Source organism: Streptosporangium sp. NPDC023963 (genome assembly GCF_040639135.1).
GTDB lineage: Bacteria > Actinomycetota > Actinomycetes > Streptosporangiales > Streptosporangiaceae > Streptosporangium.
This window is the reverse complement of sequence record NZ_JBEZZK010000013.1, coordinates 97751-207142: the sequence shown is the minus strand read 5'-3', so window position 1 is coordinate 207142 and position 109392 is coordinate 97751. Positions and strand designations below refer to the sequence as shown.

Genomic DNA, 109392 nt, shown 5'->3' with positions numbered 1-109392 from the left:
CCGGCGGAGCTGGGCCGGAACCGCGGGACGTCGAGACCTCGGATGCGCAGTCCGGCCGACAGGTCGTGCCGGAGCAGCCGGTCGTTGCCGGTGGTCTTGCCCCACATGACGACCGGCTGTGGCCGGCCCGCGCGAAGCAGCGTTCGGCGAGATCGGCCAGACGTCCGATCAGGAGCGGGTCGATCGCTCTGTCCGGGACGAGGACTCCTCGTGGCGCAGCGGGCCGGTGCGGAGAAGTCCGGCCTCCACGTGACGCCGGGCCCGGATCAGCAGGAAGTCACCGGCCCGGTGAGGACCTTGGCCCGCGCGGCAGCCTCGGCCGTCCCAACCTCGGCACGTACATCAGCCGCCTGTTGCCCGCCGTTTGCGCCGGCAACGGGGCCGACCGCTCTTGGGATCGCCCGCCGGAAGGGGCTTGCGCCGGTTCAGCGGACGTTCGCCTGGACGGCCGCGGAGATCGGTGTCGAGCCTTGATTGACCTCGAGAATCTGCCGCCTCAACCGGGGCTCGTGCAGCAACTCCAGCAGAGTCGCCGCGACGTCCTCGCGGGCGATCTCGTCGTGCGGTTGTGCTGGACCGAGGGAGATCGCACCGGTTCCGGCCCGATCGACGAGCATGGACGGACGCAGGATCAACCAGTCGAGGACGGACTCGCTGACGGTGACGTCGACCAGCTTCTTCACGGCGAAGTAGAACTCCACGTCATCGTCGAGGCGCTGCCCGCGCCCAGCCTCGGGGAGCACGGACACCAACGTGAAGCGCGCCACCCCGGCCAGGCTCATCGCCTCGAGGGTTCGCATCACACCGTCCCCGTCGATGGCCGCGGTGACCTCCCGGTCGCCGCCGTTCGACCCGGCGGTGTACACGACCGCGTCGAATCCGCTGATCATGGCGGCCAGGGACTCGGCGGTCAGGTCCGCGAGCTCACCGACGTACGCGTCGGCGCCTCCTGCGGCGAGCTCGGCCCGCTGATCGTCGCGGCGCACGAGACCGCAGACTATGTCACCGCGGTCGGTCAGCTTCCGGGCCAGCAGCCTCCCGACCGCTCCGCTGATCCCGAAGATGAATACCTTCAATAAGTCCTTCATGCGTCCCAGCCTTCTTGGGGGATGGCACAAGTGCCGCGGAAGACGAACTGCGAGGGGAGCTTGCGCCGGTCATCGGTCCAGTAACCAGGCACCGCGGGAGCGATCGACCGCACGCTCGCTGCGGCAGGGCTCATGGCGTGGGTCTCCTGATCTGACGTCGGACGTGTCATCAGAGTCGCACCGGTGACGGCGCCTTCGCGTCGGTGAAAGTTCCTTAACGCCGGTGCGCGAGGCCACAGGTGAGGGACTTCCACCGACGCGAACGCCGCCCCGTCGTTGCGAGCCTGACGGTACGGCGATGACCGGCAGCGCCGGGATCAGCCGACGACAGGTCTCAAGGAGAACGATGGCCTCGCTTTTCGACCCGGTGCACGTCGGGGGCCCTTGCCTACCCAACCGGCTTGTCATGGCTCCGATGACGCGGGTGCGGTCCGACGATCTCGGGCTCGCGAACGCCTCGACCGCCGCGTACTACGCGCAGTGCGCGAACGCGGGTCTGATCATCACGGAGGGCATCCAGCCGAGCCGGATCGGGCGGTCCGCGGCGCGAGACGACGATGGTTCCTTTCCGGTGGGTCAGCGCAGGTAGGAGGCGCCGTTGAGGTCCAGGACGGCGCCAGACGACCAGGTGGCCTCGGGGGAGCTGAGGTGCAGCACGGCGGCGGCGACTTCTTCCGGGGTGCCGACCCGGCCGAACGGGCTCTGCCCGAGCAGCGCGTCGCCTTCGGGGCCGTCGAGCTTGGCCTGCTGGCGGTCGGTGCTGATGAAGCCGGGCGCTACCGAGGTGACGGCGATGCCGTGCGGAGCGAGCGCGACGGCCATCGACTGGCCGAAGGCGTGCAGCGCGGCCTTCGCGGCGCCGTACGCCGGGTAGTCGGGTTCGCCGCGATAGGCCCCGCGCGATCCGACGTTGACGATGCTGCCGGGAGCGCCTCGCTGGATCAGGTGGGTCGCGACGCCGTGGGTCACGTTCGCCGCGCCGATCAGGTCGACGTCGATCATCCGTCGCCAGGCGCGGTTCCAGTCCGCATAGGTCGTGGTGGCGACGGGGTGCCGGTTGTCCGGGCCGGGTGCGACGGCGGCGTTGTTGACGAGCACGTCGATGCCGCCGAGATCCCGTACGGCCGTCGACACCACCTCGTGGGCCGCCTCGGGGTCGGCGAGGTCGCCGCCGATCATGACGTGTCCCCGACCGGCCAGTTCACGCATTGTCTCTTCGGCGTCGGCGCGCGCTGAGCCGTAGTGGACCGCGACCCGGTCGCCGTGGGCGGCAAAGGCCGTCGCGATCGCCCGGCCGATGCCCCGTGAGGCGCCGGTGACCAGAACCCTCCTCGCCCCTCGGCCCCCGGGGAACTCCTGCACGTTGGTCATGACCGAAATCTTGTGGTGCGCCTTGTCCTAATGTCAACATTCAGACATGACGAGTCCAGCGTTGCGCCCGGCGGAGCGCCGCGGCTTGGCCGACGAGGCCGCCGACCGGATCCGCGACGCCATCCTCGCCGGCCACTTCTCTCCCGGCTCGGCCCTGCGTGAGGTCGATCTGGCTGCCTCCCTCGGGGTCAGCCGCGGGTCCGTCCGCGAGGGCCTGGCCCGGATCGAGGGCGAGGGGCTGATCCGCACGGCGTGGCACCGGGGCACCCGCGTGATCGACGTGACCCCGGCCGACGTCGAGGAGGTGTACGCGTTGCGCGCCGTCCTCGACCGGCTGGCCGCGACCACCGCGCGCGACCGCGCCGCCCCGGAACAGCTGGCCGGGCTCGATGACCTGGTCACCGAGATGGAATCGAGCTTGGACGCCGCCGGCGCCCGTCTGGTCGCCCTCGACATGGCTTTCCACGACGCTGTATACGCGGCTGCGGGCAACGGCCGGCTTCTGGAGGCGTGGCGGAGGCTGCGCTCTCAGGTCCACCTGTTTCAGCTGCGCCGCGTCTCGGTCGGCTCTGGACACTATCGCGGACGTGTCGTGGCCGAGCACCGTCAGCTCGCCCTGCTGATTCGCTCGGGCGACCCCGAAACCCTGGCTCGCGTCGCCGAGGATCACGTGCACAGCGCCCGTCGCGCCCTGCTCGCCGACCTTCCGCCGGGAGGGATCGCCGCGAATTCGCACTGAAGGCGTGAACGCGCCTGACCGAGGCCCCGCGCGTCCGCACTCCCGCGCCGCAGGCCGCGGCGTGCGCGACCGCGCTGGGCGAGATCTCCAGCACGCTGACCACCAAGCTGCCGGCCGACCTCGCCAAGCTGCTGGTGGTGGCCCGCACGCGCAGGACGGCGGTTGCGGCGACGAAGCGCTTCACCACTGAACGGTGATCGCGTCGATGCCGGGGCCGCCCAGGACCGCAGCTCGCTCAGGGACCAGGGAATCCAGAACCAGCCGACACCGTGTTCCTGGCACACGGTCAAGGCACCGGCGCTCCTCGAACAGTCCGACGTCCGGCTCGGCGAGGCCGGTGATTCAAGGACCGGGAATCCCGGGCAGGTTCAGATCCTTGAGCTGCCGGCGGGAGGTGATACCGAGCTTGCGGAAAATGTTGCGCAGGTGAGCTTCGATCGTGCGCGGGCTCAGGAACAGCTGCGCCCCGACCTCCTGGGAGGTCGCCCCGGTGGCTACCAGCCGCGCGATGTGCAGCTCGTGGGCCGTGAGGCTGTCGGTCGTCGGGGCGGTCCGTTTGCGGGGATGCTCGCCGGTGGCTCGCAGCTCCCGGGCGGCGCGGGCCGCGAACCCCTCCAGGCCCATGTTCGACAGCAGCTCGTGGGCGGTGCGGAGCTGTTCGCGGGCGTCGAGGCGCCGGCCCTCGCGGCGCAGCCACTCGCCGTAGACCAGATGCGTACGGGCGAGGTGGCCGGCCATGCGGCAGTTCTGCAGCCACTCGATCGCCTCGCGGTAGTGCTTGTCGGCGTCCGGCCCGGTGCTGGTCAACGCCTGGGAGCGCGCCGCCAGGCCGAGCGCCCACGGGCTGCCGCTGGCTCGCGCCCGTTCGCAGAGCAGCTCTACCGCGGCGGCCGCGCGCTCCGGCTCACCCGCGCGGGACGCCGCCTCGACGAGCTCGGGCAGGGTCAGGTTGCTGTACAGCGTCTCGTCGGTTCTGGCCGCGCTTCTCGCGGCGTCCAGCGCGGCGGGATAGTTGCCCAGACCGTTGTGCAGCACCGTCAGGGCGTACTGGGCCATCGTCACAGCGGTGCCCTCGCCTCGGGCGGTCGCCTGTTCGACGCTCGCCGCGTGCAGCCGGCTGGCCTCGGCCTCGCGGCCGCGCCAGGCGGCCAGCACGAGCTGGGCGTGCAGCAGAGGCACGCCCCCGGTCGCCTGCGTGATGCCGACCTCTTCGGCGGCCAGCTCGCCGGCGTGCTCGACCTCGCCGGCGAACACCAGCACGACGGACTGGAAAAGGAGCGCGGCCGGCAGCACGGCGAGCGCGCCCGCCTCGCGGGCGAGGCGGACGTTGCGGTCGGCCAGCGCGAGGACCGCGTCGTCGTCGAACAGGGCCAGGGCGATGCGGCTGGCCAGCCAGAGCCACCGGTGGTTGCCGGCGACCTCCTCGGCCGACTGGTCGCGGAAGGCCTGCACCGCGCGGCGCAGTTCGGGCACTCCGGCCTCGTATCCCTGGATGAACGCGGTCACCAGCGCGTCGAGCAGCATGTCGGCCGGCCTCGGCGGCCCGGGCGGGGCGGGCGCGTCCTTGGCGCTCTCGGCGACCTCCAGCACGCCGCGTTCGTGGCCGACCTCGCCGGTGATGATCGCCGTATCGAAGGCGTCCAGGTACGTTTCGCGGGCCAGCGCGGCGTCCAGCGGGCCGAGCGTCCTGGCCGCCTCCAGCAGCATCCCCGGCACGTCGCTGCCGCGGGTCAGATAGAAGGCGATACGAGCGCGGGACAGTTGCAGCCGGCCGCGTTGCCGGGCGTCCAACGGTCCGGCCGCCGCCACCGCCAGCAGTTCCAGGGCCGCCTCGGGCGCACCGGCCTCCTGTTTGGCGTCCGCGGCCTCCAGCGCCCGCCTGGCCCGTTCGGCGGGCTCGGGCGTCAGCTCGGCCGCCTGCTGCAGGAACGCCCCGGCGGCCGCCGACCCGCCCCGCGCCCGTGCCCGGCCGGCCGAGCGCTCCAGACCCGCCGCGACCTCCTCGTCGGGGCCCAGCACCGCCTGCGCGAGGTGCCACACCCGCCGGTCCGGATCGACGAGAGGATCGATGGCGGCGGCGAGCGCGCCGTGGGCGCGGCGGCGATCCGGTGGCGAGGCTGCTCGATAGACCGCTGACCGCACCAGCGGATGACGAAACCGCACCCGTGTGCCGATCTCCAGCAGGCCGGCGGCTTCGGCGGGCACGGCCGCCTCCTTGGCGATGCCCAGTTTCTCGCCCGCACGCCACAGCAGGGTCACATCGCCGGTCGGCTCGGCCGCCGCGATCAGCAACTGCAATTGACTCTCGGCCGGCAGGCTGCCCGAGCGGCGCTGGAAGCTGTCCTCGACGCGGCGCGGAACGCTCAGCGCGTCAGGTAGCTCGAACCCGCCGGCCAACCGGCCGGGTTGTGCGCTTCGGGGCAGTTCGAGCAGCGCCAAGGGGTTGCCCCGGGCTTCGGCGACGATCCGTTCACGTACTCCGTCGTCGAGGGGGGCCGGGACCGCGCCGGTCAGCAGCGCTCGCGCGTCGGCCTCGCCGAGTCCGTCCAGGCGCAGCTCGGGCAGCCCGTCGAACACCCGGACGTCACTCTCCGCGGGGTCACGCAGCGCGAACATCAACGCGAGCCGTTCGGCCGCCACTCGACGCGCCACGAAGGCCAGGACCTGGGCGGACGCCTGATCGAGCCATTGCGCGTCGTCGACCAGGCACAGCAGTGGCCGTTCCTCGGCCACTTCGGCCAGCAGGCTGAGAGTCGCCAGCCCGACGAGGAAGCAGTCCGGCGTCACCCCGCCCTGCCGCCCGAACGCGACTCCGAGGGCGGCCTGTTGCGGCTCGGGCAGCGCCCCGGCGCGGTCCAGCAGCGGCCCGGCCAGCTGATGCAGACCCGCGAAGGCGAAGCTGGTCTCGGATTCCGCCCCGACCGAGACGGCCATCCGGAACCCTGATCCGCTTGCGATGTCGCGGGCATGTTCCAGCAGCGCGGTCTTGCCGATACCGGCTTCCCCGCGCACCACGAGGGCCCCGCTGCGGCCGGACTGCGCCTGGACCAGCAGCTGTTTCACCGCTGCGCGCTCGGTGCGGCGGCCCAGCAGCTCCACGAGTTCCGCACCTCCGTCCAGCGGATGGTCGAATTAGGTACCGTCTGGTACTTAAGTGGTGATAGCGTATCAGGCAAGACTCTGCACCAGGGGCACGAACCGCGGGAGGCCACTCCGCGGTCTACCAGCCATTCCTGCGTGCTCATCAGCCGATTCTCCCCTTACGCGCTTATGCGTCGGTCTTTTTGAGCCGGTATGCCGCTGCGGTGAGCGTCACGATCACATACCCGGCGAAGACCGCGAGGCCGGCCCATGGCGCCAGGGTGCCGTCCGCGTGGGTCAGCGCCATCACGGCGCTGCCGGCGTTGCTGGGCAGGTACGGGGTGATGGCCTCGGAGATCGAGCCCGGCAGCAGCGCGGCCAGCCCGATCTTGCGGGCGGAGGTGCCGGCGACGAGCAATTCCTCGGCGCCGGTCGAGGTGACCGTGATACCCGGGCCGGCAGTCCTCGTGCGCAGCGCGTCAGGCGCGGGAGTGACTTGTCGACTTGCCGGCGCCGTTAGGGCCGAGGAAGCCGGTGACCTGCCCGGGCTTCGCGGTGAACGACAGGCGGTCGACGACCGTCTTCGCGCCGTACCGCTTGGTTACTTCGCGTACCTGATCGTGTTCACCGCGCTAGGTCCGGGCGCCGGCCCGATCGAGGTACCGCGGTCGGCTCTTCCGGCCCACCGGTGGTACTCGGGAACCACTTGCCGTCGGCAGGTAAGGGTGTTTTACCGACGCGAGCGTCGCCCGGCCGATGCGAGCGTGGAGCCACAGCTGTACAAGGGGAGGAGCTAACGTGGCCTGGAGCACCCGGGAACTCGCGGAGCTCGCCGGCACGACGGTCAACACGATCCGGCACTACCACCGGATCAACCTGCTGGATGAGCCCACGCGCCGATACAACGGATACAAGCAGTACGGAATGTCCGACCTTATCCGTCTGCTACGCATCCGGTGCCTGTCCGAACTCGGTGTGCCGCTCTCCCAGATCCGCGAGATCTGCGAGGACGGCGCGGCCGTGCCGGACGTCTTGCGGCAGGTCGACGCCGGCCTGGCATCGGAGATCGAACGGTTGAGCAAGGCCCGGAACGACATCGCGACAATCCTGCGCACCCGTGCGCCGGTCGGGTTCGACCTGCTGGTTCCTTCCGGCGTCCTGGAAGGCCGATGAAGATCATGGTTTGTTGGGCGATGCCGCCTTTCAGGGCATGGCCGTGATTCGCCAGGTGACGCTGTCGTGGTGGAGTCCGAGGCTGACGAGGGTGCGTAGGTTGATTGCGGCGGCGCGGGTGTGAAGCCAGGCGTCCTCGGAAATCGAACGCCGGCAAGCACTGCCGCACTGGCTCCACACCTGCAATCACCACCGCGGCCACACCGCACTCAACGGCCAACCACCCGCCGGCCGCGTACCTAACCTCTCAAGTCAGTACAGCTAGACCGGCGGCCAGCTCCGTAGGGCGGCGTCGGCGACCAACTGGAGGACGTCGCGCTCCGCGCCGCCGGCGGCCTGCACTGCGATGCCGTTCCCGATCGTTATGACGTACTTCGCCAGGACTGACGGGTCGGTCTCCGGCGGCAGGTCACCTTCCTCGACCGCGCGCCGGAACCGATCCGTCAGCTTGGTGCTGATCTCTTCTCCCCAGGTGGCCAGCAGGTCGCGGATGACCCGCCCGTCCTCGCCCCCGAGCAGGGACGCCCGGAGGCTGAGACACCCGGTCGGGTAGCCCGGCAGGGTGGCGCTCCGGACCGCGCCGCGCAGGAACACCGTGGCCACCTGCTGGGCGGTCGGCTCGGCCAGCGCCTCGACACCGTACGACGCCGGGCCGTCGCCGTATCGCATCAGGGCCTTCCGGAACAACTCCTCCTTGTTGCCGAAGGCCGCGTACATGCTCGTGCGGTTGATCCCCATCGCCTCGGTCAGGTCGGTGAGGCTCGCGCCCTCGTAGCCGTTCTCCCAGAACACCCGCATCGCGTTCTCAAGCGCTTCGTCGGCGTCGAAGCCCCTGGGCCGACCCACCTGCGCGCTCCGTTGACCGTCCACGTGACCTACCTTACCCATTTCTTACCGATCGATCCAGATGTGCTACCTTAATTCCGTACCGATCGATTGGTACAGAATTCGACTAGGAGGTTCTCGTCATGAGCGAGTTGACCGGTAAGACTGCCCTGATCACCGGTTCCACCACCGGCATCGGCCGGGCGACGGCCTACGCCCTGGCCGCGCGCGGTGCCGGCGTGGTGGTGACCGGACGCGACGCCCAGCGCGGGGAGGAGGTCGTCCAGAAGATCCAGGCCGACGGCGGCTCGGCCCGCTTCGTCGCCGCCGACCTGACCAACCCGGACGACGTGGCCCGGCTGGCCCGGGAAGCCGGCGAGGTGGACGTGCTGGTGAACAACGCCGGGGTGGGCAGCTTCGGTCCCAGCGCCGACATCACCGGCGAACAGTACGACGCGATGCTCGACGCCAACGTGCGCGCGGTCTACCAGCTGACCACCGCCCTGGCTCCGAAGATGGCCGAGCGCGGCAGCGGCAGTGTGATCAACGTCAGCAGCGGCGCCGCCGTGATCGGGGACGTCAACAACGCGGTCTACGCAGCCACCAAGGCAGCAGTGAGCTCACTGACCCGCGCGTGGGCCGCCGAGTACGGCCCGTCCGGCGTACGCGTCAACACGGTCGCACCCGGCCCTGTCCTCACCAGTGCCCCCGAGCAGTATCTCCGGGGCTACATCCCGCTCATCCCGCTGCGCCGTTTCGCCCAGCCGGAAGACGTCGCCCAGGTCATCGCCTTCCTCGCCGGCCCCGGCGCCTCGTTCGTGAGCGGCGCCCACATCCCCGTCGACGGCGGCCTCACCGCCGTCGAGCCCCCTAAGCCCGGCTACCTGTAACCAAAACGCACGACATCGACAGCCGTCACGGGCAGGCGCTCCGCACGTGAACGCCTGCCCGTGACGCCCGGCCGGCTGGGAGAGGAAGACGACTTGCCTTTCGTGGAGTCCGATGGCATCACTACCTGTTACGACGAGCTCGGCGACGTCGATCTGGCCAAGCTGCTCGCCGGCGACCTGTCCACGGTGCGCTACGGGCTCTCGGACATGGTCGCCGGCGGTTTCAGTCAACGGGGCAGGTATTTTGCCCGGGACGACCCGCTGATGATCATGCCTCAGATGGGTGAGACGAACCACCCGGTACCTCAGATTGGATGAGACTGCCTCAGATTGAGCGAGACAGGACATCGGTGACGGCCGCCACCGGAACCCGGCCAGGCCGGAACGCAACGGATCTCATTTATTATTTTCTAATTTCTGGAAAATCGAAGGTTTCAGTAGGCTTCCGGCATGCAGGAGCAGGGTGCGGTGACGCCGTGCAGACACTGCGGGACGCCGATCGAGCAGCGGCCCGGGCGGGGGCGGCCGAGGGCGTACTGCGCGCAGGGGAACTGCCAGGCGGCGGCCAAGCGCGAGCGCGAGATGCGACGGGCGACGCCGGGCCTTGAGGGGGCGCTGGCCAGGGCCGAGGAGTTCTACGAGCGCATGGAGAAGGGGATGATCGCGGCGATCGCCCCGCTGGCGCAGGTGCTGTCGGAGGAGCTGAGCCCGGCGGGGGTCGAGGCCAAGGTGAGCGCGGTGCAGGCCGAGGCTCACACCCGGGTGGCGATCGCGCGCACCGAGCGCGAACAGGCCTTCGAGCAGGTACGCCTGGCGCGGGAGGCCTCCGAGCACGCCCGGCGCGAGCGGGACGCGATGGCGCGCCGGGTGGAGGAGGCCAACGCCGAACGCGACATCGCGCTGGCCGACGCCGAGACCGCCAGGGAGCAGGCGCTGGCCGCGCTGCACGAGGCGGCCAGCACCGAACGCCGGGCCAGGCAGGCCGAGCAGGAGGCCACCCGCAGGGCCCAGCGGGCCGAGGCCGCCCGGGACGCGGCACTGCGGGAGATGGCCGAACGGGTGGAGGCCGCCGAGACCGAGGCGCGCCGGGCCGAGGCGCGCGCCTTCCACGATCAGGAGCGGTCCGGTCAGACGCGCGCCGACCGGGACCGGGCACTGGAGGAGACCAGGGAGGCCCACGAGGCCAGAGGTCAGGCCGAGCGTGCCGCCTCGGCCGCGTCGGCACGCGCCGACGCGGCCGAGGCCGAGCGGGACCGGGCGCTGGCGCGCGCCGACGCCGAGGCGGCCGCGCGCGCTCAGGCCCTGGCCGAAGCGGCCGAGGCGCGTTCGCGGGCGGAACGAGTGGACAAGCAGGCGGCGGATCTGGAGAGGCGGACGGCGCGCCGGATGGCCAAAGCCGAGGAACGCGCCGCCGAGAAGATCGCCGAGGCGGGGGAGCGCGCGGCGGCCAAAGTCGCCGAGGCCCTCGCCGAACGCGACGAGGCGCGCATGCGGCTGGCCATGGAACAGATGCGCCTGACGGATCTGCGTGAGCAGATGGAGGCACTGCGCGCCGAGTCCGCCCAGCTCAGGGAACGGGCGATCACCGCTGAGCTACGGGCGGAACCCGGCTGAGCCTCTGAGCCTGTGGGCCCCACCGGGCCTCGGCCGAGGCGAGACCGGTGTGCGGCGCCTGCGGCCCGTCACGCCCCGGTGCCTCGTGCCGATGACCGGCGGACGGCACGGAGGGGGCGAAGGGGGCGGGTCGAGGGGGAGCGGCCGCCGGGGCCCGGGCCTGCCCGGCCACAGGACGGCGACGGTGGCGATCGCGGAGATCGTCAGCAGCACGCCCAGCAGAATTTCGAGAAACGCGGCGGTCGACATCGAGTCCTCCCTCGACCTCGCTGTGATCATGTGACGACGAGGACGAAGGTCTTCCCGCACCCCCGTGTCGCGCGAGGGCCACCCCGCCGGGCCTCCCTGCGCTCGGGGACCGTGATGACGATCGGAGTGTCGGACGGCGGGTACTCCCCTCCGTATCAATTCCACTATCAGTGCAGCTCAGGGCATAGTCAAACGACCCCCGGGGAAGATCGCCGCCAGGGGATCCGCCTAACCTGAGGGGACGAGGGGAGTACTTCCAAGAGCCGATCCGGTCAGCACGGACGTCTAGCGACGTCCCCGGGCGGCCGCCCGCAGGCACAGGTGAAGGAGACCTCGAACAGCCGAGCGCGTTCGAGGAGGTTGCATGTCCGCCGAGGCGATCCTGCCGGTGGCCGATCTTGAGACGATCGGTTCGCCGAGACTGTGGACGATCACCGTGGCCGCTCTGGCGGTCCTGCTGGCCGTGGACTTCATGCTGACCCGGCGCCCGCACGAGGTGCGGATGCGCGAGGCGGTGGGCTGGTCGGTTTTCTACCTGGCACTGCCCCTGCTGTTCGGCGTCTACGTGTGGCGGGCCTTCGGGTCCGGCGTGGCGGTGGAGTTCTTCACCGGTTACGTGGTGGAGAAGTCACTGTCGGTCGACAACCTGTTCGTGTTCATGCTGCTGCTGTCGGCCTTCGCGGTCCCCGCCGTACTGGCCCAGCGCGTCCTGCTGTACGGCATCATCGGGGCCCTGGTGCTGCGCGCGATCTTCATAGCGCTGGGGGCGGCCGTCCTGCGGAGCGGCACATGGGCGTTCCTGCTGTTCGGCGGGATACTGATCGTCACCGCCGGGAAGATCCTCAAGGACGCGCTGAGAGGGGAGGCGCACAAGGTCGACATCTCCTCCATGCGCTCGATCCGGCTGCTGCGGCGCTTCATGCCGGTCACCGACGACTACCGCGGCTCTCATCTGGTTGTTCGCGAGGACGGCCGCCGCGCCCTGACCCCGCTGGCCCTGGCCATCGTGGCCGTCTTCGCCACCGACATCGTCTTCGCCATCGACTCGGTGCCCGCGGTGTACGGCGTGACCGAGGATCCCTACCTCGTCTTCGCCACCAACGCCTTCGCCCTGCTGGGCCTGCGGGCGCTCTACTTCGTGCTCCTGGGCGCCCTGACGAAACTGCGGCACCTGAACCACGGGCTCAGCGTCATCCTGGCCTTCATCGGGATCAAGCTCGTCCTGCACTGGGCGCACGGCACCTGGACGTGGGTCCCGGAGATTCCCACCCCGATCTCGCTGGGGGTCATCGTCGCCGTTCTGATCACCATCACGATCACGAGTGTGCATGCCAACCGCCGCGACGCGAGATCCGCCTCCTCACCCGACGAACGCGAGCCTCGCTCGCGGCCGTCGGGCTGACGTTCCGTGCCGGGGCCCGGACCGACGGGTTTTCCGACGGACCTTCTCCGGGCACCTGCTACGGCGTCAATGGCAGGGCGCGATGGAACGAATGTATGGTGGCCGCCTGATCGGTGTTGAGCATCGGCTTTCGGCGGGGGCGTCCTCCCGACGTCGTGTCCGGGCTGGAGTTTGCCGGGCGGCTCATCCGGTCACCGAGACGGTCCGGCCCCTGACGGGCGCCCCACCGCGAAGTCCTCGACTGTGGTGTGAGTGAGGATTGGTACCAGATGTCGACAGATGCGGCTCCAGCCGCCCGAGCCGGAAAGGCCGTGTCAATGAGTCCTGAGACCAGGGTGTCCGGCTGGTGAGACGATCGGGACGCTTCGAAACAGCGAAAGCAGTACTCGCGAGATTGCCGGGACCGCTGCCAGCCCTTGCGCTGAAGCACCGTGAGCTGCTGAAGTTCGCGGTGGTGGGTGGAACGGCGTTCCTGGTGGACAACGCGGTGTTCTACGGGCTGAAGCTGACCGTTCTGGAACCGAAGCCGGTGACCGCGAAGGTCATCGCGGTGCTCGTGGCGACGATCGTGTCCTATGTGCTGAACCGCGAATGGTCGTTCCGGACCAGGGGCGGTCGCGAGCGCCACCACGAGGCGGCGCTGTTCTTCCTGGTCAGCGGCGTCGGTCTGGTGCTCAGCTCCGTGCCGTTGTGGATCTCCCGGTACGTGTTCCTGCTGGAGACCCCGGAGGTGAGCCTGATCACCCAGGAGATCGCCGACTTCGTGAGCGCGCAGGTCGTCGGCACGCTGATCGCCATGGTCTTCCGGTTCTGGGCGTTCCGGAAGTGGGTCTTCCCCGACGAGGAGGCCCACCCCGGCCGCATGCGGCTGGCTCCGGCTCCCAAGCCCAAGGACGAGGCTGCCTGATCCGCCCCTCCTACGCCGAGATTCCTGCGCCGAGATCGGCTTGCCGGGATAGAGGTGGCGGTAGATCGGAGCGCGGCCGGCGCCCGGCCGGTCGGCAGCGGTCCGCCTCCGCAGGAGGAGCCCGCGCCCGATGAGCCGGATGCCGGCGGGGAGGCCGGCCGGCATGTCGGCCGCGGTCATGACGGCATGCCGGTCGGATTGTCGGCGAGCACACAGGCCACGGGCGGGTCGAGCTCGAGGGTCTCGACCCGGAGGTGGGTGAAGCCGGCCTGGGTGAGCATGTCCTGGAGCTCCTGGGCGGCCCGGGCCGTGGTGTCGCGGGTGGCACCGGGGCGGCGGGGCTGGCTGACGAGCGCGATGCGCCCTGCGGGGCGGAGCAGGCGGCGCAACTCGCGGAGCCGATCCACCGGGTCGGGACAGAACCCCACGGAGTTGACGGCGAGGATGGCGTCGAGCGGGTCGCCGAAGCTCGGCAGCCGCTTTACGGAGGCGTGCGTGAGGTGCACGCGGTGGGCGCGGGCCGCACCGGTGTCGCCACCTCCGCCCTGCGCTACGGGGAAGAGCTCGGCCTGCTCCCGGCACCGGCCCGGGTCTCAGGCCAACGACGGTATCCGCCGTCGGCGGTCGGGCTGGTCGGTGTGGTGGTGTTGCTGCGAGACGTCGGTTTCACCTTGCGAGAGGTCAAAGCGTTCATCGCCTCTCGTTCGCCGGCCGGCGACGGCTGGCGGGAGCTGTGCCGACGCAAGCTCACCGAGCTGGATCAACGGATCGCCCAGGCTCAGGTGGCACGTACTGCCATCGCCCATGGTCTGGCCTGCCCGCACGAGGACATCTTCGAGTGCCCCGACTTCACCGGCGGGGTCGCGGCGCTCCTGGCGGGATCTTCTCTCGAAGAGGCTCATTCGCACTGACCTTCCGTCGAGACGGACGGCCTCACCGCCGGCCTCACCGCCGGCGCGCGAGACCGTCGCGGATGACGGCTCCGGCCAGGCTCCGCCGAACTCGGGGCACATCGGCGACTTCACGAAAGCCGGGGTACCTCACTCGTTTCGCGCGTGCCGTCGCCGGTGCGCGAGCCGTACCGGTGCAGCGCCTCGACCTGCTCGTAGGACGGCACGTCGCCGGTGACCGGTTCGCCCCGGGCCACCGCCAGCGCCGTGGTGACGGCCGCGCGCAACGCCGCGCGAAACAGCAGCGACCCGTAACTGAGGCGGGCCACGCCCAGTTCGGCCAGTCGTCGCACCGGCACGCCGGGCTGTACGAGCACGTTCAGCGGCACCCCGGCCCCGCCCACCAGCGCCTCGATGTCCCGTTCGGCGCTCGCGCCCGGCACGAAGACCCCGTCGGCCCCCGCCCCCGCGTAGGCCCGGGCCCTTTCCAGCGCCAGCGCCCGGGCGCCGGGCAGGCCCAGCCAGAACGCGTCGGTACGCGCGTTGAGGAACACCTCCGGAACCCGTCGCTTGACCACCGCGACCAGTTCCGCCTGCGCCTGGACATCGGCCAGGCGGTCACCACGCCCGTCTTCCAGGTTGATCCCCGCCACTCCCAGCCCCGCCAGCTCCGCCACCAGGTCGGCGACCTGGCCGGGCGCCTCGGCGAACCCCGCCTCGATGTCCACCGTCACCGGGATCCCCAGCCCCGCTATCGTCCGGGCCAGCGTCAGCGTCTCCTCCCGCGTCGCCCGCCCGGCGTCCGGCTTGCCCGCCGCGGCGGCCACCCCCAGGCTCGTCGTCCCGATCGCGGCGAATCCCGCCTCCGCCAGAGCCGCCGCGGAGGCGTGATCCCACGCGCAGGGAAGCAGCAGCGGCTCGTCCGCGTGGTGCAGCGCCCTGAACCGCGCGAACGTCATCGGGTCGCCGCCTCGATCGTCCCGGCCGCCAGGGCCAGCGCGACCTGCCTGCCCGGGCAGGCGCGCGGTCCCGCTCCGAACGTCAGGAACTCCGGTTCGTCTCCCGTACGCGCGAGGTCCGGGCCGCGGGGCGTCTCAGGATCCCGGCCGGCGGCCGCGACGTCGAGCACCACGGTCCTCCCGTCGCCGGGCGCCCTGCGACGCAGCGTCCGGACCGGAGGATCGTGGCGCAGGGTCTCGTGCAGCAGTTCCCGCGCCGTCCACACCCCGGCCCCAGCTCCGGCCCCGGCCCCGGCCGCGCACCGTGCCGGTGCGGCCGCCAGGGCGCCGCGGACCAGGCCGGTCATCGGACCGTACGCCTGGGCGAGCAGTCCCGCCACCACGGCCAGCCGCTCCGGAGCCGGGTCGCCCAGCAGGCGCGAGAGCCGCACCAGCCCCGCGTCGGCCGCGGCGACATCCGTCTCACCGGGCCCGGCCCCGGGCCCCGGCAGGTAGGCCGGGGCGATCGCCGCGACGGCCTCCACGGCCTCCGGCCCGTCTTCGGTCCGTACTCCCAGGGCGACGGCCAGGACCAGCACCGGAACCGGCTCCGGGGGACAGGGGCGACCGCCGGTGTCCCGCGAGGCGAGCCGGAACGCCTCGGCGCGCAGCGCGTCCGGGTCCAGCCCGGCCAGCACCGCCTCTGCCGCGGCCCTGCGCTCGGCGTGCGGGGATCCCTCGGCGAAGCGGCCGACCGCTCCGCGCAGCCATGCCACGGTCAGCGCGAACGGCGGGCGCGGCACGGGTTCGACGGTGAAGCGGGGGTCGGCCAGCACGGCCCGTATCTCGGCGGGACGGCTGAGGACCAGCGGATCGGATGTCATCGGTTCTCCCTGGGATGGAGATCTCCCCCCTTCGGGCGAAGGGGGGAGGCGTGGCTCGGCGATGTTCGAAAGGTTAGGCGCCGGACACTTCGGCACCCGCCGAAGCGTCCGCGCGAGCCGTCCGCGCGAGCCGCGGCCGGTGGTTTCGCGTTCGGCGTTCCGCGGGGGTCACGCTCGCGCGGACGAGGCGGCGCGGGTGACGCAGGCCGAGGCGAAGGCGGCGATGACCGGGTGCGGGCGGCTGCCGTCTCCGGCCAGTTCCGGCTGGAAGAGGGTGGCCAGGAAGAACGGATGGCCCGGCAGTTCCAGGACCCGTACCAGCCCCGCCTCGTCGTGGCCGGTGAAGCGCAGCCCGCCCGCCTCCAGTACGGGCACGTAGTCGGCGTTGGGCCCGAAGGCGCAGGAGTATCTCTCCACGGTCCTCTCGGCGCCGACGATCTTCTCGGCCAGCGATCCCGGCGTCAGCCGGACGGCGTCCTCGTGACCCGCCAGCGAGCACGCCAGCGGCAGCAGCAGCAGGTCCTCGGCACCGGGGTCGTTCTCGGCGTGCGCGACGGTCAGGCCCAGGACGTTGCGCGCGTACTCCAGCAGGGTGTGCTGGAAGCCTCCGCAGGTGCCCAGGAACGGGATGCCGTGCTCGCGGGCGGTGCGGGCGGCGTTCACCGCGCCGGCCTCGCTGCGGTACGGGCTGCCGGGCACCATCCAGACGCCGTCGAACCCCTCGAGGCCGACGGCCTCGGTGGTGGGGATCCAGTAGGCGTCCAGCGCCAGCCCGTCGCGCTCGCGCAGCGCCTCCAGCAGGACGGGGATGCGGGCGTGGGATCGGACGGACGGTGACTTGTCGCCCACCAGGGCGATCCTCGCGGTGGTCATGCCCCGATCCTGGCGCCGGCCGCCGGGTAAGCGCCAACGATGATTCCTGGTGGTTCGATAAGCGATACTGATGCACCGTGGATCCGCACCTGCTGCGCACGTTCGTCACCGTCGCCGACCGGCGGTCCTTCTCCGCCGCCGCCACCGAACTCGGCTACACCCAGTCGGCGGTCTCGCAGCAGATCGCCGCGCTGGAGGCCGACCTGGGGTCGGCGCTGCTGCACCGCCGCCCGGTGGCGCCCACCAGGGCGGGGGAGCGCCTGCTGGAGCACGCCGGACCGCTGCTGCTGCGCCACCGGGCCGCCCGCGCGGACGTGCTTCGCGCCGCGGCGGGACCGGCGGGGCGGCCGACGGTGACCGCCTCCCCGCTGGCCTGCACCCCGGCGATCGTACGGAGCCTGCCGCCGGGATGCGCGCTGCGCACCGCCGCCCGCGAGCGCGTCGCCGGGGAGGTCGCCTCGGGCGCGGCCGGTCTCGGCCTGGTCGACGGGATCGCCGCCCCCAGCGACCCGCTGCGGCTACCCGACGTGGGACCGCTGTCGGGCTTCGGGATCGTCGAGGAGGAACTGGTGGTGGTCCTGCCCGGCGGCCATCCGCTCTCGCACCGGCGCGGCCTGGACCTGGCCGATCTGACCGACGCCCTGTGGTTGCGGGCGCCGGTCGCCGTACCGGTGGAGCGGCTGCGCGAGCTGGCCGGCGGGGGCGGGTTCCGCGCCGCGTTCCGCTACGACGGCGAGGACGTGCGCACGGTGCTGAACCTGGCCGCCGCCGGGCACGGGCTGGTCCTGCTGCCCGCGTCCGTGGCGGTCGCGGCGGCCGGGGCGACGCGGGGGGTGCCGCTGGTCTCGCCGCGCGTGGTGCACCGGGTGGAGGTCCTGTACGCCGAGGCCACCGGCCCGGCCGCCGCGCTCGCCGCTCAGCTGCGCCAGCCGCCCTCGTCCACCCCGCCGGGCACCTCCGCCTCCGGGTCGTAGGGGGTGCGGGTGAAGACGAAGGTGTTGAGGTCCAGGTGGCTGGGCGTGCCGTCGGGCCTGCGGACCACCCGCAGGGTCTCGCCCGCGTAGTAGCCGTCCAGCCCCAGCCAGGTCCCGTCGGCCTGGGCGGTGAACCGCGAGGCCCGTCCCGTGCCGCCGATCGGGTTGAGGGAGACACCGCCCTCGGGCAGCAGCCGCAGCGCGTACGCGCTGGGCCCCCAGTACCACGGACCGGCCAGCTCCAGCAGGCCCGCGGTGTCGGCGACGGGCTCCCACTCGGCGGGCAGGCGCGGCTCGTGCTGGTCGAGGATCGCCAGCAGGTCGGTCAGCAGGGTGCGGCTGACGCCGGCGGTGGAGTTGGCGGTGAACAGCACGCCGACCTTGTCGGACGGGTCGGCCCACACCGTGGCCAAAAAGCCCGGCATGGAGCCGGTGTGACCGGCCAGGCGGCGGCCACCCGCGCGGGCCAGCTGCAGGCCCAGGCCGTACCCGCCGGTCCAGGCGTCGCCGTCGTCGACGGTCGCGGGCTCGCGCATCTCCGCCACGGTGTCCGGGGCGAGCACGTCCCCGGTGTCCCCGGCCACGAACGCCGCCCAGCGGGCGAGGTCGGCGGGGGTGGACCACAGCTGCCCGGCCGGGGCCATGGCGACCGCGTCGTGCTCGGGCTCCGGCAGCAGCACGTCCGCCCAGGGGTGCACGGCGTAGCCGGTGGCGTGCGGCGCGCGCGGCCGCGAGGTGGTGTCGCGCATGCCCAGGGGCAGCAGGATCTCCTCCTGCACGGCCTCGGCCCAGCTCACGCCGCGGTGGCGGGCCACCAGCTCGCCCAGCAGGGCGAAACCCACGTTGGAGTAGTGGAAGCGGCGTCCCGGCCGGTGCTTGGCCGTCTCGGGACCGAGCCCGGCGACGAGATCGGTGACCGGCATGCCCGGGGTCCGCTCCCACCACGGTCCCGGGGACTCGGCACTCAGCCCCGAGGTGTGCGACAACAACTGGGCGACGGTCACCTCGCCGACCCGGAGGTCGGGAATGTGCTTGCCGACCGGGTCGAGCAGGTCCACCTTCCCCTCGTCGCGCAGGCGCATCACCACGGCGGCGACCAGGCTCTTGGTGATCGAGCCGATGCGGTACTGGGTGACGGGTGTGGGAGCGATCCCCTCCACCCGGCCCCGCGCGCCGAACCAGGCGAGCTCCCCGTCGCGCACCACCGCGGCGGTCAGCGAGGGCAGGCGTCCCTGGGCCTGCTCCACCGCGATCCTGCGCAGCAGCGCGCGAGCCGTACTCTCCAGAACCGGCGACATCACATGGCTCCTCATCCGACACGAAACCCAACGCGAAAAAGTGTCCCCAGGTTAGTGCCGTCCGGGCCGGGAGAGCATCGGCGGCAGCCCGGCGGGGTGGGTGACGGCCGGCCGCCGGGTCGCCCGGGTGGTCGCCGCGTACGGCGGTGGCGGCGTCCGGCCGCCGGGACCGGCGGCTCGACGTGTCGCCGGAGCCCGCTCGAGCGAGATCATCCGGCGGCCGGACCGGACCGGTGCGATCGCGCGCATCTCGCGGCGGCTCCGTTATCGACATACCTTGTCAGGACATGTTCGGATGATCCCTTTTCAGGGAAGGGTGCTGAACAGGTGGCGGACCCCGCCCCGCGGCAGCCCGCGCCGCGTTGAGCCCGTTTCCGGGGAGGCGCACCCCGCGACCGGTTCGATCACCCGATAAAGGCAGGTCATCGGCGTATACATGATGTCAAGATCATGTCAACGGGGACATCCTAGGCTCGCCGTCGACAGTTGAGACCTGCCCGAACAGGGAGATCACCATGATCACGTTCATCATCAGCGCCATCGTCGTCGGTGCGATCACCGGCGGCATCGGCCGGCTGCTGATTCCGGGCCGCCAGGACATCGGGTGGGTTCCCACCATCCTCGCGGGCATCGTGGCCGCCCTCGCCGGCACCGCCATCGCCCACCTGCTGGGCTTCGCGGACAGGACGTTTCTGACCTTCGTGGTGCAGATCGTCATGGCCGTCATCTGCGTGAGCGTCGTTTCCAGCATGCAGGCCAAGAAGAGGGGCAGCAAGGCCTGAACCTCACGGAACGCGGGCCGCGAGGCCCGCCTCCGAGCATGGACGACGCGGGTCGCCGCGTCGTGCGAGGAAGGTTCCCGCCCTCACGGGGTCGCGGGACCGGCGAGGAGTCCGGAACCGACCAGCGCCGACCGGCGCGAGTCGGAACCGGACTCTCGGCGTATCCTCGCACCGCCACCCGAGACGATCCGCGGATCATGCCGTGATCCTGTGTCCGCGGATCAGGCCGCGATCCTGTGGTCAGCCGCCCGCCGGGGAGGTGACCCGGGCAAGACGGGTGGTCGTTTTGCAATTTAGTCCACTTCGATGATAGTAATTTTTTTTGACTATATGGCCGTGACGATCATGAGTCATGTCGTCACGGACCTGTGGTCAGGTCTCGCCGATGCCGATCCCGGACTTCGTCACGGACCGTTGATCAGTCCTCGCCGGCGGAGCGGAGGTGGCCGCGCTGGTGCTCGGTGATGTCGGTGAGCATGCGCTTGAACTCGTCGTAGCTCTTTTGCCCGAGGCGCCGCGCGTGCCGCTGCTGGATGGCGTTCATGATGGCGTCGGCGGCGCGCATCTGGGACAGGCCGCGTTCGGTGGGACAGATCAGCTTCGCTCGGCGGTCGCTTGGATCGGGCCGTCGCTCGACGTAACCCAGAGCCTCCAGCTCGTCGATCAGTATCCCGACGATCTGCCTGGACTGGCCCGCCGGCCGCGGCAGTCCGGTAGCCCGGACGCCGTCCGGGTCCAGGTACGCGGGCACGGCGCCGTGCCGGTGCCTGAGGTCGTCGAACCCTTGCTCGGCGAGTGTGGTGAAGAGCTCGCGTTGCACCGCGAACAGGAGCCGTCCGGACAGCACGCCGAGGTCGGGGTCCGTCGCGTTGCGCTCCGCCCGGGTGACCATCCGCCGCGCTCCTGTCCCGGCCGACCTTGCCGTCAAGACCTCATCGATCTGCTCGGACGGTACGTGCCGAGCCCGCCGCTTCTCTGGAGGATCAGGCAGTGGAATTGATCGGCCGCGAAGAGGACATCGGCTCGATCCGGGCTTTCTTCGACGGCGCCGGGGTGCGCGGCGGCGCGCTGCTCGTCGTCGGTGAGGCCGGAGTCGGCAAGACCGCGTTACTCGACGAGTTCGCGGCCGGCGAGGCGGAACGCGGTACCCGCGTCCTGCGGGCCGCCGGCGTGCAGTTCGAGGCGGAGATCAACTACTCCACGCTCAACCAGCTGCTGTTCCCGCTCGGCGACGAGATGGCCTCGCTCGGTCCCGACCACCGCACCGCGCTGCGCTGCGCGCTCGGCTTCGAGATCGGGCCGGTACCGGACCGGCTCGTCGTGGCGAACGCGGCGTTGCTGTGGCTGCGGGCCGTCGCGGCCGAGACACCGATCCTGGTCGTCGTCGACGACCTTCACTGGGTGGACCGGAGCAGCGCGGAGGTGCTCGGCTTCGTCGCCCGACGCCTGGTCGGCAGCCCGATCGTCTTCCTGGTGGCCTGCCGGTCGGGTGAGCGCGGCTTCTTCCGCGACAGCGGGCTGACCGAACTGGTCCTCTCGCCGCTGCCGGCTCCGGCGGCGCGCACCCTGGTGGACCGCCGCTTCCCGGAGCTGGCGCCGGCGGTGCGGCGGCGGCTGCTCACCGAGGCCGCGGGTAACCCGCTGGCGCTGCTGGAACTGCCGTCCGCGCTGGACGGCGACCAGCGAGCGGACTTCACCACGTTGCCCGACGTCCTGCCGCTGTCCGGGCGGCTGCAGGCGATGTACACCACCCGGGTGCGCGGCCTGCCGGAGCGGTGCCGGCTGATGATGCTGCTCGGGGTGCTCGGCGGCACCACCGACCTGGCCCGCCTGCGGACAGCCGGCGGCGCCATCTGCGACCTCGACGACCTGGCCCCGGCGGCGGAGGACCGGCTGGTGCAGCTGAACGCGCACCGGCTGACGTTCCGGCACCCGCTGGTCGGGGCGGCGGTGGTCGAGGCGTCCACGGAACGAGAACGGCGCTGGGCACACGGCGCACTGGCGGAAGTCGTCGACGCCCCGGAGCGTCGCGTCCGGCACCTCGCCGAGTCGGCGGTGGGGCCCGACGAGGAGATCGCCGTCCAGCTCGAAGACACGGCGCAGGTCCTGCTCCGGCAGGGCGACGCGCTCGCCGCGGTCACCACGCTGACCCGGGCCGCGGAACTCAGCCCCGAACCGGCCGGCCGGAGCCGGCGGCTCGCCGCGGCGGCCTACATCGGCGCGGACGCCGGTGGAGAACTGGTGACCGCGAGCCGGCTGCTGGGCGACGCGCGGCGGGGCGGATCCCTGGAAACCCACTCGCTGCCCGCGGCGGCCGCGACCGCGCACCTGCTGATCAACTCCGACGGAGACGTGACCACCGCGCATCGGCTGCTGGCCGGCGCGATCGAGGCCGGCGACCACGGCTTCGCCGCGGCCGACGCCAACCTCGTCGAGGCCCTGCTCAACCTGTTGCTGGTCAGCTGGTACGTGGGCACCGAACAGGCTTGGCGCACCTTCCACGACCTGGTCGGCCGGCTGACGCCGGAACCGCCGCCGCTGCTGCGGGTGAACGCGGCCGTGTTCTCCGACCCCGCGCGGGCCACCGCCGACGACGTCGCCGCCCTCGACGCGCTGATCGACACCGTCGGCACCGGCGAGGACCCCACCCGCCTCATCCGCATCGGCACCGCCGCGGTCTTCGCCGACCGCCTTCCCCGGCTGCGCGGCCCGGAACGGCATCTCGCCCAGACGCGCCGGGACGGCAAGGGGCCGGCCCGCCGCCACCTCGGCGCACTCATGCACCTGGGCCTCGACGGCTTCGCCGCGGGCCGCTGGGACGAGGCGCGGAAGATGGCCGACGAAGGCCTCGCCATCTGCGCCGAACACGGGTTCCGCTTCTTCCACTGGTACTTCCACTACGTTCACGCGCTCGTGGCGGCGGGGTCCGGAGAGGTCGAGGCGGCCCGGCGGCTGACCGACGAGATGAACCGGTGGGCCATCGCCCACCAGGCCACCGGGGTCACGTACTTCGCGGCGCAGGCCCGGGCGCTCGCCGAGATCGGCGCGGGTGAGCACGAGGCGGCCTACCAGAACGCGGCCCGGGTCAGCCCGCCGGGCAGGCTCGCGCCCTACCGGCCGACCGCGCTGTGGGCCGGCCTGGACCTCGTCGAGGCCGGTCTGCACACCGGGCGCCGGGCCGAGGCGGCGGCGCACGCGGCCGCGCTGCGCGAGGCGGGCCTGGGCACGTTGTCGCCGCGTCTGTGCCTGCTGAGCACCGCGGCGGCCGCCTTGACGGCGGACGACGAGACGGCACGTGACCTGTTCGAGGCGGCGCTGTCCGTGCGGGATCCTGAGCAGTGGCCCTTCGACGTGGCCCGGGTGCGCCTGGCTTACGGCGAACGCCTGCGTCGGCTGCGCGACACCGGCGCGGCTCGTGAGCAGCTCACCCTCGCGCACGAGGCCCTGGCGGCGCTGGGCGCCGTTCCGTGGCGGGACCGTGCCGCCGGCGAGCTGCGGGCGACCGGGCTGACCCGGCGTCCGGCCTCGGACACCCGGTCACCGTTGACGCCGCAGGAGCGTGAGATCGCCGAGCTGGCGGGCGCGGGGCTGACCAACAAGCAGATCGGGCAGAGGCTGTTCATCTCGCATCGGACGGTCGGCGACCACCTGTACAAGATCTTTCCCAAGCTGGGCATCACGTCGCGTGCCGCGCTCCGGGACGCGCTCAACGCCTATGACCGGTCGGACAGGACAGTCATGTGACGGGTGCTGGGCGCGGCGGCGCGCGCGACCCTGGAGGGCATGAGCGCAGAACCGCACCCCGGCGTCCACTGGCCCCCGGGCTGGGGCCCGGACCGCTGTGACAGCTTCGTCGGCCACGAACGCCGCGTGGCGGCCCCGGCCGTCGCCGTCTTCGCCCATCTGGTCGCCGTCGAGATGTGGCCGAGCTGGCAGCGGGAGGTCGACCGCACGGAGGTCTTCGGCGAGCTCGCCGTCGGCGGCCGCTTCGTGGTCGTGACGCCACCGCACATGCTGGACGGGATCGTCGGCGAGCTGGTTCGCCCGACCCGCTTCGGCTGGGCCGCGGTGAGCGACGAGCTGAGCTTCTACCAGTCGTGGCTCCTGCTGGAGGAGCCGGACGGCGGCACTCTGACGATCTTCGAGGAGGCGTCGCGCGGACCGGCGGCGTTGCTGCGGGCGGGCGGCCGGGTCGAGCTGGCGCGCAGCTGGGTGGACGCCCTGCCGCCGGTCGAGGGGGAGCGGCCCGGCTGAGTCCGTTGCGCCGTGTGCCGGTGACCGGGGCGGCCCGGTCACCGGCTTCCGGCTCGGCGCCTCCTGGCAGACGGCGCCGATCCGCTCGCGGCGCGGGCGGCACCGCCGCCTGGCCGAACTGCACGGCGACAAGGGCCATGACCACCCCGGCGTGCGGCGTTTCCCGCGCGAACGCGGCATCACCCCGCGGATCGCTCGCCGAGGTGTGGAATCCGGCCGGCGCCCGGGCCGGCATCGGCGGGTCATTGAGCGGGGACTGCTATCCGATCTCTTTCAGTTTCGCCTGGAGTTGCCGCTTGACGTCTCCGCCCGAGCTCTGGTTGATGAAATAGAGGATCGCGGCCTCGCCGACAGCTTTCGTACCGGCTGCGGCGACGAACCCGGAGACGGCGTTTCCGGCCGCCGGAATCAGCTTCACCAGGGCCCTGGCCGACTCACGGAAGATCGCTCCGACGCCCACGTTCACCCCCATGGCGACCAGGAACTCACTTGCCGTCTTCCGGGATATCTCCCGACCGGCGATGTAGGCGAGCGCCATGACCATGCTCAATTGGAAGCCGGTGATGATCGGAAGATCGGCTAACGGTATGGGAGTCGATCCGACTGCCCCGCAGACCCCCGCATAGACCGTCACGATTTTTCTAGCGAGTTTGGTCTGGATTTTATGGAATTGGGCGATTCGAACATACTCCAATCGGGTCTCATTCGGAATGACGTCCATGATGACCTCGGAGAGCTTTTCGATGTTCCATCGATAGTCCCTGCGAGGGTCGACCTGTTCGTCGTGAAAGAACATCTTCGCCGAAGTGGGCAGGGCCGACGAAGCGAGATGGGGTTGGACGTAGGGCCGGGATCTGAGGTGGCGGTCCAGAACGGCACACGCTTCTTGGACGTGCTTCATCTTGTCGGAATCGGAGAAATCCTGGTCGCTGGGGTCGAGTTCATCGCACTGCGTGACCACTGGGACTATCTTGATCTCGTCGACGTCGCCCATGCTCACGACCAGACGATGAATCTTTTCGAGGAAACCGATGTCCGCGTCGACGGCCGCACCGACCTCTTTCGCTTTGGCCAGGAAGAGGATGACGTCCGGGCATTTCTTCGAGAGGGCCAACCGAATGGAATCGAAGGCCGAGTCCGCCACGTCGGTCTCGACGGGTTTCGACGCCTCCTGCGCTCCGCGCGTGTCCAAGATCTCGATCTGCCGGTTTCCGAACCCCAGTGTCTCCCAGATCGCTTCTCCGGTTTGAGGACTAACCGCGCCGACCGCCCGCATCGGCGCACCGCACAGAGCGTTGATCAGCGAGGATTTTCCCGCGCCTCGCCGGCCGATTACCATGACTCTCGGCCGTCTCCGGTCACCGACAAGGCTGACCAGTTCCCCGATCTCCTTCGCGGCGGCGGACTTCACCGGCCCGGGGAGTGCGTCCAGCATTTCATTGAGCTTTTGGACGACCGAAGCAAGACCATCGAGGGGGTCGCGCTCGTCACTGCTCACAGTTCGCTCCTGCGCTGGGCGGGCCGGTGGATTCACCGCCAATGCTGGCATAGGGAATCGTCCACGTGACACGCCCGCCTGATATCGAAGGTAACGATCCAGAGAAGTAATAGGGCCGAAATATAGTGCGGAGCATGGCTTATCTGCTTCTTTGCCGCAATTAAAATATTCTGTCCATCTGCGCTTCAGGGGCCGCCGGTACGACATCCGTAGATCACGTGGTAGCGGGTCGCCTCGTCGGCGGCGGTGACCGATCAGGGCGCGGGTTTGGTGGGTCCGCCGGAATCCGGACCAGGCCAGGACGTGCTCGATGAGGCTGGTGGCGGGCACGATAACGGTTCGTGCCGGCGGGAACCACCGTCGAGGCGACGCCGCCGGGTGACGCCTGTCAGATGACTGTGACCGCGACGGTCACCGGCCGCGGGTGGCGTCCGGTGGCGCGCGGGCCGACGCGGCGTTCCCGGCGAACCCCGCGGGCGTCGTCGAACTCACCGCCTCGCACCCGGCTTTCCTGTCCGTTCCGTTACGGACCGCGTCGCCGAGATCGTCGCGGAACCGCCGCCTGCGCGGCGATGACTGGCCGGCGGTGACCGTCGGGACGACGGTCATCTGACAGGTGCTGTGCACGGGCGTCCTGCCGACCATGGTTTCCGTCAGCACGAACGAGAGACCTTCCGGAGGAAACCATGGCCACGAACAAGAAGCCGACCATCGTCCTGGTGCACGGGGCGTTCGCGGAGTCGGGCGGCTGGGGGCCGGTCGTCGAGCGGCTGCAGGCCGCCGGGCACCAGGTCGTCGCGGCGGCCAACCCGCTGCGCTCGGTGGCTTACGACGCGGCGCAGGTACGTGCGCTGGTGGACACGATCGAGGGCCCGGTCGTCCTGGTCGGGCACTCCTACGGCGGGATGGTGATCAGCAGGGCCGCCGCCGGGGCCGAGAACGTCTCCGCCCTGGTCTACATCGCGGCGTTCGCTCCGGAGGCGGGCGAGAGCGGGGCGAGCCTGGCCGGGAAGTTCCCCGGCAGCACCCTTGCCGAGACGCTGCGGCCGGTGCCGCTGCCGGACGGCAACCAGGACATGTACGTCGCGCAGGAGCTCTACCGAAACCAGTTCGCGGCCGACGTGCCCGAGGAGACGACGCGGGTGATGGCCGCGACCCAGCGGCCGATCACCGCCGCTGCGCTGAACGAGGCCGCCGAGGGCCCGCAGGCGTGGGCGGAGCTGCCCGGCTTCTTCCTGATCGCCGAGGCGGACAAGAACATCCCGGCCGCCGCGCACCACTTCATGGCCGAGCGCGCCGGTGGCGAGGTCGTCAGCATCGCGGGCGCCTCACACGCGGTGTTCGCCTCCCACCCGGACGAGGTCGCCGGCCTCGTCCTGCGGGCCGCCGAGGTCTGAGCACCACCCGGAGACCACCGCCTCGCCCGGCACGGCACCGCCGCCGGCCGGCGGGCCGGCCGGGGCCGCGTCCTCAGCGACGGACGAGCTCGCGTCCGAGATCCTCGCGAAGGTGCACCTCGATGAACACCCGCAGGTAGGGATCGCCGGCCAGGCCGTCGAAGGCGGCCGCCAAAGACGGGTCCGGTCCGTCGGTCAGGTGGACGATACGCCAGAGGTTGAGCGGGTCGTCCTCCTGACCGGTCACGGAGTGTTCGACGTGGAAGACCGGCTGTCCGGTTCCGGCGGTGAAGACGCGGCCGTCGGGCGCCTCGAAGCGCCCGGCGCCGATGAAGAACGCTCGCCGGTCCCGGTGATCGAGACGGACGTGCTCGATGACCGTCGTGTACCGGTCGGGGTGGGCCCACAGCCGCTGCACCGACACCCTGGTGAAGTCCTCGAACCGGCCGCGGCGCACGCTCGGGAACTTCTCGGCGCTGCCCGCTCTCACGGCCGTCGGGATGTACTTGTCCGGTGCCGCGGCCTTGCGGACCTCCATGTCCCACAGCTGCGCGCCGGTGTAGACGAACGGCGGCCGCGTGTCGTAGCGGTCGCGCAGCACGTCGTTCACCCGTATCGGTGGCAACTCCACCGACGTGGTGCCCGGCGCCTGCCACGCCCGCTCGAAGATCGATTCGTGGTCGAGTGTCTCGGTCATGTCTTCCCCTGGCCGCAATTGGTAAATATTTATGATAGTCAAAATTTATGACTAATATTCACCAGTGTAGGGCCGCGGGGGCGTGTGCGCCGACTTCGCGACCGGGCCTGCCGGTTTCAACGACCTCGACGACTTCACCGACTTCGACGGCGAGAACCATCACGTCCACCTGCCGGTGAACCCCCGAGGTCGTCCTGTCCGAACGCGACGACCGAAGGTCGAGGCGCCGGCCCGCGTTCCGGTAGCGGCCGGGACCCGATCGGCTGCGAGGACACCGCCGGGGGAGCGCGTCACGGCGGCGGCGAGCACAAGACCGGATGCACCGTGATCACCTCCGACTTCGCGCACGACGTATCGGGACCCGAGGCGACGTCGTCGCCCGGAGAAACCGATTCCGAGATTACCGGGCGATTCCGGGGCGACATACGATTGTGCGGGTGACCAGCAGACCCGTCCCGGCGCAGCGCCTTCGTGACCTCGCGCGGCTGCGCCGCGTCCGCGACCGGATCGACCGGGAGTACGCGCAGCCGCTGGACGTCGAGGCACTTGCCCGCGGCGCGCACATGTCGGCCGGGCACCTCAGCCGCGAGTTCCGGCTCGCCTACGGGGAGTCTCCGTACGGCTACCTCATGACGCGGCGCATCGAGCGCGCGATGGCGCTGCTGCGCCGTGGCGACCTCAGCGTCACCGAGGTCTGTTTCGCGGTCGGCTGCTCGTCGCTGGGCACCTTCAGCACCCGCTTCACCGAACTGGTCGGCATGCCGCCCAGCACCTACCGGCGCCAGGCGGCGCGCGCGACGGCGGGGATGCCGCCGTGCGTGGCGAAGCGGGTGACCAGGCCCGTCAGGAATCGAGAAGCGCCGGCCCCCGCGCCGCGTCTAGCGTGATCGCCATGGACATCGCCGTTCACCTCGCCTTCCTCCCGCATGACGATCCGGACGCCTCGCCGGCCTTCCGCCGTGACGTTCCCGGCTTCGAGGTCCGCGACGACGTGGGCTACGAGGGGATGCGCCGGATCACGGCCGTCCCCGCCGGCCGGCCCGGCACGTCCATCGTCCTGGGGCCACCGGCCGCCGGCCCCGGCGTCACCGACGACGAGCGTCGCTGACCCCTCCGGCGACCACGGCCGAGGTGGCCGGAGGCGGGCGGCGCGCCGTGCCCGGTACCGCCGTCCTTCGGCGGGGACGGCGAGGCGCCGCCGACGGCCCCGCCGCACCGCCGGCCCCGCCTCCACCGGGCTGATGAGGAAAAAGCAGACGTACCGCTCGAAGCTGGTTAGATCGAGCCAGGCGACGCCGATGGAGACCGCGAAGGCGGCCCTGCCCACACATATGGAGACACGATGAACATGGCCCCCGGAACGGACGCGCAGTCGCCTGCGCCGCACGATGCCGACAGTCACGACCTGATCCGCGTGCACGGCGCGCGCGGGAACAACCTCAAGGATGTCAGCGTCGAGATCCCGAAGCGCCGGCTGACGGTGTTCACCGGCGTCTCCGGCTCGGGCAAGAGCTCGCTGGTGTTCGGCACGATCGCCGCGGAGTCGCAGCGGCTGATCAACGAGACCTACAGCACCTTCGTGCAGGGCTTCATGCCGACGATGGCGCGGCCCGAGGTCGACGTGCTCGAAGGGCTGACGACCGCGATCATCGTCGACCAGCAGCGGATGGGGGCCAACATCCGCTCCACGGTCGGCACCGCCACCGACGCCAACGCGATGCTGCGCATCCTCTTCAGCCGGCTCGGGCAGCCGCACATCGGCTCGCCCAACGCGTTCTCCTTCAACGTCCCCACGGTCCGGGCGAGCGGTGCGATCACGGTCGAACGCGGCGCCCGCAAGACCGAGAAGGCGACCTTCACCCGCGTCGGCGGCATGTGCACGCGCTGCGAGGGCCAGGGCGCGGTCTCCGACATCGACCTCACCCAGCTCTACGACGACTCCAAGTCGCTCGCCGAGGGCGCGTTCACCATCCCCGGCTGGAAGTCGGACAGCTTCTGGACCGTGCGGGTCTACGCCGAGTCGGGCTTCGTCGACCCGGACAAGCCGATCCGCGAGTACACCGAGAAGGAGCTCCACGACTTCCTCTACAAGGAGCCGGTCAAGGTGAAGGTCGACGGCGTCAACCTCACCTACGAGGGGCTGATCCCGAAGATCCAGAAGTCGTTCCTGTCCAAGGACCGGGAGGCGATGCAGCCGCACATCCGGGCGTTCGTGGACCGGGCGGTCACCTTCACCACCTGCCCCGAGTGTGAGGGCACCCGGCTCAGCGAGGCGGCCCGGTCGTCGCGGATCGGCGGGATCAACATCGCCGACGCGTGCGCGATGCAGATCAGCGACCTGGCCGGATGGGTCCGCGACCTGGCCGAGCCGTCGGTGGCGCCGCTGCTCGCCGCGCTGCGGCACACCCTCGACTCGTTCGTGGAGATCGGGCTGGGCTACCTCTCGCTCGACCGTTCCTCGGGCACGCTGTCGGGCGGCGAGGCACAGCGCGTCAAGATGATCCGCCATCTCGGCTCCTCGCTCACCGACGTCACCTACGTCTTCGACGAGCCCACCGTCGGCCTGCACCCCCATGACATCCAGCGGATGAACGACCTGCTGCTGCGGCTGCGGGACAAGGGCAACACGGTGCTCGTCGTGGAGCACAAGCCGGAGACGATCGTGATCGCCGACCACGTCGTCGACCTCGGCCCCGGCGCCGGTACGGCGGGCGGCACCGTCTGCTTCGAGGGCACCGTCGAGGGGCTGCGGGCCAGCGGCACCATCACCGGCCGCCATTTCGACGATCGGGCCACCCTCAAGGAGAAGGTGCGGACGCCCACCGGCACGCTGGAGATCCGCGGCGCGACGGCGCACAACCTGCGCGACGTCGACGTCGACATCCCGCTCGGGGTGCTCGTCGTCGTCACCGGCGTCGCCGGCTCCGGCAAGAGCTCGCTCGTGCACGGGTCGGTCCCCGCGGGCGCGGGTGTGGTGTCGGTCGACCAGGGGGCGATCCGCGGCTCGCGACGGAGCAACCCGGCGACGTACACCGGGCTGCTCGAACCGATCCGCAAGGCGTTCGCGAAGGCCAACGGCGTGAAGCCGGCGCTGTTCAGCGCCAACTCCGAGGGCGCCTGCCCGGGCTGCAACGGCGCCGGCGTCATCTACACCGACCTGGCGATGATGGCCGGGGTCGCCACCACCTGCGAGGAGTGCGAGGGCAGGCGGTTCCAGGCGTCGGTGCTGGACCACCACCTCGGCGGCCGCGACATCAGCGAGGTGCTCGCGATGTCGGTGACCGAGGCCGAGGAGTTCTTCGGCGCCGGCGAGGCGCGCATCCCGGCCGCGCACGCCATCCTCAGCCGGCTCGCCGACGTCGGGCTCGGCTACCTCAGCCTCGGCCAGCCGCTCACCACGCTGTCCGGCGGCGAGCGGCAGCGGCTCAAGCTGGCCACCCACATGGCCGAGAAGGGCGGCGTCTACGTCCTCGACGAGCCGACCAGCGGCCTGCACCTCGCCGACGTCGAGCAGCTGCTCGGCCTGCTCGACCGGCTCGTCGACTCCGGCAAGTCGGTCATCGTCGTCGAGCACCACCAGGCGGTCATGGCGCACGCCGACTGGATCATCGACCTCGGTCCCGGCGCCGGCCACGACGGCGGCCGGATCGTCTTCGAGGGCACCCCCGCCGACCTCGTCGCCGCCCGCTCCACCATCACCGGCGAGCACCTCGCGGCCTACGTCGGCGCCTGACCTGGCAGCCGCAGGAGGTTCGCGACCGCGCCCTGGCCCGTCCCGCCGGCGAGGACCGGCTCGATCCCGCCTCCGGCGGCGGCGACCACCCGCACCCCGACGACGCCGGATGCCGCGCGACGGCTCGCGCCGTCGCGCGGCATCCGGCCTCGGCTGAGATCACCGCGTCCCGCTTCCGCCGTCGCCGAACCCTTCCGTCCTGCCGCCACGCGGGGCGAGGTGGCGCAGGTGCTCACCGCCGGGCGTGAGAGATGCGCCTCTCCCGCAGGACGAGGTGGCGCAGGTGCTCACCGCCGGACGTGAGAGATGCGCCTCTCCCGCAGGATCGCCGCGCTCTGGTGGCACCAGTCCCGGTTGCCCCGTTCGAAGGCGAGGCCGCGCAGGCAGGTCAGGTAGGGGCCGATGCGTTCACCGTGGCGCAGGAACTCCTCCTCGCTCCTGTCGCCGCGCATCCGCCGCAGCAGCCCGCCGAACAGTTCGATCTTGGCGTCGGCGAAGGCGGCTCGCTCCATGAGCTGGGCGATCACCTCGTCGGTGTCGACGTGGTCGGCGGCCTGGACCTTGACGAGAAGGTCGTCACGGATGAAGGAGGGCTTGCCGGCGGTCGCCGCGAACCGTTCCAGCTCGGCCAGACCGGTCTCGGTGACCTGGAACAGGCGCTTGTTGGGCCGGGTGTCCTGGACCACCTCCCGGCCGGAGATCAGCCCTTCCCCCTCCAGCCTGGCCAGCTCGGCGTACAGCTGCTGGGGCAGGGCGTGCCAGAAGTTCGCCACACCCAGGTCGAACGCCTTGGCCAGCTGGTATCCGCTGAGCTCCTCGTCCAGCAGTGCCGCCAGCACGGCGTGCCGCAACGCCATGGAGACGCCCTCCGTCCTCCCTCTTTCCCGGTGCGTGTCCGCCATGATAGTCACTTAATTGACTAATCACTTTATTGACTATTGGAGTGTGGCAATGACCACCGCAGACCGCTTCCGGGCCGCCGTCGAAAGTCACGACCTCACCGCGCTGGACGCCCTGCTCACCGACGACGTCCGCGTGTACAGCCCGGTAAAGTTCACTCCCTTCGAGGGCAGGCCCATGGTCGTGGGCCTTCTTGGTGTCCTGCTGCGCACCTTCGAGGACGACTTCCGCTACATCGGGCACTTCGACGGCACCGCGCAGACCAGCACCGACGGCACCGAGGCCCCGTCGGCCGTCCTGCTGTTCCGGGCCACCGTTCGCGGCAAGCAGATCCACGGCATGGACCTCCTCCAGTTCGACCGGGACGGCCTGATCAAGGAGCTCACGGTGATGGTCCGCCCGCAGTCCGCGGTCCAGGTCCTGGGGGAGGCGGTCCTCGCCGGTCTCGTCGCCGACGGCCTCGTCCCGGCACCGGCCGGCCACTGAGGCTCCGCGGAACCGGCACGCCGGCGTACCTGCCCGTGCCGGGGTCGACGGGCAGGTACGCGCTCACCGAGGCAGGTGCGTGCGATCGTGCGGGGCAGTGGTCACCGTCTCCAGAACAGGAGGTGGGTGACTCCGCTGGGGCTCGGTACCGTCTCCAGGTGAAAGCGGTCGAGCAGGTCGGTGGGGCTGTCCCACAGCCGTTCGCCTCGGCCGAGGTCGACGGGCGCGACGGCGATGTGCATCACGTCGACCAGGTCGGCCCGGATGAACTCGCGGATGGTGGCGACCCCTCCGCCGAGGCGCACGTCCCGGCCGCCGGCGGCCTGCTTCGCACGTGCCAGCGCCTCGGCCGGTGTCGCGTCGAGGAAGTGGAAGGTGGTGTCGGCCAGGGTGAAGGACGGACGTTCGTGATGGGTGAGCACGAAGACCGGCGTGTGGAACGGCGGGGTGTCTCCCCACCATCCCTGCCACTCGTGGTTCTCCCATGGACCGCGCTGGGGGCCGAATTTGTTACGCCCCATGATCTCCGCCCCTATGTTGTCGGTATGGGCGCGGGTCAGGTAGTCGTCCAGGCCGCGGGTGCCGCCGGGGTCGGCACGGTTCACCCAGCTGGCGGTGGCGCCCGCCCAGGACCACAGGGGAGCGGGGTCCGCGTGGCCGAAGGGCCGGTCCAGGCTCTGCCCCTCACCGGTACCGAACCCGTCCTGTGACACGTTGAAGCATTGCACCCTCAACAGCTGCGACATGCGTCCTCCTTCGGGAGCCGGCAAGTATCTTCTGATGGAACGCCCAGGTCAGGCGCCCATTCGGGGAGGTAGTCGAAACAGCGGGGAGATTCTTGCGGTCCGGTACCGCAAGAACGCGGCACCGGCGCCGACTCCATGGTGAACGGCGCCTCGGGGGCGCCGTCCGGCCGTCGAAGGAGACGACGTGAAATTCTTGTTGATCATGCACAACAACCCGCGGATCTGGGATGCGCTGACCGAGGGGGAGCGCGACGAGGTGATGAGGGGCCACGGCGCGTTCATGGAGACCGTCAGGAGATCCGGGGAGATGATCGGTACCGTCGCGCTGGCCGACCCGTCGCAGAGCGCCGTGGTCAAGGTCCGGGGCGGCGTCCCGGCGGTGACGGACGGGCCCTACCTCGAGGCCAAGGAGTACCTGGGCGGCTACTACCTGGTGGAGTGCGAGAACAGGGAACGTGCCCTGGAGCTGGCCGCGCTCATTCCGGACGCCGGCGTCGAGGGCCTGGGCATCGAGGTGCGGCCGGTGGTCCACGCGGGCACGGCGGACGGCTGAGCCCGCGATGAAGTTCCCGCTGAATCTCCATCTGGACGCGGCGGACCTGCGGTGGGCGGGATTAGGCCATTTCGACTGTCTCGACTGTCTCGACCGTGAGGACTTCCCGGACGTGGCCGGGATGGAGAGGTGAACGCCTCCGAACGCCTCGGGGACCTGCTGCGCGAACTGGCGCCGCGGGTTCTCGGCGTGCTCCTGCACCGCTACGGCGGGTTCGAGGAGTGCGAGGACGCGGTGCAGGAGGCGTTGCTCGCCGCCGCGACGCAGTGGCCCGCCGAGGGCGTCCCGGAAAGCCCGCGCTCGTGGCTGGTGACCGTGGCCTCCCGCCGGCTGATCGACCAGGTGCGCAGCGAGCAGGCCCGCCGCCGCCGGGAGGCCACCGCGGCGGTGCGGGAGGCGCCGGACGCCGGCCTCGCACCGGCCCCCGGCGACGAAAGCCCTCGCGACCGCGACGACACCCTCACGCTGCTGTTCCTGTGTTGCCACCCGGCGCTGACGCCCGCCTCCCAGGTGGCGCTCACGCTGCGCGCCGTCGGCGGCCTCACCACCGCCGAGGTGGCGCGGGCGTTCCTCATGCCGGAGGCCACCATGGCGCCGCGGATCAGCCGCGCCAAGCAGCGGATCAAGGCCGTCGGCGCCTCGTTCGAGATGCCGGACGCCCGGGAGTGGGCCAGACGGCTGGACGCCGTCCTGCACGTGCTCTACCTGGTCTTCAACGAGGGCTACACCGCCGGCTCCGGGCCCGACCTGCACCGCGGCGAGCTCACCGCGGAGGCGATCCGGCTCACCCGGACGGTGCACCGGTCCCTGCCGGACGACGGTGAGGTCGCCGGGCTTCTGTCGCTGATGCTGCTGACCGACGCCCGCCGAGCGGCCCGCACCGGCCCGGACGGCGCCCTCGTGCCGCTGGCCGAGCAGGACCGGAACCGGTGGGACACCGCCATGATCAAGGAGGGCACCGCGCTGGTCACCGACGCCATGTCCGCCTCGGCCCTCGGCCCCTACCAGCTCCAGGCGGCGATCGCCGCGCTGCACGTCCAGGCGCCGCGAGCCGAGGACACCGACTGGGAGCAGATCCGCATCCTGTACGCGATCCTCACCCGGATCGCGCCGAACCCGATGGCCACGCTCAATCACGCCGTCGCGGTCGCGATGACCCGCGGGCCCCGGGCCGGGCTCGAACTGCTGGAGAGCCTGGACGGCGACCCCCGGATCACCCGTCACCACCGCCTCCACGCCGTGCGCGCCCACCTGCGGGAACTGGCCGGCGAGCACGCCGCCGCGCGAGAGAGCTACCTGCTGGCGGCCCGGCGTACCACGAGCCTTCCCGAACAGCGCTACCTGCGGGACAGGGCGGGCAGGCTGGACCGGTGACGGCCGGCGTGCGGGTGCGTTCGGCGATGCGGTCCGGGCCCGCCGCTCACGCGGCGAGCCCGGAACCCGAGGTCTTCACCGTCTTTCAGGCGCTCAGCACCTTGCGGAGCAGTTCGGCGAGCTCGGCTGGGTGCGTGCTGAGGCCCGTGTGCCCGCCGGGGAAGTGGACGAGCTCCGTGCCGAACCGCTCGGCGAGGAGGGCGGCGGGCCGGTAGGGCAGTTCACCGCGCGATTTCGCCCCGCCCGCGAGCACGAGCCGGTCCGACAGGGCCGCCAGGCGATCGGTGTACCGGCCGGGGTGGTCGTGGGCGAGCGTCGCGTGTTCGGCCATGGTGTTCAGTAGCGAGCGCTGCCGGCCCGCAGGAGCGGGGACACCGTCGACGGGAACCCGTCCACGGTGGCTCCGGCGAACTGCAGCATGCGGCCCAGGTGCCTGTTGTTCTCGGCGGGGAAGTTCAGCGTGGGAGTGGACACGTCATCGAGCGTGGCGCGCTGGGTCTCGGTGAGGGTGAGGTTCAGGGCACGCAGGTTGACCTCGAACTGGTCCATGCGGCGTGCGCCGATCAGGGTGGAGGTGATCCCGGGACGGTCCCGCACCCAGGCCAGGGCCACTTGGGCGGGACTGGCGCCCACGTCGCCGGCGACGTCGTTGAGCGCGTCGATCACGACGTAGTCGGCTTCGCCCGGGGCGCCCACCAGCTGCGCGCGAGCGGTGTCCACCGGACCGGTGCCGGCGCTGGAGTACTTGCCGGACAGGAACCCGCTCTTCAGCGGCCCCCACGCCATCACACCCATTCCCAGGGCCTGGGCCATGGGGATCAGCTCCCCTTCCGAGGTCCGCTCAAGCAGGGAGTACTCCAGCTGCAGGGCGATGATCGGAGCCCAGCCGCGCAGGCGCGCGACGGTGGCCGCCTCGGCCGTCGCCCAGGCCGGCACGTCGGAGAATCCGACGTAGCGGACCTTGCCGTCGCCGATCAGGTGGTCCAGCGCGCGGAGGGTCTCCTCGGTCGGCGTGGACGGGTCGAAGTTGTGCAGCCAGTAGACGTCGACGTAGTCGGTCCGCAGGCGCCGTAGCGAGTTCTCCAGCTGTTGCACGATCGCCTTACGACCGGCTCCGCCGCCGTTGGGGTCGTTCTCGTACAGGTTGCCGAAGAACTTCGTGCCGATCACCACTCGATCGCGTAGTGCGGGCCGGCCGGCGAAGTAGTCGCCGATGATCTTTTCGGAGTGGCCGTTGGTGTAGATGTTGGCCGTGTCGATCGAGTTGCCGCCCTCGTCCAGATAGGCCGCGAGGATGTTCTTGGACTCCTCTGGGCTGCAGCCCCAACCATGATCCTCACCGAAGGTCATCGTGCCGAGCGTGAACGGGCTGACCCGCAGACCCGAGCGGCCGAGCGTGACGTAGGAATCGAGCGACATCCTGTGACTCCGAGCTGATAGAGGTGGGGACGGCATGGACGCCGTCTCCCCGTGTTCCTCCATTCGAGCGCGAAACGTCGCGATCGCCTAGAATGATGCGCGCGCAGCGTTGCACGATCCGCTCAACCTTGCCCCGATCATCTTGGTTTCGCACGCATCTTCATGGTCCACTGGTGTGGTGCGTCACCTGGAGGAACTTCGCGACCGGATCGCGCGACTGGCCGCGGGCGGACCGCGCCCGCTGGAGATCGAGGGCGTCACGGTGTTCTCGACCGGGCACGTGACCGAACCGCTGGGCACGGTCACCAAGCCCATGTTCGCCCTGGTCGCCCAGGGAGCGAAGCGCTCCGTCCTCAGTGACCGCGTCTTCGACTACCACGCGGGCCAGTATCTCGTCGTGACCGTCGACCTTCCCCTGACCTCGCAGATCACGCGTGCCACGCCCTCCGAGCCCTTCCTCGGGTTCGGACTCCCGCTGCGGCCCGCGATCATCGCGCAGCTGCTGCTGGAGGCCGGCCCCTCCGTCGTTCGCTCCCGTCGTTCGCTCGACGAGGGGCCGGGCATCGCGACCAGTGATGCCGACGACAGGCTGCTCGACGCCGTCGTCCGGCTGCTGCGCCTGCTGGACGAGCCACCTGACATCCCGGTGCTGGCCCCCGGCGTGCGACGCGAGATCCACTGGCGGCTGCTGAACGGACCCCAGGCGGACCTGGTCAGGCAGATCGGCCTGGCCGACAGCCGCATGACCCTCGTCGCCCGTGCGATCGGGTGGATCAGGGACCGCTACGACGAGGTGATTCGCATCGACGACCTCGCCGGCGAAGTCGGGGTGAGCGTCTCCTCTCTCAACCGGCACTTTCGTGCGGTGACCGCCATGAGCCCACTTCAGTATCAGAAACAACTCCGGCTCCAAAGGGCCCGCATGCAACTCATCGCGGCGCCGCACGACGTGGCCGCGATCGGGTACGCCGTCGGATACGACAGCCCGTCGCAGTTCAGCCGCGAGTACCGGCGCATGTTCGGAGCCCCGCCGGGCCAGGACGCGGCACGCCTCCAGAACGCGGCGATCGTCCAGGAGTAGACGGCCGGTTGCGCCATCTTCCACCGCCGAGCCCTCATGCCCGTCCCTCACCCCCCGGGGCCGGGGGGAGTCCCGCCGCTCAGCCGCCGCAGGGCCTCGGCGGTGGGTGAGCCGGGTTCGGCGTTGTAGACGCACAGGGTCTGGTCGGGGTCGTCGGGAGGCTGGAAGGTCTCGTAGAAGAAATGGAGATCACCGACCACGGGGTGGTGGTAGTGCTTGCTGCCATGGGTGCGGCGCAGGACGTGGTGGTCGTTCCACCAGGTGGTGAACTGGGGTAAACGCAGGGTGAGCTCGGCCACGAGGTCGGCGAGCAGCCGGTCGTGCGGGTGGCGGCCCGTTTCGAAGCGGAGCATGGCGACGGTCTCGGAGGCCGCCTCCGCCCAGTTCTCGATGCGGTCACGGGCCTCCGGGTCCAGGAGGTAGTAGCGGGCGAGGTTGCGCCGGGGGGCGGGGATGGCCTCGAAGTCCGTCAGGACCGCGCAGATCAGGTGGTTGGCGGCCAGCACGTCGGTGCGCCGGCCGAGGATGAAGGCGGGGACGCGCTCCAGGGCCTGGAGCGTGAGGTACAGGCCCGGGCGGACCCGCTGCGGGCCGGCGGAGGTACGGGGAGCCGGTACGGGCCGCGCCAGCAGGTCGGTGAGGTGCTCGCGCTCCGCGAGATCGAGCTGGAGCGCGCGTGCGAGGGTCGCGACGACCTCCGGGGAGGGGTTTCTGGCGCGGCCCTGTTCAAGACGGGTGTAGTACTCGGTACTCACTCCGGCGAGGCGGGCGACCTCGTCGCGGCGCAGTCCCGGCACCCGCCGGATGCGGCCGTCGTCCGCCAGCCCCGCCCGACCGGGGGTGACCCGGGCCCGGCGGGAGCGCAGAAAGCCGGCGATCTCGCTACCACGGTCCATGTCTCCAGTGTGGACCCGCCGGATGTGGCGCGCCTTCGCCGGGTGGCCCTGCCGGTACCTGTCCTCTCAGGGCCTGTTCAAGCCTCGTGAACGAACCTCGGAGGTGGTGTGCTGGATGTGTGGGACGGTTGCCGGCCACGGCCCGTCCCTTGATCCGTTTCTCGTTGGGAGGTGTGCCCATGCTCGGGAAAATCCCTGGCAAGCCCCTGACCGGCCGCGTGGCGGTTATCACCGGCGCCTTCGGCGAGGTCGGCGAGGCCGCGGCCGAACACCTGGCGGGGCTGGGCGCGCGCGTCGCCGTCCTGGACCGGCGTGCGGACCGGCTGGACAGGCTGGTCTCCCGGATCGGGAAGAACGGCGGCACCGCCCTGGCGATCGCCGTTGACGTGACCGACGCCGCGGCGGTGCGCTCGGCCGCCGGCCGGGTGGCGGCCGAGCTGAAAGACGCCGACCTGCTGATCAACAACACGGGCGTCATGCTGCCCGTCCCGATCGAGGAGCCGGTCGCCGATCGGTGCGGGCGTCAGATCGACCTCAACATCACCGGGCTGACGAACGTCCTCGGCGCGTTCACCCCGCAGCTGGTCAAGGCCGCCGGTGAGCGTGGCGTGGCCGATCTGATCAACGCCTCGTCGATCGCGGCGCGGGACGGCTTCCCCGACTTCGCCGTCTACTCCGGTACCAAGACGTACGTCACCCGCCTCTCGCATCACCTGCGTGTCGAGCTGGGCGTCAAGAACGTGCGGGTGTCCAGGCTCGAACAGGGCGTCGCCGAGACCAGGCCTCGGCGCCACGTCACCGGCAACGGTGCGTTCCGGTGGCTGAGAGGCTCCGGGAAGACGACGGAGTGGCTCACGCCGCAGGACATCGCCGAGACCATCGGCTTCATCGCCACGCTGCCGCCGCGCGCGACCCTCCAGCGGATCACGATCACGCCCACCCGCCGGCCCGTCTGACCCCGCCCGGCCCCCTGCGCTCGCCCCCTCCCGGGACACGGGCCACGGGGACGCCCGCCCGATCCTCCGGCGCGCGGCGATTGTGGTTGCGATGCGCGGCAGCGCACGCGTACTCTTCCGGCAACGCATTGACGGAGACGAGTAGTCACGGGATCAGGGCGGGCAGGAGAGAGCCGCCGGCAGCTGGGAAGGCGGCCCCGTCCCCGGTGACGAAGACCCTCCCGAGTGCGGGGAGAAACGGCGTCCGCGCCCAATGCCCCGCCGGCCGGCCCCCGTCACCGGGCCCATCGAGGCCGCCGTCGTCACGGCGGTGAAAGTGCGGTGGCACCGCGAGTTCCCTTCTCGCCCGCACTCCCAAGGGATCACCACTCACTGACCAGAGGTTTGTGATGATCTCCTCATCCGCGACGATCCCGTCCACCCGCAGAACCCTGGCCGCGGAGCTCCCGCGGCGAATCGGCCGGCAGGTGACCGTCCAGGGCTGGCTGCACCGCAGGCGAACCCTGAAATCCGTGGTCTTCCTCATCCTGCGGGACCGCTCCGGCCTGGTCCAGGTCGTGGTCACCGAGCCCGAGGCCATGGCCGCCGCCGGCGGCCACCCCGAAGAGACCGTCTTGCAGATCACCGGGACCGTGACCGCCAACCCCCAGGCTCCCGGCGGAGCCGAGGTGACCTCCCCGGCGGTGACCGCCCTGTCGGGACCGGCCGCCGCCCCGCCGTTCGACCTCTACCGCCCCGCGGTGCCGGCCACCCTGCCGACCATCCTCGACCATGCCCCGGTCACCCTGCGCCATCCGCTGCTGCGGGCGCCCCACGCCATCTCCGCGGTCTCGGTGGCGGGTTTCCGCACGACGCTGGACGCGCTCGGCTTCACCGAGATCCACACACCCAAGGTGGTGGCCTCGGCGACCGAGTCCGGTGCCGACGTCTTCGGGATCGACTGGTTCGGCACCCGCGCCTACCTGGCCCAGTCGCCGCAGTTCTTCAAGCAGGCCATGGTCGGCGTCTTCGAGCGCGTCTACGAGACCGGGCCGGTCTTCCGGGCCGAACCCCACGACACCGCGCGGCACCTGGCCCAGTACACCTCGCTGGACGCCGAACTCGGCTTCGTCACCGACCACCGGGAGGTGATGGCCGTGCTGCGCGAGGTGATCGCGGGCATGACGGCCGCCGTCGAACAGCACGCCGGCGAGGCCTGCGCGCTGCTGGGCGTCGAGCTGCCCGACGTCCCGGAACGGATCCCGGAGATCCACTTCGCCCGGGCCCAGGAACTCCTGGCCGCCCACACCGGCGAGGACCCCAGGGGGGAGCCGGACCTCTCCCCGGCCCACGAACGCTGGCTGTCGCGGTGGGCGCTGCGCGAGCACGGCAGCGAGTTCCTGTTCGTCACCGGCTACCCGATGGCCAAACGACCCTTCTACACCCACCCCGAGCCCGGCAGGCCGCAGTACTCCAACAGCTTCGACCTGCTCTTTCGTGGCTTGGAGCTCGTCACCGGCGGCCAGCGCCTGCACCGCCACGAGGACTATCTCGCGGCCCTGGCGGCCCGAGGGGAGTCGCCGGAGCCCTACGCCGGCTATCTCGCCGCCTTCCGGCACGGGATGCCCCCGCACGGTGGCTTCGCCCTCGGCCTGGAACGGTGGACCACCCGGCTGACGGGGGCCGACAACATCCGCCGTGCCACCCTGTTTCCCCGTGACCTCCACCGGCTGACCCCCTGACGCCTCCGGGTGCGGCCCGCCGGGACACCACCGGGACGGGCCGCACCCGGTCGTCAGGACAGCAGGTCGCTCGCGTAGCGGGCGTACACGGCGGCGCAGCGGCGCATGGCGATCTCGTCGACGTACTCGTCGGGGCCGTGTGAGACGTCCAGGCGGCCCGCGCCGTAGCCGAAGGCGGGGATGCCGAGCTGCGCGTACCAGCGGGTCTCCAGGATGCCCGCGCACATCTCGAACCGGGCCGGCGCGCCCTGGACGTCGCCGGCGACGCGGGCGAGCGCGACGGCCGCGGGATGGTCGCGCTCGGTGCCGGCGGAGGGCTGCAGCTGGGTCGTGCGGATCGACACGTCGGCGCCGATCTCGCGGGCGGCGTCCTCGATGAGGCCGGTCAGGCGCTTGAGCTCGCCCTCCAGGTCCTCTTCGGGGTTGTAGCGGCCGTCGACGGTGAAGAAGGCCGAGCCGGGCACGACGTTGAAGTTGGAGCCGCCGCCGGACAGGCCGCCGACGACGATCATGCTGCCGCGGGCGTCGCCGGGGCTCATCGGGAAGCCGGTGTGCCGCCCGGCCATCTCGGCGGCGTACCGCTCGACGGGGCGGGCGATGTGCAGCATCTGCTGGAAGGCGTTGACGCCGAGGTTCGCCTGCCCGACGTGGGCCTCGCGGCCCCGGATGTCGATGCGGACGGAGACGGCGCCGCGGGCGGCGTTCCAGATGGCGCCGCCGCTGGGTTCGGCGGTGACCATGGCCAGCGCGGCCGGGTCGATCAGCCCGGCGGCGCGCAGGTGCCCGGCGCCCACGACGCTGCCGGTCTCCTCGTCGCACACCAGGTGCACGACGATCCGCCCGTCGCCGAGCAGTCCCAGGTCCCTGGCGGCCGCGGCGCCGTAGAGCATGCTGACGATGCCGCCCTTCATGTCCGCCGCGCCCCGGCCGATGATCCTTCCGTCGCGTCGTACGGCCGTGAACTGCCCGCGGCTCTGGGCGGGCACCACGTCGAAGTGGCCGTGGAAGTAGACGAGCCTGTCACCGCCGCCGGCGGTGCCGCGCACGACGCAGGGCTCTTCGAGCTCACCGGACGGGTCGACGAGTTCGATGATCTCCGGGGACAGGCCGAGGCGGTCCATCGCCTCGCGCAGCACCCGCGCGCAGCGGCCCAGCGCGAGCCCGGGCGGGTTCTCGGAGCCGACGGCCACGAGACGTTCGAGAAGCAGCGCCATCTCCTCGGCCCGCTCGTCCAGCCAGGCTCCGACCTGCGCGGCGTGGTTCGCCATGGGGTTCTCACCTCTCGTCGGACGGTGTCACGGTGCGGCTCGCCCCCGGAGCCGGTACGGGCGTGCACGGTGGGAAGAAGGGCTTTCGGCCACCGAAATGCAATTGACGTAATTCTAGGTTGAAATCAGCCTCATATGGTTTCCGATTCTGGCTCTAGAATCGCAATATGAGCAATGAAAACATACTTGATGCCATCGATCGCGAAATTTTGTTCCACCTCCGGCGGGACGGCCGGTTGACCAACGTCGAGCTCGCCAGGCGCGTGGGGCTCACCCCGCCCCCGTGTCTGCGCCGGGTGAAGCGGCTGGAGGAGGCGGGCGTCATCACCGGTTACCGGGCGACGGTCGATCACGGGATCCTCGGCGGCGGGCTGGAGGTCATCGTCTCCATCGAGGTCGCCGTGAGCGATCTGAAGACCCTGGAGCAACTGGAGAGGACCATCGCCGCCTACGACGAGGTCGTCGAGTTCCGCCGCCTGTTCGCCACCCCCGACTACCACCTGCGCGTTCTCGTCGCCGACTACGCCGCCTACGAGGCGTTCCAGACCGGGAAGATCATCGGTATTCCCGGCGTGGCCCGGGTGATCTCCCAGCCGACCATGAAGAAGATCAAGGTTCTCGACTGATCGGGGTCCCGGTGAGAGCGCTGTCACCAGGTGCGGGGGATCGCGCCACCGCGGCGCGGCGCTTGACGGTGCGGGTGTTCCTGCGGCGGGTCCTGCCCGACGAACTACGATTGGTGCCGAATGTGCGCGCGCTGTACGCCGCACGTCACCGTTCGTCGACGGCGGCCACCGCCGGCGTGATCGTCGGCAAGGCCGTGACACAACCATGACACGGCGAGGACGAGGCGGGCACACGGCCGGCCGACAGTGGACGGGGTTGACCGGCGGACGGGCTACGGGCGAGTTACGGGGGCGTGCTGTGAAACTCGGGGGCGTGTCGCGGGTGTTGTTGATCGAGGACGACCCGGCCGTGCGGGAGGGCCTTGAGCTGGCCCTGACCTTGCACGGATACCGGGTGCGCGCGGTGGAGTCCGGCGAGCAGGGGCTGGAGCGGCTGCGCACGGACCTTCCCGACGTCGTCGTGCTCGATCTGATGTTGCCCGGCATGGACGGGTTCGAGGTCTGCCGCCGCATCCGGGCCGCCGGCCAGCTGCCGATCATCATGCTGACCGCGCGCGGCGACGACATGGACGTGGTGGCCGGGCTGGAGGCGGGCGCCGACGACTACGTGGTCAAGCCGGTGCAGCCCAGGGTGCTCGAGGCACGCATCGGCGCCGTGCTCCGGCGGATCGGCCGGGAGCAGGCGGAGCTGGAGCGGCACGGGGACCTGACCATCGACCGGGCCGGGATCGTGGTCGCCAGACGCGGCGTGCCGGTGGACCTCGCCCCGACCGAGCTGCGCCTGCTGCTCGAGCTCTCCGGCACGCCGGGCCGGGTGCACAGCCGCCAGCAGCTGCTGGAGTCGGTGTGGGAGCACGGGTATTTCGGCGACTCGCGCCTGGTGGACGCGTGCGTGCAACGGTTGCGCGCGAAGATCGAGGACGACTCGGCGGCGCCCGTCTACGTGCAGACGGTGCGTGGGTTCGGGTACCGGTTCGGGCCGGTGTGAGCCGCCGGTGACACTCCGGCCGAGCCTGGGGCTGCGTGCCCGGCTGTTGTCCGCCTTCGCGCTGCTGTGCGTGGTCACCGCGGCGGCGGTGGCCGGCGGGATCTACGTCCAGGCCCGCAACGCCATCCTGGAGAGGACCCAGGACGCCGCGGTGCAGGCGATGACCGGCCGCCTGGAGGCGCTCTACCCGTTGCGGAGCGCGGCGCCGGGCCCGGACGAGCTCGGCGAGATCGCCGAGGCCGCGGCCGACCAGAACAGCTTCGCGGTCGCCGTCTACGGCGACACGCACTCGCCGCTCCCCCCGGGGCCGCCCCCGGCGCCGGGGCCGGGGCCCCGGAGGCCGGGCGGGAACGCCCGGATCCCGGACCTCGGGGTGATCTCACCGGAGCTGCGGCAGGTGGTGGCCGGCGGCCGTACCGCGTGGCAGCGCGTGGTCTGGCACAACGCGCCCATCCTGATCATCGGCATGCCGTTGCTGATCATCGAGCAGGACCGGACGACGCGGGTGTCCGGCATCGAGGTCTACAGCGCGCGCAGCCTGCTTCCCGAAGAGCGCAGCGTCGACGAACTCGCCGCACGCGCCTGGCTCATCGGCGGGGCGGCCCTGGCGTTCGCGGTCGCCCTGGCGCTGCTGGCCACCCGTGGCGTGCTGGGCCCGGTGCGCGAGCTCGGCCGGGCGGCACGCCTGCTGGGCGAGGGCGAGATGCGGACCAGGATCGCGGTGCGCGGCTCCGACGAGCTGGCCGACGTGTCGCGCACGTTCAACAACACCGCCGCGGAGCTGGAACGGCTCGTCGGGCAGTTGCGCGAGATGGAGGCCGACGCCCGCCGGTTCGTGGCCGACGTGTCCCACGAGCTGCGCACCCCGCTGGCCGCGCTCGCCGCGGTCGCCGACGTCCTGGAGGAGCAGGCGGGCCGGCTGCCCGAGCCCGCCGGAAGGGCCGCCAGGCTGGTCAGCCAGGAGACGCTCAACCTCACCGCTCTGGTGAACGACCTCATCGAGATCAGCAGGTTCGACTCGGGCGTCGCGGCCCTCGCGCCGAACGAGGTCGACGTGGCCGAGCTGGTGCGCGCGACCTTGCGCGTCCGGGGCTGGTCGGAACGGGTGCACACCGAGGTTCCGGCCGGGGTGACGGCGCGGCTGGACCCGCGCCGGGTGGACGTCGTCCTCGCGAACCTGGTCGGCAACGCCCTGCGGCACGGCGAGCCACCGGTGTCGGTACGGCTTGACACCGACCCGCACTGGATCGTCCTCGAGGTCCGCGACCACGGATCGGGGCTGGACGAGGCCGTGCTGCCGCACGTGTTCGACCGGTTCTACAAGGCCAGCGCGGCCAGGGCCAGGTCCGAGGGCAGCGGCCTGGGCCTGGCCATCGCGCGGGAGAACGCGCGTCTGCACCGAGGCGACCTCACCGTCGCCAACGCCCCGGACGGCGGCGCCGTGTTCACGCTGCGCCTGCCACGCCGGTCACCCGATCCGGACGGAGGTCCCGAATGAGGACCGGACCCGCCCGCCGCATGCTCGCCGCGGGCCTCGTGTCGCTCGCCGCCGCGGCCGGCTGCGGCGTGCAGCCCAGCGACGTCATCCCCGCCGGCGACCCGCCGAGCGGACGCGTCGCACCGGCCACGACGACCACCCTCTACCTGGTGAAGAACGGCCGGATCAGCGCGGTGACGCGGCCCCGTGACCGTCCGATGTTCCCGGCGGACACGCTCGCGCTGCTGGCGGACGGACCCACCGCGGGGGAGCGGGCGAACGGGTTCACCACCGAGGTCCCGCCCGAGGCCGGCCCGTTCTCGGTGACCGCCAGGCCGGCCGGCCACCTGGTGGTGACCCTGTCCGCTCCGGCCGGCGAGCTGTCCGCACCGGCCGTCGGGCAGATCGTGTGCACGGCTGCCGCCACGGCGCCGGAAAGCCCTGCCGAGGTCCAGGTCACCGTCGTCGGCGCCGGGCAGAGCGTCGGCCCCCGGAACTGCCCGGGTGGCGCCGGCGCGCCGTGAGGGAACGCGGCCGAGGTCGCGTCAGCCGGCCAGCGCGAAGCCGGCCGCCGCCTCCGCGTGCAGCCGGGCGCTCGGCAGCAGCGGGACGGCGGTGTCCTTCTCGGTGATCAGGAGCTCGATCTCCGTGCAGCCGAGGATGACGCCTTCGGCTCCGTCGGCCGCGAGATCGGCGATGATCTGGGCGTACGCGTCCCTGGAGGATTCCCTGAGCACCCCGCGCACCAGTTCGTCGAAGATCACGCGATGGGCCAGTTCCCGCTGCTCGCGCCGCGGGACGACCACGTCGAAGCCGTGGGCGGCCAGCCGGTCCCGGTAGAAGGGCTGCTCCATGGTGAAGCGGGTGCCCAGCAGGCCGACCTTGCGCATCCCCCTGGCGCGGACCTCCGCGCCCACGGCGTCGGCGATGTGCAGCACGGGCACGCTCGCGGCCCGCGCCACGTCGTCGCTCACCCGGCTGAAGGTGTTGCTGCAGACGAGCAGGACCTCGGCGCCGAGGTCCTCCAGCTTCCCGCCGGCATCGGCCAGCAGCGTGCTCACCTCGTCCCAGCGGTCGGCGAAGACGAGGTCCTCGACGGTCGTGTAGTCGACCGACCAGATGAGGCTGTTGGCGGAATGACTGCCGCCGAGCCGCTCGCGTACCCGCTGGTTGATGATCTGGTAGTAGATCACCGTCGATTCCCAGCTCAACCCGCCGATGAGACCGATGGTGCGCATGGAACTCCGTTTCGATGACTTGTGCCGGCACCTGGTCGGTGCCGGTCGTGGTGACGGTGCCGCCACCGGCCTGGCCGGTGCACGAGCGTGGACGGGCCCGATCCGCCCGGCCCTTCGGCGTTGCGCCGGCGGTCAGGTGCCGGCCAGCGCGCGGGCGCAGGCACCGAGCCCGATCTCGCTGGAGGCCTTGACGAACACCACGTCTCCCGGTTCGACAAGCGCGGTGGCCAGTTTGAGGGCCCCGGCCACGTCCTCGGCGGTGTGGACGGCCACGCCCTGGTCCGAGGACTCGGCCGCCTCCGCCATCGCGAGCGGATCCCCCGCTCCGACCGCGATCAGCACGTCGAAGCGGAGGTCGGCGACGAGCCGGCCCATCTCCGCGTGCCGGGCGCGGGAGGCCTCCGCCTGCTGCCCCATCGCGCCGAGCACGGCGACGGTACGGCGCGTGCCGGCCAGGGCCCTCACCGCCCGCAGCCCGGCCCGCATGGATTCGGGGCTGGCGTTGTAGGCGTCGTCGACGACGGTGACGCCGTCAGGTCGTTCGGCGATCTCCAGCCGGCCCGCGGAGCGCCGCCGGGCGGCGTTCAGCCCATCGGCGATCTCGGCGACGTCCAGGCCGAGCGCGGTGGCGACGGCGGCGGCGGCCAGGGCGTTGCCCACCTGGTGCTCGCCGATGAGGCCGAGCTCGACCGGGGCGCGGCCGGAGGGCGTCACCAGCTCGAACGCGGTTCGCGCGCGGTCGGTCATCCGCACGTCCTCGGCTCGCACCTGCGCCTTCGCCGACCGGCCGTACCACAGGATCCGGGCCCTGGTGCGGCCGGCCATGCCCATGACGTACGGGTCGTCGGCGTTGAGCAGTGCGAACCCGTCCGCCGGAAGCGCCTCGACCAGCTCGCCCTTGGCCTCGGCCACGTCGGCCGGCCCGGCTCCCATGCGCTCCACATGCGCGGTGCCGACATTGAGCACCAGCCCGAGCCGGGGCGGTGCGAGCCCGGTCAGGTATGTCAGGTCGCCCTTGCGGCCCGCGCCCATCTCCAGCACCAGGTACCGGGTGGCGGCGTCGGCACGCAGCACCGTGAGCGGCAGTCCGAGCTCGTTGTTGAACGACCTGTCGGTGGCGACCGTCGCGGCGTGCCGTTCGAGCACCTGGGCCAGCAGGTCCTTGGTCGTGGTCTTGCCCACGGAGCCGGTCAGGCCGATCACGGTCGGGCCGATGTGCTCGAGCAGGTGCCTGGCCAGCAGGCCGAGCGCGAGCTGGACGTCCTCGACCACGAGGGCGGGCACGCCGACGGGCCTCGAGGCCAGCACGGCGACGGCGCCGCCCGCGACGGCGGCGGCCGCGTGGTCGTGACCGTCGACGCGGGCGCCGGCCGTCGCGGCGAACAGGCCGCCGGGCACCACCTCGCGGGAGTCGACCGCCGAGGGCGCCGTCACCGGCGCCTGCGGGTCGCGCACGTCGTGCAGGCTCGCGCCGACGACCCGCGCGATCTCGTTCAGCGTCATGGGGATCATGAGCCGCTCCTGGCGAACGCGAGGTCGATGAGGCGGCGCAGCAGGTCCGGGTACGGGACACCGCTCGCGGCCCACGACCTGGCGTAGACGGAACGGGAGGTGAAGCCGGGCATGGTGTTGATCTCCAGCACGTACAGGCGTCCCGTGTCCTGCTCGTGGAGGAAGTCGACGCGGGACAGGCCGTAGCCGCCGATCGCCCGGAAGGCGCGCAGGGCCAGCTCGCGCACGTCCTCGGCCAGCCGTTCCGGCAGCGCGGCGGGGATGACGGCGATCTCGGCCCGGCTGAGGTACTTGGCCTCGTAGTCGAGCCAGTCGCCGGGCACGATGAGCTCGCCGGGCACCGAGGCGTCCGGGGTGTCGTAGCCGCCGAGCACGCCGCAGACGACCTCGCGCGCGGTCACGCCCTGCTCGACGACGACCACCCGGTCATAGGCCAGCGCCAGGTCCACGCCCGCGCGCAGCTCCTCCATGGAGGTGACACGTGAGATGCCGATGGAGGAGCCCATGTTGGCCGGTTTGACGTACATCGGCCAGTCGAGCGACTTCACCAGATCCCAGTGGTCGGTGGTGGTGCTCCATTCGTGCCCGGTGAACCACACATGTGGGGTGACCGGAATGCCCTCCGCCAGGAACGCGCGCCGCATCGCGACCTTGTTCATGGCCACGGCGGAGGCCATGACGCCGCAGCCCACGTACGGGATGCCCAGCGTCTCCAGGTGACCCTGGACGACGCCGTCCTCGCCGAACGGCCCGTGCAGCACGGGGAAGACCACGTCCGCCAGATCGCGTCGCAGTTCCACCGGCCACCTGCCCTTCCGGTCGATGATGACGGCGACGGGCTCGTACAGATCCCTCGGCAGGGCATTGAGCACGGCCTGCGCCGACTGCAGCGACACCTCGTGCTCCGCGGACGGCCCACCCGCCAGCACGGCCACGCGTACGCGTTCGGTCACGATCGATCAGCCTTCCTCGATGGCACGGAGACGACCGGACCCACCTCTGGGGAACAGGCTCCGGTCAACCCCGTCCACTGTCGGCCGACCGTGTCCCCGCCTCGTCAGCGCCGTGTCATGGTTGTGTCACGGCCGGGCCGTCCTCGGGGGCCGCCTGTGGGCTACGGCCGGTCCGCGTGCCCGCCGGCCCGGCCCGCGCCGGGGTGGGGCCGTCGTCGTGGTGGCCCGCCGCTGTCCGGGCGGTACTCGAAGTGCCACCACTCGTTGTCGTAGATGCGGTACAGGTCGTAGCTGGCGCCGTGTTCCTCCAGCCAGCGCGCGCCCTCATGGGGGCGCACGTCCAGCGCGACGCCCTTGACGTGGCAGGATTCCGCCGGTGGCAGCACGAGCATGCGCGCCAGCGCCGGGGAGCCGGAGCGGCGCACCTCCTCGTCGAACATCCGCTGCTGGACATGGGGATCGCGGTATCCCGAGGTGAGGCCGATGAGCTGGCCGTGACGCCAGAGCGCCCGGGTGCGCGCCGCGGTGAACGCCGCCAGGGCGCCGTCGGTGAGACCGGTGAGGTCCTCGGCGGGGAAGCGCATCCGCAACGCCCAGCGGCAGGCCAGTTCGCGGGCACGGCCGGGATGCCGGGCGAACGCCGCGGGCAGCAGGAACACGGCGAGCACCAGCGTGACCGCGGCATACAGCCGGTCACGGGGCCGAGTCGGGATCGTGCGTGGCTCGTTCATGACGAACCACGATCGGCGCCGGACGTGCGCGCGCCGTCCGCCGGATGTCACCGTTTCTCGACGGCGGCCACCGCCGGCGCGACCGCCGGCGAGGCCGTGACGCGACCATGACACGGCGAGGACGAGGCGGGCGCACGGCCGGCGGCGGACGGGACCGACCGGCGGGCGGGTCACGAGGGCGTGCTGTGAGACCCGGCGTGTCGCGAGTGTCGCCGATCGAGGGTGACCCGGCCTTACGGAAGGGGCGCCGCGGCGCGCCGGGGGAGCAGCAGCGGGGTCGCCAGCAGGAGCACACCGGCCAGGCCGATGGCCGTGCGCGGGCCGAGCACGGCGCCCAGCACGCCCCAGGCGGCCGTCAGGAGCGCGGTCGAGACCTTGGTCGTCACCGCCCAGGCGGACAGCGTGCGGGCGACCCGGCCGGCCGCGGTGCGCTCGAGGCGGTAGGTGGCGCAGACGGGGTTGAAGACCCCGCAGCAGAAGATGAGCCCGAGCTCGACGCTCATCACCAGCAGCAGCCCTCCGGTGCCCGGCCCCAGGAAGACCAGGCCGACGGGCCAGAGCGCGCGCAGCGTCCCGGCCACGACCAGGACCCGGTGCTGTCCGAACCGGGTGACGAGCGGCCGGGCCAGCCGCGAACCGAGCAGCCCGCCGATCGCGGGCGCGGCGAAGGCGAGGCCGTACTGCCAGGGCGCGAACCCGAGCCGGCCGAGCATCAGGACGGCCAGCAGTGGCCCGGTGGCCATCACCAGGCCGTTGAACGAGGCGGTGTTGAACAACAGCCGCCGCAGCGTCGCGTCGGCGAGGATGTACCGCCAGCCGTCGAGCAGGTCCCCGGCCCGCATGCGCGGGGCCTCCCGGCGTTCGGGCCGCGGCTCCCGCCCGCCCATCGCGCCGAGGCCCAGGGCCGAGAGCAGGTGGCTGACCGCGTCGGCCACCACCGTCGCCACCGGGCCGAGGAGCCCGATCGCGGCACCGCCCAGCGGCGGTCCGATGATCGTGGTCGTCCAGGTCGTGGACTCGAACCGGGCGTTGGCGACGAGCAGGTCCTCGACCGGCAGCAGCGTCTTCAGGTACGCGCCGGAGGCGGCCCGGAAGGTGATGTCGGCCGCCGCGACGACGACCGAGACCAGCAGGAGCTGGACGAAGGAGAGGACGCCGAGCGCGAACGCGGCGGGGATCGTCAGCAGCGCCGCGAACCGCACCAGGTCCGTCCCGATCAGTACCGGCCGCTTGCGGCGGAACTCCACCCACGGGCCGAGCGGCACCGCCACGGCCGCGCCCGCCAGAGCCCCCACGGAGGACAACGCCGCGACCTCCGCCGGTCCGGCGTGCAGCACCTGGATCGCGATCAGCGGGAACGCGCCGAAGGCGAGCCACGTACCGAGCGCGCTGGTCCCGTACGCTCCCCAGAGCCACCCGAACCGCCGCCCCAACCGGGGCCCGTTCCTCATGTTCGACGCCCCTCGCCACTCACCCGCACAACCGATCCGCGATCGAAAGCATCAAATCGAGCATCATGTCCGGAGATCAAACAACTGTCGGCCACCCAGCCACAACCAGCGGTTGTACGCATATGGTGTCCGCGTGGATCTCGACACCGTCCGGACCTTCGTCGCCGCCGCCGGCGCGGGGCAGTTCCAGGAGGCCGCCGCCGAGCTGGCGGTCACCCAGCAGGCCGTCTCCAAGCGCATCGCCGCGCTGGAGCGCGACCTCGGGGTGCGATTGTTCACCCGCACCCCGCGCGGTGCCGAGCTCACCATCGACGGGCAGGCGTTCCTGCCCCACGCCCGCGAGCTGCTCCGGGCCGCCGAGCGCGCGGTCGCGTCCGTGCGCGCCGGCAGCCGTCCGCTGCGCGTCGACGTGATCACCTCGCGCAGCGCGCAGTCGGGTCTGATGCGCGACTTCCACCGCGCGCACCCCGAGATCGAGCTCGACGTGGTGATGCTGTTCGACATCGAGAAGGCACTCGCCGCCATCCGGTCCGGTGCGATCGACGTGTCCTTCCGCGCCGTCGCCGCACCCGGCCGGCCCCTTCCCGAGGACGTCGAGTCCGTCCGGGTGCTCGACGAGGCGCTCCAGCTCCTCACCGGGCCCGCCCACGCGCTGGCGGGCGCCCGGTCGGTGACGGTCGCCCAGCTCGCCGGGCACCGGATCTGGATGCCGGGGATCGTCCCCGGCACCGAGTGGGCCGCCTACTACGACGATCTCGTCGCCGAGTTCGGCCTCACCATCGAGGCGACCGGCCCCAACTTCGGCTCCGACGCGCTCCTCGACACCGTCGCCGACACCCCGGCCCTGGCCACCTTCATGGGCGAGCAGACCCGCCTGGTCTGGCCCGCCGGCCACGGCCTGCGCCGTATCCCGGTGACCGGCCCCACGCCCGTCTACCCGCACTCGCTCCTGTGGCACCGCGACAACCCCCACCCCGCGCTGGCCACCCTCCGCGATCACCTCGCCGCCGTGGCGGCCGGCCACGGCGCCCCCGGGACCTGGGCGCCGGACTGGGCGATCGCGCGCTGAACGCCGCCGCCCGGCGGGCGTGAGCAGGCACGCCGGGGCCCTCGACCGGGGCGGGAAAGCCGCCGTCACCGAATCGTCGTCAAGATCGTCTCTGGCGCCGGAACCCGGTCCGGCCCTTCCCGGAGACCATTCCAGACGATGTCCGTATCTGTGGGTTGCAGGGCCCTGCGGCCATGGCGCCGCGATCGGGCGGTTCGTAGATTGGAAGTGCCGCCGGAGGGGCCGGCGGGCACGTGAGCAGGGGTGATGGCGATGATCGGGGACTTTTCCGCACCGGCCGGGATACGGGTGCCGGACTCGACGCTGGCGAGGGAGGCGACCGAGCTGGTACGCGACAGCGCGAGCGATCTGATCTACGACCACTCGCGCCGGGTGTACTTCTTCGGCGCCCTGCGGGGGCGCGACCGGGATCTGGGCTTCGACCCCGAGCTGCTCTACGTCGCGGCCATGTTCCACGACCTGGGCCTGGGCGAGCCCTTCCACGGCAGCGGGCGGCGTTTCGAGGTCGACAGCGCCGACGAGGCCCGCCGTTTCCTGCGGGATCACCAGGTGCCCGAGGACGGCGTCCGCCGGGTGTGGACCGCGATCGCCCTGCACACCACCCCGGGCATCCCCGAGTTCATGGAGCCGGAGGTGGCACTGGTGACGGCGGGGGTGGAGTACGACGTGCTGGGCATCGGCTACCACGACGTCAGCGAGGCCGACCGGGCGGCGATCGTGGCCCTGCACCCGCGCCCCGACTTCAAACGGCGCATCCTCGACGCCTTCACCGAGGGGATCCGGCACAGGCCGCAGACCACGTTCGGCAACGTGAAGGCCGACGTGCTCGCCCACTACGTCCCGGGTTTCGTGCGCGGGGACTTCGTGCGCACCATCCTGGACTCCCCGTGGGCCGAGTAGCCTCGCGCCGGCGGGCGGACCACGTGGTCGCGGTGGTGGCCTTCGACGGCGTGCAGCTGCTGGACGTCACCGGTCCCGCCGAGGTCCTCACCACGGCCAACGGCTTCGGCGCCCGTTACGCGGTACGGGTCGTCTCCCCGTCAGGCGCGGACGTGCGGACCTCCTCCGGGGTGCGGATCGGAGTGGACGGGGCCCTGGAGAGCCTGCCCGCGCGGCTGGGCACGGTCGTCGTCCCCGGCCGCCGGGACTGGCGGCGGGCCGTGGCCGACCAGGACCTGATCGCCCTGGTCACGGAGCTCTCCCGCCGTTCGGCGCGGGTCACCTCGGTGTGCGCCGGGGCCTTCGTGCTGGCGCAGACGGGCGTGCTCGACGGACGGCGCGCCGCTACCCACTGGCGGCTCGCCGCGCAGCTGGCGGCCGCCCAGGCTCTCCTCGATGCAGGGAACAACCCCGTGGAGAAGGTGGCAGAGGAGTCCGGCTTCGGATCCGCGGAGACCATGCGCCGCGTCTTCCAGCACACCCTGGGCGTCGCCCCGACCACCTACCGGGCACGCTTTCGCACCACCGCCGCCGCCGTGACCCGCGCGGGCATGCCGGGGCACCTCGTCTCGTAGGCCGCGAGGGGTGTCGCCCGGGCAGGCCGGCGGTTCGAGGTCGAGTCGCCCACCACCTGCTCAGTAGTAAGGGCTCATGAGCTCGGTGGCCCAAGCCGGCTGGGCGACCGGATGCCGGGGAGCGAACTCGATCAGGTACGGCTTGATGTCCAGGACGGGCGTGCCTGACAGCGCGTCCAGGTCGGCGACGTGCAGGTTCAGGCCGTCCACGGCGAGGAGCCGGCAGCGGGAGACGCCGAGACGGTTGGGCCGGTACGGCCCGCGGTGGGCGAAGATCCCCACCGGGGCCGCGTCCGGATTCCCCCGCGGGGGACGGGGATCGGTGCGCACCTCGGCCGGATCGATGCGATCGAAGAGAAAGACCACCTCCAGGTGGGAGAAGTCCTCCAGGCCCTGCACCGCCGAGGTGGTGAAGGCCTCGCCGTCCAGCCGGATCACGGCTCGGACGTCGTGCCAGTCGTCTTCGACCATCTCGCTGCGCCCGCCCACCACCTGGCCGACGGGTCGCACGGTCACGGTGTCCGTTGTCATGGTGGTCTCCGCGTTCTAGTGGCGGCCGAGGGTGCCGCGGCGTTTGGCGAGGTGTTCGAGTCGATTGAACAGCACCACCCCGGCGGCGGTGAGGAGCAACGGCTGGACCAGCAGCCATCCCAGGCCCCAGCCGGTCGGCAGGGCGGCCAGGGAGTGCCCGCCGAGCAGGATGTCACGCATGGCCTCGATGCCGGGCGCGACGGGAACGAGCAGCCGGCTGAGAGCGGCGATCGGATCGGGCAGGGCGGCCAGGGGGACCAGGGTGCCGCCGGCGATGGCGTAGACGGCCACCGACAGCTGGGTGATGATCTCGATGCGTTTGAACACCAGGGTCAGCCCGCACAGGATCAGGGCCAGCCCGCAGGTGCCCAGCACGATGGCGGCCAGCGGCACGATCACCTGCGCGTCGAGAGGCAGCCGCCCGCCCTGGAGGGTGATGGCGACGGCGCCGGTGGCCAGGACGGCCAGCGCGGCGGGCAGGGCCGAGATCACGGCGGCCACCTGGCGGCCGAGGATGCTCGCGGCCGAGGGCAGCGAGGTCAGGTAAGTCTGTTCCAGCACCCCGGACTGGATGTCGCCCAGGTAGCTCCAGAACACCCGGTTGACCTGCTCGTGGATGAAGGTCAGTGCCACCATGCCGAGCAGCACCGGCAGCAGCAGGTCGGGGAGTAACTGCCCGCGTCCCATGAACAGCACGATGAGCAGGTAGAACAGTGGAAACGTGACCATTTCCAGGATGCCTTCACGCCAGCCGGCGGCCAGGTTGAGCAGGCCCTTGCCGACTTCGGCGGCGAATCCGCGAGCGAAGCTCATGAGGACTCCTGCAGGGCTCGGCGGTGGTTGCGGACGAACAGCAGGCCGCTGACCGCGACCAGGGCGAAAGTGTGCAGGAGCAGCCAGGGCAGGGTGCCGCCGCTCCAGACCTCGGACAGGCTCCGGCCCTCGAACAGCGTCTGGGTGATCGCCTCGATGCCCAGCGTGGTGGGCAGGATCCTGGCGAGAACGGCCAGCCAGTCCGGATAGAAGGCCAGCGGCAGGAACGAGCCGTTGAGCAGCAACACCAGTGAGGTGAACAACGACTGCAGGGCGCCGATCATCGGGGAGACCAGGGCGAGGGCCGCCAGCAGGAAGGTGAAGGCCAGCACGTTCACCCCCAGGAGTACGGCGGGCAGGAGCGCCGCCCAGCGCGCCGGGATCGTGATCCCGGCCACCAGCATGGGGACGAGTGTGGCGACGGCGGTGACCGCCAGGCCGAACACCGAGGCGGTGACCAGCCGGCCGAGCATCGGCAGCCACGGCGGCGCCGTGCTCATCTGGGCCTGAGCGAAGGTGCCTGCGCGTTTCTCCTCGATGAGGTCGGCCACCATCACCAGCGCGGCGTACTGCAGGAACCAGTACCCGCCGATCGCGACGAGGGTCTGCGGCAGCAGATCCTGGCGCAGCTGGCCCTGGCCCAGGACGAACTGCAGGCCGAGGTACATCATGGTGCTGATCAGCAGCGTGATGACGTGGCCGATCGGGTGGGCCAGCTGCACGCGCAGCCCCTTGCCGATCTCGGCGCCCAGGATGTCAAGCATGGGACGGCTCGTTCACCAGAGCGAGGAACACGTCCTCCAGGTCGGGCTGGACCTGGGTCAGCGACTCCAGGACGGCCCCGTGCGCGCGCAGGCGTTCGACCACGTCGTACACCTCGCCGGGTTCGCTCACCCGCACGTCGATCGTGGTGACGCCCTCGCGGGTGACGGCGTCGAAGCCCGCCGGCGCGGTTCCCTCGACGCGGATCTCGTAGCGGTCGCGTTCGCGGAAGCCGGCCAGCAGCTCGTGCGTGGGCAGGTCGGCCACGAGCCGTCCCCGGCGCATGACGGCCACCCGGTCGCACAGCTCCTGGGCCACGTCCAGCTGGTGGGTGGTGATCAGAATGGTGGTGCCCAGTTCGCGGGCCAGCTCGGCGATCCAGTCCTTGACGACGCGGGTGGCCTCGACGTCCAGGCCGAGCGTCGGCTCGTCCAGCAGCACGATCGGCGGGCCGGCGATCAGGGCGACGGCGATCGCGACCTTCTGCTGCATGCCGCGGGAGAAGCCGCCGACCTTGTCGCCGCGCCGCTCCCACAGCCCCAACCCGGTCAGCAGGTCCCTGGCACGGTCGGCGACCTGGGCCTTGCGCAGGCCTTTGAGCCGGCCGAAGTACATCAGGTTCTGCCAGGCCGACAGGCTCCAGTAGACGTTGCGCGAACCCTCCAGCACGGCTCCGAACTGCGCCATCGCGGCCGAACGCTGCCGGGTCACGTCGAAGCCGCCCAGCCGGACCCGGCCGGAGGTGGGGGTCAGCAATCCGGCGAGCATCTTGATGGTGGTGGTCTTGCCCGCGCCGTTGGGTCCCAGGAAGCCGAACACCGATCCGGCGGGGACGCGCAGCGACACCTCGTCGACGGCCCGCGCCTGGGCCGTGCCGTACACCTTGGTCAGCGCTTCGATATCGATCATGTCATCTCCTCGGTGGGGGAACCCCGGCCCCGGGTCGCGGGACCGGGGCGGGCGGTCAGAGCTCGTCGAGCATCTCGATGTCCTCCGCCATGACCTCGCGGGCCACCTCGAACGCCGCGACGGCCGCCGCGGTGCCGGGCGCCGCCTGGCGGGCCGCCCGCAGGCTGGCGGCGCTGTCCCAGCGCCAGACGCCGACCCACGTCCCGTCGTCGAGCCGGCCGAGGCGTGCCTCGGTGAGGCCGGGCTGGGCGGCCCTGATCGCGGTGACCAGGGCGGCGTGCCTGGCCCGGACCTGGTCGGCGTCGGCGGGATCGGCCTGGAAGCGGGTGACGCTGACAAGCGACATGGCTAGACCTCTTCTCTAGAGTTGGCTTCTAGTAACCGTATCTAGAGATAGACTCTAGCCATGAGTGATGTCAAACCGGCGAGCAAGCGAGCGCGGAAGGCGCAGGAGACGCGACAGCGCATCCTGGCGGCGGCACTGGAGCTGTTCGTGCGGGACGGATACGGCGCGACGAATCTTCAGGACGTCGCCGGCCAGGCCGGGGTCGCGGTGCAGACGATCTACTTCGTCTTCGGCAACAAGCGCGCCCTGCTGAAGGAACTGGTCGACGTCACGATCGCGGGCGACGACGAGCCCGTGGCCACGATGGACCGGCGGTGGTACACCGACGCGCTGGCCGCGGACACCGCCCACGACATGGTCCGCGCCTACGTCACCGGCACGACCTCCATCCTGGAACGAGCCGCGCCCATCGGCAAAGTCCTGGAAGGAGCGGTCGCGAGCGACCCCGAGGTCGCCGCCCTGTGGCCGCACGAGGTCGATCCGCGCTACGTCGTCCATCGGGAAGCGGCCGAAGCGCTGGTCGCCAAACCGGGCGCACGGGAACGACTGCCGGCGGAGGAGGCGGCCGATCTGCTGTTCGGCCTGCTCAGCCCGGAGCTGTACCTGCTGTTCACCCGCGAGCGGGGCTGGTCACGCGAGCGCTGGGAGCAGTGGGCCGGCCAGACCCTTCGCGCCCAGCTCTGTTCGGGCTAGGTCTGCCGGCGGGCCTCGGCGGGCGGCGAACTTCGCGCCGGCCGCACAGGCCTCGCCGCCGGGGCGCCCGCCCGTCGTCAGGCCGGGGCGGCTGAGACGGCCGGATCGTCGTGCCGGCCGGCCGGCGGGCGGCGTCAGGTCGTGGAGCGGGGGCTTCTGCGCGCCGTGCCCGCGGAAGGCATGCAGGCGCGCAGGCTCGTGGCGAGCTGCCCGGCCGCGACCGCCGTGCGGTCGCGGCCGGGGCGTCGACATTTGGGCGGTCCAGGGCGACGGGGTGATCGCCGGAGGACCGTTCCCACCACAGCGGTCACTTCTTGTCGTAGGTGAGGATGACCGTGCCGTTCTCGAGGGTGCGGGTGCCCGTGAGCTCGAAGTGGGTGGGGGAGAAGTCGGCGGTGAACAGGGGGATCCCGGCTCCGATGACCACCGGGTAGAGCTTGACGACGAGCTGGTCGATCTCCGGGAGCAGGGTGCCCGCCAGCCGGGCGCCCCCCGTCAGGTAGATGTCCTTGCCGTCCTCGGCCTTCAGCCGGCGGATCCTGCCGACCACGTCGGTGGAGATGATCTCGACCGCGGGGTCCAGGGTCTCCTTCATGCTTTCTGAGACCACGTACTGGCGCAGGTGGGCGTACGGGCTGGTGACCCCGATCTCCAGGGCGGGTTCGTAGGTGACGCGCCCCTGCACGCCGACGTCGAAGTTCCGGTTGGGGCCGTGCACGCCGAGCTGCTCACGTATGTGCGTCGGCAGGGTGTCGGGATAGTCCTCGACGATGAAGTCGATGACGTCCTGCGTCACCGGGAAGAAGTCGGCGCTTCCGTCGGGGGCGGCGATGCGGCCGTCGATGGTCATGCCGATGTAGTAAACGAGCTTTCGCATGTCTGGTCCTATTCACGGTTTTTATGTGGTTTCAAGCGGGATGGCGGGCGGCGGCGGCGTCCTGGAGCCGGCCGCGCCGGGCTACCGGCTACCTGGCTGGGACAGCCGGGCTACCGGTTGCCGGGCTTGGGCAGGGGCCTGGGCCGCGGCGCCGAGCGCGGCTGGGGATTCGGCTGCCGGTGGCCCGGCCTGGCCTGGGGGAAGGGGCGTGAGGCCGGGCCGGCGGTCCATGACGGAGCGGCGGCGGACGGCGCGGTGAAACCGGTCAGGGTGTTGGGCTGAACTCGCATCTCTGCGTTCCTCCGAGTTGATGCTTTCGGCGTAGTACTCTGCCTGTAGTGGTTGAACCGTAGTACTATGATTGAAGTGGTGTCAACATCGATTCCAGGGGAGATCGCAATGCGGCAGAACCCGGCAAGACGGGCGGCGCTCCTCGACGCGGCCATCGAGGTCCTGGCACGAGAGGGCGCGCGCGGACTGACCTTCCGCGCCGTCGACGTCGAGGCGCGGGTGCCCAACGGCACGGCTTCCAACTACTTCGACAACCGCGATGATCTGCTCACCCAGGTCGGCCACCGCTTCTACGAGCGGCTGGAGCCCGACCCGGGGGTGATGGCCGCCGTCCTGGAGGGTCCGCGTGACCGCGACCGGGTCACCGAGCTCATGCACGACCTGGTGGACCGTGTCAGCCACTTCCGCTCCGGATACCTGGCACTGCTGGAGCTACGCCTGGAGGCCACCCGCCGCCCGGAACTGCGGCGCCTGCTCACCGAACGCATCCGCGCCGACGTCGACGCCAACATCAGCCACCACGTCCAGGCCGGCCTGCCCGGCGACGCGACCACCGTGGTCCTGCTCTATCTGGCGCTGAACTGGCTGATCCTGGAACGGCTCACGCTGCCCGACATCTTTCCCGAGGACCAGATCCACGCCCTGGTCACCGACGTGGTCGAACGCATCCTGCCCGGTCCCCGACGCGCGACCTGACGCCCGCGTCCCGGGCGTTCTCCCCAGGACGTCGGCCGATCACGGCGGCCTGGGGAGGAAACCGTCCCGGCTGGAGGCGGTCGACGACCTGGACCGCGACCTGATGATCTCCTGGAAGGTCCTGCGCAGGCGCCCCGCCGACCTGGCCCGCGTGCGCGCCTCGGCACCTGGCCCGCGCGCGCCTTGACACCGCGTTCACGCGCCGAGCAGGAGGTGACCTACGGTGACCTGTCCGATCCTGGACCGAATCCAGCGAACCTCACCGGTTGTAGAGCCTGCGTGCCCACAGATAACCGACCAGGGCGATGCCCGCGCTCCACACAGCCGCCTCCAGGAAGCCGGACCCGGCCGGACGCCCGGCCAGCAGCGCGCGCAGCGTCTCGATGACAGGGGTGGCCGGCTGGTGCTCGGCGAACCAGCGCAAACCAGTCGGCATCGACTCGGTCGGGACGAAGCCGCTGCCGAGGAACGGCAGCAGCATCAGCGGCATCGGCAGGTTGCTGGCCGTGGCCACGTTCTTGGTGACCATGGCGAGCGCGACCGACAGCCAGGTGATCGCGAAGGTGAACATGGCCAGCACACCGACCACGCCGAGCCAGCCCGGCACCGAGGCGGACGGGCGGAACCCGATCAGCAACGCCACCACGGTCACCATGGCGATCGCGAGGAACGTCTGCACCATCGCCCCGAGTACGTGCCCGGTGAGCACCGAGACGCGGGCGATGGCCATGGTCTTGAACCTGGCGATGATGCCCTCGGTCATGTCGGTCGCCACCGAGATCGTGGTCCCCTGCGCGGCCCCGACGATCGTTGTGATCATGATGCCGGGGATGAGGTAACCGACGTAGGCGGCGCGGTCGGCGCCGATGCCCGCGCCCATGGCGCCGCCGAAGACGTAGACGAACAGCAGCAGGAACACCACCGGCACGGCCGTGAACGTGAGGATCAGCGTGGGGTAGCGCCAGATGTGTATGACCTGGCGCCGCAGCATCGTCGCCGAGTCGGTGATCGCTCTCATCGGGAGGGCTCCTGGGTCGAGGGCTCCTGGGTCAGGGTGAGGAAGACGTCGTCCAGGTCGGGGGTGTGCACCGACAGCTCGGCGACGTCGATGGCATGCGTGTCCAGCCACTCCAGGAGCCTCCTCAGCGTCCTGACTCCGCCGGAGTCGGGGATCTGGACGGTGAGCGCCGCGTCGTCGCCGGAGGTGGCGCCGATGTGGCCGGCCGCCCTGCGGTACCCGTCGGGGTCGGCGAAGCGCACGACGATGTGGCCGCCGGGGACCATTCGCTTGAGCTCCTGGGGGGTGCCCTCGGCCACCAGCCGGCCCTGGCTGAGCAGCGCGATGCGGTCGGCGAGTTCGTCGGCCTCCTCCAGGTACTGGGTGGTCAGGAAGATGGTCACGCCGTCCTGCTGGACGAGGTCCCTGACGATCTGCCACATGGTGCGGCGGCTGCGCGGGTCCAGGCCCGCGGTCGGTTCGTCGAGGAAGATGAGCCTGGGCGTGCCGACCATGGTCATGGCGAGGTCGAGCCGGCGGCGCATGCCGCCCGAGTAGGTGACCGCGGGCTTGCGCGCGGCGTCGGTGAGGTCGAAGCGCTCCAGCAGTTCGCGGACGCGCCTGCGGCCGTTGGCGCGGCCGAGGTGGAGCAGGTCGGCCATGAGCCGCAGGTTCTCCTCGCCGGTGAGGAAGCTGTCGACCGCGGAGAACTGGCCGGTGACGCCGATCGCGGCACGCACCTTGTCGGCTTCCTTGGCCAGGTCGTGCCCGGCGACCCGGATCTCGCCCGCGTCGGCCTTGATCAGGGTGGACAGGATCTGCACCGTGGTGGTCTTGCCCGCGCCGTTGGGGCCGAGCAGCGAGAAGACGGTGCCCTGCGGGATGGCGAGGTCGATGCCGTCCAGGACGCGGTGGGCGCCGTAGGACTTGCGCAGCCCCGTCACCGAGACGAAGTTTCGCATGGTTCGCATCGCGTTCACCCCCGATCCCAGGTGACGGGCAGGCTGTGCACGCCGTACACCTGCAAGGGGTCGGTGCGCAGCGACAGCTCTTCAGCCGGTACGGCGAGCCGCAGCGTCGGGAAGCGGACGAGCAGCGCGGGAAACGCGGCACGCATCTCGACGCGGGTAAGCTGCTGACCGAGGCACTGATGGACGCCGTGGCCGAAGGCCAGATGCCCGGCGGCCGAACGGCGCAGATCGAGCACGCCGGGGTCTGCGAACCTGGCCGGGTCCCCGTTGGCGGCGTTGATCGCGATGACGACCGTGTCGCCCGCCCTGAACTGCCTGCCGCCGAGCTCCACGTCCTCCAGCACGCCGCGCATACCGGTGGCGGCGACGGACAGGTAACGCAGCAGCTCCTCCACGGCGCCGGCGGCCAGGTCGGGGTCGCCGCGCAGGGCGGTGAGCGAAGGGGCGGGATCGAAGGGACAGGCGGGTGAGCGGTCGAGGGACGGAGTGACCGGCTCGTCGCGATAGTACGTGTTTATCACAATTGAAAGCTACGTTGCTTTCAGAAATTCTGTCAATCAGTCGATACATATAAGTGCAGGTCAAAGTCGATAAATTGATGCATCGACCCTGATGCTGAATGCAATGAAACATTGCATTGTGTAAGGCCGAACGCAATAGTGGTGCCATGTCAGAAGGAAGGTTGACCCTGCAGGACCGTCGGCGCATCGCGACCGGCCTCACCGAAGGCCGCTCCTACGCCGAGATCGCCAGGCGGCTGGACCGGCCGACCTCGACGATCAGCCGTGAGGTCGGCCGCAACGGCGGCCCCGGCGACTACCGCCCCGAGCGGGCGCACCAGGCGGCGGCGCGGCGGGCGCGGCGCGGCACCCCGGCACGTTCGCCCGAGGCCGAACCCCAGGACCGCAAGGTCTTCGAGGTGGAAGAGGAAGCCGTCGAGATGGCGATCGGGATGGGCCTGCCGAAAATGATGGCGCGCGTGCTCATCGGCCTGTGGCTGAGCGAGGGCGGCAGGCTCACCGCGGCCGAGCTGTCGCGCGGGCTGAAGGTCAGTCCCGCCTCGATCTCCGCGGCGGTGGGCTACCTGACCGGGCAGGGGCTGATCAGGCGCGAACGTGATCCGCGGCGGCGGCACGACATCTACGTGGTCGACGACGACGCCTGGTACCACTCGACGATGATCAGCTCGCAGCAGACGCTCGCGGCGGCGGAGATCGCGAAGGCGGCGGGGGAGACGCTCGGGCTCGACACGCCGGTGGGACGCCGCCTGGCCAGGGGCGGTGCGTTCCTGGAGCGGATCAGCCTGGACACTCTGGCGTCGGCCGAACGCTGGCGCGACCTCCTGCCGTGATCAGATCGCGGGGCGCGATCAGCCGAACCCGGGAAGTTCAAGCTGCGCCTGGCCCACCTGCAAGCGCTCGACCTGGAACCGACCAGCGCCGATCACGGCGCGCTGGATGCGGTGGAGTTCCTGCGCGCGATCAGGTGTCGGCGCACGAGCTGTCGATCGCGGCGAACAAGCACACCACCTCCGCCAAGATCGACGCCGCTTCTGGTCGCGTTATTGGCGGGAGAGTGCGCGAGTGAGGCCTGCCAGGATGGTCGTTGCGAGGATCCACCCTGCAGTGATCATCGCCGCGGCGAGCCACTGTTGTGCGCCGCGCGGGCCGAAGGCGCTCTCCTGTCCGAAGCTGATGATCGGGAGGAGCAGGTCCAGGGTGTAGAGGAAGGCGTTGAAGGGGGGAGCCTCGCCTGGCTTGAAGGCCGGTGGCTCGTGGGCGGTGAAAACGACCGTGCCGATGAGGAGAAGAGCTGCGAGCCAGAACGCGGCACGGAAGGGGCGGTAGCCGTACCCGACGGTCCAGTCCTGCACATATCCCCACAGCCGCGCCCCGAGCCGTTGCCCCGAGCGGCGGCGACGCTGTTTGGCCAGCAGCACGTCCCGAGCAGCCTCATCGTGGCCCTGCCGGCGGTAGACGGCGGCCAACTGCTCATAGGGTTGAGGTTGGTAGTCCTCCCTGGCCAGCCAGTCAAGTCGCTCCTGGACAGGCAGGGGAGCCTCCAGGCTGTCATAGGTGAAGCCGTTCATCAGGACGTGAGCAGGCCACCGGCTGGGAGCGTCATCGAGCACGCCGACCCGACTGTGGCGAAGGTCGACGGCCCGTAGCAGTTCCGTCCGGGGCCCGATCTTCAGCGAAGCCGCTTCCACACCACGAAGGTGAAGGTCACCGTCGATGGTGGTCTCCGCAAGGCACAGTGTGGCGGCGATCCGGGAGTTCCTGATCGAGACGTCTCCCGTGGCCGCGAAGCCTTCGCAGCAGTCGATGCCCCCGCCCGCGATCACCTCCCACAGGGACAGAACCCGCCCGCCGGGATTACTGAGGGTGGCACCGTGAAACTCCAAGCTGCCCTCGATTCGGGCGTTGACGAGCACGATCTCCCCGTCGGCGCGGAAGCCTTCGCCACAGCTGAGTCTGCCGGTGACCTCCAGCCGGCGCAGGGAAAGCGCCGTCGCGCCCGGGTTGGACAACGTCCCGCCGTCGAGGTTGACCGATCCGCGGACCTGGGTGGAGTCCAGAAAGACCTCTCCGTTCGCCACGAAACCTGGTGTGAGCCGCAGTCCGCTGCCGATCTCCATCAGCGGCGCGTTCAGCGCGCGTCTTCCCGGATTGGCGAGGTTCGCCTGCGCGAAACGGATCGAACCGGCCACGCGGGCTCCGCGCAGAAGGACTTCACCTTCGGTCGAGAAGCCGTCATCGATGCGCAGCCCGCCCTCGACACCGAGTCTCTCCGCGTTCAGGGCGATGCCGTCCGGGTTGGACAGCCGGGCTCCGCTGAAGACGCACCGGCGCCCTATCCGGGCGTCCTGCACGCTCAACTCCCCCCAGGAGCGGAAACCGCGGGCACACGACAACCCGCCGTCGATGACGGCCCCCTCGGCGGTGAGGCCGAAGCCGCCTGACCGCCCGACCCGTGCGCCATCGAGGGTCATCGTCCCGCCGATCCTGGCGCCGACAACGCTTAACTGACCGTCGATGACGGCGTTCGCGCACAGAAGATCACGGTCGACGATCAGGCCGTCGGCATGGACGGCCTGAAGTGCGTGGATCGCTGCGCCGCTGAGATTCAGTGTCCCGGACACGTGGGCCCCGGCGAGCTGGATCGGGCCGGCCATCTCGCAGCCTTCCAGGCGCAGCGCCCCGCCGATCACAGCGTCCACGGCCTGCAGTCCGGGTGCCCGGGAGGCCGCGAGGTCCACCAGGCCGGTGCGGGCTCCGGTGAAGACCGGCGTTTCCTCGAACTCGCACTTGGTCAAGATCAGAGGGTGTTGTACCTCGGCGTACGACAGGTCCAATCGGCCCGTGATCCGGGCGCCGGACAGGTGCATGCCGGGCGTCTGCCCTGCGAGACGTTCCTGGGCGCCGAGCAACATCCTTGCGACGATCGCAGCCCGAACGGGGGTGCCGGGAAGATCCACAGGACGCCCCGTGGGAAACGCCTCCCAGAGGGCGAGTTCCGGCTCGGACAGATCCTCGATGATCACAGGGCACTCCTGGAAGGTCGTACGCGTCGTCAAGGAGAGCCTCCAAGGTCACCACCTGTCTTAGCAACCTTCGTGTTTCATGCCAGGCCCATCCTTTGAATCGCAAAGTGCGCGATTCGCAGAAATGACCAGTTGTGACAGTTCTGCGAACACCCCGATCCGAGCCGAAGAACCGCAGGTCGCGATTCGCACGACTGCCCTTGGTTTTGACAGAGTTCTGCGAGATTGACGGCATGCGACTCGGATCCGACGACGCCGCGGCTGCGGTCGAACGCCACCCCTGCTCGCAACACGACGACACCGCCGGAAGACAACCAGGGCGACGGGCCCTTGGCTCAATCGTCCGTCCACGAGTCAGCACGGCTGTGGCCCATGGGCCCGGCTCGTCAAGCCCGCTCCAGCCACTCCCAGCCCGCGGGGATGACCGGTTCGGTGGCAGTAGCCAGCCTGGTCCGCAGATCGGATGCCGCGGCTCGGGCTGCGGTGATGACGGCTTGGGGCACCATGCACTCGGCCACAGTCCGCTCGAACTCCTCCTCGTCGACCAGCAGGACGGTGCCATCCGCAAACCGCGCCAGATCCAGTTCCAGGTCTATGGAACTCCACCCCGATACGCCCAGAGTCGGAGGCGTGCAGATGTCGACGCCGATCCAGCGGTCGTTACGCCACCACCAGGCCGCCCACCAGTCATTGTGCGGGAGCACCATTGTGCGGGAGCAACTGCACACCGTCGCTGGGGAGCATCACCGACGTGCCGTCGGCCTTTCGACGCGAGCGGGGCCGCCAACCGGCCGGCGAACTCGGGGTGCATCAATGGAACCCGGCATCTCTTGCCGACACCCGGATGGGGCCGGTCAGCTTCGCGGTTCGTCGTTCGGTTGCGGATCGCGGCGTTCCAGCGCGGCCTCGAAGGAGCGGAGCGCGGTGACGACGGTCGCACGTTCGGCGGGTGACAGGTCGCTCATGACGTGTTCCCAGGCAGTGGCGCTGCCGGACAGCCAGGCGCGGATCGGTTCGGCGTAGGCCGGGGCGATGGCGATGATGCGGCGGCGACGGTCGGCGAGGTCGGCGGTCCGCTCCAGGACACGTGGCCGCACCAGTTCGCTGACCATGAGGCTGACGGTCGTCGGCGCCACCTCCAGCCGATCGGCGAGCTCGTTCACGCTGGCCGGGCCGTCGTATTCCAGGTGGGCCAGCAGGGCCAGATGCCGGGGCGCCAGGTCGAGGTCCCGCAGCTCCGGCGGAATCGGCAGGCGTTTGGCGCGGCCGACGAGCCGAGGCATGAGCAACAGCAGCGTGCGGACGGCCTCGTTGACGGCGATACCACCCGGCTCGGTGGACATCAGCAACCCCTCACCGATACCTTTAAATTCAAAGCCTTTAAGGTCAAAGAAAAGGAGGTCCGCCGTGCCGCATCTGACCGCCCATCTTCCAGACGCCAGGCTAGCGGGCAACGAGCCCGAACTCGTGATCGCCCTGACCGAGGCGATCGTCGGTGTCTACGGCGAGTGGGCGCGGCCGCTGGTGAGCATCCGGCTGTCCGGTGTTCCCGCGGGCCGCTTCGCCCAGGGGGGCGTGCCCGTGGACACCGGTGCTTCGGTCACGTTGGGCGTCCGGTCAGGCGTGTTCGAACGCCCTGACGCCGCCGAGATCACTGCCCGCCTCGGCGCCGCCCTCACCGACGCGATCACATCGGTCCTGGGCGAGGAACTCCGCCCGGGCATCATGGTCGAGCTCCTCGCCTCTCCTGCGGAGCGGACCTTCGTCGGCGGCGCCCTCGCCCCGTGACCGCTCCACGCGGCGCCCTCGCCCCGTGACCGCTCCACGCGGCGCTCTCGCGCCGTGACCGCTCCACGCTGGAGCCGGATCCCGGCGTGAGCCCTGTTCTCCGCGGCCCTTCGTCCGCGCGTTCGCCTCAGGTAGCCCCGCGGTCAAGCGTTCGCCTCAGGCGGCCCCGCGGTCAAGGCGGCGGATCGGCGGATCGGCGGATCGGGTACGAGGCGATCGAAGCCGGCCTCCTCCGGGAGCGGCGCCTTCAGGGGGTACCGGTGAGCGCTCAGTCGTGCCGGTCGCGGTCTAACCGGTATGGGTCAGGTCGAGGACGACCTTCCCCCGCCGGGGCGGCTGCGCGGCCGTCTCGTGTGCCTGTGCCGCCTGATGGGCCGGGTAGGCGGCCCGGACCGGAACGCGGAAACGGCCCCGGTCGGCGAGTGCCGTGGCCGACGCGAGTCCGTGGACGCCGTCGGGCCGGCCGCCGAGGCGGCCCGTGGACAGCCGGGCTCCGTACGTCGACGCCCCGAAGTCGGCCAGCGTGACGACGCTGTCCGCGGTGCCTGTCAGTTCGATCAGTTCGCTCAGCGACCCGGCCCCCGCGACGTCGAGTGCCCGGTCGATCGGAGCGGCGGTCAGCGCGCGGATCCGGACGGGCAGACCGCGCCCGTAGTCCACGGGTTCCACAGGGCGAGGTTCTTGCTCGCGGGGGACGAGCCTTCGCGCAGTGCGAGGTCGACGGGTGAGACCGCCGCCGTCCTGACGGCGATGCGGACCTGGTGAGGGCCGGGATGCGGCTCGGGCGCGGTGCCCAGGGTCAGGACCTCGGGCGGGCCGAACCGCTCGAACTGCACGGCAAACATGATCACCTCTCCCGCCCGGAGTCTCCGGGGGCGGAGCCGGACGCCTGGACCGCGCTCAGCGGAGTCATCCGCCGGTTCGCGGAACACCAGATCCGGGCCCCCGGCCTCAACGAGGCCCTGCTGGGCTCACACGCGGCAGGCGACGCGTTCCGCGACGACCGGCAGGCCCACGCCGCAGCACTGGACCAACTCGTCGCCCGCGCGCACCGGCAGCGGGTCCTGCGGCGGGGAACCTCCGTCGCGGACGTCCGCGTCGCCCTGATGGCGATCTCCTCGCTGCGCCCCACGCAGGCCACCCGGCGGCCCGACGCGATCCGCACCCTGCTGAACCTGCTTCTGGCGGGGCTGCACTCGCCCGATCACCGAACCGCCGGGTGCTCAGGCTGCGCCCCTGCCCCTACCGTGAGCCGGGGCTCATGACGGGGCTCTTGCCGGCACCCAGGGAACGCGCCGGGCCGAAAGCCGGGCCGGCCCCGGGCCGCGCGAGTCACCGCGTCGGGAAGGGTGAGCACGGCTGTTTCAGACCTCGACGTGGCTGTGAGCCAGATCACGGTTGAGGTTGACCTCGGGTCAGGGTGGAAGCTCGGTGCAGCGGCGCGACGCCGACCCGGACATCACGAATCCAAAGGATCGAAGCACCATGACAATCACCCCTTCCGACCAGGACAAGAGCACCATGCGCACTGCCGCGTACGGCGCCGTGCCGCAGGCGGCTGCCGGGCAGGATCGCCCGGAGCTGCAGAAGGCGATCGAGGAGATCGTCGATTCCGGCTTCGTCGGGGTGTCGCTGCGCGTGCACGACGAACGGGGCGAGTGGGCCGGCAGCGCCGGGGCGGCCGAGCTGGGCGGGACCGCCAAGCCGCCGGTCGACGGATACATCCGGATCGGCAGCGCCACCAAGACCTTCACCGCGACCCTGGTGCTGCAACTGGTGGCCGAGGGCAAGATCGGGTTGGACGTCCCGGCGGCGGGCTACCTGCCCGAGCTCGGGCTGGACGGGCGGATCACGGTGCGGATGCTGCTGCAGCACACCAGCGGATTGTTCAACTTCACCGGCGAGGTCCACGACGACGGCACGGTCGCGCGGGGGATCCCCATCCCCTACGGCACCACGGGGGAGGAGTGGATGGACAACCGGCTCAAGACCTACCGGCCGCAGGAACTGGTGGAGCAGGCGTTGTCCAAGCCGGCGCGGTTCGAGCCGGGCACGGGCTGGAGCTACTCCAACACCAACTACGTGCTGGCCCGATTGCTGATCGAGAAGGTCACCGGCCGCTCGCTCGCCGAGGAGATGCGGCGGCTGATCCTGGGGCCGCTCGGGCTGTCGGGCACCGTGGTACCGGACGCCTCACCCGAGATCCCCGCACCGCACGCCCACGCCTACTACCGCTACGAGGACGCCGGCGAGCAGAGGACCATCGACATCACCCGCCAGAACCCCTCCTGGATCTCCACGGGCGGCGACATGATCTCGACCACCCAGGACCTCCACACGTTCGTCTCCGCGCTGCTGGGCGGCAAGGTCCTGCCGGCCCCGCTGCTGGCCGAAATGTGCACCCCGCGCCCGACGGGCATCCCCGGCATGGACTACGGCCTGGGCGTGTTCGTGCTGACCACGGATGGCGGCGGCACCGTCATCTCCCACAACGGCGCCGCCGTGGGCCACGCGGCGCTGATGTACGGCACACCCGGCGGCGGCAAGACGCTGACCGCCGCGCTGAACTGTGTGGACGACGCCGGCCTGTCCATCGCGGCGGCGTTCCAGCACGTCCAGCAACGGCTCCTCAACGAGGTGTTCGGCGGCGGGCAGGCCGATCCGGCCCAGCCGGCGCGCTGAACATCTGTGACCCGCACGCCCCGAAGCGCGTCCTGTTCCGGATCGCCTGTCAGGGGCGGCGCGAACCGGGGCCACGCCGGGGCTCGACGAGGCCGGCGTGGCCCGTCCACCTGCCCGGCAGCGGTCCGCGTAGTCGCCCGGCTCGAGCACAGGGCAGGATTTCGCAGATGAACGGAGTCACGATCGGACAGGCGGCGGCGTTCGCCGGTGTCACGGTGAAGACGGTACGGCACTACCACAAGCTCGGCCTGGTGAAGGAGCCGGAACGCGACGGCTCCGGCTACCGGCGCTACGGCTCGGATGATCTGTTGCGGCTGGTGCAGGTCCGGACGCTGGCCGCCGCCGGGGTGCCGCTGGCCGGGATCGGTCCCCTGCTCGACGCCGACGCCGCGTTGTTCGCCGCCGCGCTCACCGACGTCGAACGGCAGCTCACCGAACGGATCGAGGAGTTGACCGCGCGACGTGAAACGCTGCGCCGGCTCGCCGACGGTGACCGGGCCCTGCTGCCCGATCGCGCGGTGGCGCTGCTGGAGCGGATGTCCGGCCTCGGCTTCTCCGCGGGGGAGGTGGCGGCCGCCAGGGAGGGCTGGGTGCTGGCCAGGGCCCTGGTCCCAGAAGGCTTCGGCGACTACCTCACCCATGTCGAGCGCGCTCTCGACGACACCCGGTTCGTCGCCTTGATCAAGAGTGGCGCCGAAGCCGCGGCCTGGGAACCGGACGACCCGCGCATCGACGAGCTCGCCACCGCCATGGCCGACCACTTCCTCGCCAACCCCGCACAGCTGAGGATCGTGACCGGTCTGCAAGCCCGCACCGAGGCCGCGACCCGCTACAAGCTGATCGCCCTCCACGGTGAAGAGCAGGGATCGGCCACGGCCCGGGGGGTCGCGCTCATCGAGACCAAGCTCCGCGCCGCCGGCGTCCGCATCCCCCGACCGGACTCCCACTGACCGCGCCGTGCTCCGGACGTACGCGTCGCGATCCACCGCGCCCTCGGCCTCACCGTTCCGGCGATCTTCGGGTTCCGGCCCGTGACCGCCGCGGCGGGCCCGTGGTCACCGGCCCTTCTCCACCCACCTGGAGTGCCACCTCCTCGCCCAGGCCGTTTCCACGTACCCGGTACGCATGCCCCGCCGTGCCTGCGGATCCCGGTACGCCATCCGGATGTGCCCGAGCACCACGAGGGTGATGGCCAGGGCCGTCACGTCGTGCACGAAGATGGCGCTCGTCCGGGAGATCACCGGCAGGAGCCCGGTGAACCACATCAGCAGGCCGGTGAACATCATGATCGGCACGGTTCCGGCCACCCACCCCGCGTAGATCTTCTGCCCGGCGTTGAACTTGCCGGCGGGCCGCCGGTCGGGCGAGGTCCAGCCCTTGCGGACCGCGCGCAGCCACTCCCCGTCGTACCGCGCCAGCCGGTTCAGCCTGCGCAGGTCGGCGCGGAACGCGGACGAGGCGAGGCCGAGCAGGAACGGCGCCGGCAGCAGGATCCCCGACCACTCGTGGATGACGACCACCAGGTGGCGGCGGCCGACCAGTTGGGCCAGCGGCGAGAAGTACAGGCAGGCCGCCGCCCCCGCGCACAGCAGCACGAGACCGGCCGTGGCGCGGTGGACCAGCCGCTCGGCGCGGGTGAACCGCAGGATGCGCCCGGAGCGCTCAGACGGAGCGGTCGGCCCCGTCGAGCCAACCGTCGACGTCATAGCCGTACTCCTCCCAGTAGCCGGGGATGACCTTGTCGGTCACGGAGATGCCGGAGAGCCATTTGGCCGACTTGTAGAAGTACATCGGCGCCGCGTACAGCCGGACAGGCCCGCCTTGAGGGTGTGAGAGCGGTTTGTCCTGCATCTTCAGGGCCACCAGCATGTCGGAACGGCGCGCCTGCGCGAGCGTGAGGCTCTCGCTGTACACGCCGTCGAAGCAGGTGAAGCGGACGGCTTTGGCCTCCGGCCGCACGCCGGCCGCGTCGAGGAGGTGCGAGAGCGGCACCCCTTCGAAGGGCGTGTTCGGGACCCGCCAGCCGTCGGTGCACTCCACGTCGCCGACGACCCGGGCCTGCGGCAACGCGCGCAGGGCGTCCAGCGTGTACGTCGTGGGGCGGTCGACGAGACCGTCGACGGTCAACCGGTAGTTCGTCCGGTCCTTCGGCGGTACCGAGCCCGCGACGCTGAAATAGCGGAAGCCGCTCGGGTTGGGCAGGAGCCCGGTCAGCCCGCTGGGGTCGTTCTGGGAGACGGCTCCGAGGGCCTTCTCCCAGCCGTCCTGCAGGTAGGGCGCGGCCACAAGGCCGGCGGCGCCGGCGGCGAGCATCGAGAACATCACCCGCCGTGCGATGGGAGGGCCGCTTTCCGCTTCGTCTCGTGAAGTTTCGTCTCGTGAATCGGTCACCTCGCCATTCGAGCAGCCGCGACGGTGCTGGGCCATCGGCGACGGGTAGCCGTAAGACTTTCGTCATGTTTGTCCGGATATCGGTGCTTTTGTGAGCGGGGCGGCACCGGCGGCCCGATCACCTCCCGCGACGGACCGCCGCCGCTCGGCGTGCCGGCCCTCCTGCGCGTCACTGGCTTGACAGGTGACGACCGATGCTGCCAGCATCGTCACCGGCCGAACAGGTGACGCCAGAGGGCGTGCCCGCTCGGACGACCGATCACCCCAGGAAGGAAGAACACCATGGCTGCCAGCTACACCGCGGTTGTCACCGTCACGGGAGAGGGCCGCAACGGGGGCCGCGTCACGGCCGACGACGGCCTGCTCGACACCACCCTCGCCATCCCCAAGGAGCTGGGCGGGGCCGGGGGAGCCACCAACCCCGAGCAGCTGTTCGCCGCCGGCTGGGCCGCCTGCTTCCTCGGCGCGGTCAGGAGGGCGGCGGCCCAGCGCAAGGTGAGGCTGACCAGCACGAGCGTCACGGCCGAGGTGACCCTGAACCACAGCCCGGACGACGAGTTCGGCCTCGGCGCCGTCCTCACCCTCGAACTCGGCGGCGTGGACGCCCGGACCGCCGACGAGCTCGGCGCGGCCGCCCACCAGCTCTGCCCCTACTCCAAGGCCACCCGGGACAACATCCCGGTCACCATCCGGGCGACCGCCGTCGCCTGACGTCCCGCCTCACCGGCGGCGCCGGGCGCCCCACAGGGAACTCACCGGCGGCGCCGGGCGCCCCACAGGGAAGGAGTATCGTGTCGCACATCCTGAATCTCTCAAGGGCCCTGTCGGTGGTCCTGCTCGCGCTGGCTGTCGCCATCGCCTGCTTCGCCCAGGTGTTCTGAACCCCGCGGCGCGGACGGGGGACGCGAGGGCCGCCGAGCCGGATCGGCCGCGGCCTTCGCCTCCCGGCGTTTCGCCCTACCGGAGGCACTCCCGGCGCGTCACGAGTCCGCGGGTTCCGCTGCGCGCAACCGTGCCCGTTCCGCTTCCCGCGCTCTGAACGCGGCTCCTTTTTCCGATATCGAAGGTGAATGCCATGGACAGGCGTACGTTTTCCAAACTGCTGGTCGCGGGGACGGCCGCGGCGGCGCTGCCCGGCTCGCCCGCGGCATCCGCCTCGGCGGGCGCGCCGAGGCGGGCCGGGACGGACGTGCTGAAGCATGTCAGGGCGGGCGTTTTGGACGTCGGGTACGCCGAGTCGGGCCCGCCCGCCGGTCCCGTGGTCATCCTGCTCCACGGTTTCCCGTACGACATCCACAGCTATACCGACGTGGCGCCCCGGCTGGCGGCGCAGGGATACCGGGTGATCGTCCCCTACCTGCGCGGGCACGGCACGACGCGCTTCCTGTCGAGCGCGACGTTCCGCAACGCCCAGCAGGCGGCGATCGCCCTCGACATCGTCGCGCTGATGGACACACTCAAGATCAAAAATGCGGTCCTCGCGGGATTCGACTGGGGGTCGCGGACGGCCGACATCATCGCCGCGCTCTGGCCCGAGCGCTGCAAGGCCCTCGTCTCGGTGTCCGGCTACCTGATCACCAACCTCCAGGCGAACCGGGATCCGCTGCCGCCGCAGGCCGAGCACGCCTGGTGGTACCAGTACTATTTCGCCACGGAAAGAGGGCGGCTCGGGCTGGAGAAGTACCGCGAGGAGTTCGTCAGGCTCCTCTGGAAGAGCGTCTCGCCCACGTGGAAGTTCGACGAGGCCACGCTCAAGCGCACCACGGCGTCGTTCGCCAATCCCGACTGGGTGCCCATCGTGATCCACAACTACCGCTGGCGGCTGAGCCTGGCCAAGGGCGAGCCCCGTTACGACTCCGTCGAGAAGCGGCTCGCCGCGGCCCCGAAGATCTCCGTGCCCACGATCACCCTCGACGCCGAGCTCGACCCGTTCACTCCGCCGGGGAACGGCTCGTCCTACCGCGAGCGCTTCACCGGCGCGTACGAGCACAGGACCCTGCGGGGGGTCGGCCACAACGTCCCGCAGGAGGCCCCGGAGGCGTTCGCCAGGGCCGTCGCCGACGTGGACGGCTTCTGAGCCGAGCGGAAAGCCGCCCCCCCCCGGCAGCGGGGGAGACGGCTTTCGCGCGTCGCGCGGCGACCTGCCCGAACCACCGGGAGAAGACCGCGGACCGGGGGAGGGCATGGGCCGCCGGCCCGCCGCCCGCCCCCCCGCCACCACGTGGTCGTACCCCGCCGCACCCTCTCCCGATTCGTCACCTGCTCAAATGGTGACGAACATTGCACGGCCGAGAGTCACCTGTCAAACTGGTGATGTGAATCATGTCTTTCTGTGCGGCAATCCCGCGCTCGACTTCGCCTGCACGGTTCGCGCGCGCCGCACGGCGCACGTGGAGACGCTCGACGCCCCGGACCGGCTCGACGCCTGGTACGTGGAGTCCGGCGTCGTCGACGTCGTATCTCCCTGCACGGAAGCGGACCTGGTCCGGGCGGTGGCGCTGCGGGAGGCCCTCTACGGGCTGGTCACCTCCCGGCTGGCCGGTGACGGATACGACGACCAGGCGCTCGCCCTGGTGAACGAGACGGCTCGCAAGCCCCCGGCGACGCCCCAGCTCACAGCCGGGGGGCGGTGGGTCGAGGCGACCCCGGCACAGGCGCTGTCCACCGTCGCCCGGCACGCCATCGAGCTGCTCAGCGGGCCGGAGATGCCGCTGATGAAGGAGTGCGCCAACCCCGAGTGCACCAAGATCTTCATCGATCGGTCGCGCGGCGGGCGCCGGGAGTGGTGCGGCATGGAGTCCTGCGGCAACAAGATCAAGGCAGCGGCCTACCGGGCGCGCAAGAAGGAGGTGCGGGCGGCCGGCGCGCGCTGACCGCGACCGGCGCGCCGGACGGCGGCGGTTCGCCTCAGGCGATCGCGACGGCGGGCGGAGCGAGCGGGGCCGGCCGCCGGCTGAGCCGGCCTCGTTGTAGTCCTGGGGAAATTTCCAACGGATTCGCTTGACCTGTACTGATGCGGGCCTGTTCCGATTGTTGATCACTTCCGCTACGGTTCGTGCGGTCCTGACCGGTGCGGTGCGGGGCTGGTCGATGTCGACCCGGATGTTCTCCGACGATCAGCTGGAGCGGTTGCGCTCGTTCCCGGACATCGGCCGGGACGATCTGATCAGGTACTTCACCCTGACGCCCGCCGACATCGCCTTCATCGATCCGGGTCGTGGCCGGGGTGCTGGAGATCGCCTCGGGCTTGCTGTCCAGCTCGCCACTTTGCCCTGGCTGGGGTTCGTGCCGGATGAGGTGAGCTCGGCGCCTCCGGTGGCGGTGGCGCGGCTGGCCGAGCGCCTGGGCGTGGATCCGACCGTTCTCGCCGAGTACGGCCAGCGGGAGCAGACACGCAGCGATCATCTGCGGTTGGTGTCCGGCTATCTGGGGTGGAAGAGCGCCCCGGCTGAGAGCACGGTGATAAAGGAGCTGGAGCAGTTCCTGCTGGCTCGGGCGATGGAACACGACTCGCCCACGCTACTGTCCAACCTGGCACGCGAGTACCTGATGGCGGCCAAGACGATCCGGCCGGGCGTGACCACGCTGGCCAAGATGGTGGCCACCGCCCGGACCAGCGCCACCGCGCTGACCTGGGAGAAGGTGGCGCACCTGCTGACCGGCCAGCTACGCGCGGATCTGGACCGGTTGCTGGTGTATGACGCCGGGCTGAAGATGACCCGGCTGACCTGGCTGATCAAGAAGCTGCCCCGCGATCATGGCCGGTTGTCGGCGCTGCACGCCTCCTACACCTACCTGCGCCAGTTCACCCCGCTGGTGCTGGCGGCGATCGACTTCAAGGGCGGGACCGGCAGCGCGGAGTTGACGGAAGGCGGTGGCCATCGTGAAGCGGCTGAACAAGAGCGGCGCCCGCAAGGTGCCCGAGGCCGCCCCGGCCTCGTTCGTGCCGGCCAGGTACGCCGAATACCTGGCCAAGGCGCGCAAGGACGGCGACGAGACCGCCTACCGCCACTATTGGGAGCTCTGTGTCGTGCTGGCGCTGCGGGACGGGCTGCGCTCGGGGGACGTGTTCGTGCCGGGCTCGCGCCGCTACGCCGACCCGGCCACCTACCTGTACACGCCCGAGCAGTGGGCACCGCGCCGGGCCGACTTCTGCAAGCTGGTCGGCAAGCCGAGCGACGCGGCCGAGGCGATCGAACAGGGCAAGGAAGAACTGCACGCCGCGCTGGCCGACCTGGATGCCACGCTGGCCCAGGCGCTGCCGGACGACACCGGCGCGGTCCGGCTCGATGAGGACGACAAGCTGGTGATCCCGCCGCTGTCGGCCGAGGACGTGCCGGGCGAGGCCAAGGAGCTGAAGGTCGAGCTGGCCGGGATGCTGCCGTTCGCGCCGATCGCCTCGCTGCTGATCGAGTTGGACGTGCGCACCGGGTTCCTGGACTGCTTCACCCACGCCGGCGGCCGCAAGCAATCCCGCTCGGTCGATCTCAAGCGCAACATCCTCAGCGTCTTGATCGCCAACGCCACGAATCTGGGGTTGGCCAGGATGTCGGAGGCCTGCGGCATCCCGTACGACGTGCTGCGCTGGACGCAGGAGTGGTACGTGCGGGAGGAGACGCTGCGCGAGGCCAACACCTGCATCGTCAACCACCATCACGGGCTGAACCTGTCGCAGGTCTTCGGCGGCGGCACCATGTCCTCCTCCGACGGGCAGCGCTTCCCCGTTCGCGGCAAATCCACCACCGCCCGGGACATGACCATTCATGGCGGCCAGGTGCTGTCCAGCTACACGCACGTGTCCGACCAGCACTCCACCTTCGGCACCAAGATCATCGTCCCGAACGCGCGCGAAGCACACTTCGTGCTGGACGACTTCCTGGGCAACGCCACTGACCTGCCCCTGTTCGAACACGCGACCGATACCCACGGCGTCACCTTGATCAACTTCGCCCTGTTCGATCTGGTGGGCAAGCTGCTCTCCCCACGCATCCGTGACCTCGGCAAGATCACTCTCATTCGGGATGAGACGCCCACGGAAACGGTTAAGCGCTATCCGCACGCCGGCCCGCTGCTGAGCGCCCGCTGGAACGAAGAGCTCATCACCGAGTGCTGGCCGGACCTGCTGCGGATGGCCGGGTCGCTGAAGTACGGCCAGGCGACCGCCTCGCTGGTGGTGGGCAAGTGGTCGGCCGCGTCCCGGCAGAACACCCTGGCCGCGGCTTTGAAGGAGTGGGGCATGTTGCGCCGTACGCCGCTGCATGCGGCGAAGTATCTGTCGGACCCGGCCTATCGCCGGAAGATCGCCCGCCAACTGAACAAGGGCGAGAGCCTGCACGCGCTGCGCCGCGACCTGCACTACGCCCAGCAGGGCGCTGTTACCAAGCCAGCCCTGGCCGACCAAACCGACCAGGCATGGTGTTTGACCGTTTTGACCAACTCTGTCATCACCTGGACGACCGAGTACTACTCGCTCGCCGTGCGGCAACTACGGGTAGCCGGCCGGGACGTTTCCGACGAGTTGCTGGCCCACATCTCCCCGGCGCACAGCGAGAACATCAACTTCTTCGGCGTGATCAATGTCGACGTCGAGGCAGAACCGGCCAAGCTGGATGGCGGCGGCTGGCGGCCACTGCGTCCGGTGGCTACGGAGATGGCTCTGATGTGATCGCCGCTTCCCGGCGCCTGGCCTGCGCACCGCGCCGATGTCCCCCGCCCAGCCTCGTGCGGGGCCCGGTCACTGCGGACGGGCGATTCGGTGCTGGCGCTGATCAAGGCGATGCCGGGCAACATCGGTCTGGAGTCGATGCTGCGTGAGATCGACAAGCTGACCGCGATCCGCGCGATCGGGGCTACCCGGGAACCTGTTCGCGGACGTGGCACCGAAGGTGCTGGTGTCCTGGCGGGCGCGGGCTGCGGTCGAGTCACCGTCGCATCTGCGGCGCCGTGCGCGCAGTTCGCAGGCGTCCGCGGTGACGTTGCTGGCCGCGCTGTTGGTGGAGCGGGAGGTCACCGATGCGCCGGCGGATCTGCTGATCGCCACGGTGCATCGGATACCTCTCATTGTGCGAGACCTTCCTGTGGGGGTGTGCCCTTCACAGTGCTCGCGGCGACATCTGTCACGCGGGTTCGGTGCGGCCCCGCCACCCCGGTGGGCGGAGGGGCCGTGACCTGCTGGGAACCGATCTATCCGAGCACCGGGTAGTTGGCGCGGAACACGTTGTGCGGGTCACGGGCCCGCTTGATCTCCCGCAGCCGGGTGAGCGTGCTGCCGGAGAAGGACTGCGCGGCCGTGTCGCCGGGGGACAGCAGGGTGTACGGCTTGCGGCCGCTGAGGTAGGCCTCCAGGTCCGCCACGACCTCGGCCTGCTTGGCGCGCGTCGCATCGGCCGCGTGCGGCAGGCCGAGACCCAGCAGGCCGAGTAGGTACGGCTCAGCCACCGCGCCGCTCGCACCGGTCCCGCCGCCCGGCTCGGTGAGCGCCCCGCCCAGGTGCCTGATCTGCACGTTGATGAGCGGTTGGACCGGCTTGGCCAGCAGGAGCTCCACCGCGTCCGCGTCCAGGCCGGTGAGCAACTCCGCACGAGTGATGGATGGGGCCGGATCGGTGGGCTCGGCGGCGATGGCGCCCAGGTCGGCAACCGGGACGACGCCGCGGCTGTCGGAGATCGCGCCCTCGATCTTGTCGAGGCGTGCCAGCAGGTCCTCCCCCCGAGCCGCCTCACCCAGGTAGGCCAGATCCAGCGTCACCATCGGCGGCGCGCCGGGGGGCTGGAGCCGGTTGATCCAGACACTGAGTTCACGCGGCGCCTCGGCGGTGATCTCCAGGAACGCGTCGTACACCTGCCTGGTGCGGTGCTCCGGCCAGATCACGCGCCCGCCGTACAGGTCTGGCGCGGGATACAGCTCGAGTTCGAGGGCGGTCACCACCGCGAAGTCCCCGCCACCGCCGCGCAGCGCCCAGAACAGCTCGGGATCGGACTCGGCGCTCACCCGGCCCGGCTCGCCATCGGCGTCGACGATGTCGATGGCCCGCACGCTGTCGGAGGCGAAGCCGTACTTGCGGCTGAACCAGCCGACCCCGCCGCCCAGGGTGTAGCCGGTCACGCTGACCCCCGGCGCGCTGCCGGACAGTCCGGTCAGACCCAGCGGACCGGCCGCCGCCAGCACTTGCCCCCACTTCGCGCCCGCGCCCACCCGGACCACGCGCTCCCCCGCGCGGACCTCCACCTTGTTCAGCGTTCCGGTACGCAACAGGATCAGGCCTTCCACATCACCGGAGGCGCCATGCCCGCTCGGCTGCGCGGTCACCGTCATACCCACCCGCCGCGCGTAACGCACGAGCGCCGCCACGTCATCGGCATCCGCGGCCTCCGCCACGGCCGCCACCGGCTGCCTGACGGTCAGATTCCATGCGGTGGCCGCCTGTTCAAAACCGTCGTCACCGGGCAGGAGCACGCGCCCCTTGAGGACACCGCGCAGATCGTTGATCGTCATTGTCGTCTCCTTTTCGAGTTCTTTCGGGGTGTGCAGAAGTCAGGCGGGCTGCGCGGCGGCCTCCTGGACATTGCTCGTCTCGCGGAGGATCAGCAGGCCGGTGACCGCGATCAGCGCCGCGGTCAGGCCGTGGATGGCGAACGCGGCGACCATGGAGCCGCCGTGGGCCAGGACGTTGACCATGTCCCCGAACGGGGCGACGGCCATCATCACCAGGACCCAGCCCAGGGCGCGGCGGTGGCCCGTCACCATGAGGATGCCCATGACCAGGCCCATCGCGAGTTCGCGGCTGCCCTTCACGATGGAGAAGCCGCTGTCGTCAGAGGGCCAGTTCGCCAGGCCCGGGAAGGTCGTCCCGAGGGGCAGGACGAAGGACAACCCGAGGTAGAGGGTGAACAGGACCACGACGGCGGCCAGGACGGTGTTGAGCTTCTTCAGCGACATGGTCGTTCTCCTTGTATGTACGGACGGGCAGGGTTCAGCCGCGGACACGGCGGATGTGGCGGGCGTAGCGGGGGCGGCCGATGACATGCCAGATGACGCGGACCGGGGCGGGCAGGCCGCCGAGGACGATGGCGCGCTCGGCCGGGTTCGCGTCCTCCAGGACGGCGCCGAAGAGCGTGAACAGGGTGAGCTTGGGCGTGTTGTTCACCAGGTGGTCGCCCAGGGAGGCCCACTCCTGTTGGGTGATGTGCTTGGCCACGAGCGGGAGGAGGGTGGCCTCCTCGTCGTCGAGGTGTTCCAGTAGGACCGCGCGGTGCTCGCAGAGGGCGGCCGCCAGGGTGTCGCGTTCGTCGGCGCCCGCGGTGGCCTCCCAGGCGGGGAGCGCGGCGTCCAGCCTGCTCAGGGTGACCGCGACGCGTTCGTGCTGGGCCTGCATGCGCAGGACGATGTCGGCCTCCAGGTCCACCCGGGAAAGGAGCGGCGGCCACAGCAGCTCGTCCTCGCCCTCGTGATGGTTGTGCAGGCCCAGCCGGTAGACGCGGAAGTGGTCGGCGATCACCTTGGCGCGAGCGGTGTCACCCGGGGTGACGGCCGCCACGAGCTCCACCAGCAGCCGTGACTCACGGCGGAGCACGCGGTGGACGATCTCCATGTCCCGGGTGTTGACGCTCATCTGTTCCCGCCCTTCATCGGTTGCGACGTGTTCAGGCTGCTCCTGGGTGTTTGGAGGGGATTTGGAGCCGACTTGGAACGTCCACGTAAGATGTGCGGATCATGGTCTTCATCCGGGTGCTGGGCTCTTTCGGGGTCGAGGTCGGCGGCGAGCCCGTTCCCTTGGGCGGGCCGCGGCAGCGGGGTGTGCTGGCATTGCTGGTGGCGGCGCGTGGGCAGGTCGTGCCGGTCGACCGGATGATTGAGGATCTGTGGCGCGGAGAGCCGCCCGCGCGGGCGCTGATGTCCCTGCAGGCGTATGTGTCCAACCTGCGCCGGCTGCTGGAGCCCGGACGCCCGCCGCGCACGCCGGCCCGGCTGCTGGTGAGCGCGGCGCCGGGTTACGCGCTGCGGCTGCCGCCGGCGGCGTTGGACGCGTGGCGGTTCGAGGGCCTGCTGGGCCAGGCCCGTACGGTCACCGACCCGCGCGTCGCCCAGGCTCGGCTCGCCGAGGCGCTGGGGCTGTGGCAGGGACCGGCGTTCGCCGAGGTCGCCGACGAGCCGTGGGCCGCCGCCGAGACGGCCCGGCTGAACGAGCTACGCCTGGTCGCCACCGAGCTGCACGTCGCGGCGGGTCTGCGCATCGGCGACCCCGCCGCGGTCGTTCCCGAGGCCGAGCGGCTCACCCGTGACGAGCCGCTGCGCGAGGAGGGCTGGCGGCTGCACGCCTTGGCACTGTGGAGCAGCGGCCGCCAGGCCGACGCGCTGGCGACGCTCCGCCGCGCCCGCGGCATCTTCGCCGAGGAGCTCGGGCTCGACCCCGGCCCGGACCTGACGACGTTGGAGGAGGCGATCCTCACCCAGCGCACAGACGTCCTACGCGCGACCGTGCCCCCGCTGACCGACCCGCTGCCGCAGGTGGCCCCTCTCCCGGGGGCGGCTCCGATCATCCCGGCGCCGTTCGTCGGACGCGAGGCACAGCTTTCGGCACTGGTCACGGCCGCCACCGGGGCTGCCACAGACGGAGCCCGTATCGCCCTGGTCACCGGCGAGGCCGGGCTCGGCAAGTCGACGCTGCTGGAACACCTCGGCAGGCGGCTCGAACGTGACGGGTGGCTGGTCGCCGTCGGCCGATGCCCCGAGGTCGACAGCGCGCCGCCCGCGTGGGCCTGGACTGAAGTGCTGAGAGCCGTCGCCGCGTCCACGTCCCCGGGCGAGTTCGCGGACGACCTCGCGCCGCTGCTCACCGACACCGGGCCGGTGAACGCCGACGCCACCGCCGGACGGTTCCGGCTGCGCCAAGCCGTGTGGAAGTGGCTCGCGGCGGTCGCCACGCAACGCCCGGTCGCCGTCGTGCTGGACGACCTGCACTGGGCGGACGCCGCCACGCTGGAACTACTCGGCGGCGGCTTCGGCATGCGGGCCCCGATCCTGGTCGTCGCCGCGTACCGCGCGGACGAGAGCGGGCACCTCACCGAAACGCTGGCCTCCCTCGCGCGCGCCACGCCCCTGCGCCTAGCGCTGCCGGGGCTGAACGACGAGGCCGTCGCCGAGCTCGTACGGGCCGAATGCGAGGCCGACGAGGAGACCATCGCAAGGATCGCCGAGCGCACCGGCGGCAACCCGTTCTACGTGCGCGAAAGCGCCCGGCTGCTGAACGGCGAAGGCGCACTGATCGCCCTCTCCGAGGTCCCCGAAGGTGTACGGGACGTCCTGCGCCGACGGCTCGCGCGCCTGCCCGAAGCCGGCGTGTCCATCCTCCGGCTCGCCGCAGTCGCAGGCCGGGAAAGCCCAGTGGACGTCCTCGTCAAGGCCGCCGACACCGACGAGGACGGGGTGATGGACGCCTTGGACGCGGGCATCATCGCCGGGCTCCTCGACGAGCCCGGCCCAGGCCTCATCCGCTTCGTCCACGCCCTCGTCAGGGACACGCTCATCGCCGACGTCAGCAGATTGCGTGCCACCCGGATGCACGCCCGGATCGCCGACGCCCTGGAAGGCACCGACGACATCGCGGCGCTCGCCCATCACTACGCGCGCGCCGCCTCACCGAAGGCCGTCGGCTACTGCGTCCAGGCCGCCGAGCGTGCCGAAGCCCGTTACGCCCACGACGTGGCGGCCTGCCTCCTCACCGACGCCGTCACCAACTCGACCGGACCGGACGAACGCGTCGAATTGCTCGGCAGGCTGCTGCGCGCCCAGGTCCGGGCGGGAGCCGTCGCGGCCGCCCGCGAGACACGCCGTGAAGCCGTGGAGTACGCGGAGTCCCTAGGCCGCGACGACCTGATGATCGCCGCATTCACCGCGTGGACAGAACCGACCCCCTGGCAGGCCCGTACGTACGGCACCGTAGACCGGCCCATCGTCGACCGCCTGAGCCGCCTGCTGAAGCGCGAACTGACCCCTTCAGTGCGGTCTCGGCTCCTGACGGCGTACGCGCACGAACTGGTCGGCGAGGACGACCCGACCGTTCTGGAGGCAGCGCAGGAGGCACTCGACCTCGCCACCGAACCCCGGCTGCGGGCCGCGGCACTCCAGATCCTGGCCGGAGTCCACGGCGACGCCGAGCTCTGCCGGGAGCTCGTGGAGATCGGCACCGAGCACGACCTGCCGGTCTACCGCGTCACCGGACTGCTCAACCATGCCGGCGTCGCCGCCGCCGCCAACGACCCGGTGACCATGCACCAGGTGACCACCGAGGCCTTGGAACTCGCGCGCACCTACCGAATACCCGAGGCGATCGCCGTCACCGAGATCACGCTGGCGAGCCTGGCGCTCATCGAAGGCCGATTCGCCGACGCCGAACTCCTCTACATCAAGGCCGACGAGGGCATGCGGCGCGCCGGATCGGTGCACACAGGCTTTCTCCAACTCGCCCTGGCCACGATCTGGCTGAACGACGGCACGCTCGGTGCGCACCTGGACGACGTTCGCGCCCTCCACGCCGCGCTCGGCCCCATGGTCTCCGACCTGCTCGCGCTCGCCCTCCACGCCAACGGCCTGGACGCCGAAGCCCGCGAGGTCCGCGCGTCACCCAGTCCGATCCGCCCCGACTTCTACTTCACCTTCCTCACCACGTTGCGCGCGATAGCCATCGTCGCCTTGAACGACCGCGACGCCGCCGAGGAGATCTACGCGACGCTGCTTCCGCACCGCAACGGCCCCCCGGCGGGCGCCGCGAGCCTGTCGTTGGCGCTGCGCCCGGTCGCCCACACCATCGGCGAGCTGGCCGTCCTCCTCGGCCGCACCGACGAGGCCGCCGCCCACTTCACCCAGGCCGCCACCATCGCCGACCACTGGAACGCACCCCACTGGGCCGCCGAGGCCCGGTTGCGAACGACCACCTAGCCTCTGCCCACGGCGCCGCACATCTGTGACACAGAACTTGGATTATCTGTCGCACTGACCCTGACGTGGCCGCGGACGCCCAGCTCGCCGCTCCCGGCTGTCGGAGCGAATTGGCAATGTTATGTGTCACATCGACGAAAGAGGCCGTCCGTGTCCGTCGTGGCCTTCCCTAGTCAGCCCGACTCGGCCACCACCCCAGGCACGGCCGGCCCGACGACCGCGGCCGCCGTCGAGCGCTTCCTCGACTCCTTGACTGCGGCTACCACCCGCGCCGGCTACACCGAGACCCTCACCCGTCTGACCGCCGTCACCGGCCCCAACCATCTGGCCGCCGCCCTGACCCCCGAGCACTACGCCGCCGTCCCCGCTGACCTCCACCCCACGCGCTGGCACGGGTGCGAATAAGACAGCCTCCCGCACCAGCAGCACCTCATCATCTTCAGGGTCGGGCTCGACGCGATAGCCGGCCTTGAGCAGGGCGCCTGAGTGTCGGGCGAGCTCCTGCGCGGGCACCTCGTCGTCGTCGGCGCAGGCGACCTGGAACGGCCTTCCGTCGCCGCCTCCCTCGACGACGAGGGAGGCGTGGCGCTCACTGAACTCCCGCTGTCCCGCCTTGCGCAACACCGCCCGGATGACCTCAGCGGGTCCCACGCCGTCCATAGCGGGCGGCCGCCCGCGCCGTACCCGAACCCCGGCTTGTCGTCGTAAACGCACTGAGCCTTCAATCCCAGCGTCCTGCATCAGTGCAGGTCAGGCAAATCCGTTGGAAATTTCCCCAGGACTACAACGAGGCCGAGCCTCAGGACGGCCTCGGTCGTCCGCGGGTCGGCGGCGGGGGCGAAGGGGCGGACGGGACGGGCCCTGGGCCCGATGACCAGGCCGGTCCGCCCGTCGAGTGAGGCGTCGGCCGCGGCGAGGATCGACGGGCGTGCCGCCACCGACGCGGAGGGCGCAGACCCTCGAGGAGAACGCCGAGGTAGAGCTCCGCGTGCCCGGCGTCATCGCCGCCGGAGCGGACCGCGTGCTCGACGCCGCAGAGCAGGCGGCGGACATCGTCCTCCCGCAGGGGGACGAGGCCAGGCTCTGGCTGTACGGCTCTCCTCGTTGACTCGTTGCCCCGGCCGGAGCGGAGCGGCAGGTCCCTGGCTCGCCGGTCATGGTCCGTCGGGTCACGTCGAGCATGTCGGGGGTCCAGCCAAGGTGAGGCCAAAAGCCACAACGAGGCGACCGGGATGTTCTGAGCCCATGGAGGCCGTCACCCGTTCGGCGCAAGTCCACGACTGCCTAAGCTCCCCCCATGCCAAACTCAGAACTACAGCGGATCAATTCCTTCCTGTCGGCCTTCGCCCGCCGCCAGGCCGCGCGCAGCGTCGACCTTCCGGGCGGGTTCGCCGTATATGACGACGCCTTCGCACATTCCCGCGCGAACAACCAGGTCATCATCGACACGACCGTTGCCTCCGAGGCGCTGCCCGCCATCGCGGAGGAGGCACTAGGGCATCTGCCTCACCGACTGATCTCCGTCCTTGACGACGAAGTCGGAATGGCGTGCGCACAGCCACTGATCCGGGATGGATACACCCACTCCACCTATCTGGTCATGCTGCATGCGGGCCCGGCGCCGGCCAGCGGGGCCGCGGAGAAGCTGGACCTCGACGCGATACGTATCCCACTCACCCGGCGATGGCGGGGCCTCCTTCCAGACGTCGACGACGAGGTCATCCGCCATCTCGTCGACCGGCGCGAGGCTCGCCGCCGCGGGGCCGACATCGTTCACTTCCTTGGTGCCCGCACCGAGGAGGGCGAGATCGTCTCCTGGGCTGACCTTTATCTGGATCCGGCAACCGGCATAGCTCAGATCGAGGACTTGATCACTTCGGAGGCCCACCTCGGGCGCGGTTACGCCGATGCCGTCCTGACCACCGCCTTGCGCCTGGCCGCCGACAAAAACTGCGGTACCCGCTTCCTGACCGCGGATGCGGCGGACTGGCCACGACACTGGTACGAGCGCCGCGGCTTCTCCGTCGTCGACCACTTTCACTGCTTCGAGCGGGGCTGATTACCAGACATCGGGTGCCGGTGAACAAACACCCGTCACTGTCGCAGCCACCGTCTTATGGCTTCGCTCATGACCGACTACGGCATCTACCGCGCAGCGACAGCCTCGACTTCCAACAGCCACGCTTCGTCGTAGATGCCTGTGATGATGACCGTCAGAGCCGGAGCGTGGTCGCCGAGTACCTCGTGCCGGATGGCGGAGTTCTCCTCCCGATATGCCCTGTCAGACAGGAACGTGGTCACCTTGACCAGGTCGGACAGGCCCATCCCGTGATGAGCCAGCGCAGCCGCCAGGTTGGCCCAGACCTGCCGGCACTGCGCGGCAAATCCGTCTGGGAGGCTGCCGTCCGGCGCCACCGGAATCTGTCCGGAGACATGGACCAGACGTGCAGGAGCGGTGATCTCGTACGAGTGACGGTAGCCGCCACCACCAGGGACTATCGGGCCAGGAGTAATCATGCGCAGATCGTGACAGCACAGCAAATCCGCAGCAACCGAGATAATCCGCCCTGACGACCGCGATGCATTAGCCCGTCCTCTTGATCGCCCGGACAGAACCTAGGCCCTTGCTGGTCTCGATCGCCACCCTCAACTCCGCAGGATCGCCGTAGTCGGCCAGGCGCCGCAGCGTTGAGGTGATCCCGGCCTCGGTATGCGGGAGCGTCCAACGGGCGGCCTTCGCGCTCTGCGCGTCGAGCACCGTCACCGAGTGCGTCTGGCCGCCCCAGTCCCAACCCACCGTGTGCACTGTGCGTCCTTCCGGTTGGAGTCAGCACCTCTGATCACGGAGAGGGCGCCTGCCGGAAGCTCATTACTGCGGCCCTCGTGGGGCGATTCCCTGATGCCGGTCCAACGCCCTCGTCCCGACGGTGTCGGCGAACTGTCGCAAGCCGTCCAGCGGCTGACCGATCGCGGGCCGTACACCACCGGGCCGAGAGGTGACGGTTCCAATAGAACCGCACGAACCATGTTCCCCTAATGAGGCCGCGCGCCACGTGGCTGCGCGGGCCGATCCCGTGGCTGGCATCGGCGGCGAGCGTGGTCGCCACGGTTCTGGTGGTCACCGCGGTGACAACGCCGGACGAGCGGCGGCCGACCTCCTCGCCGGCCTCCTCGCCGACGGCCTCGACCGGCGCGCAGCCGTCGGCCCGCCAGATGCTGCTGTCCGCCGCCACCGCCGCTGCCACGAAGGCGCCCGTGTCGGGCGCGTACTGGCGTACCAGCACGGTTTCCGGCATGGACGCGATCTCCCCGGACCGCGGCTACGTCATCAGACGGCTTTTCTCCAAGGACCAATGGCTGGCGCACCGCCCCGAGGCGCAGAGCTGGTGGATCACGCAATACCTCGGCGCGAAGCCACTCACTCCGCAGGACCAGACCGCCTGGCGAAAGGCGGGCTCACCGCCCGGGACAAGGCCGGCGACTCCCCTCAGGACCCCGAATCGCTGGAGGCGTCCCTGCGGATCTCCTGCATGCAGATCGTTTTCACCCTGCCCGTCTCACCCGCCGTCCGCGCCTCCGCCTACCGCATCCTGGCCACCATGCCCACGTTGAGGTCCCTGGGCAGGATGAAGGATCCGCTGGGCCGCACGAGCGAGGCGTTCGGCTATCAAGCGGTTCCCGGAGCGATGCGGAAGAACGCCCTGGAGCACGCGTGGGTGATCGACCCCGCGACGGGCCTGCCGCTCGCGAGCCTGACGACGACCGCGGTCGAGCTCGCCGGCGGCCGTACCGCGAAGACCACCAGCTTCACGGCCTACCAGCGGACGGGCTGGACCGACGCCAAGCCGCCGCTGCCCGCCAAGCGCGATTGACTCCTTCCCTCGCAGGCGGGCGGCGGGCTCGCCGGCGCCGGGCGGCGGATGCGCGGTGCGCGCCCGGCCCTGCCTCCGTCGCCGGCAGGGCCGGGTCACCGCGCCCGGCGGGAGCGGGCCGTGGTGTCGTGGCGGGCGAGGGCGCCGGCGAGGTCGCCGAGGTGCCGGGAGACCGGCCCCAGGGTGAGCAGGCCGCTGCCCGCCCCGGCCAGCTCCGCCGCCGCCGGGGCGAGCTCCTCGCGCGCGCGTTCCATCGTCTCCCGGTCGCCGACGGCGATCGCGGCCCGCGCGACGAGGCACCACAGGGCCTCGGACATCAGGTCGCGGGGCGGGTCGGGGATCTCGCGCAGCGCCTCGGCGGCCTCGGCGGGCCGGTCCCGGGACAGCAGCACCAGGGGACGGGCCCATGGCTCGTAGGGGCCCCAGTCGGTGCTCTCGTCCGCGGGGACGGGGGACGCGTGCCGCAGGCGCAGGCACAGCAGCGCGAGCGGCAGCAGGCCGCCCTCCAGGCCGGGCATGCCGGCGCCGTCCAGCCGCGCGGCGGCGTCCCGGTAGGCCGCCTCGATCTCGGCCGCGGGCGCCCGCTCGGCCGCGGCGAGCCGCAGTGCCCGGTACCACTGGGTGAACACGCCCACCAGCGGCCGCTCGTGGCGCTCGGCCAGCCGGTCCGCGGCCGCCGCGTGCCGGTCGGCCTCGGTGAAGTCGGCGAGCGCGCCACGGGCCTGGACGCGGATGAGATGCCCGAGGATCTGGAAGGCCACCAGGTCGTGCCGGGCGGACAGGGCGACCAGTTCGGCGCCGATCTCGTCCCTGCGCGGAGCCAGGCCCGCGCGGTGGAAGGTCTGCATGAACACGCCGTTGAGGGCGAACGCCAGCAGCGCGGGATCGTCCAGGCGGCGGGCGATCTCCTCGGCCTCGCGGGCGGCCTGGGGCCCGCGCGCCGAGCGGGTGCCGCGCGACTCCACGGCGACCGTGGCCAGCAGGCCGGCACGCACCGCCTCGTGCGCGCCGGGCGGGATGCCGGCCAGGGCGCGTTCGGCCGCCGCCACGACACGCGCCGCCTGTTCGGGGTCGTCCGAACGGGTCCAGATCGCCGGGACGTCGTAGGCGCCGATCACCCGGGCGGTCAGTTCCACGTCGTCCAGTTCCTCGGCGGCGGCGATGGCCGCCAGGCGGTGCCGGCGAGCCGCCTCCAGCCCGGCGCCCCCGGTCAGCGCGAGGCTGCGCAGCAGGCCCATCGTCGACTCCAGCCGGGCCCGGGGGCCGGAGGTCACGGTGCGGTCGTAGACGGCGGCGGTCTGCGCCCACACCCGGGCCGCCGCCCCGCCCGGCCCGGACGCGAGGTCGAGGTGGCCGGCGTGGTGGAGGATGTCGGTCTCCAGGCGGCGCAGGGGCGGGCCCGGATCCACCCCCAGCTGCTGGACCAGCGTCGTCCGTGCCCGGCGCAGCACGGCGAGCGCGTCGCCCTGGCGGCCGGTTCGGTACAGCGCGAGCGCCAGCAGCCGCCAGGCGTCCTCGCGCCAGGGGTGCTCGGTCACGTGCGCGTCCAGGTCCGGCACCGCCTCGGCGGCCAGGCCGAGGGCCAGCCGGAGCTCGGCCTGGCGCTCGACGGCCTGCAACCGCACCTCCGCCAGGCGGGCGCGTTCCGTGCGGGCCCAGGTCCGGTCGGCGAACTCGGCGTAGGCGGGCCCGCGCCACCACCCCAGCGCCTCGGCCAGCAGGGCGAGCCCGTCCTGGGGCGGCAGCGTCGCGGCGGCCGACACCGCGCGTTCGAAGCGCCAGGCGTCCACCTCGCCCGGCTCGGCGCGCAGCGCGTACCCCGGGCCCTCGGTGACCAGCAGCCGGGCCGGGGTCCGGGGCGGGCGCCCGGGTTCCAGCGCGCGGCGCAGCGCGGCCACGAAGGTGCGCACCGCGCCCACCGCGCCGGGAGGCGGATCGTCCCACAGGTCCTCGACCAGGCCGGTGATCGGGACGACGCGGCGGCGGGCGATGATCAGCCGGGCCAGCACCTCGCGGTGCCGGGGCCCCTTGAGGGCGATCACGCCTCCGGCAGCGTCCCAGGCCGTCACCGGCCCCAGCACCCCGAACACGACCCGCACCCCTCGGCCCGTCCCTTCCCGGGGCATCCCCCCTGGCCACGGTAGCGCGCTGATCGGATGCTCATTCACGCCCGGCAGGCTGAAGGCGTCCAACCACCTATTGAAAAGAGCGCGGCCATGGCGCCTGTCATCACCGGATTCGACTACCGGCGCGTCCCCGTCGCCGACGGCGTGTCCCTGAACGCGGCCGTCGGGGGGACGGGCACTCCGATCGTGCTGCTGCACGGTTTCCCCCAGACCCACCTGATGTGGCGGCACGTCGCCGCCGACCTGGCGGCCGACCACACCGTGATCTGCCCCGACCTGCGCGGCTACGGCGCCAGCGACAAACCGGCCGAGACCGACGGCACCGCGTACGCCAAGCGCACCATGGCCGCCGACATCGTCGCCCTGGCCCGCGCGCTGGGGCATGAGCGCTTCGCGCTGGCCGGGCACGACCGGGGCGCCCTGGTCGCCGTCCGCGCCGGTCTCGACCATCCCGGGACGATCACCCACCTGGCCAGTCTCGACGTGCTGCCCACGCTGGACATGTGGGAGGTGATGCACGGCGTCACCGCCGCCGTCGGCTTCCACCTGTACCTGATGGCCCAGCCTCCGGGCCTGCCCGAGCAGATGATCGCCGCCAGTTCCGACGCCTTCTTCGGGTATTTCCTGGACATCTGGGCCAAGGACCCGAGGGCGATCCCCGCCGAGGTCCGCGCCGCCTACCTGGACGCCTGCCGCGCGGCGGTGCCCTCGATCGTGGCCGACTACCGCGCCTCCGCCGGTGTCGACGTCGACCACGACCGGGCCGACCGGGAGGCGGGCAACCGGCTGCGGATGCCGGTCACCGTGCTCCAGCAGGACTGGGGGTCCGCCCTCGGCTTCGACGCGGCGGCGCTGTGGAGCGCCTGGGCACCCGATCTGCGGCACGTCCCCGTCACCTTCGGCCACTTCATGGCGGAAGAGGCCCCCGCCGACGTCGCCAAGGCCCTTCGGGACCTGCTCTCCCGCCGGACGGCCGGAGCGCGGTGACGCGTCGCCCGGCGCGGCGGGGGCCGCCGGGAGCGGTGCGGGCGGGGGAGTGAGGCGGCCTGCCCCGGGTCGCCTCACGCACCCGCCCCGCGAAGCTCACGCGCCCGCCCCGCGAAGGCGGGTGCCCCCTGGGGGACCGGCGCGCGGCCCTCCGCCGCCTCCGTCACGCCCGCGGCTTGACTCTCAGGTGACTTGAGGGTGCAGATTCGTCTCGTGAGTGACAGCGCGGAGTTCTACACGATCGGCCGGCTCTCTCGTCGTACCGGCCTGCCGGTGCACACGATCCGCTTCTGGTCCGACAGCGGCGTGGTGCCGCCCACCGGCCGTTCCGACGGCGGGTTCCGCCTGTACGACGCGGCGGCCGTCGCCCGGTTCGACCTGGTCAGGACGTTGCGCGAGCTCGGCATCGGCCTGGAGGACATCCGGGAGATCCTGGATCGCCAAGTCACGGTGGCCGAGGTGGCACGGACACACGCCCTGGCACTGGACGCGGAGATCCGGACCCTGAGACTTCGCCGCGCCGTGCTCCGCACGATCGCCAGACGCGACAGTACGACGGAGGAGACATTGATGATGCACAAACTGGCCCAGCTGTCCGCCGCGGAGCGGCAGCGGGTCGTCGACGACTTCGTCGGCGAGGTCTTCGCGGGAGTCGACCTCGGCGCAGACGACGAGGCCGCGATCGTCGCCGGGTGGATGCGGGAGCTGCCCGAGGACCTGCCCGACGATCCGGCGCCGGGTCAGGTCGACGCCTGGGTGGAGCTGGCCGAGCTCGTCGCCGATCAGGACTTCCGGCGGCGGCTGCGGCGGATCGTGCTCAGCGGCTCCTCGGACCCGTGGATCGACGCCGGGCTCGACCTGCGACGGCTGGTGCTGGAGAGGGCGGGCCGGGCGCTGGCCGGCGGTGTCACGCCGGAGTCCGCCGAGGGCGGGCGCGTCCTGGGCCGCATCATCGGGCCCCGGCTGTCGCCGGCCGAGCGCGCCGAACTGCGCGATCGGCTCAGGATGCTCGCCGACGCCCAGGTGGAGCGCTACTGGGAGCTGCTGGGCGTCCTCAACGGCCGGGAGCCGTCCCCCTCGGTCATCCCCGCCTTCGACTGGGTGATCACCGCCCTGGGGGCCCACCGCTGAACCCTCCGGCCGAGGGGGACCGGCTGGAGGTCAGGCCTTCCCGATCGAGTGGAGAACATCCAGGTAGTGGCGGTTGTACATGATGCCGAGGAGGTTCCCGAAGGGGTCGATCACCGAGGCGCCGACGAAGCCGTCGCCGAACTCCCGGGGCGGCTCGTGTTCCTTGGCCCCCATCGACAGCAGCCGGTCGAGGGCGGCGGGCACGTCGTCGACGTGCCAGTACGTGACGACACCGCCCGGGCCGGTCTTCGCGTCGTCGGCGAGTTCCCGCGCGTAATCGCTGTCGAGCAGGCCCAGCTCGTGCTGGTAGTCGCCGAACCGGAACTCGACATACCCGGGTTTGTTGAAGTAGGGCTCGACACCGAGCAGTTCGGTGTACCACTCCTTGGCCGCGGTCAGGTCGGCGGCGTGAAATCTGACGGTGGTAAGTCCTCGTAACATCGGCTCTCCTCTCATCGCCGCGAATACTTGCCGAAGGAGGTAAACGAAAACATCGAATGGTGCACGGATTTCGTTTTATACAAACGTGGGCGAAGATCTTATTAGGAAGGGAATTAACCCTTTTGTCGGGAATGATATGAATGCTTCCGGCGGGGTAGGCCCCGTCCATGGACGGGGAACGGCAGGATGCCCTGGACGGCACCGCCTGGCGCGGTGAGGTCGAAAGAGGGTTCGTCGCCGAGGTGGAGTCGGGGCGGCTGGACCTTCCGCTGCCCGGCGCGGGACAGACCAGGCGGCGATGGGAGGCGTTGAGCTCGCTGGCCCGGCGGGATCTGTCGCTGGCGCGGCTGTGCGAGGGGCACGCCGACGCCGTCGCGATCCTCGCCGAGCTCGCCGGTCCCGCTCCGGCGGCCGGCAGCCGGTGGGGCGTGTGGGCGGCGCGACCTCCCGGCCCGTCCCTCTCGGCCCGCCCCGAGGCGGGAGGGTGGCTGCTGAGCGGGACCAAGCAGTACTGCTCGGGAGCGCGGGTGTGCACCCACGCCCTGGTGACCGCGGAGGCGCCGGACGGCCCCCGGCTGTTCGCCGTGCCGGTCGAAGGGCTGCGGCCGGTGGCCGGCAGCTGGCCGGCGACGGGGATGGCGGCCAGTGACACCCTGGACGTCCGCTTCGACGAGGTTCCCGGCGAGCCGGTGGGACCGGTGGACGGATACGTGAACAGGCCCGGTTTCCACCAGGGCGGTGCGGGCGTCGCCGCGTGCTGGTACGGAGGGGCCAGAGGCGTGGCCGAGACACTGCTGGCCGCCGCGGCCGAGCGCGACGTCGGCCCGCACGCCCTGGCCCACCTGGGCGCGATCGACGTGGCGCTGCGGACCGCCAGGGCCGCCCTGGAGGAGGCGGCCGACGAGATCGACGCCGACCCCCACGACCTCAAGAACGCGGGAAGGGTACGGTCCCTGCGTCTCAAAGCGCTGGTGGAGGCCGTGGCCACCGACGTCATGGGCCGGGTGGGCAGGGCGCTGGGCGCCGGGCCGCTCGGCCACGACGCCGCGCACGGACGCCGGGTCGCCGACCTGACGGTCTACCTGCGCCAGCATCACGCCGAACGCGACCTCGCCGCGCTGGGGGCCATCGTCGCCGAGCAGGGAGCCGGCTGGTGAGCGCCGAACGTACAGAACGCGCCGGCAGCACCGACAGCGCCGGCAGCGCCGACAGCATCGGCTGGGACGGCTGGGACGGCTGGGACGATTCCGCCCCCAACCCCATCGACGCCCCGGGGACCTCCGAGGCCGAGTGGCGCGCCTGGCCGGGGCTCGGCACCCTCCCGGCGCTCGCCTACGGCGGCTGGCGCAGCGCGGTGGTGGTCGCCGCCCACCCCGACGACGAGGTGCTGGGGCTCGGCGGGCTGCTGTCGCTGCTGGCGGCCTCGGGCGTACGGCTGCGCCTGGTCGCCGTCACCGACGGCGAGGCCTCCCATCCGGGGATCACCGACGTGCCGGCGCTGGTGGCGCGGCGGGTGGGGGAGACCGAGTCCGCGCTGGCGGCCCTGGGGGCCGGCGGCGTCGAGATCGTGCGGCTGGGCATGCCCGACACCGGGCTGGCCGAGCGCGAGGGCGAGCTCGCCCGGGAGCTGGGGCAGGCGGCCTCCGGGTTCGAGGTGTGCCTGGCGCCGTGGGAGGCGGACGTGCACTCCGATCACGAGGCCGCCGGCCGGGCCGCGGCCTCGGCGGGGCTGCGGCCCTACTTCTACCCGATCTGGGCCTGGCACTGGGCCAGGCCGGGCGACGCGCGGCTGCCCTGGGACCGGGCGCTGCGGATCCCGCTGCCACCGGCGGCCCTGGCCCGCAAGCGGGCGGCCATCGGCTGTTTCGCCAGCCAGCTGGAGCCTCGCGGCGCCGGCCTGGAGGCGGTGCTGCCTCCCGGCGTCGTCGCCCACTTCACCCGCGACCACGAGGTGCTCTTCCGTTGACCTCCTTCCCACGCCCGAGGGCGGGGATCTCCACGCCGAAGGGATTCAGATGACGACTCATCCGGCGACTCTCGGAGCGGAGTACTTCGAGGACATGTACGCGGCCTCCTCCGACCCGTGGGGATTCACCTCCCGCTGGTACGAGGAACGCAAGTACGCCGTCAGCGCCGCGCTGCTGCCCGCGCGCCGCTATCGCGAGGCCTTCGAGGCCGGCTGCTCCATCGGGGTGTTCACCGCCCTGCTCGCCCCGCGCTGCGACCGGCTGCTGGCCTGCGACCTGTCCTCCGTCGCGGTCGCGGCGGCCGCGGAACGCACCGCCGGGTACCCGGGGACGCGGGTGCGGCGGCTCGTCCTGCCCGGCGAGTGGCCCGAGCAGGAGGGAGGGTTCGACCTCATCGTGCTGTCGGAGGTCCTCTACTACTTCGGCGACGCGGACCTGGAACGGATGCTCGACCTGGCGGTCGCCTCTCTGAGCCCCGGGGGCACCCTGCTCGCGGTGCACTGGAGGCACCTCGTCGCGGAGTACCCGCTCGGCGGCGAGGAGGTGCATCGCGCCCTGGCCGGGCGTGGCGAGCTGACCCGCCTCGTCGATCACCGCGAACCGGACTTCCTCGCCGAGGTCTACCTGCGCGGTCGCTCGGCTCCCTCCGTGGCCGAGACGGAAGGACTTGTGTGATCCAGACCGTCGGAGTCGTGGTGCCCGCCCGCGACGAGGAGGAGCTGCTGCCCGCCTGCCTGGCCTCGGTGAACCTGGCCGGGCGTCTGGTCCCCGGTGTGCTGGTCCACCTGATCGTCGTCGCCGACACGTGCGGTGACCGTACGGCGTCCCTCGCCGCGCAGGCCGGGGCGACCGTCGTCGAGGGCACCATGACCAACGTCGGACAGGCGCGGCTGGCGGGCACGCGGGCGCTCCTGCGGCGGACCCGGGGCCTGGATCCCGCCACCGTCTGGGTCGCCACCACCGACGCCGACACCCTGGTCCCGCCCTGCTGGCTCGGCCGCCAGCTCAGGCACGCCGCCCAGGGATGGGAGGCCGTCGTCGGCACCGTGACGGTCACCGACTGGTCCGGCTACCCGCCGCGGTGCCAGACCGTCTACGCCGAGGAGTACGCCCCCGGAACGGGGACGGGCAGCACCGGGGCGACCGGGGCGAGGGCGAACGGCGGGAACGCGACCGGCGCGGGGAGGAACGGCGGCGCGCGATGGCATCCGCACGTGCACGGCGCCAACCTCGGCGTCACCGCCGCCGCCTACCTGGCGGCCGGCGGGTTCCGCGCGCTGCCGACCGGCGAGGACGGCGCCCTGGTCCGGGCCCTGGAATCGGCCGGCAGGCGGGTCCTGCGTACCACCGGCGTGAGCGTGGTGACCTCGGCGCGCCGCGACTCCCGGGCACCGGACGGCTTCGGCCACTTCCTCGCCCGGCTCGAACGCGACACCGCCCTCGCCGCGCCCCGGACGCCCGGCCGGCCGTCCTGAGCCGCCGGCCGCCGGCGCCGCCCATCCCGCCGGCGGCGATCACGCGGATCGCCCCCGGCGTGTGGAGGCCCCGGCACGGGGAAGGCGCGCTCTCGCGCGGGGCCGCCCCGCGGGCGCCGCGGCCGGTCACGGTGACCGGAGCCGGGCGCGCCCTCGGGGACCGGCGCGAGCCGGATGACAGCGGGCGCCCCCGGGTCACTCGCCGGTCGCCGTGACCGGCGCGAGCGCGGATCCGTGGCGGTCCGCGGAGAGGTGGAGAACGTGAACCGTTCGTACGTGGTGACGGGTGGCGGCCGGGGCATCGGCAGGGCGGTGGCCGAGCGGCTCCTCGGCGACGGCGGCTCCGTCGTCGCCGTCGAGCTCGATCCGGCGGCCCTGGCCTGGACGGACCGCCACCCCGCGGGGTCGCGCCTGGCCGCCGTGGTGGGGAACGCCGCCGACGAGTCCGTCGCCGGGCGCGCCGCCGACGTCGCCCAGGGGCTCGCCCCGCTCGCCGGATGGGTCAACAACGCCGCCGTCTTCAGGGACGCCTCGATCCACTCCGCCACCGCGCGGGAGGGGCTCGACCTGATCGCGCTGAATCTCGACGGGGCCGTCGTGGGGTGCGCCACCGCCGTGCGCCGCTTCCTCGCCGCCGCGACGCCGGGGGCGATCGTCAACGTCTCCTCCCACCAGGCCCGGCAGGCGGTGGTGGGCTGCCTGCCGTACGTGACGGCCAAGGCGGCCGTCGAGGGGATGACCCGCGCGCTCGCGGTCGAGTACGGGCCGCGGGGGATCCGTGTCAACGCCGTGGTGCCGGGCTCGGTCGGCACCGAGCGCTACGCGGAGTTCCTCGGCTCGCGCGAGCCGGCCGAGGCCGCCCGGGTGGAGCGGGAGATGGCCCTGCTGCATCCGATCGGCAGGGTGGCGCGTCCCGAGGAGGTCGCGGCCGCGATCGTCCACCTGCTCTCCGACGACGCGGCCTTCATCACCGGCGCGACCGTGCCCGTCGACGGCGGCCGGACGGTCCTGGCCCGCGATCCCGAGGGGTGGCAGGGGCGGGACGTCAAAGCAGCAGGCGCACCGCGGCGAGCAGCGTGAGTCCCAGCGTGATCCGTTCGAAGAGCGTGCGGTCGATGCGGCCGATGACGGCGCGCCCGATCGCGGCCCCGGCGAGGACCGCGGGGGCGCCCAACGCGGCGAAGACGAGGGAGGAGGGGGTGATGAGGCCCAGCGCGACGCTGAACGGCACCTTGAAGGCGTTGATCGTCAGGAAGAACCAGGCGCTGGTACCCAGGAAGCCCAGCATCGGCAGGCCCGCCGCCAGGAGATAGATGGCCATGATGGGGCCGGCCGCGTTGGCCGTCATGGTGGCGAAGCCGGCGAAGACGCCCGCGAGGGCGGCCACCGGGCGGCGGTGGGCGAGCGAGTCCTCCGGCGCCCGGCGCCGGTTCCACAGGTGAACGGCGATGATCACCAGCAGGATCGCCCCGATGAGCCGTCTCATCTGCGCGTCGTCGACCCAGCGCACCACCACGGCCCCGGCGACCACGCCCAGGGCGACCCACGGGAACAGCCTGATCAGCCTCGGCCAGTCGGCGTGGCGCCGGTAGGAGGCCACGGCGACCAGGTCGCCGACGAGCAGGAGCGGCAGCAGCGTGCCGGTGGACTCCTTCGTCGGCAGCACGAGCGCGAACAGGGCGATCGCCACCGTCCCGGTACCGGAGACGCCGGTCTTGGAGAAGCCCACCAGGAACAGGGCGGCCAGCAGGATGACCCACTGGACGACATCAAGGGAGGGCATCAGCCTCGCCGGACGGAGGAAGCGGGAGAAAAGGTCACAGATGACCGTACATGATGCGTCAGCCGGCGAATCCCCTGGCCGGGGGCCCGAGGATCTCCGGCGGCCCGGCGCCGGCTTCAGCACACCGGGTCAGGCGGCCTCATCGTCCCGGGGCCGGTGTCGGGGGCCGCGCCGGCGCGGACCGCCCGCCTTCTTCGCCCGCCACGGCCCCGCCCGGCGTCGAGGCGGCCGTGTGGCACGCGCCGCGGCCGTCGGCGCGCACGACGATCCGGCCCGCCTCGACGCGGACGGCGGCCTCGGTCGCGTCGCTGACGGCCGGGACTCCGGCCGCCGCGGCCAGGGCGCCCGAGTCGTCCAGCACCACCTGCAGGCGCGGCCACGCCGAGGGCGGGAACGCCTGGCGCAGGCAGCCGCGGAAGTCGGCGACGGCCAGCCGGGCCAGCGGTGCCAGCTCGTCGGGGTCGCCGGTGACCAGGACGGCGGTGATCGCGGCACCCGCCGGTGCGGCCCGTACCGCCTCCTCGGCGGCCTCGAGCCGGTGCAGCCCGAGGATCGCCACCACGCCGTCGCCGCCGTCGCCGGTGAGCCGCGCGGGCTCGCCGCGTACCGCGTCCACCGCCGGTGGCGGGGACCACGCCTCGTCGGCGGGCCGGGCCCGCGGGATCCACGGCGTGGACGGCCACCTGTCGTCGAGGTCGAGGCCGGCGAGCCGCTCGCAGGCGCCGACGATGGTGAAGGGATCGGTGAAGCCGGGGGCGGCGGCGGCCAGCTGGCTCGCGCCGTGCAGGGTCGTGAGCGTGGCCTCGGCCACGCGCATCAGGCGGCCGTCGGGGGTGGCGGGCAGGCGCAGGCGCTCCAGGGCGAGCCCGAGCAGGATCGCGTTCAGCTTCGTCAGCTGCGCGAACGGCCGCCGGGTCCGCTCGTCGGCGAGGATCTCCGGCATCAGGTCCACGCCGATCCTGGCCAGGCCGTGCCGCTCGTCGGTGGTCAGGGGGAGCCGGGCCAGCCAGGCGCGGGCGAGCGCGCCGAGCGCCTCGCGGGGGGTGAGGCTCGGCTCCGGGTTCGGCGGCTCGGGGGCGCGCTCGGCGAGGTCGGCCAGGACCGTGAAGTACAGGGCCCGCTTGCCGGGAAAGTTGGAGTAGACCGCGCCGCGGGTGAGCTCGGCGCGCTCGGCGATGGCGTCGATCTTCGCGTCGCGGAAGCCGCGCTCGGCGAACTCCTCCGCGGCCGCGGCCAGCACCCTGGCGCGGTTGCGCTCCTGCAGCTGCGCCCTGCTGAGCCGGGTCATCGCCCTCCTCGTCGTCGCGTTGCCGTCGATCCCGATCCAAGATACCGTGACCACTCAGATGACGAGATCATCTGTTTACATCATCTGAAATTCTGGAGGATTCATGACCGCTGCCGGCCAGGACATGAGCGACGTCCCCGAGGTCCCGGAGGTTCCCGAGATCCACCTCACCGACGCCGAGGTGCTGCGCGACCCCTTCGCCGCGTACGGGCGCGCCAGGGAGATCTCGCCGCTGGCGCGGCTGGTGGCCCCGGGCTTCGGCCCGATGCTGGCCCTCACCCGGCACGAGGACGTCAGGGCGATGCTGAGCGATCCGCGCTTCGAGATCAACGCCGCCAGCTTCATGCGGCCCGACGTGCCCGAGGACTGCCTGCCCTACATGCGGACCATGAGCGAGATGGACGGGCCAGAGCACCTGCGGCTGCGCCGGCTGGTGTCGCCGGCGTTCAGCGCGCGCCGCGCCGCCGAGTTCCGGCCGCGGATCGAGCCCATCGTCGACGCCCTGCTCGACGGCCTGCCCGGCATGGCCGAGCAGGCCGAGCACGGCGTGGTGGACCTGCTGGGGCACTTCGCCCGGCCGCTGCCGATGGACGTCATCTGCGAGCTGGTCGGCATTCCCGCCGCCGACCGCCCGCGCTGGCGCGAGTACGGCGCCACCGTCGTGGGAGGCGGCGGCCAGAGGTTCGCCGAGGCCATCCCGGGCATCATGGAGGGCGCCAGGGCGGCGGTCGCGCGCCGGCGCGCCGAACCCGGCGACGACCTGCTGTCGGACCTCATCCGCGCCCAGGCCGACGACGGCGACCGGCTCAGCGACACCGAGCTGGTCACCATGGTCTGGCACCTGGTCCTGGCGGGGCAGACGCCCACGAACCTCATCGCCAACGCCGTGGAGGTCCTGCTCACCCACCCCGGCCACCTGGCCGCGCTGCGCGAGGACGCCGGGCTCATGCCACGCGCCGTCGAGGAGCTGACACGCTGGTGCGGTCCCACGCTGCTGTCGATTCCCCGCTACGCGCGCGAGGACGTCGAGCTGCACGGCACGCTGGTGCGCGAGGGCGAGCCCGTCACCGCCGCGATCGCCGCCGCCAACCGCGACCCGCGCGCGTTCGCCGACCCCGACCTGCTCGACCTGGGCCGGGCCACCGCGACGGCCGGACACCTCGGATTCGCCCACGGGCCGCATTTCTGCCTGGGAGCCTCGCTGGCCCGCGTGCAGACCGAGGTCGCGCTCACGGCGCTGCTGAGCCGCTTTCCCGGCCTGGCCCTCGCCCCGGAGAACGCGGGACGCGCGCCCGACCCGGGCACCTGGCGCCTGGCGTCGCTGCTCGTGACTCTCTGACCCCCTCTTCCAGCCCGGGACCGTGCGGCGCTGGTGCGGATCCTCACCGAACCGCGCAACGCCCTGATCAAGCAGTACCGCAGGCTCTTCGAGATGGACGGCGTCGAGCTGGAGTTCACCGAGGAGGCCGTCGGCGCGATCGCCGACCAGGCGCTGCTGCGGCGCACCGGCGCCCGCGCGACCCGCGCGATCCTCGAGGAGATCCTGCTCAACGTGATGTACGAGGTACCGGGCCGCGAGGACGTGGCCCGCGTCGTGATCGACCGCGACACCGTGCTCGGCAACGTCAACCCGACGCCGGTGCCGCGCCGCCACCCCGATCGCGGACCCGAGCGCCGCGACAGGTCCGCCTGAGAGCCCCGGACCCGGCGGCCTCCGCCCCTGGGCAGCGGCCGATCGGCCGGCGCCACCCTGGAAACCGCCGGTTCCCTACCTTCGGGGGAGCGGAACCTGACGCGGCGCCCTCCCGCGGTGGACGGCCATCGCCGCCCCGAGGGCGAGGGCGGCATATCCGCAGGTCACCGCCAAGCCCACCCATGGCGGGAGCGGGTAGTAGCCGCCGAGCAGTGACCGGTCCACGTCCACATGCGCGAACGCGGGGACGCTCTGCGTGATCGCGAACCCGGCGGCAGGGGTGATCATCAGCAGCCATGGCGCCAGGCCCGCGGTCGCCGGCAGGTAGGGCACGACGATCAGCCCGACGGCCAGCCCGACGGCGACGACGCCCCGCCTGACCAGCGCGGCGAGGCCCAGGGCCAGCACGGCGGCGACCCCGGTCAGCGCCGCGTAGCCGACGATCACCCGCAGCCCGGTACCCGGGGTGATCGGCTGGATCGGGTTCTGGTTGGCCCGCAACAGCGCCAGGCCGGCGGGGACCACGACCCCCGAGGCAGTCAGCCCCGTCACGAACGCGACCGCGCCGACCACGACGGCCTTGGCCGCCAGCAGGCGCGCGGGAGGCGGCCCGGCGGGCGGGCCGGTCCCGATCGGCCTGTGCCGGCGTTCCGCCGTGACGAACGAGACCGCCACCACGAGCACCGGGATCAGCCCCACGGCCCCGCCGACCAGCATGAGGTCGGCGCGCAGGCCGCCCTCCACCGTGGCGGGCCCGATGTCGCCGCTCCCGGTCACGAGGAGCTTGCCGCCGGACTCGACGACCCCGCCCGGGTGGTGCGGGGTCCTGCCGTCGGGCCCCAGGGAGACGCCGACGTCGTCACGCCGCCACGAACCGTTCGCGCCCCGCAGCCTGATCTGGTCGAAGGTGGCGGTGGCCTGGGCGAAGGCTTTCGCCATCTCCCACAACACGCCCGGCGAGGTGGCGAACATCCCGATCTCGACCGTCTCCGGCAGCCCGGGCAGCGTGACCGTGCCGACCTCGGTCCACGTCCTGCCGTCGCCCGACTCGTAGCCGGTGAGGGTGTCGCCCGACCTGGTCAGCCGCAGCCACCGGGGCCCCCGCACGGGACCGCCGGCCACGTCGTGGATGAAGTTGTGCTGCATCCGCACGCCGTGGCCACCGGTGATCATGACGGCGGCGTACGGCGTGCCCTGCGCGAGGCTCTGCCTGACGAGGAGCCCGGCCTTCGCCCACGGCACCACCCCCTCCTTGACGTTGCGCACCCCGGGTACGGCGTCCGGCAGCCGCATCTGCCCGGTCATGTCCGAGACGCGGGCGGTGATGTCGCCGTTCCCCTTGAGCGGCTGGTGCACGAAGTAGTACCTGTCCTTCACCGCCGTGCCGTCGGGTCCCACCAGGGGCGCGGGACAGGGGCCCTCGCCCTGCGAGGTCACGCAGGTGCTGCGGGCGCCTCCGGCGATCAGCAGCCCGAGCGACACGGTGACCAGCACGGAGGCCGCCAGGGTGAGCACCCGGCCCCGCGAGGAGCGGAACGTGGCCCACTGCGCGCGCAGCAACCAAGGAAAGCCGTCCCGGCCGGCCCTCCGGCCGGGTCGGTGAGGCGTGAATGAACTCATGCCGACGGTTGTACGCGGCCCCCGGTCCCGGCCGGGTCGCGGCGGCCGCGACCTGGCCGGAACCGGGGATCTGTCATCGTTGGCCCATGGCATCTCGACCCGTCGGCCGCTCCGGCCGCCCTGTCCGCACGGCTCCCGGCGGTGAGCGGCGGTGAGGGTCCTCGTCGTCGAGGACTTCGAGGTCCTCGCCCGCTCCATCGGAACCGGGCTGCGCCGCGAGGGCATGGCCGTCGACGTCGTCCTGGACGGGACCTCCGCCCTCGACCGCCTGGCCGCCACCCGCTACGACGTGGTGCTCCTCGATCGCGACCTGCCCGGTGTCCACGGGGACGAGATCTGCCGGCGACTCGCCCAAGGCCGTTGCGAGACCCGCGTGCTGATGCTCACCGCCTCCGGCACGATCGAGGACCGCGTCGACGGGCTCGGCCTCGGCGCCGACGACTACCTGCCCAAGCCGTTCGCGTTCGCCGAACTGGTCGCCCGCGTCCGTGCCCTGGCCCGCCGCGCCATCCCGCCGCTACCGCCCACCCTGACATGCGGGGACATCACCCTCGATCCGGCCCGCCGTGCCGCGTTCCGGGCCGGCCGGCGCCTCGAGCTGAGTCCCAGGGAGTTCGCCCTGCTCGAATGCCTGCTCGCCGTGCCCGGCGTGGTCATCTCCGCCGAGGAACTGCTCGAACGTGTCTGGGACGAGGCCGCCGACCCCTTCAGCAGTGCCGTCAAGCACACCGTGCACCGGTTGCGGGCCAAGCTCGGTGACCCGCCGGTGATCGAGACCATCCGCGAGGGCGGCTACCGCATCGGATCGTCGTGACCTCCCGCAAGCTCGCCAGAAGGTCCTTGCAGACGCGGCTCGCGCTCGCCTACGCGGCGGGCATCTACGCCGCCGGGGTCCTGGTGGTCGTGTTCGTCGCCGTCCCGCTCGCCGGCATCGACGCGGCCACCCCCAAAGGCCGTCCCTCATCGGGCGCGATCACCGACACCGGGCCCGGAATCGGCCCGCCCCAGCTCCTGGCGGGATCCGCCGTCGCCCTGGTCCTGCTGGTTCCCCTCGCCCTGGCTCTGGGCTGGTTCGTCGCCGGCCGATTCCTGCGCCCGCTGCGCGCCGTCGTCGCCACCGCCCAGGTCATCTCCGCCGGAAACCTCCACCGGCGCCTCGATCTCGGCGAGCCCACGGACGAGCTGACCGAGCTCGGCCACACCCTCGACGACCTGTTCGCCCGCCTGCACGCCTCCTTCGACGCCCAACGCCACTTCGTCGCCAACGCCTCCCACGAGCTGCGCACCCCTCTCGCCGGCCTGCGCACCCTCCTTGAGGTCGCCCTCGCCGATCCCGACGCCGACGCCGACGCCCTGCGCTCGGCCTGCCAGGAGGCCCTCGCCCTGGGCGCACACCAGGAGCGGCTCGTCCAGGCACTGCTCGCTCTGGCCACCAGCGAGCGCGGCGTCACCCGCCGGGACACCCTCGACCTCGCCCACATCGTCGCAGGAGTGCTCGACTCCCGCCGCGACCAGGCGGCGGAGACGGGCGTCGACCTGGCCGGAGACCTGAGGCCCGCGGTGACGACCGGGGACCCGAGACTGATCGAGAGCCTCGTCGCCAACCTCGTCGACAACGCCATCCGCCACAACCACGCGGACGGGCACGTGAAGGTCACCACCCGGACCTCCGGCGGGCAGGTGACCCTCACGGTCACCAACAGCGGGCCCGTCATCCCCGGCGACCAGATCCAGCGCCTCCTCCACCCCTTCCAGAGACTGGCGCCCGAACGCCACGGCCGCCGCGACGGCTACGGCCTCGGACTCGCCATCGTCAACGCCGTCACCCAGGCCCACCACGCCACCCTCACCACCGGCGCGCGCCCCGAGGGCGGCCTGACCGTCACCGTGCGGTTCGCGCACGGATCCCGTCCGGACCGCCCCTGACGGCAGGTCCGGCCCGCGTGCGCGCCGAGACGCCGGCGGCCTCGCTCAGCGGGTGTCGTGCCCGCCCGCCAGACGTGCCGCCCTGGCGTGCAGGTAGCGCTGCTGAGGCAGGCTGGTCGCGCGCCGGGCCGCCTCCCGGTAGTGGTCACGGGCCGCAACGTGATCACCGGCCATCTCCAGCAGGTGCGCGCGGACCGCGTGCAGCCGGTGGTCCCCGGCGATCCGCCCGTCGGCCGCGAGCGGATCGAGCAGGCCGAGCCCGGCGTGCGGGCCGCGGGCCATGGCCACCGCCACCGCGTGGTTCAGCGCCACCATCGGGTTGTCGGAGATCCGCATCAGCAGCTCGTACAACGCGGTGATCTGCGGCCAGTCGGTCGCCTCGGCGCTCGGCGCCTCGTCGTGGAGCGCGGCGATCGCCGCCTGCAGCTGGTACGGGCCGGCCGTGCCCCGGGGGAGCGCGCCGGTGATGAGCGCCACGCCCTCGGCGACGGCCTCCGCGTCCCACAGGCTCCGGTCCTGCTCGGCCATCGGGACCAGCGCGCCGTCCGGCCCGGTACGCGCCGGACGGCGCGCGTCGGTGAGCACCATGAGCGCGAGCAGCCCCGTCACCTCGCCGTCGCCGGGCAGCAGCCGGTGGACCATCCGGGTCAGCCGGATCGCCTCCGCCGACAGCTCGACGCGCTGCAGGTTCGGCCCCGAGGTGCTGGCGTAGCCCTCGTTGAAGATCAGGTAAAGCACGTGCAGGACCACGCGGAGCCGTTCGGCGCGCTCGGGGCCCGAGGGGATGCCGAACGGGACGCCGCTGTCCTTGACGCTGCGCTTGGCCCGGGTGATGCGCCTTGTCATGGTCGCCTCCGGCACGAGGAACGCCCGGGCGATCTCCGCGGTGGTCAGGCCGCCGACCGCCCGCAGGGTGAGGGCGATCTGGGAGGCGGCCGACAGCGAGGGGTGACAGCACATGAACAGCAGGATGAGCGTGTCGTCGGACTCCGAGGCGGGCCGGTCGGCGGCGGGCGCGAGCCACTGGCCGGGCAGCGCCCACCGGGCGACGGTGTCCTCACGGCGCCGGCGCGCCTGCTCGGCGCGCAGCAGGTCGGTCAGCCGGCGCGAGGCGACCGTGATCAGCCAGCCCAGCGGGCTGTCGGGGACGCCGTCCTTCGGCCACTGCGTGGCGGCGGCGAGGAGCGCCTCCTGCGTCGCGTCGTCGGCGGCGTCGAAATGCCCGTAGCGCCGTACCACCGCGCCGAGGACCTGCGGCGCCAGGCGGCGCAGCAGGTCCTCGAACTCGGTGCCGGGCACGGAGACGATCAGATCGCCGGCTCGCCCTGGAACTCCTCGACCGGCCGTACGTCGGCGTAGGAGTTGGCGGCGAGGTCCCCGGGGGCGGGGCACTCCCCGAGGCGGGCGGCGATCTCGGTCGCCCGGTCGAAGCTCTCGCACTCCACGATCCAGTAGCCGGCCAGGACCTCCTGGGTCTCGGCGTAGGGGCCGTCCGTCACGACCGGGACACCGTCCTTCAGCCCCACCCTGCGGGTGTGGACCGGGGCGGCCAGCCCCCGCGTCTCGACGAACTCGCCGGACTCCTCCAGGTCCCTGGAGAACGCCTGCATGAACGCGTGCATCGGCGCGAAGTCCTCCGGGGACAGGGCCGGCCGGTCGCCGTCCTTGCCCGCCATGGCGTCGTAGTCCCGCTGCGAGCCGTACATCAGGATCATGTACTTCATGGTGTCTTCCTCTCCGCCGGCGCCGCCGTGGCGCCCGGCACCGGAGACGTCGGAGCCGCGGGGCCCCACCGGACATCCGCCCGCGACCGGATCGCGAAATCACCGGATCACCGGATCGCCGCCCGCTCGCGCCGGCTCCCAGGCTATTCGACGTCTCCGCCGGCCCGCGGTCAGGTGACGGGAATCAGGTCCGGGCCCACGACGTGCCCCTGGTGGGGCTCGGGGTCGTTCTGATCGTGGCGGAAGTGCCCGGCGTACCAGACGACGACGTTGGTGGCGCTGACGCTCTCGCCGTTGACGAAGCGGTTCAGCATCGCCCGGTTGTCGGGGCCGGTGTTGCCGTCGTACAGCTCGGCCGGGTGGTGGCGCAGGAACCACAGGTCGGCGACGCCGTAGGGGTCGGTGGTGTTGTCGTGCTCGCCGGGGTGTATCCGCCATCCCCTGCCGCTGGCCTTGTCGGTGACCTGCCAGTACAGGGCGGGGTGGCGCCGTTTGCGGGCGACCTCCCGCACGATCGGCACCGCCTGGGGAACGGTCGAGCCGGTGTCGTCGAACTGCTCGATCACGTCGTTGGCCGACCCCTCCACGTCGAAGTCGAAGCGCCAGTAGACGTGGTGGCGGTGGCGCATGCAGGTGCGCGGGTTGCGCACCCCGGCGAACCCGAAGCGCGGCTTGATCGTGCCGTCGTCGGTCAGGCGCCACTCGGAGGCGTAGCGGTACCAGCCGGCCGCCAGCTCGCTGACGATCCGCAGCTCGCCGCCGTCGTGGTGGAAGGCCACGCCCTGGAAGTTGCCGGCGTCGTTGTCGGGCCGCTCCAGGATGGTCCGGGGCGGCCCGGTGCAGACGCGCCACCCCCAGCCCACCGGCTCGGTGCCGGTGGCCGAGAAGCGGGTCTCCTCGTACTGCCAGTCTCGGTAGGTGACGCCGTCCTCCTCGTACTGGACGTTGAGGATCGGCACGTGCGCCTGGCGCAGCACGAGCCTGCCCCGGTAGCGCACGTCCCGCAGCTCGACCCCCGAGCCGTCGCCGGGGTTGATGGGCGTCGAGGCGCGCGGCCGCACCACGATCATGTTCCACAGCTCGGTGGTGCCGTCGACCACGCGCAGCCGCACCTGGTCGGGGCCGCCCCGGTCGCGCAGGCTCTCCACGGGGACGGGCAGGTGCGACTCGCAGTCGCCCGGGTGGTGCATCGCGACGCCGACCCCGGCGGGAGACCAGTCGACGACGCCGCCGGCCACGTCCACCGCGACGACGCGGTGCCGGGTGGCGCCCGAGGGGTCGTAGACGCCCAGGGTGGGGCGGCGGGTGGTGGTGCCGTCGGGGTTGTCCAGGTCGGCCAGCGGCGGCATCGGCTGGTAGACCAGCACACCTTCCCCGGCGGGGAAACGCTCGTCGGCGCGCAGCACCGCCGCGGCGGCCCTCAGCTCCTCGTGGCGCGGGTTGGGCCGGTGGGCGCTGGGCAGCACCTGCGCCTCCTCGGGCCTGTCGAGGGTCCCGCGCAGCTCGACCCCCCGGTTGGAGACCGGGTCGAACACCCCCGCCCGGAACGGGGCGCTCTCGTCCGGGTCGTGGCCGAGCGCCACCGCGGGACCTACGATCAGCCGCCCGGCGTCGGCGCCCTCCAGGTGGGCGAGCACGTCGGGGTGGGCCGCGGCCACCTCCCGTACCCGCTCGGCCGCCAGCTCCGTCCGGCCGACCGCCTCGATGATCACTTGTACGGTCATGGTGGTCTCCCCGTCGCGACGTCCGATGGCCGTGCCGCCCCCCGACATACGGCGCCTCCCTGTCATATCGCCCCGCTCCGGCGCTGGGAAGACCCTGGATCTTCGCGTACGGCGTCACGGGGCTTGATCGGCAACGGAACGGTCGGTGGCGCCGGCGGGCGGGGCTGCCGACTGGCGACAGTACTCGGGTACCTACCTGGTCCCGGCCGGACAGACCACGACACGTTTCTCTTTCCAGGCCGTGTCATCCGCGGGCGGGGGCGCGTCCGGCAACTTCCTCGACGGCGTGCTCTTCCAGACACCGCCCTGCCGGCCGATGCCGTAGGACACCATGGGTGGCCCGGGATGTCCCGGGCCACCCGGCGACCTCACCTGCCCCTGTTGGAGGGCAGACCGAGTAAGCCGGAAAGGGGCAACGGCGGTCAGTACACAGGACAGAACATAAAACTCGCGGCGATCCGAAGCGACGTGCGAGACGAGGACGTGGCCCGGCTGTCGCCGTTCGTGCGGCACCACATCGACATGCTGGGCCGCTACTCCTTCCAGCTCCCCGAGATGCCCGACGGGCTCTGCCCACTCAACCCCGCACCGTGATCTCGGTCCCGCCTGGGCGCGGCGCGTTCCCGGCGCACAATGCGAGGCAGCGAAGGCCACGCTGACCTTGGTTGTTTCCCCTTGAGGCCATCCGGTCCGCAGACCTTCGGGCGCATTGCTGCGAACTTTCTTCCGGCGGCATGTCAAGAATGCTCGACCGGCGCCGACCGATCAGCGAACAACGAGAAACCAGGGAGAGATCATGTCCGCTGTCAGCCAGGACACGAACAAGCAGACCGTCGAGCGGTACATCGACGGGTTCAACAAGTCCGACCACGAGCAAATCCTGTCGTGCCT

General features: G+C 71.6%; 116 protein-coding genes and 7 pseudogenes (2 of these 123 only partly in view). 64 read left to right on the top strand and 59 right to left on the bottom strand.

All coding sequences use genetic code 11. The features are described from left to right. Nucleotides 1-107 carry the 5' portion of a hypothetical protein gene (locus tag AB0F88_RS32010; RefSeq protein WP_362692528.1) on the bottom strand. Its footprint begins 88 nt before the window's first position, so only the first 107 of its 195 coding nucleotides appear in the window; its start codon is at nt 105-107; the stop codon falls past the left edge of the window. 318 nt (nt 108-425) lie between these two features. Then, nucleotides 426-1088 carry an NAD(P)H-binding protein gene (locus AB0F88_RS32005; protein ID WP_362692525.1) on the bottom strand — a complete coding sequence of 221 codons (663 nt, stop codon included), beginning with the start codon at nt 1086-1088 and terminating at the stop codon, nt 426-428. A 346-nt stretch (nt 1089-1434) separates the two neighbouring features. Here AB0F88_RS32005 and AB0F88_RS32000 point away from each other — a divergent pair. After that, nucleotides 1435-1629: pseudogene (locus AB0F88_RS32000) on the top strand (alkene reductase); the annotation flags it as partial. A gap of 35 nt (nt 1630-1664) precedes the next feature. Here AB0F88_RS32000 and AB0F88_RS31995 read toward each other — a convergent pair. Continuing rightward, entirely contained in the window at nt 1665-2459 is a 795-nt protein-coding gene (locus AB0F88_RS31995) for an SDR family oxidoreductase (RefSeq protein WP_362692522.1), read from the bottom strand. An 85-nt stretch (nt 2460-2544) separates the two neighbouring features. Between AB0F88_RS31995 and AB0F88_RS31990 the strand changes: the two genes are divergently transcribed. Beyond that, nucleotides 2545-3198: a GntR family transcriptional regulator gene (locus tag AB0F88_RS31990; protein ID WP_362692519.1), complete on the top strand. Its 654-nt coding sequence runs from the start codon at nt 2545-2547 to the stop codon at nt 3196-3198. Between the two features lie 342 nt (nt 3199-3540). Here AB0F88_RS31990 and AB0F88_RS31985 read toward each other — a convergent pair whose 3' ends face one another. The 3 genes from AB0F88_RS31985 to AB0F88_RS31975 form a co-directional block, all read right to left on the bottom strand. Next, complete coding sequence (locus AB0F88_RS31985) at nt 3541-6297, bottom strand: AAA family ATPase (protein ID WP_362692516.1); 2757 nt, start codon at nt 6295-6297, stop codon at nt 3541-3543. 169 nt (nt 6298-6466) lie between these two features. Then, entirely contained in the window at nt 6467-6697 is a 231-nt protein-coding gene (locus AB0F88_RS31980; RefSeq protein ID WP_362692513.1) for a hypothetical protein, read from the bottom strand. Nucleotides 6698-6758: 61 nt separating this feature from the next. Beyond that, a complete protein-coding gene (locus AB0F88_RS31975; RefSeq protein WP_362692707.1) occupies nt 6759-6845 on the bottom strand; it encodes an ATP-binding cassette domain-containing protein in 87 nt (28 codons plus the stop codon). 232 nt (nt 6846-7077) lie between these two features. On the opposite strand from AB0F88_RS31975, the gene AB0F88_RS31970 reads away from it, so the two are divergent. Both AB0F88_RS31970 and AB0F88_RS31965 read left to right on the top strand, forming a co-directional pair. Then, complete coding sequence (locus AB0F88_RS31970) at nt 7078-7452, top strand: MerR family transcriptional regulator (RefSeq protein WP_362692510.1); 375 nt, start codon at nt 7078-7080, stop codon at nt 7450-7452. 136 nt (nt 7453-7588) lie between these two features. Beyond that, a pseudogene (locus AB0F88_RS31965) lies at nt 7589-7717 on the top strand (IS481 family transposase); the annotation flags it as partial. On the opposite strand, the gene AB0F88_RS31960 reads toward AB0F88_RS31965, so the two are convergent. Next, nucleotides 7714-8322 (bottom strand): TetR/AcrR family transcriptional regulator, encoded by a 609-nt coding sequence (locus tag AB0F88_RS31960; protein ID WP_362692507.1) that lies wholly within the window; start codon nt 8320-8322, stop codon nt 7714-7716. The pseudogene AB0F88_RS31965 and the gene AB0F88_RS31960 sit on opposite strands and share 4 nt — an antisense overlap. 98 nt (nt 8323-8420) lie before the next feature. On the opposite strand from AB0F88_RS31960, the gene AB0F88_RS31955 reads away from it, so the two are divergent. From AB0F88_RS31955 to AB0F88_RS31935, 5 genes are all read left to right on the top strand, one after another. Then, on the top strand, nt 8421-9167 hold the full coding sequence (locus tag AB0F88_RS31955) for an SDR family oxidoreductase (protein ID WP_362692504.1): 747 nt from the start codon (nt 8421-8423) through the stop codon (nt 9165-9167). 93 nt (nt 9168-9260) lie between these two features. Beyond that, on the top strand, nt 9261-9485 hold the full coding sequence (locus AB0F88_RS31950) for a hypothetical protein (protein WP_362692501.1): 225 nt from the start codon (nt 9261-9263) through the stop codon (nt 9483-9485). A gap of 132 nt (nt 9486-9617) precedes the next feature. Next, on the top strand, nt 9618-10781 hold the full coding sequence (locus AB0F88_RS31945) for a hypothetical protein (RefSeq protein ID WP_362692499.1): 1164 nt from the start codon (nt 9618-9620) through the stop codon (nt 10779-10781). A gap of 613 nt (nt 10782-11394) precedes the next feature. Continuing rightward, entirely contained in the window at nt 11395-12432 is a 1038-nt protein-coding gene (locus AB0F88_RS31940; protein WP_362692496.1) for a TerC family protein, read from the top strand. Nucleotides 12433-12886: 454 nt separating this feature from the next. Then, on the top strand, nt 12887-13339 hold the full coding sequence (locus AB0F88_RS31935) for a GtrA family protein (RefSeq protein ID WP_362692493.1): 453 nt from the start codon (nt 12887-12889) through the stop codon (nt 13337-13339). Between the two features lie 176 nt (nt 13340-13515). Here the strand turns inward: AB0F88_RS31935 and AB0F88_RS31930 are convergent, their stop codons facing one another. Further along, complete coding sequence (locus AB0F88_RS31930) at nt 13516-13845, bottom strand: methyltransferase domain-containing protein (RefSeq protein ID WP_362692491.1); 330 nt, start codon at nt 13843-13845, stop codon at nt 13516-13518. Nucleotides 13846-13848: 3 nt separating this feature from the next. Here AB0F88_RS31930 and AB0F88_RS31925 point away from each other — a divergent pair, with 3 nt between their 5' ends. Beyond that, nucleotides 13849-14250, top strand: a complete 402-nt coding sequence (locus AB0F88_RS31925; RefSeq protein ID WP_362692489.1) for a MerR family DNA-binding protein — start codon at nt 13849-13851, stop codon at nt 14248-14250. Nucleotides 14251-14360: 110 nt separating this feature from the next. Here AB0F88_RS31925 and AB0F88_RS31920 read toward each other — a convergent pair whose 3' ends face one another. The 3 genes from AB0F88_RS31920 to AB0F88_RS31910 form a co-directional block, all read right to left on the bottom strand. Beyond that, entirely contained in the window at nt 14361-15188 is an 828-nt protein-coding gene (locus AB0F88_RS31920) for an isocitrate lyase/phosphoenolpyruvate mutase family protein (protein ID WP_362692486.1), read from the bottom strand. Next, nucleotides 15185-16051 carry a cytochrome P450 gene (locus AB0F88_RS31915; RefSeq protein ID WP_362692483.1) on the bottom strand — a complete coding sequence of 289 codons (867 nt, stop codon included), beginning with the start codon at nt 16049-16051 and terminating at the stop codon, nt 15185-15187. The genes AB0F88_RS31920 and AB0F88_RS31915 overlap by 4 nt, the downstream gene beginning before the upstream one ends. Nucleotides 16052-16219: 168 nt before the next feature. Next, nucleotides 16220-16924 carry a hypothetical protein gene (locus tag AB0F88_RS31910; RefSeq protein WP_362692480.1) on the bottom strand — a complete coding sequence of 235 codons (705 nt, stop codon included), beginning with the start codon at nt 16922-16924 and terminating at the stop codon, nt 16220-16222. 77 nt (nt 16925-17001) lie between these two features. On the opposite strand from AB0F88_RS31910, the gene AB0F88_RS31905 reads away from it, so the two are divergent. Continuing rightward, nucleotides 17002-17898: a LysR family transcriptional regulator gene (locus AB0F88_RS31905; RefSeq protein WP_362692477.1), complete on the top strand. Its 897-nt coding sequence runs from the start codon at nt 17002-17004 to the stop codon at nt 17896-17898. Here the strand turns inward: AB0F88_RS31905 and AB0F88_RS31900 are convergent. Further along, the gene (locus AB0F88_RS31900) at nt 17841-19196 is read right to left on the bottom strand and encodes a serine hydrolase domain-containing protein (protein WP_362692475.1); all 1356 of its coding nucleotides are present in this window, start codon (nt 19194-19196) and stop codon (nt 17841-17843) included. The genes AB0F88_RS31905 and AB0F88_RS31900 overlap by 58 nt on opposite strands. A 515-nt stretch (nt 19197-19711) precedes the next feature. On the opposite strand from AB0F88_RS31900, the gene AB0F88_RS31895 reads away from it, so the two are divergent. Beyond that, entirely contained in the window at nt 19712-19978 is a 267-nt protein-coding gene (locus tag AB0F88_RS31895; RefSeq protein WP_362692473.1) for a GlsB/YeaQ/YmgE family stress response membrane protein, read from the top strand. Nucleotides 19979-20396: 418 nt separating this feature from the next. Here the strand turns inward: AB0F88_RS31895 and AB0F88_RS31890 are convergent, their stop codons facing one another. Then, nucleotides 20397-20870, bottom strand: a complete 474-nt coding sequence (locus tag AB0F88_RS31890; protein ID WP_362692470.1) for a MarR family transcriptional regulator — start codon at nt 20868-20870, stop codon at nt 20397-20399. Nucleotides 20871-20968: 98 nt separating this feature from the next. On the opposite strand from AB0F88_RS31890, the gene AB0F88_RS31885 reads away from it, so the two are divergent. From AB0F88_RS31885 to AB0F88_RS31875, 3 genes and pseudogenes are all read left to right on the top strand, one after another. Then, nucleotides 20969-23722, top strand: a complete 2754-nt coding sequence (locus AB0F88_RS31885; protein WP_362692467.1) for an AAA family ATPase — start codon at nt 20969-20971, stop codon at nt 23720-23722. A gap of 39 nt (nt 23723-23761) precedes the next feature. Further along, the gene (locus AB0F88_RS31880) at nt 23762-24232 is read left to right on the top strand and encodes a hypothetical protein (protein WP_362692464.1); all 471 of its coding nucleotides are present in this window, start codon (nt 23762-23764) and stop codon (nt 24230-24232) included. 94 nt (nt 24233-24326) lie between these two features. Beyond that, nucleotides 24327-24491: pseudogene (locus tag AB0F88_RS31875) on the top strand (IS5/IS1182 family transposase); the annotation flags it as partial. Here the strand turns inward: AB0F88_RS31875 and AB0F88_RS31870 are convergent. Together AB0F88_RS31870 and AB0F88_RS31865 are read right to left on the bottom strand one after the other, a co-directional pair. Continuing rightward, nucleotides 24492-25730 carry a GTPase gene (locus tag AB0F88_RS31870; protein ID WP_362692461.1) on the bottom strand — a complete coding sequence of 413 codons (1239 nt, stop codon included), beginning with the start codon at nt 25728-25730 and terminating at the stop codon, nt 24492-24494. 411 nt (nt 25731-26141) lie between these two features. Further along, nucleotides 26142-26390 (bottom strand): hypothetical protein, encoded by a 249-nt coding sequence (locus AB0F88_RS31865; protein WP_362692458.1) that lies wholly within the window; start codon nt 26388-26390, stop codon nt 26142-26144. Between the two features lie 26 nt (nt 26391-26416). Between AB0F88_RS31865 and AB0F88_RS31860 the strand changes: the two genes are divergently transcribed. Continuing rightward, entirely contained in the window at nt 26417-27127 is a 711-nt protein-coding gene (locus AB0F88_RS31860) for an alpha/beta hydrolase (protein WP_362692455.1), read from the top strand. 73 nt (nt 27128-27200) lie between these two features. Here AB0F88_RS31860 and AB0F88_RS31855 read toward each other — a convergent pair whose 3' ends face one another. Beyond that, nucleotides 27201-27824, bottom strand: coding sequence for a hypothetical protein (locus AB0F88_RS31855; protein WP_362692452.1), 624 nt, complete (start codon nt 27822-27824; stop codon nt 27201-27203). Nucleotides 27825-28261: 437 nt separating this feature from the next. Here AB0F88_RS31855 and AB0F88_RS31850 point away from each other — a divergent pair, with 437 nt between their 5' ends. From AB0F88_RS31850 to AB0F88_RS31840, 3 genes and pseudogenes are all read left to right on the top strand, one after another. Next, nucleotides 28262-28711, top strand: a complete 450-nt coding sequence (locus AB0F88_RS31850) for a helix-turn-helix transcriptional regulator (RefSeq protein ID WP_362692449.1) — start codon at nt 28262-28264, stop codon at nt 28709-28711. Between the two features lie 5 nt (nt 28712-28716). Beyond that, nucleotides 28717-28929, top strand: a pseudogene (locus AB0F88_RS31845) (VOC family protein); the annotation flags it as partial. Between the two features lie 243 nt (nt 28930-29172). Next, nucleotides 29173-31557: an excinuclease ABC subunit UvrA gene (locus tag AB0F88_RS31840; RefSeq protein WP_362692704.1), complete on the top strand. Its 2385-nt coding sequence runs from the start codon at nt 29173-29175 to the stop codon at nt 31555-31557. Here the strand turns inward: AB0F88_RS31840 and AB0F88_RS31835 are convergent. Beyond that, a complete protein-coding gene (locus AB0F88_RS31835; RefSeq protein WP_362692446.1) occupies nt 31542-31700 on the bottom strand; it encodes a hypothetical protein in 159 nt (52 codons plus the stop codon). The genes AB0F88_RS31840 and AB0F88_RS31835 overlap by 16 nt on opposite strands. Nucleotides 31701-31844: 144 nt before the next feature. Further along, complete coding sequence (locus AB0F88_RS31830; protein ID WP_362692443.1) at nt 31845-32459, bottom strand: PadR family transcriptional regulator; 615 nt, start codon at nt 32457-32459, stop codon at nt 31845-31847. A 49-nt stretch (nt 32460-32508) separates the two neighbouring features. On the opposite strand from AB0F88_RS31830, the gene AB0F88_RS31825 reads away from it, so the two are divergent. Then, nucleotides 32509-32943, top strand: a complete 435-nt coding sequence (locus AB0F88_RS31825) for a nuclear transport factor 2 family protein (RefSeq protein WP_362692440.1) — start codon at nt 32509-32511, stop codon at nt 32941-32943. A gap of 101 nt (nt 32944-33044) precedes the next feature. Here AB0F88_RS31825 and AB0F88_RS31820 read toward each other — a convergent pair whose 3' ends face one another. Continuing rightward, nucleotides 33045-33689 (bottom strand): dihydrofolate reductase family protein, encoded by a 645-nt coding sequence (locus AB0F88_RS31820; protein ID WP_362692437.1) that lies wholly within the window; start codon nt 33687-33689, stop codon nt 33045-33047. A gap of 184 nt (nt 33690-33873) precedes the next feature. Here AB0F88_RS31820 and AB0F88_RS31815 point away from each other — a divergent pair, with 184 nt between their 5' ends. The 3 genes from AB0F88_RS31815 to AB0F88_RS31805 are packed head-to-tail and all read left to right on the top strand — an operon-like array spanning nt 33874 to nt 35616. Then, on the top strand, nt 33874-34242 hold the full coding sequence (locus tag AB0F88_RS31815; RefSeq protein ID WP_362692434.1) for a YciI family protein: 369 nt from the start codon (nt 33874-33876) through the stop codon (nt 34240-34242). 7 nt (nt 34243-34249) lie between these two features. Continuing rightward, a complete protein-coding gene (locus AB0F88_RS31810; protein WP_362692431.1) occupies nt 34250-34375 on the top strand; it encodes a hypothetical protein in 126 nt (41 codons plus the stop codon). Continuing rightward, nucleotides 34372-35616, top strand: a complete 1245-nt coding sequence (locus tag AB0F88_RS31805) for a sigma-70 family RNA polymerase sigma factor (RefSeq protein ID WP_362692428.1) — start codon at nt 34372-34374, stop codon at nt 35614-35616. The genes AB0F88_RS31810 and AB0F88_RS31805 overlap by 4 nt, the downstream gene beginning before the upstream one ends. Nucleotides 35617-35701: 85 nt before the next feature. Here AB0F88_RS31805 and AB0F88_RS31800 read toward each other — a convergent pair whose 3' ends face one another. Both AB0F88_RS31800 and AB0F88_RS31795 read right to left on the bottom strand, forming a co-directional pair. Next, on the bottom strand, nt 35702-35947 hold the full coding sequence (locus tag AB0F88_RS31800; protein ID WP_362692425.1) for a hypothetical protein: 246 nt from the start codon (nt 35945-35947) through the stop codon (nt 35702-35704). Between the two features lie 5 nt (nt 35948-35952). Continuing rightward, nucleotides 35953-37035 (bottom strand): aldo/keto reductase, encoded by a 1083-nt coding sequence (locus tag AB0F88_RS31795; RefSeq protein WP_362692422.1) that lies wholly within the window; start codon nt 37033-37035, stop codon nt 35953-35955. A 178-nt stretch (nt 37036-37213) separates the two neighbouring features. On the opposite strand from AB0F88_RS31795, the gene AB0F88_RS31790 reads away from it, so the two are divergent. Further along, on the top strand, nt 37214-38116 hold the full coding sequence (locus AB0F88_RS31790) for an AraC family transcriptional regulator (RefSeq protein ID WP_362692419.1): 903 nt from the start codon (nt 37214-37216) through the stop codon (nt 38114-38116). A 47-nt stretch (nt 38117-38163) separates the two neighbouring features. On the opposite strand, the gene AB0F88_RS31785 is transcribed toward AB0F88_RS31790, so the two are convergent. Further along, complete coding sequence (locus tag AB0F88_RS31785; protein WP_362692416.1) at nt 38164-39012, bottom strand: helix-turn-helix transcriptional regulator; 849 nt, start codon at nt 39010-39012, stop codon at nt 38164-38166. A gap of 86 nt (nt 39013-39098) precedes the next feature. Here AB0F88_RS31785 and AB0F88_RS31780 point away from each other — a divergent pair, with 86 nt between their 5' ends. Together AB0F88_RS31780 and aspS are read left to right on the top strand one after the other, a co-directional pair. Beyond that, nucleotides 39099-39968 carry an SDR family oxidoreductase gene (locus AB0F88_RS31780; protein WP_362692413.1) on the top strand — a complete coding sequence of 290 codons (870 nt, stop codon included), beginning with the start codon at nt 39099-39101 and terminating at the stop codon, nt 39966-39968. Nucleotides 39969-40357: 389 nt separating this feature from the next. Next, entirely contained in the window at nt 40358-41689 is a 1332-nt protein-coding gene (aspS, locus tag AB0F88_RS31775) for an aspartate--tRNA(Asn) ligase (protein WP_362692410.1), read from the top strand. Between the two features lie 53 nt (nt 41690-41742). Here aspS and AB0F88_RS31770 read toward each other — a convergent pair whose 3' ends face one another. Then, the gene (locus AB0F88_RS31770; protein WP_362692407.1) at nt 41743-42957 is read right to left on the bottom strand and encodes a M20/M25/M40 family metallo-hydrolase; all 1215 of its coding nucleotides are present in this window, start codon (nt 42955-42957) and stop codon (nt 41743-41745) included. Nucleotides 42958-43124: 167 nt separating this feature from the next. On the opposite strand from AB0F88_RS31770, the gene AB0F88_RS31765 reads away from it, so the two are divergent. From AB0F88_RS31765 to AB0F88_RS31745, 5 genes are all read left to right on the top strand, one after another. Then, a complete protein-coding gene (locus tag AB0F88_RS31765; RefSeq protein ID WP_362692404.1) occupies nt 43125-43583 on the top strand; it encodes an Lrp/AsnC family transcriptional regulator in 459 nt (152 codons plus the stop codon). Nucleotides 43584-43645: 62 nt separating this feature from the next. Beyond that, nucleotides 43646-43792, top strand: a complete 147-nt coding sequence (locus tag AB0F88_RS31760; RefSeq protein WP_362692401.1) for a hypothetical protein — start codon at nt 43646-43648, stop codon at nt 43790-43792. A gap of 104 nt (nt 43793-43896) precedes the next feature. Beyond that, entirely contained in the window at nt 43897-44571 is a 675-nt protein-coding gene (locus AB0F88_RS31755) for a response regulator transcription factor (RefSeq protein ID WP_362692398.1), read from the top strand. Nucleotides 44572-44578: 7 nt separating this feature from the next. Further along, nucleotides 44579-46069 carry a HAMP domain-containing sensor histidine kinase gene (locus tag AB0F88_RS31750; protein ID WP_362692395.1) on the top strand — a complete coding sequence of 497 codons (1491 nt, stop codon included), beginning with the start codon at nt 44579-44581 and terminating at the stop codon, nt 46067-46069. Beyond that, a complete protein-coding gene (locus tag AB0F88_RS31745) occupies nt 46066-46572 on the top strand; it encodes a hypothetical protein (RefSeq protein ID WP_362692393.1) in 507 nt (168 codons plus the stop codon). The genes AB0F88_RS31750 and AB0F88_RS31745 overlap by 4 nt, the downstream gene beginning before the upstream one ends. Nucleotides 46573-46593: 21 nt before the next feature. On the opposite strand, the gene AB0F88_RS31740 is transcribed toward AB0F88_RS31745, so the two are convergent. The 5 genes from AB0F88_RS31740 to AB0F88_RS31720 form a co-directional block, all read right to left on the bottom strand. Next, entirely contained in the window at nt 46594-47286 is a 693-nt protein-coding gene (locus AB0F88_RS31740; protein WP_362692390.1) for an aspartate/glutamate racemase family protein, read from the bottom strand. Between the two features lie 132 nt (nt 47287-47418). After that, on the bottom strand, nt 47419-48798 hold the full coding sequence (gene murF / locus AB0F88_RS31735) for a UDP-N-acetylmuramoyl-tripeptide--D-alanyl-D-alanine ligase (protein WP_362692387.1): 1380 nt from the start codon (nt 48796-48798) through the stop codon (nt 47419-47421). After that, nucleotides 48795-49751, bottom strand: coding sequence for a D-alanine--D-alanine ligase family protein (locus AB0F88_RS31730; protein ID WP_362692384.1), 957 nt, complete (start codon nt 49749-49751; stop codon nt 48795-48797). The genes murF and AB0F88_RS31730 overlap by 4 nt, the downstream gene beginning before the upstream one ends. A gap of 161 nt (nt 49752-49912) precedes the next feature. Beyond that, nucleotides 49913-50482, bottom strand: coding sequence for a D,D-peptidase/D,D-carboxypeptidase VanY-N (vanY-N, locus tag AB0F88_RS31725; protein ID WP_362692381.1), 570 nt, complete (start codon nt 50480-50482; stop codon nt 49913-49915). Between the two features lie 233 nt (nt 50483-50715). Beyond that, nucleotides 50716-51933: an MFS transporter gene (locus AB0F88_RS31720; RefSeq protein ID WP_362692378.1), complete on the bottom strand. Its 1218-nt coding sequence runs from the start codon at nt 51931-51933 to the stop codon at nt 50716-50718. Nucleotides 51934-52066: 133 nt separating this feature from the next. On the opposite strand from AB0F88_RS31720, the gene AB0F88_RS31715 reads away from it, so the two are divergent. The 3 genes from AB0F88_RS31715 (at nt 52067) to AB0F88_RS31705 (ending at nt 54516) form a co-directional block, all read left to right on the top strand. Beyond that, nucleotides 52067-53002 carry a LysR family transcriptional regulator gene (locus AB0F88_RS31715; protein WP_362692375.1) on the top strand — a complete coding sequence of 312 codons (936 nt, stop codon included), beginning with the start codon at nt 52067-52069 and terminating at the stop codon, nt 53000-53002. A gap of 252 nt (nt 53003-53254) precedes the next feature. After that, nucleotides 53255-53902 carry an HD domain-containing protein gene (locus AB0F88_RS31710; protein WP_362692372.1) on the top strand — a complete coding sequence of 216 codons (648 nt, stop codon included), beginning with the start codon at nt 53255-53257 and terminating at the stop codon, nt 53900-53902. Further along, entirely contained in the window at nt 53890-54516 is a 627-nt protein-coding gene (locus tag AB0F88_RS31705; RefSeq protein WP_362692369.1) for a DJ-1/PfpI family protein, read from the top strand. Before AB0F88_RS31710 ends, AB0F88_RS31705 begins: the two co-directional genes overlap by 13 nt. 60 nt (nt 54517-54576) lie before the next feature. On the opposite strand, the gene AB0F88_RS31700 is transcribed toward AB0F88_RS31705, so the two are convergent. Genes AB0F88_RS31700 through AB0F88_RS31680 form a run of 5 tightly spaced genes read right to left on the bottom strand, consistent with a single transcriptional unit; the run spans nt 54577 to nt 57877 of the window. Continuing rightward, nucleotides 54577-55047 carry an SAM-dependent methyltransferase gene (locus AB0F88_RS31700; RefSeq protein WP_362692366.1) on the bottom strand — a complete coding sequence of 157 codons (471 nt, stop codon included), beginning with the start codon at nt 55045-55047 and terminating at the stop codon, nt 54577-54579. A gap of 15 nt (nt 55048-55062) precedes the next feature. Next, nucleotides 55063-55860, bottom strand: coding sequence for an ABC transporter permease (locus AB0F88_RS31695; protein ID WP_362692363.1), 798 nt, complete (start codon nt 55858-55860; stop codon nt 55063-55065). Then, on the bottom strand, nt 55857-56624 hold the full coding sequence (locus tag AB0F88_RS31690) for an ABC transporter permease (RefSeq protein WP_362692360.1): 768 nt from the start codon (nt 56622-56624) through the stop codon (nt 55857-55859). Before AB0F88_RS31690 ends, AB0F88_RS31695 begins: the two co-directional genes overlap by 4 nt. Beyond that, nucleotides 56617-57531 carry an ABC transporter ATP-binding protein gene (locus AB0F88_RS31685; protein WP_362692357.1) on the bottom strand — a complete coding sequence of 305 codons (915 nt, stop codon included), beginning with the start codon at nt 57529-57531 and terminating at the stop codon, nt 56617-56619. Before AB0F88_RS31685 ends, AB0F88_RS31690 begins: the two co-directional genes overlap by 8 nt. Before the next feature lie 55 nt (nt 57532-57586). Then, nucleotides 57587-57877 carry an antibiotic biosynthesis monooxygenase gene (locus tag AB0F88_RS31680; protein WP_362692354.1) on the bottom strand — a complete coding sequence of 97 codons (291 nt, stop codon included), beginning with the start codon at nt 57875-57877 and terminating at the stop codon, nt 57587-57589. 60 nt (nt 57878-57937) lie between these two features. On the opposite strand from AB0F88_RS31680, the gene AB0F88_RS31675 reads away from it, so the two are divergent. Next, nucleotides 57938-58570, top strand: a complete 633-nt coding sequence (locus AB0F88_RS31675; protein ID WP_362692351.1) for a TetR family transcriptional regulator — start codon at nt 57938-57940, stop codon at nt 58568-58570. Between the two features lie 307 nt (nt 58571-58877). Here AB0F88_RS31675 and AB0F88_RS31670 read toward each other — a convergent pair whose 3' ends face one another. Beyond that, on the bottom strand, nt 58878-59447 hold the full coding sequence (locus AB0F88_RS31670) for a dihydrofolate reductase family protein (protein WP_362692348.1): 570 nt from the start codon (nt 59445-59447) through the stop codon (nt 58878-58880). A gap of 110 nt (nt 59448-59557) precedes the next feature. After that, nucleotides 59558-59737: a hypothetical protein gene (locus AB0F88_RS31665; RefSeq protein ID WP_362692345.1), complete on the bottom strand. Its 180-nt coding sequence runs from the start codon at nt 59735-59737 to the stop codon at nt 59558-59560. Nucleotides 59738-59846: 109 nt separating this feature from the next. Here AB0F88_RS31665 and AB0F88_RS31660 point away from each other — a divergent pair, with 109 nt between their 5' ends. Continuing rightward, nucleotides 59847-60434, top strand: a complete 588-nt coding sequence (locus AB0F88_RS31660; protein WP_362692342.1) for a TetR family transcriptional regulator — start codon at nt 59847-59849, stop codon at nt 60432-60434. 259 nt (nt 60435-60693) lie between these two features. On the opposite strand, the gene AB0F88_RS31655 is transcribed toward AB0F88_RS31660, so the two are convergent. The 3 genes and pseudogenes from AB0F88_RS31655 to AB0F88_RS31645 all read right to left on the bottom strand — a co-directional run. Beyond that, complete coding sequence (locus AB0F88_RS31655) at nt 60694-61452, bottom strand: ABC transporter permease (protein WP_362692339.1); 759 nt, start codon at nt 61450-61452, stop codon at nt 60694-60696. After that, entirely contained in the window at nt 61449-62402 is a 954-nt protein-coding gene (locus tag AB0F88_RS31650) for an ATP-binding cassette domain-containing protein (protein ID WP_362692336.1), read from the bottom strand. Before AB0F88_RS31650 ends, AB0F88_RS31655 begins: the two co-directional genes overlap by 4 nt. A gap of 5 nt (nt 62403-62407) precedes the next feature. Next, nucleotides 62408-62839, bottom strand: a pseudogene (locus tag AB0F88_RS31645) (cytochrome P450); the annotation flags it as partial. Between the two features lie 230 nt (nt 62840-63069). Here AB0F88_RS31645 and AB0F88_RS31640 point away from each other — a divergent pair. Next, on the top strand, nt 63070-63753 hold the full coding sequence (locus AB0F88_RS31640) for a helix-turn-helix domain-containing protein (RefSeq protein WP_362692333.1): 684 nt from the start codon (nt 63070-63072) through the stop codon (nt 63751-63753). 210 nt (nt 63754-63963) lie between these two features. On the opposite strand, the gene AB0F88_RS31635 is transcribed toward AB0F88_RS31640, so the two are convergent. From AB0F88_RS31635 to AB0F88_RS31625, 3 genes are all read right to left on the bottom strand, one after another. Continuing rightward, a complete protein-coding gene (locus AB0F88_RS31635) occupies nt 63964-65946 on the bottom strand; it encodes a hypothetical protein (RefSeq protein ID WP_362692330.1) in 1983 nt (660 codons plus the stop codon). A 386-nt stretch (nt 65947-66332) separates the two neighbouring features. Beyond that, nucleotides 66333-66653 carry a DUF402 domain-containing protein gene (locus AB0F88_RS31630; protein WP_362692327.1) on the bottom strand — a complete coding sequence of 107 codons (321 nt, stop codon included), beginning with the start codon at nt 66651-66653 and terminating at the stop codon, nt 66333-66335. A gap of 147 nt (nt 66654-66800) precedes the next feature. Then, nucleotides 66801-67289 carry a MarR family winged helix-turn-helix transcriptional regulator gene (locus AB0F88_RS31625; RefSeq protein ID WP_362692324.1) on the bottom strand — a complete coding sequence of 163 codons (489 nt, stop codon included), beginning with the start codon at nt 67287-67289 and terminating at the stop codon, nt 66801-66803. 64 nt (nt 67290-67353) lie between these two features. On the opposite strand from AB0F88_RS31625, the gene AB0F88_RS31620 reads away from it, so the two are divergent. After that, complete coding sequence (locus tag AB0F88_RS31620; RefSeq protein ID WP_362692321.1) at nt 67354-67734, top strand: hypothetical protein; 381 nt, start codon at nt 67354-67356, stop codon at nt 67732-67734. A gap of 288 nt (nt 67735-68022) precedes the next feature. Here AB0F88_RS31620 and AB0F88_RS31615 read toward each other — a convergent pair whose 3' ends face one another. Next, on the bottom strand, nt 68023-68403 hold the full coding sequence (locus AB0F88_RS31615; RefSeq protein ID WP_362692318.1) for a zinc-binding dehydrogenase: 381 nt from the start codon (nt 68401-68403) through the stop codon (nt 68023-68025). A gap of 104 nt (nt 68404-68507) precedes the next feature. Between AB0F88_RS31615 and AB0F88_RS31610 the strand changes: the two genes are divergently transcribed. From AB0F88_RS31610 to AB0F88_RS31600, 3 genes are all read left to right on the top strand, one after another. Next, nucleotides 68508-68999 (top strand): hypothetical protein, encoded by a 492-nt coding sequence (locus AB0F88_RS31610; protein ID WP_362692315.1) that lies wholly within the window; start codon nt 68508-68510, stop codon nt 68997-68999. Nucleotides 69000-69219: 220 nt separating this feature from the next. Next, nucleotides 69220-70416 carry a serine hydrolase domain-containing protein gene (locus tag AB0F88_RS31605; RefSeq protein ID WP_362692312.1) on the top strand — a complete coding sequence of 399 codons (1197 nt, stop codon included), beginning with the start codon at nt 69220-69222 and terminating at the stop codon, nt 70414-70416. Between the two features lie 167 nt (nt 70417-70583). Then, nucleotides 70584-71366: a MerR family transcriptional regulator gene (locus AB0F88_RS31600; RefSeq protein ID WP_362692309.1), complete on the top strand. Its 783-nt coding sequence runs from the start codon at nt 70584-70586 to the stop codon at nt 71364-71366. A 105-nt stretch (nt 71367-71471) separates the two neighbouring features. Here AB0F88_RS31600 and AB0F88_RS31595 read toward each other — a convergent pair whose 3' ends face one another. Beyond that, a complete protein-coding gene (locus AB0F88_RS31595) occupies nt 71472-72122 on the bottom strand; it encodes a cytochrome b/b6 domain-containing protein (protein WP_362692305.1) in 651 nt (216 codons plus the stop codon). Further along, complete coding sequence (locus AB0F88_RS31590; protein WP_362692701.1) at nt 72079-72738, bottom strand: molybdopterin-dependent oxidoreductase; 660 nt, start codon at nt 72736-72738, stop codon at nt 72079-72081. The genes AB0F88_RS31595 and AB0F88_RS31590 overlap by 44 nt, the downstream gene beginning before the upstream one ends. A gap of 351 nt (nt 72739-73089) precedes the next feature. On the opposite strand from AB0F88_RS31590, the gene AB0F88_RS31585 reads away from it, so the two are divergent. The 5 genes and pseudogenes from AB0F88_RS31585 (at nt 73090) to AB0F88_RS31565 (ending at nt 78472) form a co-directional block, all read left to right on the top strand. Continuing rightward, on the top strand, nt 73090-73518 hold the full coding sequence (locus tag AB0F88_RS31585) for an organic hydroperoxide resistance protein (protein ID WP_362692302.1): 429 nt from the start codon (nt 73090-73092) through the stop codon (nt 73516-73518). A gap of 364 nt (nt 73519-73882) precedes the next feature. Further along, nucleotides 73883-74884 carry an alpha/beta hydrolase gene (locus AB0F88_RS31580; protein WP_362692299.1) on the top strand — a complete coding sequence of 334 codons (1002 nt, stop codon included), beginning with the start codon at nt 73883-73885 and terminating at the stop codon, nt 74882-74884. 238 nt (nt 74885-75122) lie between these two features. After that, nucleotides 75123-75680: a CGNR zinc finger domain-containing protein gene (locus tag AB0F88_RS31575; RefSeq protein ID WP_362692296.1), complete on the top strand. Its 558-nt coding sequence runs from the start codon at nt 75123-75125 to the stop codon at nt 75678-75680. Between the two features lie 217 nt (nt 75681-75897). Beyond that, nucleotides 75898-76404, top strand: a pseudogene (locus AB0F88_RS31570) (DUF4158 domain-containing protein); the annotation flags it as partial. 277 nt (nt 76405-76681) lie between these two features. Then, a complete protein-coding gene (locus AB0F88_RS31565) occupies nt 76682-78472 on the top strand; it encodes a Tn3 family transposase (RefSeq protein ID WP_362692293.1) in 1791 nt (596 codons plus the stop codon). Nucleotides 78473-78541: 69 nt separating this feature from the next. Here AB0F88_RS31565 and AB0F88_RS31560 read toward each other — a convergent pair whose 3' ends face one another. The 4 genes from AB0F88_RS31560 to AB0F88_RS31545 all read right to left on the bottom strand — a co-directional run bounded on the left by AB0F88_RS31560 (nt 78542) and on the right by AB0F88_RS31545 (nt 81418). Next, nucleotides 78542-78847 (bottom strand): hypothetical protein, encoded by a 306-nt coding sequence (locus tag AB0F88_RS31560; protein WP_362692290.1) that lies wholly within the window; start codon nt 78845-78847, stop codon nt 78542-78544. Nucleotides 78848-78990: 143 nt separating this feature from the next. Further along, nucleotides 78991-80301, bottom strand: a complete 1311-nt coding sequence (locus AB0F88_RS31555; protein ID WP_362692287.1) for an FAD-binding oxidoreductase — start codon at nt 80299-80301, stop codon at nt 78991-78993. A gap of 39 nt (nt 80302-80340) precedes the next feature. Continuing rightward, complete coding sequence (locus AB0F88_RS31550) at nt 80341-80745, bottom strand: DUF4267 domain-containing protein (RefSeq protein ID WP_362692285.1); 405 nt, start codon at nt 80743-80745, stop codon at nt 80341-80343. A 34-nt stretch (nt 80746-80779) separates the two neighbouring features. Next, the gene (locus tag AB0F88_RS31545; protein WP_362692282.1) at nt 80780-81418 is read right to left on the bottom strand and encodes a hemerythrin domain-containing protein; all 639 of its coding nucleotides are present in this window, start codon (nt 81416-81418) and stop codon (nt 80780-80782) included. A gap of 101 nt (nt 81419-81519) precedes the next feature. On the opposite strand from AB0F88_RS31545, the gene AB0F88_RS31540 reads away from it, so the two are divergent. The 4 genes from AB0F88_RS31540 (at nt 81520) to AB0F88_RS31525 (ending at nt 86803) form a co-directional block, all read left to right on the top strand. After that, nucleotides 81520-84744: a BTAD domain-containing putative transcriptional regulator gene (locus AB0F88_RS31540; RefSeq protein ID WP_362692279.1), complete on the top strand. Its 3225-nt coding sequence runs from the start codon at nt 81520-81522 to the stop codon at nt 84742-84744. A 150-nt stretch (nt 84745-84894) separates the two neighbouring features. Next, nucleotides 84895-85149, top strand: coding sequence for a hypothetical protein (locus tag AB0F88_RS31535; RefSeq protein WP_362692276.1), 255 nt, complete (start codon nt 84895-84897; stop codon nt 85147-85149). 523 nt (nt 85150-85672) lie between these two features. Continuing rightward, entirely contained in the window at nt 85673-85852 is a 180-nt protein-coding gene (locus AB0F88_RS31530) for a hypothetical protein (protein ID WP_362692273.1), read from the top strand. 189 nt (nt 85853-86041) lie between these two features. Continuing rightward, nucleotides 86042-86803 carry a GNAT family N-acetyltransferase gene (locus AB0F88_RS31525; RefSeq protein ID WP_362692270.1) on the top strand — a complete coding sequence of 254 codons (762 nt, stop codon included), beginning with the start codon at nt 86042-86044 and terminating at the stop codon, nt 86801-86803. An 86-nt stretch (nt 86804-86889) separates the two neighbouring features. Here the strand turns inward: AB0F88_RS31525 and AB0F88_RS31520 are convergent, their stop codons facing one another. The 3 genes from AB0F88_RS31520 to AB0F88_RS31510 all read right to left on the bottom strand — a co-directional run bounded on the left by AB0F88_RS31520 (nt 86890) and on the right by AB0F88_RS31510 (nt 88040). Continuing rightward, the gene (locus tag AB0F88_RS31520; protein ID WP_362692267.1) at nt 86890-87261 is read right to left on the bottom strand and encodes a RidA family protein; all 372 of its coding nucleotides are present in this window, start codon (nt 87259-87261) and stop codon (nt 86890-86892) included. Between the two features lie 67 nt (nt 87262-87328). After that, nucleotides 87329-87550 (bottom strand): hypothetical protein, encoded by a 222-nt coding sequence (locus tag AB0F88_RS31515; RefSeq protein ID WP_362692264.1) that lies wholly within the window; start codon nt 87548-87550, stop codon nt 87329-87331. 34 nt (nt 87551-87584) lie between these two features. Continuing rightward, entirely contained in the window at nt 87585-88040 is a 456-nt protein-coding gene (locus tag AB0F88_RS31510) for a hypothetical protein (protein WP_362692261.1), read from the bottom strand. A 234-nt stretch (nt 88041-88274) separates the two neighbouring features. On the opposite strand from AB0F88_RS31510, the gene AB0F88_RS31505 reads away from it, so the two are divergent. Beyond that, complete coding sequence (locus AB0F88_RS31505; RefSeq protein WP_362692258.1) at nt 88275-88616, top strand: hypothetical protein; 342 nt, start codon at nt 88275-88277, stop codon at nt 88614-88616. 95 nt (nt 88617-88711) lie between these two features. On the opposite strand, the gene AB0F88_RS31500 is transcribed toward AB0F88_RS31505, so the two are convergent. Next, entirely contained in the window at nt 88712-90742 is a 2031-nt protein-coding gene (locus AB0F88_RS31500) for a BTAD domain-containing putative transcriptional regulator (protein ID WP_362692698.1), read from the bottom strand. Nucleotides 90743-90832: 90 nt separating this feature from the next. Between AB0F88_RS31500 and AB0F88_RS31495 the strand changes: the two genes are divergently transcribed. Both AB0F88_RS31495 and AB0F88_RS31490 read left to right on the top strand, forming a co-directional pair. Next, complete coding sequence (locus AB0F88_RS31495; protein WP_362692255.1) at nt 90833-91729, top strand: alpha/beta hydrolase; 897 nt, start codon at nt 90833-90835, stop codon at nt 91727-91729. Between the two features lie 213 nt (nt 91730-91942). Beyond that, on the top strand, nt 91943-92860 hold the full coding sequence (locus AB0F88_RS31490; protein ID WP_362692252.1) for a MerR family transcriptional regulator: 918 nt from the start codon (nt 91943-91945) through the stop codon (nt 92858-92860). A gap of 30 nt (nt 92861-92890) precedes the next feature. Here AB0F88_RS31490 and AB0F88_RS31485 read toward each other — a convergent pair whose 3' ends face one another. Further along, entirely contained in the window at nt 92891-93301 is a 411-nt protein-coding gene (locus AB0F88_RS31485) for a VOC family protein (RefSeq protein ID WP_362692249.1), read from the bottom strand. 167 nt (nt 93302-93468) lie between these two features. On the opposite strand from AB0F88_RS31485, the gene AB0F88_RS31480 reads away from it, so the two are divergent. The 5 genes from AB0F88_RS31480 (at nt 93469) to AB0F88_RS31460 (ending at nt 97823) form a co-directional block, all read left to right on the top strand. Then, complete coding sequence (locus tag AB0F88_RS31480) at nt 93469-94458, top strand: acyl-CoA dehydrogenase (protein WP_362692246.1); 990 nt, start codon at nt 93469-93471, stop codon at nt 94456-94458. Then, nucleotides 94455-95267, top strand: a complete 813-nt coding sequence (locus AB0F88_RS31475; protein WP_362692243.1) for a PIG-L family deacetylase — start codon at nt 94455-94457, stop codon at nt 95265-95267. The genes AB0F88_RS31480 and AB0F88_RS31475 overlap by 4 nt, the downstream gene beginning before the upstream one ends. A 49-nt stretch (nt 95268-95316) precedes the next feature. After that, a complete protein-coding gene (locus AB0F88_RS31470; protein ID WP_362692240.1) occupies nt 95317-95943 on the top strand; it encodes a methyltransferase in 627 nt (208 codons plus the stop codon). Beyond that, nucleotides 95940-96743: a glycosyltransferase gene (locus AB0F88_RS31465; RefSeq protein ID WP_362692237.1), complete on the top strand. Its 804-nt coding sequence runs from the start codon at nt 95940-95942 to the stop codon at nt 96741-96743. The genes AB0F88_RS31470 and AB0F88_RS31465 overlap by 4 nt, the downstream gene beginning before the upstream one ends. Before the next feature lie 261 nt (nt 96744-97004). Further along, entirely contained in the window at nt 97005-97823 is an 819-nt protein-coding gene (locus tag AB0F88_RS31460) for an SDR family oxidoreductase (protein ID WP_362692234.1), read from the top strand. Here AB0F88_RS31460 and AB0F88_RS31455 read toward each other — a convergent pair. Further along, on the bottom strand, nt 97789-98526 hold the full coding sequence (locus tag AB0F88_RS31455) for a sulfite exporter TauE/SafE family protein (RefSeq protein ID WP_362692231.1): 738 nt from the start codon (nt 98524-98526) through the stop codon (nt 97789-97791). The two genes, AB0F88_RS31460 and AB0F88_RS31455, sit on opposite strands and share 35 nt — an antisense overlap. A 139-nt stretch (nt 98527-98665) precedes the next feature. Continuing rightward, nucleotides 98666-99814, bottom strand: a complete 1149-nt coding sequence (locus AB0F88_RS31450; protein ID WP_362692695.1) for a TetR/AcrR family transcriptional regulator — start codon at nt 99812-99814, stop codon at nt 98666-98668. A gap of 103 nt (nt 99815-99917) precedes the next feature. Here AB0F88_RS31450 and AB0F88_RS31445 point away from each other — a divergent pair, with 103 nt between their 5' ends. Both AB0F88_RS31445 and AB0F88_RS31440 read left to right on the top strand, forming a co-directional pair. Beyond that, a complete protein-coding gene (locus AB0F88_RS31445; protein WP_362692228.1) occupies nt 99918-101153 on the top strand; it encodes a cytochrome P450 in 1236 nt (411 codons plus the stop codon). An 18-nt stretch (nt 101154-101171) separates the two neighbouring features. Then, nucleotides 101172-101507: pseudogene (locus AB0F88_RS31440) on the top strand (ATP-dependent Clp protease ATP-binding subunit ClpX); the annotation flags it as partial. 75 nt (nt 101508-101582) lie between these two features. Here AB0F88_RS31440 and AB0F88_RS31435 read toward each other — a convergent pair. Beyond that, complete coding sequence (locus AB0F88_RS31435) at nt 101583-103127, bottom strand: hypothetical protein (RefSeq protein ID WP_362692225.1); 1545 nt, start codon at nt 103125-103127, stop codon at nt 101583-101585. Nucleotides 103128-103278: 151 nt separating this feature from the next. On the opposite strand from AB0F88_RS31435, the gene AB0F88_RS31430 reads away from it, so the two are divergent. Both AB0F88_RS31430 and AB0F88_RS31425 read left to right on the top strand, forming a co-directional pair. Beyond that, entirely contained in the window at nt 103279-103941 is a 663-nt protein-coding gene (locus AB0F88_RS31430; RefSeq protein WP_362692221.1) for a response regulator transcription factor, read from the top strand. Continuing rightward, complete coding sequence (locus AB0F88_RS31425; RefSeq protein ID WP_362692218.1) at nt 103938-105053, top strand: HAMP domain-containing sensor histidine kinase; 1116 nt, start codon at nt 103938-103940, stop codon at nt 105051-105053. The genes AB0F88_RS31430 and AB0F88_RS31425 overlap by 4 nt, the downstream gene beginning before the upstream one ends. Before the next feature lie 45 nt (nt 105054-105098). On the opposite strand, the gene AB0F88_RS31420 is transcribed toward AB0F88_RS31425, so the two are convergent. From AB0F88_RS31420 to AB0F88_RS31410, 3 genes are all read right to left on the bottom strand, one after another. Beyond that, nucleotides 105099-106361, bottom strand: coding sequence for a DUF6596 domain-containing protein (locus AB0F88_RS31420; RefSeq protein WP_362692692.1), 1263 nt, complete (start codon nt 106359-106361; stop codon nt 105099-105101). Then, nucleotides 106361-106777 carry a YciI family protein gene (locus AB0F88_RS31415; RefSeq protein ID WP_362692215.1) on the bottom strand — a complete coding sequence of 139 codons (417 nt, stop codon included), beginning with the start codon at nt 106775-106777 and terminating at the stop codon, nt 106361-106363. Before AB0F88_RS31415 ends, AB0F88_RS31420 begins: the two co-directional genes overlap by 1 nt. Nucleotides 106778-106947: 170 nt before the next feature. Continuing rightward, nucleotides 106948-108501 carry a hypothetical protein gene (locus tag AB0F88_RS31410; protein WP_362692212.1) on the bottom strand — a complete coding sequence of 518 codons (1554 nt, stop codon included), beginning with the start codon at nt 108499-108501 and terminating at the stop codon, nt 106948-106950. Nucleotides 108502-108969: 468 nt separating this feature from the next. Between AB0F88_RS31410 and AB0F88_RS31405 the strand changes: the two genes are divergently transcribed. Together AB0F88_RS31405 and AB0F88_RS31400 are read left to right on the top strand one after the other, a co-directional pair. Next, nucleotides 108970-109095: a hypothetical protein gene (locus AB0F88_RS31405; protein WP_362692209.1), complete on the top strand. Its 126-nt coding sequence runs from the start codon at nt 108970-108972 to the stop codon at nt 109093-109095. 202 nt (nt 109096-109297) lie between these two features. Then, a protein-coding gene (locus AB0F88_RS31400) for a nuclear transport factor 2 family protein (RefSeq protein ID WP_362692206.1) crosses the window boundary here: on the top strand, nt 109298-109392 show its start. The gene runs 289 nt beyond the window's last position; only the first 95 of its 384 coding nucleotides appear in the window; it begins with the start codon at nt 109298-109300; the stop codon falls past the right edge of the window.

Bases quoted from the DNA above. Each gene is read 5' to 3' on its own strand.
- AB0F88_RS32005 (WP_362692525.1), bottom strand. From the start codon at position 1,088: ATGAAGGACTTATTGAAGGTATTCATCTTCGGGATCAGCGGAGCGGTC.
- AB0F88_RS31995 (WP_362692522.1), bottom strand. From the start codon at position 2,459: ATGACCAACGTGCAGGAGTTCCCCGGGGGCCGAGGGGCGAGGAGGGTT.
- AB0F88_RS31955 (WP_362692504.1), top strand. From the start codon at position 8,421: ATGAGCGAGTTGACCGGTAAGACTGCCCTGATCACCGGTTCCACCACC.
- AB0F88_RS31945 (WP_362692499.1), top strand. From the start codon at position 9,618: ATGCAGGAGCAGGGTGCGGTGACGCCGTGCAGACACTGCGGGACGCCG.
- AB0F88_RS31940 (WP_362692496.1), top strand. From the start codon at position 11,395: ATGTCCGCCGAGGCGATCCTGCCGGTGGCCGATCTTGAGACGATCGGT.
- AB0F88_RS31920 (WP_362692486.1), bottom strand. From the start codon at position 15,188: ATGACGTTCGCGCGGTTCAGGGCGCTGCACCACGCGGACGAGCCGCTG.
- AB0F88_RS31915 (WP_362692483.1), bottom strand. From the start codon at position 16,051: ATGACATCCGATCCGCTGGTCCTCAGCCGTCCCGCCGAGATACGGGCC.
- AB0F88_RS31910 (WP_362692480.1), bottom strand. From the start codon at position 16,924: ATGACCACCGCGAGGATCGCCCTGGTGGGCGACAAGTCACCGTCCGTC.
- AB0F88_RS31900 (WP_362692475.1), bottom strand. From the start codon at position 19,196: ATGTCGCCGGTTCTGGAGAGTACGGCTCGCGCGCTGCTGCGCAGGATC.
- AB0F88_RS31895 (WP_362692473.1), top strand. From the start codon at position 19,712: ATGATCACGTTCATCATCAGCGCCATCGTCGTCGGTGCGATCACCGGC.
- AB0F88_RS31890 (WP_362692470.1), bottom strand. From the start codon at position 20,870: ATGGTCACCCGGGCGGAGCGCAACGCGACGGACCCCGACCTCGGCGTG.
- AB0F88_RS31880 (WP_362692464.1), top strand. From the start codon at position 23,762: ATGAGCGCAGAACCGCACCCCGGCGTCCACTGGCCCCCGGGCTGGGGC.
- AB0F88_RS31860 (WP_362692455.1), top strand. From the start codon at position 26,417: ATGGCCACGAACAAGAAGCCGACCATCGTCCTGGTGCACGGGGCGTTC.
- AB0F88_RS31855 (WP_362692452.1), bottom strand. From the start codon at position 27,824: ATGACCGAGACACTCGACCACGAATCGATCTTCGAGCGGGCGTGGCAG.
- AB0F88_RS31840 (WP_362692704.1), top strand. From the start codon at position 29,173: ATGGCCCCCGGAACGGACGCGCAGTCGCCTGCGCCGCACGATGCCGAC.
- AB0F88_RS31835 (WP_362692446.1), bottom strand. From the start codon at position 31,700: ATGCCGCGCGACGGCGCGAGCCGTCGCGCGGCATCCGGCGTCGTCGGG.
- AB0F88_RS31830 (WP_362692443.1), bottom strand. From the start codon at position 32,459: ATGGCGGACACGCACCGGGAAAGAGGGAGGACGGAGGGCGTCTCCATG.
- AB0F88_RS31825 (WP_362692440.1), top strand. From the start codon at position 32,509: ATGACCACCGCAGACCGCTTCCGGGCCGCCGTCGAAAGTCACGACCTC.
- AB0F88_RS31820 (WP_362692437.1), bottom strand. From the start codon at position 33,689: ATGTCGCAGCTGTTGAGGGTGCAATGCTTCAACGTGTCACAGGACGGG.
- AB0F88_RS31810 (WP_362692431.1), top strand. From the start codon at position 34,250: ATGAAGTTCCCGCTGAATCTCCATCTGGACGCGGCGGACCTGCGGTGG.
- AB0F88_RS31800 (WP_362692425.1), bottom strand. From the start codon at position 35,947: ATGGCCGAACACGCGACGCTCGCCCACGACCACCCCGGCCGGTACACC.
- AB0F88_RS31795 (WP_362692422.1), bottom strand. From the start codon at position 37,035: ATGTCGCTCGATTCCTACGTCACGCTCGGCCGCTCGGGTCTGCGGGTC.
- AB0F88_RS31785 (WP_362692416.1), bottom strand. From the start codon at position 39,012: ATGGACCGTGGTAGCGAGATCGCCGGCTTTCTGCGCTCCCGCCGGGCC.
- aspS (WP_362692410.1), top strand. From the start codon at position 40,358: ATGATCTCCTCATCCGCGACGATCCCGTCCACCCGCAGAACCCTGGCC.
- AB0F88_RS31770 (WP_362692407.1), bottom strand. From the start codon at position 42,957: ATGGCGAACCACGCCGCGCAGGTCGGAGCCTGGCTGGACGAGCGGGCC.
- AB0F88_RS31765 (WP_362692404.1), top strand. From the start codon at position 43,125: ATGAGCAATGAAAACATACTTGATGCCATCGATCGCGAAATTTTGTTC.
- AB0F88_RS31745 (WP_362692393.1), top strand. From the start codon at position 46,066: ATGAGGACCGGACCCGCCCGCCGCATGCTCGCCGCGGGCCTCGTGTCG.
- AB0F88_RS31740 (WP_362692390.1), bottom strand. From the start codon at position 47,286: ATGCGCACCATCGGTCTCATCGGCGGGTTGAGCTGGGAATCGACGGTG.
- murF (WP_362692387.1), bottom strand. From the start codon at position 48,798: ATGATCCCCATGACGCTGAACGAGATCGCGCGGGTCGTCGGCGCGAGC.
- vanY-N (WP_362692381.1), bottom strand. From the start codon at position 50,482: ATGAACGAGCCACGCACGATCCCGACTCGGCCCCGTGACCGGCTGTAT.
- AB0F88_RS31720 (WP_362692378.1), bottom strand. From the start codon at position 51,933: ATGAGGAACGGGCCCCGGTTGGGGCGGCGGTTCGGGTGGCTCTGGGGA.
- AB0F88_RS31710 (WP_362692372.1), top strand. From the start codon at position 53,255: ATGATCGGGGACTTTTCCGCACCGGCCGGGATACGGGTGCCGGACTCG.
- AB0F88_RS31700 (WP_362692366.1), bottom strand. From the start codon at position 55,047: ATGACAACGGACACCGTGACCGTGCGACCCGTCGGCCAGGTGGTGGGC.
- AB0F88_RS31695 (WP_362692363.1), bottom strand. From the start codon at position 55,860: ATGAGCTTCGCTCGCGGATTCGCCGCCGAAGTCGGCAAGGGCCTGCTC.
- AB0F88_RS31690 (WP_362692360.1), bottom strand. From the start codon at position 56,624: ATGCTTGACATCCTGGGCGCCGAGATCGGCAAGGGGCTGCGCGTGCAG.
- AB0F88_RS31685 (WP_362692357.1), bottom strand. From the start codon at position 57,531: ATGATCGATATCGAAGCGCTGACCAAGGTGTACGGCACGGCCCAGGCG.
- AB0F88_RS31680 (WP_362692354.1), bottom strand. From the start codon at position 57,877: ATGTCGCTTGTCAGCGTCACCCGCTTCCAGGCCGATCCCGCCGACGCC.
- AB0F88_RS31675 (WP_362692351.1), top strand. From the start codon at position 57,938: ATGAGTGATGTCAAACCGGCGAGCAAGCGAGCGCGGAAGGCGCAGGAG.
- AB0F88_RS31670 (WP_362692348.1), bottom strand. From the start codon at position 59,447: ATGCGAAAGCTCGTTTACTACATCGGCATGACCATCGACGGCCGCATC.
- AB0F88_RS31665 (WP_362692345.1), bottom strand. From the start codon at position 59,737: ATGCGAGTTCAGCCCAACACCCTGACCGGTTTCACCGCGCCGTCCGCC.
- AB0F88_RS31660 (WP_362692342.1), top strand. From the start codon at position 59,847: ATGCGGCAGAACCCGGCAAGACGGGCGGCGCTCCTCGACGCGGCCATC.
- AB0F88_RS31655 (WP_362692339.1), bottom strand. From the start codon at position 61,452: ATGAGAGCGATCACCGACTCGGCGACGATGCTGCGGCGCCAGGTCATA.
- AB0F88_RS31650 (WP_362692336.1), bottom strand. From the start codon at position 62,402: ATGCGAACCATGCGAAACTTCGTCTCGGTGACGGGGCTGCGCAAGTCC.
- AB0F88_RS31640 (WP_362692333.1), top strand. From the start codon at position 63,070: ATGTCAGAAGGAAGGTTGACCCTGCAGGACCGTCGGCGCATCGCGACC.
- AB0F88_RS31630 (WP_362692327.1), bottom strand. From the start codon at position 66,653: ATGGTGCTCCCGCACAATGACTGGTGGGCGGCCTGGTGGTGGCGTAAC.
- AB0F88_RS31625 (WP_362692324.1), bottom strand. From the start codon at position 67,289: ATGTCCACCGAGCCGGGTGGTATCGCCGTCAACGAGGCCGTCCGCACG.
- AB0F88_RS31610 (WP_362692315.1), top strand. From the start codon at position 68,508: ATGCGGCTCGGGCGCGGTGCCCAGGGTCAGGACCTCGGGCGGGCCGAA.
- AB0F88_RS31605 (WP_362692312.1), top strand. From the start codon at position 69,220: ATGACAATCACCCCTTCCGACCAGGACAAGAGCACCATGCGCACTGCC.
- AB0F88_RS31600 (WP_362692309.1), top strand. From the start codon at position 70,584: ATGAACGGAGTCACGATCGGACAGGCGGCGGCGTTCGCCGGTGTCACG.
- AB0F88_RS31595 (WP_362692305.1), bottom strand. From the start codon at position 72,122: ATGACGTCGACGGTTGGCTCGACGGGGCCGACCGCTCCGTCTGAGCGC.
- AB0F88_RS31590 (WP_362692701.1), bottom strand. From the start codon at position 72,738: ATGTTCTCGATGCTCGCCGCCGGCGCCGCCGGCCTTGTGGCCGCGCCC.
- AB0F88_RS31585 (WP_362692302.1), top strand. From the start codon at position 73,090: ATGGCTGCCAGCTACACCGCGGTTGTCACCGTCACGGGAGAGGGCCGC.
- AB0F88_RS31580 (WP_362692299.1), top strand. From the start codon at position 73,883: ATGGACAGGCGTACGTTTTCCAAACTGCTGGTCGCGGGGACGGCCGCG.
- AB0F88_RS31555 (WP_362692287.1), bottom strand. From the start codon at position 80,301: ATGACGATCAACGATCTGCGCGGTGTCCTCAAGGGGCGCGTGCTCCTG.
- AB0F88_RS31550 (WP_362692285.1), bottom strand. From the start codon at position 80,745: ATGTCGCTGAAGAAGCTCAACACCGTCCTGGCCGCCGTCGTGGTCCTG.
- AB0F88_RS31545 (WP_362692282.1), bottom strand. From the start codon at position 81,418: ATGAGCGTCAACACCCGGGACATGGAGATCGTCCACCGCGTGCTCCGC.
- AB0F88_RS31540 (WP_362692279.1), top strand. From the start codon at position 81,520: ATGGTCTTCATCCGGGTGCTGGGCTCTTTCGGGGTCGAGGTCGGCGGC.
- AB0F88_RS31525 (WP_362692270.1), top strand. From the start codon at position 86,042: ATGCCAAACTCAGAACTACAGCGGATCAATTCCTTCCTGTCGGCCTTC.
- AB0F88_RS31520 (WP_362692267.1), bottom strand. From the start codon at position 87,261: ATGATTACTCCTGGCCCGATAGTCCCTGGTGGTGGCGGCTACCGTCAC.
- AB0F88_RS31510 (WP_362692261.1), bottom strand. From the start codon at position 88,040: ATGCCGGAAACCGTGCTGGTACGCCAGTACGCGCCCGACACGGGCGCC.
- AB0F88_RS31505 (WP_362692258.1), top strand. From the start codon at position 88,275: ATGCAGATCGTTTTCACCCTGCCCGTCTCACCCGCCGTCCGCGCCTCC.
- AB0F88_RS31500 (WP_362692698.1), bottom strand. From the start codon at position 90,742: ATGCCCCGGGAAGGGACGGGCCGAGGGGTGCGGGTCGTGTTCGGGGTG.
- AB0F88_RS31495 (WP_362692255.1), top strand. From the start codon at position 90,833: ATGGCGCCTGTCATCACCGGATTCGACTACCGGCGCGTCCCCGTCGCC.
- AB0F88_RS31485 (WP_362692249.1), bottom strand. From the start codon at position 93,301: ATGTTACGAGGACTTACCACCGTCAGATTTCACGCCGCCGACCTGACC.
- AB0F88_RS31480 (WP_362692246.1), top strand. From the start codon at position 93,469: ATGGACGGGGAACGGCAGGATGCCCTGGACGGCACCGCCTGGCGCGGT.
- AB0F88_RS31470 (WP_362692240.1), top strand. From the start codon at position 95,317: ATGACGACTCATCCGGCGACTCTCGGAGCGGAGTACTTCGAGGACATG.
- AB0F88_RS31455 (WP_362692231.1), bottom strand. From the start codon at position 98,526: ATGCCCTCCCTTGATGTCGTCCAGTGGGTCATCCTGCTGGCCGCCCTG.
- AB0F88_RS31450 (WP_362692695.1), bottom strand. From the start codon at position 99,814: ATGACCCGGCTCAGCAGGGCGCAGCTGCAGGAGCGCAACCGCGCCAGG.
- AB0F88_RS31445 (WP_362692228.1), top strand. From the start codon at position 99,918: ATGACCGCTGCCGGCCAGGACATGAGCGACGTCCCCGAGGTCCCGGAG.
- AB0F88_RS31435 (WP_362692225.1), bottom strand. From the start codon at position 103,127: ATGAGTTCATTCACGCCTCACCGACCCGGCCGGAGGGCCGGCCGGGAC.
- AB0F88_RS31415 (WP_362692215.1), bottom strand. From the start codon at position 106,777: ATGAAGTACATGATCCTGATGTACGGCTCGCAGCGGGACTACGACGCC.
- AB0F88_RS31410 (WP_362692212.1), bottom strand. From the start codon at position 108,501: ATGACCGTACAAGTGATCATCGAGGCGGTCGGCCGGACGGAGCTGGCG.